Genomic DNA, 115,343 nt, shown 5'->3' with positions numbered 1-115,343 from the left:
GCGTCGAAGGTGTCGCTGCGCCCACTCTCGGCCAGCAGTGGGATGTCGTGGACGACCACGTCGTCCACCCCGGCGCCGGCCTCGAGGGCCGCCATCCGTTCATGGACCAGCGGATGCACGATCGCCTCCAGCCGCATGCGCTGCTCGGAGTCGCCGAAGACCAGCGCCCCCATCGCAGGTCGGTCCAGGTCGCCGTCGGGTGTGAGCAGGGACGGCCCGAACTCGGCCACCACCGCGTCCAGTCCGGGTGTCCCCCGAGCAACGACCTCACGGGCCAGCACGTCGGCGTCGATGAGCAGGGCACCCAATCCGACGAGCATCGAGGAGACCGTGCTCTTGCCCGAGGCCACTCCCCCGGTGAGTCCCACTCGCAACGCCATGTCGCACTCCATTCTCGTCGAGGAACTGCGCTCACCCTAGGACGGTCACTCCACCAGTCCGGCCTTGCGTGCATAGGTGTGGGCCTGCTCGTCGGGATCGAGGTCGCCGGTCAGGAGTCGCTCGGTGGTCCAGTGGTCGACCGAGAGACCCGTCAGGGCGACATATCCGGCCAGCTCCGGCTCCAGCGCCCGCGCCAGCGCCATCAGGTCCTCCCCGGTGGGCGCCGTGCCGGTGATCTCCGGCGAGCCGGCCATCAGCTGCCGCAACGGCGGATAGGGCTTGAACCTCCCGACCCCGATGTGGCTCGAGACCTGGTCCAGCGTCTTGTTGGTCTCGGTGAGCAGCGCCGAGAAGTCGAGGAACAGCCACTGGTCGCGAGGGAAGACGCTCAACCCGTGGCGGATCTGCCCACCGTAGTAGCCGCGGATGACGCCCGAGGCTCGCATGAACTTCGCCCGGCCCCCGGTCCGGTGAACTCCGGCGGCATCGATGTCGGGAAGTCCTCGGGCCTCCACGCGATCATCTCGGGCCAGTCGGGAGCACGGTCCGGTTGCCGGGCCCGCACCATCACCCACTGGCTCACCAGCCGATCGATGGGGTCGCGGAAGATGCCGATCAGCCGCATCTCGGGGCGCTTGTCGTGCATGCGCTCCAGGGCACCCGGCATCAGGAGGTAGCGCGGGGTCGCATCACCGAGGGCGCGATGGATCGGCCGGGCATGGGCGATGCCGTACGACGAGTGGTCGGCGTCGTGCCAGGTCTGCTCGTCGACGTCGAACCAGCCCATCTCCTTGCGGGGCGGACGGGCGACCTGCGGGTGCTGGTTGAGCATCCACTGCAGCGTCGACGTGCCGGCCTTCTGCACGCCGACGATGGAGAAGGTGAACGGCAGGAAGGGCACTCAGTCGCCCTGGGCCTGCTCGGCGGCGGCCAGCAGCACGCAGGTCGCCACGGCCTCCATCGCGGCGGTGACCTCCTCGAGGGGCGGCATCGTCGGCGCGAGCCGGATGTTGGCGTCGTCGGGATCATCGCCGTAGGGGAAGGAGGAGCCGGCCGGCGTGAGCGCGATCCCTGCCTCCTTGGCCAGGGCCACGACCCGGCTCGCGGTTCCCGGCACGACATCGAGGTTGACGAAGTAGCCGCCCTGGGGCTTGTTCCAGGTGGCCACGTCGTAGCCGCCGAGCCGCTCGCTGAGGACCCGGTCGACCTCGGCGAACTTGGGCGCGATGATCTCGCGGTGCTTGGCCATGTGGTCACGCACGCCCTGTGCGGAGCCGAAGAACTGGACGTGTCGCAGGTGGTTGACCTTGTCCGGTCCGATGGAGCCCTTGCCGAGATGACCGAGATACCACGCGACGTTGGCCTCGGAGGCGGCCAGGAAGGCCACGCCGGCGCCGGCGAAGGTGATCTTGGAGGTCGAGGCGAACATGATCGGCCGGTCCGGGTGGCCGGCAGCGGCGGCGAGGGTGAGGATGTCGGCGCTCTTGGCCTCCTCCTCGGTCAGGTGGTGCAACGCGTAGGCGTTGTCCCAGAAGATCTTGAAGTCGTGTGCCGCGGTCTCCATCGAGGCCAGCCGCGCGGCCACCTCCTGGCTGCAGATCGAGCCGGCGGGGTTGGCATACGTCGGGACGATCCACATCCCCTTGATCGAGCGGTCCGCCTTGACGAGAGCAGCGACGGCCTCGGCGTCGGGGCCGTCGTCGTGCATGGGCACCGTGACCATCTCGATGCCGAGGGACTCCAGCAGCGTGAAGTGCCGGTCGTAGCCGGGGACCGGGCAGATGAACTTGATCGTGTCCTCCTTGCCCCAGGCACGGTCGCCGTCGCGGGCACCGAAGAGGAGGAGATAGATCAGGCAGTCGCGCATCATCGTCAGGCTGGAGTTGCCACCCGCGACGACCTGCTCGGGCTCGACCCACAGCAGCTCGGCGAACATCTCGCGGAGCTCGGTGAGCCCGGCGAGCCCTCCGTAGTTGCGCACGTCGGTGCCGGATCCGTCCTTGAACCCACGCGGCAGGTTGAGCAGCTCGTCGGACAGGTCGAGCTGCGCCGACGACGGCTTGCCGCGGGTCAGGTCCAGCTTGAGGCCGCGGGCCTGCAGATCGGCGTACGCCGCCTGCTGCTCCTTGATCAGCGCAGCGAGGTCGGTGCGGGACATGGCGGAGAGCGGCTGGTGCGTCACGCCCCCAAGGCTAGGCGATGAGTGCCACCGGGAGCCGCCGAGGTCCACGGCTCACGCGGTCTGGCTGAAGCTCCGACGATATTCGACAGGGCTCACGCCACGGGAGCGCCCGAAGTGGTGGCGCAGCGTCGCGGCGTTGCCGAAGCCGACCTCGGCAGCCACCCAGTCGATGGAGTGATCGGTCTGCTCGAGCAGCTCCTCGGCGGCCTGGACACGCTGCGCGAGCACCCAGCTGTACGGCGTCGTGCCGGTCTCGTCCTTGAAGCGCCGCGCGAACGTCCGGGGGGACATGTGCATCTGTCGCGCCAGGGTCTCCACCGTGAGGTCGCTGGACAGGTTGCCCGAGATCCAGGCCAGGAGGGGCGCCAGCGCCTCCGACTCACACACCGGCACCGCGCGAGCGATGAACTGCGCCTGCCCGCCGTCGCGGTGCGGCGGGACCACGATGCGGCGGGCGGCGGCCGCAGCCACCCGTGAGCCGAACTGCTGGCGCATGAGGTGGAGCGCCGCGTCGAGCCCCGCGGCGGAACCCGCGCCGGTGACGATCGTCCCCTCCTGGACATAGAGCACGTCACCGTCCACGTGGGCGAGCGGATAGCACTCGGCCAGCTCGCTGACGTGGCGCCAGTGGGTCGTGCAGCGCCGGCCGTCCAGCAGCCCCGCCTCACCGAGTACGAAGGCGGCGGTGCAGTGGGCGAAGACGAACGCGCCGCGGGACTCGGCGTCGCGGACCAGCTCGACCACCTCCGGAGAGGGATCGCGATAACCGCGTTTCGGTATGACGCAGACCAGGTCGGCGTCGGCAGCGGCCTCGAGGCCGAGGTCGACGTGCAGGTCGTAGACGCTCCCACGGACCCGCCCGGGACGGGGCGTCGTGACGACGAAGTCGAACACGGGGTTGTCGTCCTCGGGGTGGTAGGGCTCGGCCCACACCTCACACATCGCGCCCAGCCCGAAGGGCTCGGCACCGTCCTGGACGACCACGGCGACCTTGTGCATGACGCCATCCTGATCCTCGAGTGGCAGGAAATCAACCAACAACGGCATTCCTGCCACTGGTGGCCGGATCGCGACGGGAGCAGAATTCCTGCCATGACCATCCTCTTCGCCCTCGCCCTCGTCCTCCTCACCGGGCTGCTCGTGCGCTATGCACAGCACGACCGCTTCGCCCCCAGATCGACCCGCTGCGCCGCACGCTGCTGATGGTTGGATGACCGGGTGCAGCTCGTCGAAGGATCGCGGATCGCCCTCCTCCTCCCGGGATCCTCGACCTACGTCGACCTGGTGCTGGCGCTCCTGTCCCACGGCCTGTTCCCGGTTCCGCTCGACCCGGCGCTCACACAGGCGGAGCTCGAGCGGGTCCTCGCGCCGATCAAGCCTGACCACGTGATCACCAGCGAGGACGAGGCAGCCACTCTCCTGGCCCGGCTGCCCGCCGACTCCCGGCGGGGGCTCCCCCGCGGCCGACCGATCCACTGCACGAGCGGCACCACGGGGACAGCCAAGGGCGTCTTCTCCGGACTGCTGTCACTTACCGACGCCCGAGCCCTCGTGGCGGAGGAGCGCGACCTGTGGGGATTCGTGTCCACCGACACCAACCTGGTCCTGAGCCCGCTGCACCACTCGGCGCCGTTGCGGTTCGCCATGGGGACCCTGCTCGCCGGTGGCCGGGTCGTCGTGCCCGGCCGCTTCGATCCCGAGCGGATCACCGAGGCGATCCGGACCGAGCAGCCGACCACGATGTTCTGCGTCCCGACCCACCTGCAGCGCCTCTTCGCGCACTGGGACGACACCGGATGGCCCGACCTCTCGAGCTTTCGGCTCGTCGCCCACGCAGGTGCTCCCTGCCCGACGTCGATCAAGAACCGACTGATCGAGACGTTTCCCGCAGGGTCCACCTGGGAGTTCTACGGCTCCACCGAGGGTCAGTTCACCGCCTGCCGGTCCGAGGAGTGGTCGGCCCACCCCGGCACCGTGGGTCGAGCACGGCCTGGTCGGCTGCTCGACGTCGACGAGGACGGTCGGCTGTGGTGCGTCGTGCCCGGCCACGCCCGGTTCAGCTATCTGGGCGACCCTGCGAAGACCCGGGATGCGTGGCGCGAGACGGCCGACGGGCCGGCCTTCACCGTCGGTGACGCCGGTCGGATCGACGACGAGGGCTACGTCTACCTCGACGGCCGACGCGATGACCTCGTCATCACCGGCGGTGTCAACGTCTACCCCCTCGAGGTCGAGAACGCCCTGCGCGACGTCCCCGGGGTCGAGGACGTCGCCGTGTTCGGGGTGCCCGACACCGCGTGGGGTCAGCGGGTCTGCGCCGCGGTCGTCGGGGGCGCCGACGAGGCTGTCCTGCGGGAGCACGCGGTCGCCGTACTCGCCGCCGCGAAGCGCCCCAAGACCTACGTGCACGTGCGCGAGCTGCCGATGACCGCGACCGGCAAGGTGCGCCGCGACCAGCTGGCCGGACTCGTGCTCCCCACGACCTGACGGCTCTCCTGCGTTCCGTCCCGGGTGGCGAGCTGCGCGGCTATCGTGGCGAGACCGCGCCACCCCCACTCCCAGAGTCCAGGACCGCCCACACATGCCGCCACGTCTGCGTCGCGTCCTGATCGCCCTCCTCCTCGGGGTGCTCTGCGTGACTCCCACCGCCCTGCCAGGCTCCGTGGCCACCGCGGCCGGTCCCGACGACGACTTCCAGAAGGTCGTCCTTGCCGAGGGCACCACCCTGGGCGAGGTCATGGAGCTGACCGTCGCCGGGGACGGCCGCGTGTTCCTGATCTCGCGCGCGGGCGACATCCGGATGTATGACCCCGCCACCTCCCAGACCACCATCATCATGAACAGCCCTGAGCTCGGTGTCTGGAACGGGTTCGAGGACGGTGGCCTGGGCATCACCGTGGACCCCGACTTCGAGGACAACCACTGGCTCTGGGTCTACTACGCGGCCGCGCCGTTCGAGCACGCCGCCAACCGGGTCTCCCGCCTGACCGTCGAGACCCACGACGGCACCACCCACATCCACAAGTCCTCGGAGAAGGTCCTGCTCGAGGTCGCGACCCAACGCAGGACGTGCTGCCACTCGGCAGGCTCGCTGGCGTTCGACGGCGACGGGGTGCTCCACCTCTCGACCGGTGACAACACCTCGTCCCTGGAGTCCGACGGCTTCTCGCCCATCGACGAGCGCCCGGGTCGCTCCGACTACGACAGCCAGAAGTCGGCCGCCAACACCAACGACCTCCGCGGCAAGATCCTGCGGGTCCGCCCGCGCAGCGACGACGCCGGCGCGGTCGACCTCACGGCGGGGGACGACATCTCCTACGACATCCCCGGCGGCAACCTGTTCGGGGAGGGCGGAGCCCACCCGGCGGCTCGCTACCCCGACGCCGACCCCGCCCGCACGCGCCCCGAGATCTTCGTGATGGGACTGCGCAATCCCTACCGCCTCGGCGTCGACCCCGACACCGACGTCCTCTACTGGGGCGAGGTCGGGCCCGACGCCCGGTGGAGCGACCCGGAGCGAGGGCCACGACACTTCGAGGAGTTCAACCGCACCTCGGTGGCGATGAACGGCGGCTGGCCCTACTGCACCGGGCAGGTCGGGGACGACCTCACGGCGAGCGACACGGGCGGCGCCTACGTCGACTGGGACTTCGCCACGTCCAGCCCACGCAGGTCGCCCGACGGCAGCCCCCTGCGCTTCGCGTGCAACGACCCGGTCTCGATGGCGGGGGTCAACGACTCCCCCAACAACACCGGCCTGTCGACCCTGCCCCCGATGACCGATGCCTGGATCTCCTACTCGCTCTTCCCACCCAACCCCTACCCCGGCTTCGACGGGGTGGTGCCCATCGGCGGACAGGTCTACCGCCAGTCCCAGAACACCCTCGACGCGGGTCGCGCCTTTCCCGCCCGCTACGAGGGGTCGTACTTCCTGGCCGAGTTCAGCCGCGGCTGGATCAAGGAGGTGCGCACCGACGCTGAGGGCGACATCCTCGAGGTCAACGACTTCATGGACGGTTTCGTCCGCCCCTCCGACCTCGCTTTCGGTCCCGACGGCTCCCTCTACGTCCTGGAGTACGGCGACGGCGCATTCACCGGGTCGCCGGCGACCAAGCTCGTACGCATCGACTACGCACCAGACGGGTCCGCCCCGACGGCTCGCGCCGGTGCGAACGTGACAGAGGGCGCCGTACCCCTCACCGTGCAGTTCGATGCCACCGACAGCCACGACACCGACGGTGACACCCTGGCCTACTCCTGGGACTTCGACGGGGACGGCGTCGAGGACTCCACGGCGGCCGCACCGAACCACGCCTTCACGACGGCCGGCGACTTCACGACAGTGCTCACCGTCACCGACGCCACCGGGAAGTCTGCTCGTGCCCCGCTCCAGGTCCACGTCGGGAACACGACCCCGGCCGTCGACTTCGACCTGCCCGTGGACGGCGCGTTCTTCACCCCCGGTGACACCCTCGACTTCGAGGTGACCGCCACGGATCGCGAGGAGCCCGCCGACTGCTCGCGCGTCCTCGTCCAGCAAGGAGTCGGTCACGACACGCACGTCCACCCTGACCTGGGTCGATCCGGCTGCCGTGGTGTCCTCCAGACCACCCCGGCCAGCGACCACGGTCCCGACGCCAACACGTTCGGCGTCCTCCAGGCCGGCTACACCGACGCAGGCGCCAACGACGGTCTCAACGCACCCCTCACCGGCACGGACCTGGTCACCCTCCAGCCCAAGCTGCGGCAGGCCGAGCACGGGGTCTGGAGCGCCGGCGCAGAGGTGATCGGCTACAACGGCGTCGCCGGCACCCGACCCGGCGGTGGCGCCTTGATCGGCAACGTCTCCGACCGCGACTGGATCAGGTTCGACCCGATGAGCCTGCTCAACATGTCCGACATCAGCGCCCGCTACTCCGGATCCCCCGGACCGAACGACGGCATCGAGGTGCGAGCGGGCTCCCTCGACGGCCCGGTCGTGACCACGTTGCCCGTCACGCAGCCCACCACCGACCAGTTCGTCTACGCGACGACCTCCGCCCCGATCGCCGGACGCGCGGCCGACCTCGGCGGCCGGCCCCTCTACCTGGTCTATTCCGGGACGGGAGTCGTCGCCCTCGACGAGTTCCGCTTCGTTGGCCGCGGCGCTGAGGGACCGCCACCATCCTCCGCGTGCCCGCAGGCCCCGAGCCCCAGGCCCGGATACACCTTGCTCTACGACGGGACGCACCTCGATGACTGGCGTCAGGCCGGCCCGGGTGGATTCGTCGCCCGTGGCTGTTCCCTGGTCTCCGACGGCGGGATGGGGATGCTGTGGTTCGCCGGCCGCTCGTTCACCGACTTCTCGCTCTCGCTGCAGTTCAAGACCGCCGACGCCGGCGACAACTCCGGGGTGTTCGTCCGGTTCCCGGACCCGGGAGTCGACCCGTGGGTGGCCATCGACCAGGGCCACGAGATCCAGGTCAAGGAAGGCGCGAGCGACGACGAGCCGCAGAAGACCGGATCCATCTACGGCTTCGACCGCGAGGACCTGCGCAACGCCCGCCCGGCCGGTGAGTGGAACGACCTGCAGATCGACGTCGTCGGCCAGACCTACACCGTCGCCCTGAACGAGGTGGTGGTCAACACCTTCACCTCGAACGGGACGAGGGGCAGGTCCGGCTTCGTCGGCCTGCAGAACCACACCCAGGCCGACCGTGTGTGGTTCCGCAACCTGCAGGCTCGAGAGTTCCCCGCGGGCGACATCCCGCCGCCTTCCGATCCGAGCCCCAGCACGTCCCCGACCGAAACCCCACCCGCCCTCGGCGCGCCCGGCACCTCCATCACGGGACCGCGGAGGTTCACACGCCGTACGCGCGCGGCGTTCACCCTGACCGCCGACAGGGCCGCGACCTTCCGGTGCAGCCTGGATGGCGCCCCCTGGTCGACGTGCGCTTCCACCCTCAGCCACGCGCGACTGCGACCGGGGTCCCACACGCTGCTCGCTCGCGCTGTCGATGCCTCCGGAGTGGCTGATCCCAGTCCTGCCCAGCACCGTTGGACCATCGATCGCACAGCCCCCCGCGTCAGGGTGCTCGCGGGTCGCTCGGCGACCATCGACTCGTCGCCGACCATCCGCGCCCGCATCATCGACCGGGCCGCCGGTGTGAGCCGGCGCGGGGTTCGCGTCGTCGTGGACGGTCGGCGAGTCCGTGGCGTGCGGTCGCGCGCCCGCGTCGTCACGGCCACCTCACCCTCGCTGACGCCCGGGACGCACCGAGTGCTGCTGGTGGCACGGGACAGGGCCGGCAACGTGACCAGGGTCCGTTGGCGCTTCGCCGTCCGCGGCTGAGCGTCCGAACACGCCTGAGGAAAATGCAACTGGCCCGCCGACCAGAGGTCGGCGGGCCAGTCAGGAGCGGATCAGGCGATCAGGCCTGGCCACCCGTGAGCTTCTCGCGGAGGGCCTGGAGCGCCTCGTCGGAGGCGAGCGAACCGCTGCTGCCACCGCCGGACTCACCCTCGTGCTCCGAGCCGGTGTCATCGCCACCGGAGGAGTAGGAGGTCGCCTCGCTGGCCTCGACCTCGGCCTGCTTGGCCTCGGCCTGCTGCTTGACGTGCTGCTCCCAGCGAGCGTGCGCCTTGGCGTACTGCTCTTCCCAGACGGCGCGCTGGTCGTCGAAGCCCTCGAGCCACTCGCCCGTCTCCGGGTCGAAGCCCTCGGGGTAGACGTAGTTGCCCTGGTCGTCGTAGGTCGCCGTCATGCCGTAGAGCGTCGGGTCGAAGTCCTCGACCTCCACCGCAGCGGTGGTCTCGTTGGCCTGCTTGAGCGACAGCGAGATCCGGCGACGCTCGAGGTCGATGTCGATGATCTTGACCATGACGTCGTCGTTGACCTGGACGACCTGCTCGGGGATCTCGACGTGACGCTCGGCGAGCTCGGAGATGTGCACGAGGCCCTCGATGCCCTCCTCGACGCGGACGAACGAACCGAACGGCACCAGCTTGGTGACCTTGCCCGGCACGATCTGGCCGATCTGGTGGGTCCGGGCGAAGTGCTGCCACGGGTCCTCCTGCGTCGCCTTCAGCGACAGGGAGACACGCTCGCGGTCCATGTCGACGTCGAGCACCTCGACGGTGACCTCGTCGCCGACCGTGACGACCTCGGACGGGTGGTCGATGTGCTTCCAGGACAGCTCGGAGACGTGGACGAGGCCGTCGACGCCGCCCAGGTCCACGAAGGCACCGAAGTTGACGATCGAGGACACGACGCCCTTGCGGATCTGGCCCTTCTGCAGCTGGGTGAGGAACCCGTGACGGACCTCGGACTGCGTCTGCTCGAGCCACGCACGGCGCGACAGGACCACGTTGTTGCGGTTCTTGTCGAGCTCGATGATCTTCGCCTCGAGCGTCTGACCGACGTAGGGCTGCAGGTCGCGGACGCGACGCATCTCCACCAGCGAGGCGGGCAGGAAGCCGCGCAGGCCGATGTCGAGGATGAGACCACCCTTGACGACCTCGATGACGGTGCCCTCGACGACGCCGTCCTCTTCCTTGACCTGCTCGATGGTGCCCCAGGCGCGCTCGTACTGTGCGCGCTTCTTGGACAGGATCAGGCGGCCTTCCTTGTCCTCCTTCTGGAGGACCAGGGCCTCGACCTTGTCGCCCACGGAAACGACCTCGGAGGGGTCGACGTCGTGCTTGATCGACAGCTCGCGGGAGGGGATGACGCCCTCGGTCTTGTAGCCGATGTCCAGGAGGACCTCGTCGCGGTCCACCTTGACGATGGTGCCCTCGACGATGTCGCCGTCGTTGAAGTACTTGATGGTCGCGTCAATGGCCGCGAGGAAGTCCTCTTCAGAACCGATGTCGTTGATCGCAACCTGAGGCGCGTCGTAATCGGGAAGAGCGGAGATGGTGCTCGTCATAAGGGAAGTGATTCCTTGGATGGATAGAAGTCGTACGGACACACCAAGCCCTGTTTCACTACAGACACTGACATGAATCTGGTCGTCAGCCTGGGCGTAGCGAGCACGCGTCCGCTCCGGTGGAACTCGGGCAGAGGCCTGGCGCATCGTGAAGCCTACGTGCGACGAGCATCGGCCGTCCAACCGGCGCCGCGCACGGCCCTCGGGTCGACCGCGATAGCCTCCCTGCGTGGATCACCTGCCGCAGTCGGTGCGGGTCGAACGTCGCCGCGTCGACGAGGCCGAGTCGCGACGCGCCAACGGCCCCGACTGGGACCGCTACGCCGACGAATACCAAGCAACCCACGGTGAGTTCCTCGGCGACGTCGGCTTCGTGTGGGGGCCGGAGGGACAGACCGAGGAGCAGCTCGGCATCCTCGGACCGGTCGCTGGTCGCACCGTCCTCGAAGTGGGCAGCGGGGCCGGTCAGTGCTCACGCTGGGTGCGTCGGCAGGGCGGTCGGGCGTTCGGCCTCGACCTGTCGCACCGTCAGCTCCAGCACGGCCGTCGCATCGACGAGCTGACAGGCACCGCCGTGCCGTCGGTCCGGGCGACCGCGACCCAGCTGCCGTTCGCCGAGAGCTCCTTCGACGTCGTCTTCTGCTCCTTCGGGGCCCTGCAGTTCGTCGCCGACATCGAGCAGGCACTTGCCGAGACCGCTCGGGTGATGCGGCGCGGCGGACGGTTCGCCTTCTCGATCACCCACCCGACGCGCTGGATGTTCCCCGACGACCCCGGTGTCGCCGGCCTGACCGCCACCCAGTCCTACTGGGACCGCACTCCCTATGTCGAGATCGACGACGAGTCGGGCCGGGTGTCGTACGTCGAGCACCACCGCACCATCGGCGACTGGGTGCGCCTGCTGTCGGGCCAGGGCTTCGTGCTCGTCGACGTCGTCGAGCCCGAGTGGCCCGACGACCTCGACCGGGTGTGGGGAGGCTGGTCGCGGGTCCGGGGGCTGCTCACTCCCGGGACGGCCATCTTCGTCTGCGTCCTCAGTTGAGGCCCTGAGGCAGAAATGACCTCGGCGACCGGAGCACGTGGCTCCGGTCGCCGAGGCGAGAACAGCTGGGCTCAGGCCCCGGAGCGCTTGCGCCCTGCGAACACGAGGAACGCTCCGACCAGCACCGACAGGAGGCCCACGACGAACGCGACCACCGGCACCGTCTTGGTCACGAGGTTGAGCTGCGACTTGTTGTCCTTCGCCTCCGCGACGGACTTCTCGACCTGCTCGTCGGTGAAGGCCAGGTTGAGGTCGAGGAGGAGCATGCCGTCCTCGAGCTCGCGGATCTCGTGCTGCTCCTGGTTGACGATGCCCCCGGTCCGGGGCTCGACCCAGATGTACTTGTCCTGGCTGTAGACGCCCGGGGTCCCGGCGATGATCTCGTCGACCGGCTCCTCCTCGAGGAGGATGTGGAACTTGTAGGTCTCCAGACCGTCGAGGGTCTCGGTGCCGACGTATTCAGCCGTCGCCGGCGCACCGAGCATGCCGTCCCAGAAGGGGTAGTCCTTCTTCTCGGTGTCGAAGGGGAACTTGTTGACGAGTCCCTCCTTCTCCTCGGCGCCGGGGTGGCGGTACTTGCCGTTCACGGCCAGTGCGTCGTTGCGACCCGTCGCGAACACGTCGGTCGTGACGCTCACCAGGCGCTTCAGGGGCTCGTCGGCCTCGACGCACTCGGGCACGTCACCCTCGTCGATCACCAGGCAGGTGGTGTTCACCCAGACGATCACGTCGTCGTCGGAGCTGTCGGCGTCGGCCTGGGTGGTGCTGGTGGCCTTGACGTCGAGGTCCTCGGTCTCACCCAGCGTCGGGTTGTACTTCTCCGCAGTCCCGCTGAGGTAGGTCTTGGTGTCGACGTCCAGCGGGGTCCGCTCGAGCTGCGCCGGGACCCACAGCGTGGCCAACAGAGCGGTCACCAACAAGAAGGCACCCAGCCCGAGCAGCAGCCAGCCAATGATTTTGCGCACTACAGGTCCCTCCCAGGAATGAATAAGTCGCCGCAGGTTACCAGCAAGTAGACGGCGCGTGTGGTGCAAGCGCGAAGATTGGTACAAAGTCAGCGTCGCACGCAAGAGGCGTGTGCGCGGCCTTGAGACGGGCGGCAGTCAACCCCCCGGATCCGGCTGGGTCGCTGTGCGATAGTCCCCCCTGTGTCACAGCCACCGCCCCATGCTCAGGGGACAAGGTCCCACCGGTCGCAGGCGGGCCCTCCGTGGGTCCTGGTCACCTGCTTGCTCCTGGTCCTCGCGCACACCGCCTTCCGCGCCTGGGCGATGTTCGGGGCTTGGTTCCAGGAGGACGACTTCGAGTTCCTGCGCGACAGCAGGGCGAACGGGCTCACCCTCGACTACGTCATGGAGCCTCACACCGGGCACCTGATGCCGCTGGGACGCCTCCTCGCGGACCTGTCGATGGCCGGCGGCCTGTTCAACTGGCCAGCCACGGCAGCCGTCACCGCGATGTTGCAGGGAGTCGTCGGACTGGCCGCGTTCTGGATGCTCAGGACCCTCTTCGGCATGCGCTGGGGCATCGTGCCGCCGCTGATGATCTTCCTGTTCTCAGCCATCACCATGCCCGCGAGCGTGTGGTGGGCCGTGGCCCTCAACCAGATCCCTCAGCAGATCGGGCTCCTGTGCGCCGTGGCCTGCTGGGTGCTGGCCGAGCGGACCGGCCGCACGCGCTGGGTGCTCCTGACCCTGGCCGCTGTCGTGTTCGCGCTCGCTGCCGACATCCGCGGACTGATGATTCCCCCCGTGCTGGCAGCGATCTCGTTCGGCTGGTTCGAAACGGGTTCCGCGAAGCAGCGCCTGGTCTCGCTCGTCCGTCGGCGCTGGCTGATCATCATCGTCGCGGGCGCCGTGGGCCTGGGCACCATCGCCTACTACGCCCTCTACATCGAGCAGAACAGGCTCGACACGGACTGGGGCCTCCTCGGCCCGCTGACCGACACGATGCTCGGAACGGGCTTCGCCACTGGCATCACCGGCGGGCCGTGGGACTGGTACTCCCCCACCCCGCCCGCTGCCTTCGCGGACCCGCCGGAGTGGGCGACCCGTCTGTCGTGGCTCGTGATCGCCGGGGTGGTCACCCACGCCTTCCTCACCCGACGTCGCACCGGGCGCGCCTGGGCGCTGCTGCTCTTCGGCCTCGTCACCTTGTTGCTGCTGCTGTGGTCCAGCCGTGCGCCCTTCGTCGGCGACATCGCCGGCACGGAATACCGCTACCTCACCGAGGCGGCGGCGCTCGCGATGCTGGCCCTCGGACTGGCCTACCTCGAGGTCGATGGAGCCGCGGGGAGCAGCGTGCCGCGTGAGTCCCCCATGTTCACGCCGAGGTTCCCCGTCCAGGTCCCGATCGCCATCACCACCGCCATCGCGATGTCAGGGCTCTGGTCGGCCACCCAGTTCGCCCTTGTCTGGCACGGATTCACCGACCCGCGCGACTACGTGTCGCGACTCAGCAAGGAGTTCGCGACCACGGGGCCGCTGGCCCTGGCCGATGCCGGCCTGCCGCCGACGGTCGTCGGTCCCAACCTGTGGTCGGAGCAGCGCGTCCCCCGCCTGGTCGGGCTGCTCTCGCCTGACTCGGTCTTCCCGGAGGCGTCCCACGACCTGGCCGTGATCGACGACTCGGGAGCCCTCACCCATGCCGCCCTGGAGGTGGCGACGTCGAGCGAGCCCGGTCCGGTCGACGGGTGCGGCTGGCGCATCCCCGAGGGCGAGAAGACGATCCCGCTGGTCCGCCCCACGGTCGACTTCGACTGGTGGCTCCGGATCAGCTACCTCGCCCCCAAGGAGACACCGGTCGTCATCGAGGTGGAGGACGGCGACGCCGTACGCACGACCCTGCGCGCCGGCCTCCACCAGCTCTTCGTCCGGGCCGACGGGCAGTTCGACTCAGTCGACCTCACGAGCATCGATCCATCGCTTATCGTTTGCGTCGACAAGATCGACGTAGGCACGATCTCCCCCGGAGCACCGCTGACATGACGATCCACGAGGCCGACTCGGCGCAACAGGTCGACCATCTCCTGCACGACCCCAGCGGCGGCGCCACGCCGGTCTTCGCCGTCCTCGACCCGCTGCGCGCGGTCGGCGCCCTGGCCGTGGTGCTGACTCACGTGACCTTCTGGACCGGTGACTACTTCCGCCACGGCATCGTCGGGCTGATGCTCCCCCGTCTGGACGTCGGCGTCGCGATCTTCTTCGTCCTCTCCGGGTTCCTGCTCTCCCACCAATATCTCGCCAGCGCGGTCCGCGGCCGGCCCCATGACGGGGTCCGGCGCTACTACTGGAAGCGCTTCCTGCGCATCTATCCGCCCTACCTCATCGCGGTCGTGCTCGCGATGGTGTTCGTGCGGGTCGATGACGAGCCGACGCTGCACGACTGGGTGACCGTGCTGTGGATGGGCGACATCTACGTCAGTGACTCGCTCCGCTTCGGCCAGACACAGATGTGGAGCCTGGCGACCGAGGTGTCCTTCTACATCGTGCTTCCGCTGCTGATGTGGCTGGCCGGCGCCAAGGGGCGACTGCGGCCGACGACCCGTCGAGTCATGGGCATGGTCCTGGCGCTGGTGGCGCTGAACGTGGCCTGGACGCTGCTGCTCAACAAGTGGGCCTACGACCTGGAGACAGGACTCCCCGGGCAGTGGCTTCCCAACTACCTCATGTGGTTCGCCGGTGGGATCGCGCTTGCCTGGGCCCACGTCATCACCACGACGAGGGGGCCCGGTCCGTGGCTCCACCGGCTGATCACTCTCGGGCGACAGCCGGGCGTGTGCTGGGCGATCGCGCTCAGCCTGCTGGTGGTCGCTGCGACCCCCCTCAGCGGACCGGCGCTGTTCGACCCCTCGACTCCCGGTGAGGCGCTCACCCGGCAGACCCTCTACGCACTCATCGGCGTGCTGCTGGTCCTCACCGGGGTCTTCAGCGATCCGGACTCGACCTACGCGCGGGTCATGTCAACCCGGCTGGCCCGGCGTCTCGGGCACATCTCCTTCGGCGTCTTCTGCATCCACCTCGTGGTGCTCCACTTCGTCTACTGGGCGACGCCCTACGTGAAGTTCGAAGGCAACCACCTGTGGCCGGTCCTCGGCCTGACGTTGTTGATCACCCTGCCGCTGGCCGAGCTGATCTATCGCCTCGTCGAGCGGCCGTCGATGCGTCTGCGCCACGTCGGCTCGGCCACGGCGAGGACCACCCCGGTCAGGGCCGCGACACACAAGAGCTGAGGCCACGCGCTCGCGCCGGCCCAACCGTCTCCCCACGGGTGGACGGCGTAGAAGAACGACGCAGCCACGACGCATGCGGCGAGCAGGGGTTCTCGCAGCTCGGGCACCCGTCGGCCGAGCGGGATGCCGACCGCGAACGTCACGGCCATCACCACCAGGCCCGACCAACCGGCGATGACGGCCATCGCCACCACCGCGAATCCCGTCCACACCCAGGGACGCATGACGGCCGTGCTGACAGGCGGCGGCTCGTCCTGGGGACGTCGGCGCTGCCACCACAGCACGAGCGCGAGCAACACCAGGGCAGTGACCAGCCCAAGGAGCAGGCCCCACCGATAGAGCTTCTCCGGCGCATAGGTCTCGACCACGGGCCCGGCCGAGTCGGGCCCGAGCAGCCAGCCCTGCTGCCACCCGTCCACGCGCACGGCGGTCAGCGACCTGCCGTCCTGGGTTGCCTCCCAGCCGACGTTGGCGTTCTCCCGGAAGGCGAGCACCGCCGAGCCCGGGGCGGGGTCGCCCTGCGGGAGTCAGCGTCGTGGCTCTCCCACCGCACACCGCGGGCCAGCGCGGTGTCGAAGTCAGCGCTCTCGAGCGCGAGCCGGGTCGCACTGAAGACGTCGCTGCTGCCCACGGCGATCCGGTTGACCCCGGAGCCGAGGTCGATCGAATCGACGTCACAGAGCGTGGCGCGCATCTCTTCCCCGAGAAGATCTCTGCCGAGGACGTGTCGACCTGGGTGCGGACGACCTCTCCGTTCACCGTCACGTCGGGGCCCGAGCCGCACGGCAGCACGCGCTCCTGCGTGCTGGGCGCCAGGGACTCGAACGGCGCACCGTCGATCCGCACCTCGCTGATGGCCGTCGCCAGGGGGATCCTCGACTGGTCGAAACCGATGCTGCTGGCGAAGTCGGTCTCGAGCACCTCGATGTCGAGGAAGTCGGTCCGTACGGCGGGGATGCGACCCCAGCCGTGGGTGTCGAGCTCCACGTCGGTCGACCCGTCGCGATGCGTCACGCGGACCTTCTTCGGGGTCCGGCCGGCCACGTTGGGGTCGAGCCTGATGGTGAGGCCGTCGACCCGGGTCGGTCCCACCCACCTGGTGCGCAGGGTCGGCCTGAAGTCTCCGGAGTGTGCCATCCAAGCGGTGCCCGGGTCGCCGTCCAGCGCCGCGAGGGCCGAGGCGCGCACGTCCGGGACCGCCTGGCTCGACGAGGTCACGCTCACGGGCAGGTCGGCAAGCAGTGCCTCCTCCACGGCTGCCCCCGATCGTGGCCGCACCCAGAGCTCGGGGAGGTAGTCCCGGGGCACGGTCAGCTCGAGCTCGCGGCTGAACCCTCCGTCCTCCTCGCCTTCCACGTTGCGACCCTGGAGGCAGCGCACGGACCCGTCCACCCGGACGCATCCCGTGCGCCCGTCCTGGGCGGCGGTCAGCAAGATCGCATCCGGGGTGCCCCACTCCTCGGGCGTCGTGGGCAGCACGAGGACCTTGTCGACCTCGACCCCGGCGATCTCGACCTCACTCAGTGCTGCATGCACGGTCGCTGCCTGGCCGGTCGTCTCGACGCGTAGCCAGCGGGTCCCACCCTCGGGAAGCTCGACGCGGGCCGTGGTCGCGGGAGCAAGGTCGATGTCCTCACTGCGCCCGTTCTCGGTCACCACCCGCAACGTCTGGGTCTGCGGCGCGCTGACTCCGCCTGTGAGCTGCAGCGTGCGGGGCTGGCGGGTGCGCCCGAAGCGGATCTCCCAGGTCGGTCGGTCATATGAGGAGACGTTCGACACCCATTCGGTCGAGGGGTCGCCGTCGATGGCCGCGAAGGCCGACTTGCCCGGTCGGGCGCCGCCCTTGGCACTCCCGTCCGCCATGGAGCTGGAGGCCACGACCGACTCGGCGCCGGTGAGCCTGGCGGTCGTGCGCCACCGGTCATCGCCCTTGTTGAGATAGAAGTCCTTCGACGGATGTGCACTGTGCCGGGCCTCGCCGGGCAACGTCGTCGCGGAGTAGCCGTCATGGAGCTGGCCGAAGAACCGTTCTCGGTCGCGATAGCCGTCCGTCAGGATCATCGGCCCCATGGGCTCAGCGTCCGGGTCCGCGTCGGAGGCGAGGACGGTCGGCTCGCTGTCCAGGACGTCTGCATCGGCGAGGTCGAGCAGCGACTCCGGACCACCGACGACCAGGGGCAGCTCCTCGGAGGCGACGGCTCCGGGGCCCCCACCGGCAACCTCATAGATCTCGATAGCGCGATAGTTGGTCTGCCAACCACCGTTGATCACGTTGCGTTCCTCGCCCTCACCCAGATAGGCGCCGCCGCCCAGATCCGGACCGAAGCTCGTCAGCCGACTCAGACCCGGCGAACCGTCGAGTGCCTGGTGCAGCAACACCGTGTCGGGGATGTCCGGGGCCTTGATCACGTCGTTGCGCACCACGAGATATTGGACGCCCGAGCGCGCGAGGAAGGGAGCCAGCCCTGCCGAGGCCCGGCCCTGCGTGAGCCGCTCCTCGATGGCATCGAGGGCCCGGATGTTGCCGGGCGGGACGAAGGGGATGTTGGAGCGAACGCCGAAGCGTCCCTCCTCGACCAGGAACTCCAGGGGCTCGTCGTTCGTGGACCCCCAGACGAACTGCGCCACCCCGATGCCGGGCGTCATCAGGACGGCGCCCTCGGTCCCCTGCGCGTCGAGCCAGCTGCTCGCCTCCACCCAGTAGTCGGGGACCTCGGCCACCAGACCGTTGGGGGCCATCCGGCCCTGGATGCCCGGCATCGCTGCGCCGACGACGGCGATGACACCCAGCCACGCCATCGACATGAAGGCGACCGAGCGCTGCACACCTCGCCGGTTGGGGGTCATCAGCTCGGGCGCACGCAGCGACTCGAGGAGCAGGGCCAGTCCCAGGACCAGCGGCAGTCGCACGATGGGGTCGAACTTGTGCACGTTGCGGGCGGCGGCCAGGGCGCCGTCGAGGGCATCGTTGAGGAACGGCGCGAAGACACCCTGGACCGCACCAAGGTGGCCCATGCCGACCAGGGCCAGCCCGAAGAGGAGGCTGATCGCCAGAAAGGCCCGGTGCTCGTTGCGCCGGCTCATCAGGCCCAGCAGACCCAGCATCAGGACCACGCCACTGTTGAGCACCAGCGGGGCCTGGGTGATCAGGGCGCTGCCCGCCCGCCAGCGGTTGTCGATGTAGGGCACCCAGTGGGAGGTGCCGCGCAGCGAGTCGAAGAGCGTCGTGGGGTTGGTCGTGACCGAAGCCGACTCGATGAAGTCCAGGAAGGGCGGGCTGTAGGTCCCGAGCAGGAACAACGGGATGAGCCACCACAGGGTGCCGAGGGCGGTGAAGATCGGCCACCAGATCATCATGCTCCGCTTGCGTGGGCCCCGGCTCCGGGTGAGCAGCCAGATGGCGGCGATCGGGATGACGCCGAAGCTGGCGGTCGCGTTGACGCCTCCGACCATGGCCACCGCCAGGGCGGACAGGGCTGCCGCTCGGCGCGGAGAGCCCCTGGTGGACCCGATGATCAGGGGCAGGAGCACCCACGGCGCGAGAGCCGAGGGCCAGCTCTCGATCGAGATCGTGCCCACGGTCGTCAACATGCGCGGCGACAACGCGTAGGCGAAACCCGCCAGCAGGCAGGCGAGGTGGGACCGCACGCCCAGGGCCCGGGCGACCTGTGCGGTGCCGGTGAACGCCACGACCATGACCAGCGCCATGAACAGTCTCTGGACGGCCCAGGCCGGGATGCCGGCGATGATTCCGACACCGAAGAACGGACCCATCGGCCACAGGTAGCCGTATGCCTGGTTCTGCAGCTGGCCGATGGCCCCGTTGGAGTCCCAGAGGTGGACTCCGCGTTCGAGGTAGTGCCACGGGTCGACGACGAGGTCGAACTTGGTGTCGAAGCTGAGGAAGCCCGGGGCCTGGGAGAAGGCCAGGGCGATGAGGACGAGTGCACCAGTCAGGAGCCGGAGCCGGAACTTCAGCGCTTCTTGAGCACGATCACGAAGTTCCACGTCGTCACCTCCCTGAGGATCGGGATGCGCAGGAGGAACTGGGACCAGCGGGGTTGTACCTCGCGGTCAGGTCCACCACCTCGGCCACCTGCTGACGCCTGGCCCAGCGCGCACCGTCGCGCACCGTGACCCCGAACAGGCTCTCCCCGAACCGGTTCTTGGGCTCGACCCCCAATTTCCTGCGGTAGCGCCGCCGGGCCCTCATGCCGCCGAGGTAGTGCCAGGGCGCTGTCTCGTGTCCGCCCCAGGGGCCGTACCAGACCGTGTAGCTGATGAACGCCAGGCCGCCGGGCTTGAGGACGCGCAGCATCTCCTCGGCCATCACCCACGGAGCACAGACGTGCTCGAGGACGTTGGAGGAGTAGGCGATGTCGACGGAGCCGGAACGGAAGGGCAGCTGCATCCCACTGCCCACCACCCGGTGGTTCGACGACTCGTCGAGCTCGTGCGCCTCGACGTCGACGGAGTAGTAGTTAGCGCCCGCATCGACGAACCCGTCGCGGAAGTAGTCCGGGCCGCCACCGACATCGAGCAGGGTCGCCCCCTCGAGGGAGTGGTACTGGCGCAGCATCTGCACCGAGTCCTCGGCGAGCGCCCCGTAGAACCTGTCGGGGTCCGCGGACTCGTGCCGGAACTCGCGGAGGAGCCGGATCGACCGCCTCAGGGTGGGTGCCCACGTGCTGTCCGGGGAGGAACGCAGGGCGGCCCGCCGCCCTCGTAGGGCCCGGCGGGCCGAAACAGCTCCGGGCGGGCGCGGCACAAGACAACCCTACCCTGCGGTAGTAACCTCTGCAGGCCATGTCAGACCATAGTGAGATCTCCGGCCGACACGTCGCATTCTTCAGCTGGCGTGACACCCACAACCCCGAGGGCGGCGGTGCAGAGCGCTATCTGGAGAAGATGGCAGAGGGTCTCGTCCAACGTGGCGCGAAGGTCACCATCCTCTGCGCGGCGCACGCTGCGGCCCCACCTGACGAGACCATCAACGGTGTTCGGCTGGTGCGCCGCGGCTCCAAGCTGACGGTCTACGCCGAAGGCATGAAGGCCTTGCTGCGCGGAGATCTCGGCGACGTCGACATCGTCGTCGACGTACAGAATGGTCTGCCCTTCTTCACCAGGGCCGTGACGCGCAAGCCCGTCGTGGTCCTCGTCCACCACGTGCATCGTGAGCAGTGGCCGGTCGTCTATCCGGGCGCCACTGGCCGGTTCGGCTGGTGGGTGGAGCGCACCCTGGCTCCTCGGCTCTACCGCTCGTGCCAGTACGTCGCAGTCTCCCGCGCCACACGGGACGAGCTGATCGAGCTCGGCGTGCACCACGATCGCATCGCGGTGGTGCACAACGGCACCGACCCGGTCATCCCTGTCGGGGTCGGCAAGACGGATCACCCGATGATCGCCGTCGTCGGCCGGCTCGTGCCGCACAAGCAGGTCGAGCATGCCATCGACGCGGCACTGGTCCACCGGGCACAGCACCCGGACCTGCGGCTGCACGTCGTCGGCTCCGGCTGGTGGGAGGGCGAGCTGCATGCCTACGCAGCCGCACGCCAGGCAGGCGAGACGGTCGTGTTCGAGGGCCATGTCGACGAACGACGCAAGCACGAGATCTATGAGCAGGCCTGGGTGCTCGCCCTTCCGTCACTGAAGGAGGGCTGGGGCCTCGTGATCGGTGAGGCCGGGATGCACCGGACGCCGGCCATCGCCTACAGGTCCGCAGGCGGCACCCGCGAGTCGATCGCCCACGGACGATCCGGTCTGCTCGTCGACGATGAGGTGGAGTTCTTCCACGCGGTCGGCCAGCTCCTGGAGGACGACGCGCTTCGATCGGTCCTGGCCGACGGGGCTGAGGCAATGAGCCACCAGTTCACCTGGCAACACGCCCAGGAGTCGTTCGCCCACGTGATCGCGAGCGCGCTCCGGCAGGAGCGGATCGACAGCCAGGATCCTGACGAGGAGTGACCCTCGCTCGCGAACTACTCGGTGGTGCCGTAGTTGTACTCGGGGGACTCGACGTTGGCCGGAGACTCAGACGGCGCAGACGTCAGAGTGGTCACGAGGCCCACGACAGACGCGGACGCAAGGACGCCGCCGGCAACGAGGCTGGCAACGGGCGCGAGAATGTTGTTGCTCATGTGGAATGACCCTCCCTAGGTGTGCCGCGAACCTTAACAGTGACCGCTCGCGAAATGTGAATCTTCGCCACTTTCGGTTACTGAGCCGTATTCCGGTTCTTGCGGAACAACATGACTGCTCGCGCTGATGTTCCCGAGACCAGCAGCGCCAGCCACACCGTCCAGGCCACGCCCATGGCCGCCACCCACGACGACGGCTCGGCGTCGACTCGGACGTCCTGCTCGATCTCGACGACCAGGAAGTCCCCTTGGTCAAAGGTCGTCCGACCCGCGACCGCAGGAGACGCCAGGCCAGGGAGTCGCTCCGAGACCACGACCGAGACACCCAGCTCGCCCAGGGCAGCCGCGCGGGACCCGGCCGTGGGCCGACTGAGCGCCTCGGCGACGGAGGCCGCGCGGGGGTCCTCACCGGGGAGCGGCATGCCGTCGACGTAGAGGACGTCGTTGATCACGGCGGCTCGCCCGAGGAACCGGGGCAGTGGGTCGAGCACCTTGTGCCGCCCGTTCCATTCCGGGGCCCGATAGCTGGCGAACGGCAGGACGACCACGTCCCCGGCCGGCGCCGCCTGCACTGCCGCGCGCACGTCGCTTAGCACGCTGGGATAGTGCACGGCCTGCAGCCGGCCAGCAGACCCGAGCGCAGCGTCCGGCAGCAGCGCCACCGGCGTGGCAGTCAACAACCCCGCAACGAGCACGCGGGTCGCACGGTCCGGTGCAAGGGCGAGCAACGCCTCCGCGCCCCGGGCCACGAGCACGACCGTCAGCGGCGCTGCCAGGGCGAGGAGGCGGGCCCCGTCCCGCAGGAGGCCCCCACCCGGCAGGGTCGCGGCCAGCCAGCCGATTGCGTCAGGTGCCGCCCAGCTCACGACAGCCACCCCGACCCCGACGACCCAGCACACGACCAGGGACGAGGCCCCCTTGATCGGCGTACGGCGATGCGCCGCCCAGCCGAAGGCGGCCAGCGCCGCCATCAGCACCAGACCCACCACGGCCAGGAAGCCAAGCCGGGTGCCCGGCACGACCTCGGCGTTCCAGATGCCGCCCAGCGTGATGGCCGCCAACGGTCCGGGTAGCAGTCCCTCGTCGCTCGTCGCGAACAGCCGAGCAGCCTGCGACGCCGACGTGGCGTCTGCGGAGTGCAACAGGCCAGCGACCAGCCACGGTGAGTTGGCCGCGACGACCATGGCGACGAGCACGAGGTTGCTGCCAGTCCGGCCGCGCCGCCACCCTCCGGCCAGAGCGGCGACCCCGGTGGCGACGCCGGTGCTCGCGCTCAGCGATCCGCCGACGAGCAGCACAGGCAGGCTGCCCGGTGGCCAGACCCGACTCTGTGGGCTCCACCGTCGACACACCACGAGCACCCACGGCAGAACCGCGTAGCCCAGGAGCACCGGCCAGTGCCCGATGACGAGACGCTCGACGACGAAGGGGTTCCACACCATCAGCGAGGCAGCGACGAGCCGTACCGCCACCGACGCACCGTCGACGAGCGCCGATGCCCCTGCTCCGGCCACGACCAACGATCCGAGCAGCACGACCTTCTGGAGGAGCGCCCCGGGCACGATCTCGTCGAGCACCGCGACGACCGCATCCGACGGAACTGCCCGGGGAAGGGCGCTGCCGGTCCCCCAGGCCTCCGCGGTCAGGGCCAGGTCCGGCACCCAGACCATGTCGTAGCTCAGCACGTAGCCAGGTGCCAGTGCGCCACCCAGCAGCAAGATTCCCAGCAGGAGGGACCACACCGTTGGCGCCCATACGAGTGCTTTCGCCAACGGTCTGTTTCCTCCTCGACTGCCGTCGGGTGTCCGCAGCGCGCGGGGTTGGCAGGGACCCGACTGTAGTGGGAGCAGAGCAACTAGGCTCGTGCGAGTGCAGATGAAAGAGAAGGTGTCGCGCCTCGCGAGCAGCAGCTCCGGGATCGCGGTCTCGATGGCGGTCATGAACGTCTCCACCTACGGTTTCGTCATCATCGCCTCGCCCCTGCTCGGCACCGAGGGCTTCGGTGCGCTGGCAGCCTCGCTCAACGTCATGCTCGTCATCAGTGTCGGGGCCCTCGGACTCCAGGCGACAGCTGCTCGCCGGATCTCGGCAGAACCTGACCACGTGGCCCAGATCCAGCGTTCGATCTTGCGAGTGACCTCTGTGGCCGCCATGTCGCTGGGCCTGGTCATGCTGGTGCTGAGCCCCCTCATCCAGCGCCTGCTCAACCTGGACCAGATCGGCGCCGCGGTCATCATCGCGATCTGCGCAGTGCCCATGACCATCACGGGCGGACTGGCCGGGATCCTCCAGGGGGAGCGCCGATGGGCACCGTTGGGCATGCTCTACGTCGCCTCCGGTGTCCCCCGACTGCTGATCGGCGGGGCATTCATCGCGTGGCGGCCCACGGAGTTCTGGAGCCTGGTCGGGGTCGGTGTCAGCTTCTGGGCGCCGGTCCTGGTGGGCCTGTGGGCCCTGCGACACGATCGCCTCGCCGGCCCGGTGTCAGCTCGCCACTCGGGCAGGTCCATGTTCAAGGAGAGCGTCCTCAACGGTCAGGCACTCTTCGCCTTCTTCGCCCTCAGCAGCGTCGACATCATCCTGGCGCGCAACGTCATGTCCGAGCACGATGCGGGGCTCTACGCCGGAGGGCTGATCCTGACCAAGGCGATGCTGTTCCTGCCCCAGTTCGTGGTCATCGTCGCCTTCCCGTCGATGGCCACCGGGGGTGAACGGCGCAAGGCCCTGACCGTCAGCCTCGGCCTGGTGGCGACCCTGGGCGCGGTCGGAACGGCCGCGTCCTGGTTCTTGTCCGGCATCGCCATCCACTTCGTGGGCGGCGCGGAATATGTCGAGGTCGAGCCCAAGCTGTGGATCTTCGCCGTTCTCGGGACCCTGCTCTCGATGATCCAGCTGCTCGTCTACTCAGTCCTGGCCAGGCAGGGCACCGGCTCGGTCTACCTGGTGTGGTTGGCCCTCGCGACGTTGGTGGGCGTGGGTCTGACGACCGACTCGGTCATGGGCCTGGCCACCACGGTGGTCATCGTCGATCTCTGCCTGCTCGCCGTGCTGCTGGCGGTGGCGGCCTGGTTCCTGCGCGACGACGCACCTGTGGCCGAGCGTTCGACCTCAGCCCTCGTCTGAGCTCACCGCAGCGTGGCCCCGGTCAGTGGGCGGCCTCGTGCCAGCTGCGGCCGGTCCCGATGGAGACGTCGAGCGGCACCGCGAGGTCAGCCGCTCGACCCATCTGCTCACCGACGAGATCGCTCAGCACGTCCCGCTCCCCCGGAGCCACCTCGAACACGAGCTCGTCATGGACCTGGAGCAGCATGCGCGAGGAGAGTCCCTGCTCAGCGAGAGCGCGCTCCACCCCGAGCATCGCCACCTTGATCAGGTCGGCCGCCGAGCCCTGGATGGGCGCATTGAGAGCCATCCGCTCGGCCATCTCCCGGCGCTGGCGGTTGTCGCTCGTCAGGTCGGGCAGATAGCGACGTCGACCCATGATCGTCTCCGTGAAGCCGGATCGGCGCGCCTCGTCGACGAGTCCGCCGAGGTAGTTGCGGATCCCGCCGAAGGTCTCGAAGTATTCGTCCATCAGCCCGCGCGCCTCCCCCGGCTCGATCCGGAGCTGCTGGGAGAGGCCGAAGGCCGAGAGACCATAGGCCAGGCCGTAGTTCATCGCCTTGATCTTCGCCCGCTGCTCGACCGAGACCGCGTCGGCCTCCACGCCGAAGACCCGCGCTGCGGTCATCGAGTGGAAGTCCTGTCCCGAGCGGAATGCCTCGATGAGCAGCTCGTCCTCGGACAGGTGCGCCATGATCCGCATCTCGACCTGGCTGTAGTCCGCGGTCAACAGCGACTCGTAGCCCTCCCCCACGACGAACCCCTCCCGGATCCGGCGACCGGCCTCGGTGCGGATCGGGATGTTCTGGAGGTTGGGGTCGGTGCTGGAGAGGCGCCCGGTGGCGGCGATGATCTGGTTGTAGGTCGTGTGGATCCGCCCGTCCGTCGCGACCGTCTTGAGCAGCCCCTCCACCGTCTGCCTCAGCCGGATGACGTCGCGGTGGCGCAGCAGGTGCTGCAGGAAGGGGTGCTCGGTCTTCTCATAGAGGGACTGGAGCGCATCGGCATCGGTGGTGTAGCCGGTCTTGGTCCGTTTGGTCTTCGGCATGTCGAGCTCGTCGAAGAGCACCACCTGGAGCTGCTTGGGCGACCCGAGGTTAATCTCCTTGCCGATCACGTCGTAGGCGTCGCCGGCGGCTGCCTTCACCTGGTCGCCGAACTCCGACTCGAGCCTCTCGAGGTGGTCGACGTCGATGGCGATGCCGGTCTGCTCCATCCGGACGAGCGTGCCGACCAGGGGCAGCTCCACGTCGCCCAGGAGCGCTGTCCCCCGTGCTCCTCGACGGTCTGGCCGAGGGCGGCCGCCAGGTCCAGGACGGCCTTGGCGGTCAACATCGCCACGTCGCTGGTGCCGGTGTCGTCCAGGGTGTCGAAGCTCAGCTGGTCGGCGTCGCCAGTGTCTTGTCGCAGCTCGCGCTTGAGGTAGCGCAAGGTCAGGTCGGCCAGGTCGTAGGAGCGCTGGTCGGGCTGCACCAGATAGGCCGCGAGCGCGGTGTCGACCGCCAGCCCCTTCAGCTCCCACCCTCGGGCCGCAAGGGCCAGGATCGGTCCCTTGGCATCGTGGACGACCTTGGGTCGGGTCGGGTCGGCCAGCCACGACGCCAGGGCGGCGTCGTCGGTGGGAGAGATGTCGGCGACGTCGATCCAGGCGGCTGCGCCGGTCGCGGTCGCCAGCGCCATCGACGCGACTTCGCCGGTCCCCGCACGCCAGGAACCCTGGACGGCCAGGCCGAGGCGCTCGCCCTCAGGACTGTTCTCGGACAGCCAGGCCGCGACCTGCCCGTCGGCCAGCCGAACACCTTCGAGCTCGAAGCCCGAGTCCGCCGCGACCTCCTGCTCCTCGGAGCCAGGGTCGACGGTGTCCATCAGTCTGGTGCGCAGCTCGCCACGGAACTCCAGCTCGTCGAGCAGCTCCAGCCCGGTCGTGCGATCCCAGGCCTGGCGCGCCAGCTCGCCCGGACGGACCGGCAGGGTGAGGTCGCACACCAGCGCGTTGAGGCGGCGGTTGCGGATCACGTCACCGAGATGGGCGCGGAGCGCCTCGCCCTTCTTGCCGGTCACCTCGTCCGCACGGGCGATGACGTTGTCCAGCCCGTCGAACTGGTTGATCCACTTCGCCGCATAGCCCTGGCCGACACCCGGCACCCCAGGCAGGTTGTCCGAGGTCTCCCCCACGATCGCGGCCAGCTCGGGGTAGCGGTGCGGGGGTACGCCGTACTTCTCCTGGACGGCCGCGGGCGTGAGCCGGGCGAGGTCGCTGACGCCGCGCATGGGATAGAGCACGGTCGAGGTCTCGGTCACGAGCTGGATCGAGTCGCGGTCGCCGGTGAGGATCAGGACGTCCATGCCCTCGGCCACCGCCTGGGTGGACAGCGTGGCGATGATGTCGTCCGCCTCGTAGCCCTCGAGCTCGATGTGGATGATGTGCAGCGCGTCGAGGACTCGCTGGATCAGTGGGAGCTGGCTGCGGAACTCGTCGGGGGTCTTGTTGCGCTTCGCCTTGTATTCGGGGTATTCCTCGAGCCGGAACGTCTGCCGCGACTTGTCGAAGGCCACTGCCACGTGGGTGGGCCGCTCGTCGCGCAGCACGTTGACGAGCATCGAGGTGAAGCCATAGACCGCGTTGGTGTGCTGGCCGGTCGCTGTGGAGAAGTTCTCGACCGGCAGCGCGAAGAACGCACGGTAGGCCAGCGAGTGTCCGTCCAGCAGCAGCAGACGGGCAGGGGTGGCGTCGGGGTCAGCACTCGTCCGGGGCACCCCGCGACTCTATCGGCCGGCGCTGCCAGCCTGGACGCGCCGGGTGTCGGCCACAATGGCGCCATGACCAACCCCAAGCTGCCCGAGACCGACCTCTCGATCGAGGACTTCATCGCCGTGATGCCGCAGGGCATGGGCGCACTCAACGAGAAGATGGGCGTGCGGATCACCGAGATCTCGACTGACCGGATCGTGGCGACAATGCCGGTCGAGGGCAACACCCAGCCCTACGGCCTGCTCCACGGCGGGGCGTCGGTGGTGCTGGCCGAGACCCTGGGGTCCATCGGCTCCGCGATCCACGCCGCCCCGGACAAGATCCCGGTGGGTGTCGACATCAACGCCACGCACCACCGCTCGGCGACCGAGGGCACGGTCACCGGCACCGCCACGCCGATCCACCTGGGTCGCAGCATGGCCGCCTTCGAGGTCGTCATCACCGACGAGGCAGGCCGTCGTGTGTGCACGTCGCGCATCACCTGTGCGCTGCTGACGCGCTGAGTCAGCTGGCGACGTTCTCGCGGCCCATGCGTCGCGCGGCCAGCACCTTGTCGACCTGGCGGGAGCCGCGCTGCCGCGTCGAGGAGCGGCGCGAGGACAGCTTGGCGCGGACGGCCGACGTCGCCGCAGCGCGCAGCGTGGCCTGCGGGGTGAACGAGAGCCTGGCCATGAACCGGTTGGCGTCGCGCGAGCTCGCGGCGGCGGCGGTGGCCACCGTGGCGACGCCTTGGAGCTCGGCGAACCTGGTCGCGGCATCCATCAGCGCCGTACCGACACCGCGGCGGCGGAACTCGGGCAGGACGTGGGGCGAGACCGCCAGCACCGTCGGCTCGAGGTTGAGCTGCGTCAGCGTCGTGTTGTGCAGGAAGACGGCACCGGCGACCTGGCCGTCGAGCTCCGCGACCGCGAGGTAGCGGTCCTCACGATCAGCGCAGTCGAGGATCAGGCGCTCGAGGTCGGCCATCTGCTCCTGCGGCGTGCCGCGCCGCAGGACATCGGCCCACAGCTCACGCAGCGCCCGAGCATCGGTGGTCCTCGCGGGCCGTACCTGGACCGGCGTCCTACTCATGCTCATCTCCCAAGGATCAGCCCCGTCAACTGCTTCCCCCGACCGGGTCGGTCCCGGCAACGGGACGACCCTACGCCCGACTCGTGTGATTCGCCCGCGAAGCCCCCGATGTCCTCTCCCGCGACCCGTCGAAGTCGTTGCCGTTGTGTGACCCGACATGTGGCGTGGACCACTTCTTCGTGGACTAGAGTCCGCGTCATGTCCACACGCTCAGTCATCCGTTCCATTGCCCTGATCCCTGTGCTCGCCCTCGCCTTCACCGCCTGTGGCGGTGACTCCGGCGACGACGAGGCCAGCGACACCGGCACCAGCGAATCCAGTCTCCAGACGGTTTCCGAGGGCACCCTCACCGTCTGCTCCGACGTCCCCTACCCCCCGTTCGAGGACTTCGACGAGACCTCCGAGTCGGGCTTCAAGGGCTTCGACATCGACATCGTCCAGGCGATCGCCGACGGCCTCGAGCTCGAGCTCGAGGTCAAGGACTCGTCCTTCGACGCCCTGCAGAGCGGCCAGGCCCTCAACGCCGGCCAGTGCGACATGGCTGCCAGCGCGATGACGATCACCGAGGAGCGCAAGGCCGCCATCGACTTCTCCGAGGGCTACTACGACTCCCAGCAGTCGCTCCTCGTGCCCGAGGACTCCGACATCGAGAGCATCGACGACCTCGACGGCGTGAAGGTCGGCGTCCAGCAGGGCACCACCGGCAAGACGTTTGCCGAGGAGAACGCCACCGGCGCGGAGCTGGTCTCGTTCCCGAGCGACGCCGAGATGTTCCAGGCGATCAAGGCCGGTCAGGTCGAGGCGCTGCTGCAGGACCTCCCGGTCAACATCAACCACCAGGACGCGGGCGGCTTCAAGGTCGTCGAGACCTACTCCACCGACGAGTCCTACGGCCTGGCGATGAAGAAGGGCAGCACCGAGCTCGTCGAGGCTGTGGACGAGCAGCTCGCCGAGATGCGCGAGGACGGCTCGTACGACGAGATCTACAACAAGTACTTCGCCACCGAGTGACCTGCGCGTGCCTCTGAAGCGTTCGACGCGTCGCCACATCAGCAGGGCGGTCCTCTATGCCGTCCTGCTGGTGCTGGCCGTCCTTCTCTACCTCGCGGCCGACTGGCCCAGCATCAAGTCCAACTTCTTCGCCTCGGCCGGCATCGGCAACCCGCTGGTCGGCGACTGGGGCACGTGGCCCGACCTGATCACGATCGGCGTCAAGAACACCCTGATCTACACGGTCATCGCCTTCACTGTCGGCCTGGTGCTGGCGGTCGTGCTGGCACTGATGAAGCTCTCGCCCGTTGGCCCCTACCGCTGGCTCGCCACCATCTACATCGAGTTCTTCCGGGGTCTGCCCGCCCTGCTGGTGGTGCTCGTGATGGCGTTCGGCATCCCGATCGCCTTCCAGTGGACTCCGCCGGGCGGCTCGGTCGGTGCGGGCGTGCTCGGCCTGATCCTGGTCGCCGGCGCCTACATGGCCGAGACGATCCGGGCCGGCATCCAGGCGGTCCCCAAGGGACAGACCGAGGCAGCGCGCTCCCTGGGGATGAGTGCGGGGCACACCACGACGACGGTCGTGCTGCCCCAGGCCTTCCGGATCGTGATCCCGCCGCTCACCAATGAGTTCGTGCTGCTGATCAAGGACACGGCGCTGCTGTTCGTCATCGGCTTCGCCGCCTCCCAGCGTGAGCTCACGACGCTGGGGCGTGACCTCATCTCGTCCGGTCCGACGGCCGGTACGTCCACCGCCCTGATCCAGGCCGCCATCCTCTATCTCCTGATCACCATCCCGCTGACCCGCCTGGTGGCGTGGCTCGAGCGCAAGCAGCAAAGGGCACGGTGACCATGTCCCAGCCAGCGGCCTCCACGACCCGACCGGGAACCCCGGCCATCGACGTCCGCGACCTGCACAAGTCGTTCGGCAGCAACGAGGTGCTCAAGGGCATCGACTTCCACGTTGACCAGGGCGAGGTCGTGTGCGTCATCGGCCCGTCGGGCTCAGGCAAGTCGACCTTGCTGCGCTGCATCAACCGGCTCGAGGAACCGGACTCCGGACAGGTGCTGGTCGAGGGGATCGACATCATCGATCCCGAGACCGACCTCGACGCCGTCCGGTCGCGGATCGGCATGGTGTTCCAGCAGTTCAACCTCTTCCCCCACATGAGCGTGATGCGCAACCTCACGGTCGCGCAGATGAAGGTCCGCAAGCGGTCGAAGGGCGAGGCAGTCAAGATCGCCCGCGCCAACCTGGAGAGGGTCGGGCTCGCGGACAAGGAGGACGCCTACCCCGCGCACCTCTCGGGTGGTCAGATGCAGCGGGTGGCGATCGCCCGCGCTCTGTCGATGGACCCCGACATGATGCTCTTCGACGAGCCGACCTCGGCTCTCGACCCTGAGCTGGTCGGTGACGTGCTCGAGGTGATGAAGACCCTGGCCTCCGAGGGCATGACCATGATGGTGGTGACCCACGAGATGGGGTTCGCCCGGGAGGTCGGCGACAAGGTCGTCTTCATGGACGGCGGCGTCATCGTCGAGGAGGGCGACCCGCGTGAGCTGCTGTCCAATCCGCAGCACGAACGCACCCAGGCCTTCCTCTCCAAGGTCCTCTAGCGACGCAACGCTGCCACGACGACGACGGCCCGGCTCCTTCCAGGAGCCGGGCCGTCGTGCGTCGTAGGTGTCGCTGCGCCTCAGACGTCTCCACCGAGGTAGGCGGCGCGCACCGAATCGTCGCCGGCGAGCTCGGCACCGGTCCCAGAGCGGACGATCTCCCCGGTCTCGAGGATGTGCGCGGTGTCGGCCCGCTTGAGCGCCTGCGCGGCGTTCTGCTCCACCAGCAGCACCGTGGTGCCCTGCGCGTTGATCTCCCCGATGATCGAGAAGATCTGCTGGATGAACTTGGGCGCGAGTCCCATCGACGGTTCGTCCAGGAGCACGAGTCTCGGCTTCGCCATCAGCGCGCGTCCGATGGCCAGCATCTGCTGCTCACCGCCCGACATGGTGCCGGCCTGCTGGTTGGCGCGCTCCTTGAGCCGCGGGAACAGCTCGTAGACCCGCTCGAGGTCCTTGGCGTAGGCAGCACTGCGCGCGTCCTTGCGGACGAAGGCACCCATGTCCAGGTTCTCGCGCACCGTCATGCCGGGGAAACAACCTCGACCTTCGGGTGACTGCGAGAGCCCGAGCTTCACCCGGTCGTAGGGCGCCAGCTGCGTGATGTCCTTGCCCTCGAAGAGGATTCGACCCTCACGCACCTTGCGCAGGCCCGAGATCGTCTTCAGGGTGGTGGTCTTGCCGGCACCGTTGGCGCCGATCAGGGTGGTGATGCTGCCCTCCTCGACGCCGAACGTGATGTCACGGATGGCCTCGATGTGCCCGTAGTTGACGCACAGGCCCTCGACCTCAAGAAGCATCTTCTTCATCCACTCCCAGGTAGGCGGCGATGACCGCCGGGTTGTCTCGGATCTCGGCAGGAGCGCCGTCGGCGATCTTCTTGCCGAACTCGAGCACCACGATCCGGTCCGTGACGCCCATGACCAGCTTCATGTCGTGCTCGATCAGCAGGACGGTGTAGCCCTGGTCGCGCACCCGGCGGATCAGGTCCATGAGCTGGACCTTCTCGGCCGGGTTGAAGCCGGCTGCCGGCTCGTCGAGGCAGATCAGTTTGGGATTGGTGGCCATCGCTCGGGCGATCTCGAGACGCCGCTGGTCACCGTAGGACAGGTTGGCCGCCAGCTCGTCGGCCCGCTTGGTCAGGCCCATGAACTTCAACAGCTCCATCGCCCGCTCATGCCCCTCGCGTTCTTCGCGACGGTGCTTGGGCAGCCGGAACAGTGCGCTGGCCATGCCGGTGGAGTGCTGCGCGTCCGCGCCCACCAGGACGTTCTCCAGCGCTGTCATCTGGCGGAAGAGGCGGATGTTCTGGAACGTCCGGGCGATGCCGAGCTTGGTGATCTCGAAGCGCTTGCGGCCGGCGATGGAGTCGCCCAGGAAGCGGATGTCACCACTGGTCGGACCGTAGATACCGGTGATCGCGTTGAAGCAGGTGGTCTTCCCGGCCCCGTTGGGACCGATCAGCCCGAGGATCTCGCCTTCCTCGATGTGGAACGTGACGTCGTCGAGCGCTGTCAGCCCGCCGAACTTCAAGGTCAACGAGTCGATCTCCAGGACCCGGCGACGCTCGGCGCCCGACGTGGTTCTGGTTGAGGTGGTGGTGTCGTCAGACACGGGAGGTCTCCTCTCCGTCAGCGCCCTCTTCGAGAGCCTCGATCTCCGCCTCGACCTGCTTGGCCCGCACGGTTCGGCGCGGTGGTAGCAGGCCCTCGGACCGGAAGATGGCCAGCAGCATCAGCGCGGCACCGAACACCAGGACGCGGAAGTCGGTGAACTCGCGGAACCGTTCAGGCAGGTAGGCGACGACGAAGGCTCCGACGAGGACACCCCAGCGGTTGCCCTGACCACCGATGACGACGGCCGCCAGGAACATGATCGAGTAGAGCAGCAGGAACGAGAGCGGGTTGATGAAGGACTGACGGCTGGCGTAGAGCGCGCCGGCCAGGCCACCGATGAAGGCACCGGTGGCGAAGGCGAGCAGCTTGAACCGGAAGGTCGGGACCCCCATCAGCTCAGCGGCGTCCTCGTCCTCGCGCGATGCCTCCCAGGCCCTCCCGACCCGGCTGTCCTTGATCAGCCGGTCGGCGAACAGCACCAGGATGACGACGGTGAGGCCCATCCAGTAGTACGGGATCTGGTCGAGCACCCCGAACTCGATGAACTTGGTGGTGTCGTTGAAGTCGAGCAACGGCGTCCCGCTGTCCCAGTTGAGGTGGGGGATCTCGAAGAGGTCGATGCCTGGTGGACGAGCGATGTTGTTGATCCCCTTGGCCGCACCCAACCACTCGGTGTTGACCGCGATCAGTCGGATGATCTCACCGAACCCGAGGGTCACGATGGCCAGGTAGTCACCACGAACGCGCAGCGTCGGCCAACCCAGGAGGATGCCGGAGATGGTGGACGCGAGCACGGCCATCGGCAGGGCCAGCAGCAACGGCCAGTTGGCGTGGAAGGTGGTGAGGATCGCTGCGGTGTAGGCACCGACGGCGTAGAACCCGACGTAGCCCAGGTCGAGCAGACCGGCGTAGCCCACCACGATGTTCAGCCCCAGGGCGACGATGCAGTAGATCGTGACCGTGAACAGCACCCCTCCGAAGTCCGTGCCCGGAGGGGAGATGAAGGGTGGCTCCAGCAGGGGCAGCGCGTAGGCAAACAGGGCGAGCAAGATCCACAGAGCGATCTTGACCGGCTTGGGCAGTGCGGCGACCTTGTCGCCGAAGCTCGTGATGCCCTTGAGGGGCGATGTCTTGCTCATGCGCGGGCCTTTCCGAGCGACTCTCCCAGGAGACCGGAGGGCCGGAACAGCAGGATGACGACCAGGATGACGAAGGCCACCACGTCGCGCCACTCGGTGCCGAACAGGGCGGAGCCCCAGTTCTCCGCGACCCCGAGGATCAGCCCGCCGAGGAGGGCACCACGCAGGTTGCCGATGCCACCGAGGACGGCGGCGGTGAAGGCCTTGACCCCCAGCAGGAAGCCGACGTCGAACTTCGTGGTCTCGATCTTCAGCATGTAGAGGAAGGCGGCCGCACCGGCCATCAACCCTCCGAGGAGGAACGTCAGCTGGACCGATCGGGTGGCGTTGACACCCATCAGCGCGGCGGTCTCGGGGTCCTGGGCGGTCGCCCTGATCCCGCGGCCCATCTTGGAGCGGCGGACGAACTGGTCCAGGATCACCATCATCGCGATGGCGGAGACGATGACGAGGACGTCGACCGACGTCAGCTGGTAGTCACCGATGCGGAAGAGCTTCTTGTTGTCGAGCACCTCGGGCATGCTGCGGTTGATCCGCGCACCACTGACGTAGCGAGCCAGCTCCCCGTCGAGCCCGAGCCAGCCAGCGACGCGGTCGCGCAGACCCATCAGCTCGGCCAGGACGAAGGACGCACCGATGGCGGAGATCAGGGCGATCAGCCGGGGGCGTTGCGCTTGAGCAGCGGACGATAGGCGACCCGCTCGAGCACGAGCGCGATCGTCGCGGACATGGCCATGGCTGCCAGCAGTGCGAGCAGCAGCACGCCGATGCCCTTGATCGTGCTGACGTTGCTGTCGCCGACCATGAACATCGTGGTCCACAGCGCTGCGAAGGTGCCATACATGAACACCTCGGAGTGGGCGAAGTTGATCAGCTGGAGCACGCCGTAGACCATCGTGTAGCCCAGCGCGATCAGGGCATAGATGGAGCCGAAGGCCAGACCGGTGACGGTCAGCTCCGCGAAGTTGTTGAACAAGAAGTCGAAGTTCACCAGGCCTCCTGGGCCCCTAGGTTCGGACAGGGTTGCGGCCGGGGGGTTCGCCCCCGGCCGCAACCAATCACACTCGTTGTTCTAGTGAGTCAGCGTCACATGATCTCGGTGTCGGAGACGATCTCGCCACCCTCGACCTTGTAGGCGTAGACGTGGACGTCGGCCGGCTCGCCGGCCTCGTCGAAGGACAGCTGCTTGGTCACGCCGGCCTCGTCGTAGTCGTTGACGAAGGCGAGCATGTCCTCGCGGGTGTCGATGCCCTCGGCGATGCCGTCGAGGAAGATCGTCGCGGCGTCGTAGGCCTCGGCGGCGTAGGTGCCCGGTGCCTCACCGAACTCCTCCTCGTAGGCAGCTGCGAAGTCGGCCACGGCCGGGTCCTCGGCGGGGATGCAGGGGCAGGTGATGATGGTGCCCTCAGCGGACTTGCCGGCACCGTCGAGGTAGCCGGGGTCCTTGACGCCGTCGGCGACCACGAAGTCACCCTCGAAGCCGCTGTCGCGCAGCTGGCGCACGATCAGCGCCGCCTCGGCGTAGTAGCCACCGAAGAAGACCGCGTCGGCCTTGGACGAACGAACCTTCGTCACCGTCGCGCCGAAGTCGGTCTGGCCGGCCTGGATGGTGTCGGTGTCGACGACCGCGTCGCCGAGGTCCTCCTCGACGATGCCGGCAAGGCCGGCGCCGTACTCGGAGGCGTCGTCGATCACGAAGACGGCCTTGGCGCCGATGGTGTCCTGGATGTACTTCGCAGCGGCCGGACCCTGGGTGGCGTCGTTGCCGAGGGCGCGGTGGAAGGTGTCCCACCCGTTCTCGGACAGCGCCGGGTTGGTGGCCGAGGGGCTGACGGTCGGCAGACCGGCCTCGGCGAAGATCGGACCAGCAGCGGCGGACTCACCGGAGAACGCCGGCCCGACGATGCCGATGATGGCCTCGTTGCCGGCGGCTTCGGTCGCGAGCGACGGGGCCTGGTCGGGGCTTCCCTGCGAGTCGATCTGCTCGTAGGCGACCTCGCACTCGGCGTCGGCGTTGTACTGGTCGATCGCCAGCTGGGCACCGTTGATGATCGGCGCGCCGAGACCGGCAGCGGGGCCGGTCTGCGGGCCGAAGAACGCGAGCGTCAGGTCGCAGGCAGCGCTGCCGCTGTCGCTGTCACTTCCGCCCTCGTTCGAGTCCTCGGTGGTGCCACAGGCACTCAGCGTCAACCCCGCCGTAGCGATGAGCGCAATCACTGCGCGCTTGGGCCTCGTGGTTCGCAACATTGGTCCTCCGTTGTAGCAAGTCGGGACGTGCAGGCACCCGATGTGGGTCGGGTCAGCGGAAACCTAGCACCCTCGATGTGTGGTGGATCACCTTTGTGGGGGCATGTTTGCGGACGTGACGCATTTGTGACTCAACCGTGTCCACGAATCAGGTGGGATTTCCGGCAGTCGGGCCGTGTTCCACAACTCCTTCGGCCACCTGCCGCATGGACAGGCGAAGATCCATCGCTGTCTTCTGGATCCACCGGAAGGCTTCCGGTTCGCTCAGGCCGAGCTGCGCCTGCAGCACGCTCTTGGCGCGCTCGACGACCTTGCGGGTGGCCAGGGACTCCTGGAGGTCGGCGACCTCGCGTTCGAGGACCATCACCTCCTCGAAGCGGCTGAGCGCCATCTCGATGGCGGGCACGAGGTCGGTCGGCGAGAAGGGCTTGACGAGATAGGCCATGGCGCCGGCGTCGCGCGCCCGCTCGACGAGCTCTCGCTGCGAGAAGGCGGTGAGGATGACGACCGGGGCGATGCGCTCGCCGGCGATCAGCTCCGCCGCCGCGATCCCGTCGAGGACGGGCATCTTCACGTCCAGGATGACCAGGTCGGGCCGGTGCTCGCGGGCCAGCTCGACGGCCTTCTGCCCGTCGCCGGCCTGGCCGACGACGTCGTATCCCTCCTCGGCCAGCATCTCGGCCAGGTCCATCCGGATCAGGGCCTCGTCCTCGGCGATCACGACGCGGCGAGGAGACGTGTCGTCCCGGGTGCGCTCGGTGGCAGGCTCGGTCACGGGGCCAAGGCTAGTCGGGTACGGTTTCCTCGCTCCCCAGCCGGGTTGGCGGAATGGCAGACGCGATGGTCTCAAACACCATTGTCCGAAAGGGCGTGTGGGTTCGAATCCCACACCCGGCACACGAATGTCGGTGCTGACCATGATGCTCGGGACATGCACGTTCGCCCTCAATCCGTTGTCGACAGTGCTCTGGTTGCGTCCGCTGGGGGCATGTCAGATGCCGACAACGCGCGCCGCCACGAGGTATCTGTCAAGACGATCCGCCGATGGCGACGTCTCTATCAACGTCGTGGGCTGCAGCGCGGCCAGCAGCACCTCGCACCCCCGTGTCCCCGTTGCGATGGCGGTCCTCTGCCTCCAGCCGCATACAGCGAGCTCTTGGGCTGGTACCTCGGGGACGGATACATCTCCACGGGCCGGCGAGGTGTCTACAACCTGCACATCTACAACGACCGGCAGTATGAGCAGCTCAACGTCGGCATTCTCGTACTGATGCGGGCGGTCAAACCGGGCTCTCGACCACACGTGCGACTGGTGCCTGGCACTGTCGTCTCGACCGTGTCCTGGAAACACTGGCCCTGCCTCTTCCCCCAGCACGGACCAGGTCGCAAGCACGAGCGTCCGATCCTGCTGGAGGAGTGGCAGGAGGAGATCGTCACGGCCTTCCCCGGCGACTTCCTCCGCGGTCTCTTCCACTCCGACGGCTGCCGCGCCAACAACTGGACCACCCGCGTCGTCGCTGGGAAGAGGCGGAGATACGACTACCCCCGCTGGCAGTTCAGCAATCGCTCGGCGGACATCCGCGAGCTGTGCTGCTGGGCGCTCGACCTGGTCGGCGTGCCATGGCGAGAGTCTGGACCGTGGACGATCTCGGTGTCGCGGCGCGAGGGCGTCGCCATGCTCGACGACCTGGTCGGGAAGAAGTCGTGATCAACCCAGGCGGCGGTAGGCGGGCGCGACGCCGTTGATCGCGTCTCCCATCCGGTGGATGCGCAGGGCGTTGGTCGACCCGGGGATGCCGGGCGGGCTGCCGGCGATGATGACCACCAGGTCGCCCTGCTCGACCCGGCCGATGGCGAGCAGCGCCTCGTCCACCTGCCTCACCATCTCGTCGGTGTGCTCGACCTCGGCGCCCTGGAAGGTCTCGACGCCCCACGTCAGGGAGAGCTGCGAACGCGTCCGCGCCTCCGGCGTGAAGGCCAGGATCGGGATCGGCCCGCGATAGCGCGAGAGGCGGCGCGCCGAGTCGCCGGACTGGGTGAACGCGACGAGGAACTTGGCGCCCACGGCATCCGCCACGCCGGCCGCGGCCTTCGCGATGATTCCGCCGCGGGTGTGCGGCTCCCAGCTCACCGCAGCCATGTGGCTCAGGCCGTTCTGCTCGGTCGAGACCACGATCCGCGCCATGGTCTGCACGGCCACGATGGGGTGCTCCCCCACGCTCGTCTCTCCGGAGAGCATGACGGCGTCGGCGCCGTCGAGCACCGCGTTGGCCACGTCACTCGCCTCGGCACGCGTGGGCGCCGGGGCGGTGATCATCGACTCCAGCATCTGGGTCGCCACGATGACCGGCTTGGCGTTGCGCCGCGCCTTGTCGATGATGAGCTTCTGGTGGATCGGCACGTCCTCGAGCGGGCACTCCACGCCCAGGTCGCCGCGCGCCACCATGACGCCGTCGAAGGCCGAGACGATCTCGTCGATGGCCTCGATGGCCTGGGGCTTCTCGATCTTGGCGATCACCGGGACGAAGATGTCCTCCTCGCGCATGATCGCCCGCACGTCCTCCGCGTCGTTGGCGCTCCGGACGAAGCTGAGGGCGACGAAGTCGACCCCGGTGCGCAGGGCCCAGCGCAGGTCGGCAGTGTCCTTCTCCGACAGTGCAGGGACCGACACCGCGACACCCGGCAGGTTGATCCCCTTGTGGTCGGAGACCTTGCCGCCCACGACGACCTCGGTCCGGACGTCGCGGCCGTCGACCTCGAGCACGCGGAGCCTGACCTTGCCGTCGTCGATCAGCAGGGGGTCTCCGGGCGCGACGTCGCCCGGCAGGCCGTCGTACGTCGTCGAGCACTCGGTCTCGTCGCCTGCGACGTCGCGAGTGGTGATCGTGAAGGTGGCACCCGTCTCGAGCCGCACCGGACCGTCGGCGAACTCCCCCAGCCGGATCTTGGGGCCCTGGAGGTCGGCGAAGATGCCGACACCGTGACCCGACTCGTCGCTCGCCCGGCGGACCAGGCGATAGAGCCGCTCGTGCTCGGCATGGTCGCCGTGGCTCATGTTGAGCCGCGCGACGTCCATCCCACTGTCCACCAGCTCACGGATGCGCTCCGGCGTGGCGACCGCTGGGCCGAGGGTGCAGACGATCTTGGCTCTACGCACCCTGTGAGCCTAGCGGGACATTGATCGTTCCAATCACCAATGCCCCGCGAAGCTCAGACGACGAGCGGACGTTCGTGAGGCTTGATCGGGACCGGCAGGTTGGTCGACCCGGTCAGGTAGGCGTCGACGCCTGCCGCGGCGGCCCGACCCTCGGCGATCGCCCACACGATGAGCGACTGTCCGCGGCCCACGTCGCCCGCGACGAACACGCCGTCGACGGACGAGGCGTAGCTGTCGCTGCGCTTGACGTTGCCGCGGTCGTCGAGGTCGACGCCGAGCTGTTCGATCAGGCCGGGCTTCTCCGGACCGGTGAACCCCATGGCGAAGAGCACCAGCTGGGCCGGGATGTCACGCTGCGTGCCCTCGATCGGAGCGAACTTGGAGTCCACCTCCACCAGGCGCAGGCCCGAGACGTTGCCCTCGCCGTCGGCGAGGAACTCCTGGGTGGACACGGCATAGACGCGCTCACCACCCTCCTCGTGGGCCGAGGAGACCCGGAAGGTCATGGGGTATGTCGGCCACGGTTGTCCTGCCGGGCGGGACTCGGACGGCTGGGGCATGATCTCCAGCTGGGTCACCGAGCGTGCCCCCTGCCGGATGGAGGTCCCGAGGCAGTCCGCACCGGTGTCGCCGCCGCCGATGATGACGACGTCCTTGTCGGTGGCCAGGATCTGGCCCTCGACCGTCTCCCCCAGTGCCACCCGGTTGGCCTGCGGCAGGAACTCCATGGCCTGGTGGATCCCTGCGAGCTCGCGACCTGGCACCGGCAGCTCGCGCGCCTCGGTGGCACCCATCGCCAGCACGACTGCGTCGTAGCGGTCCGTGAGCTGCTGGCCGGTCAGCTTGCCGCCGACGTCCACGCCTGAACGGAAGATCGTGCCCTCGCGCTTCATCTGGTCGAGGCGCCGGTCGAGGTGCTTCTTCTCCATCTTGAACTCGGGGATCCCGTAGCGCAGCAGCCCGCCGATCTTGTCGGCCCGCTCATAGACGGCCACCGTGTGGCCGGCGCGCGTGAGCTGCTGGGCCGCAGCGAGGCCGGCCGGACCCGAGCCGATGACGGCCACGGTCTTGCCCGAGAGCCACTCGGGCGGTTGTGGACGGACGTAGCCCGACTCCCAGGCACGGTCGATGATCGAGACCTCGACGTTCTTGATGGTCACCGGGTCCTGGTTGATGCCCAGCACGCAGGCGGTCTCGCACGGCGCCGGGCAGAGACGGCCGGTGAACTCGGGGAAGTTGTTGGTCGCGTGGAGACGCTCGATCGCACCCTCCCAGTCGTCGCGCCAGACCAGGTCGTTCCACTCCGGGATGATGTTGCCCAGCGGGCAGCCCTGGTGGCAGAACGGGATCCCGCAGTCCATGCAGCGACTCGCCTGCTGGCCGATGATCGGCAGCAGCGCCCGGCCGATGCCGTCGGGGTAGACCTCGTTCCAGTCGTGGACCCGCTCCTCGACCATCCTGCGGGTCGCGACCTGGCGACCCTCCTTCAAGAAACCCTTGGGATCAGCCATGGAGGACCTCCATAATCCGCGCGTTGGCCTGGTCTTCGTCGAGGCCCTCGGCGAGAGCGTCGGCACGAGCGTCGAGGACGCGCTTGTAGTCGCGGGGCATCACCTCGGTGAACCGCGCGAGCGCACCCTGCCAGTCGGCGACGAGCTCGGCGGCGACGGTCGATCCCGTCTCCTCCGCGTGCTCGGCCACCAGCCTCCTGAGCTGGTCGGCCGCGTCGCCGGTGACGGGGCCGAGTTCGACGAGCTCATGGTTGACCCGCCCCTCGTCGAGATCGAGCACATAGGCGCAGCCGCCCGACATGCCGGCCGCGAAGTTGCGGCCCGTCGCACCGAGGACGACGACGACACCACCTGTCATGTATTCACAGCCGTGGTCGCCCACCCCCTCGACGATCGCGGTCGCGCCGGAGTTGCGCACGCAGAACCGCTCCCCGGCCTGGCCGCGCAGGAAGATCTGCCCAGAGGTCGCCCCGTAGCCGATCGTGTTGCCGGCGATGATCTGCTGGCTCGCGTCGAAGGTCGCCTCCCGGTGGGGACGGACGACGATGCGGCCGCCGGACAGGCCCTTGCCGACATAGTCGTTGGCGTCGCCCTCCAGTCGCAGCGTCACCCCGCTCGGGACGAAGGCCCCGAACGACTGGCCGGCCGAGCCGGTCAGGGTGAAGTCGATCGTGCCGTCGGGAAGCCCGGCACCGCGGTAGCGCTTGGTCACCTCGTGACCGAGCATGGTCCCGACCGTCCGGTTGACGTTGCGGATCTGGAGCTGTGCCCGTACCGGCTCACCGTTGTCCAGCGCCGGAGCAGCCAGGGCGATCAGGTCGTTGTCGAGCGCCTTGTCCAGGGCGTGGTCCTGGGTCTTGGTGCACCGCAGGTCCTGGTCCTCGAACTGGCCGAACTCACCGTGCGGCGAGGCTTCGTAGAGGATCGGGCTGAGGTCGAGCCCGGACGCCTTCCAGTGGCCGACGGCACGCTCGATGTCGAGCGCGGAGACCTGCCCGATCGCCTCGTCGAGGGTGCGGAAGCCCAGCTGGGCCAACAGCTCGCGGACCTCTTCGGCGACGTAGTTGAAGAAGTTGACCACGTACTCGGCCTTGCCGCTGTAGCGCTCACGCAGGACGGGGTTCTGCGTGGCCACGCCCACCGGACAGGTGTCGAGGTGGCAGACCCGCATCATGATGCAGCCCGACACGACGAGCGGCGCGGTGGCGAAGCCGTACTCCTCGGCGCCGAGCAGCGCCGCGATGACGACGTCGCGCCCGGTCTTGAGCTGGCCGTCGGCCTGCACCACGATCCGGTCGCGCAGCCCGTTGAGCAGCAGCGTCTGCTGCGTCTCGGCAAGGCCGAGCTCCCAGGGGCCACCTGCGTGCTTGAGCGAGGTCAGGGGCGAGGCGCCCGTACCGCCGTCGTGGCCGGAGATGAGGACCACGTCTGCGTGTGCCTTGGAGACTCCCGCGGCCACGGTGCCGACTCCCACCTCGGAGACCAGCTTGACGTGCACTCGGGCACTCGGGTTGGCGTTCTTGAGGTCGTGGATCAGCTGGGCGAGGTCCTCGATGGAGTAGATGTCGTGGTGGGGCGGCGGACTGATGAGCCCCACACCCGGCGTGGAGTGCCGGGTCTTGGCCACCCACGGATAGACCTTGTGGCCGGGCAGCTGCCCGCCCTCGCCGGGCTTGGCACCCTGGGCCATCTTGATCTGGATGTCGTCGGCGTTGGTGAGGTATTCGCTCGTCACCCCGAACCGACCGGAGGCGACCTGCTTGATCGAGCTGCGGCGCTCCGGGTCGTAGAGGCGGTCGGCGTCCTCGCCGCCCTCGCCGGTGTTGGACTTCCCGCCGAGGCGGTTCATCGCCACCGCGAGGGTCTCGTGCGCCTCCTGGCTGATCGAGCCGTAGGACATGGCGCCGGTGCTGAACCGCTTGACGATCTCGCTGGCCGGCTCGACCTCGTCGAGGCTGATCGGCGAGCGTCCCGAGGCGCCCGCGTCCTTGAACCGGAACAGTCCGCGCAGGGTCATCAGCCGCTCCGACTGCTCATCGACGCGCGAGGTGTACTGCTTGAAGATCTCGTAGCTGCCCGTGCGGGTCGAGTGCTGTAGGCGGAAGACCGTCTCGGGGTCGAAGAGGTGCGGCTCGCCCTCGCGACGCCACTGGTATTCGCCGCCGATCTGCAGCTCGCGGTGGGCGGGAGCGATGCCGCCGCGGGGGTATGCCGACGCGTGGCGCCTGGCGACCTCCTCGGCGATCGTGTCCAGCTCGATGCCACCCAGCTTGGACGTGGTCCCGGTGAAGTACTTGTCCACCACCGACTGCGAGAGGCCGACCGCCTCGAAGATCTGGGCGCCGGTGTAGGAGGCGACGGTGGAGACGCCCATCTTGGACATCACCTTCAGCACGCCCTTGCCGAGCCCCTTGATCAGGTTGGCGACCGCCTGTTCGGGGTCGACCTTGACGTAGTAGGCCTCACGCGCGAGGTCCTCGACGGACTCCATGGCGAGATAGGGGTTGACCGCCGCGGCGCCGTAGCCGACGAGCAGGGCCACGTGGTGGACCTCCCGCACGTCACCGGCCTCGACGAGCAGGCCGACCTGGGTGCGGGTCTTCTCCCGGACCAGGTGGTGGTGCACCGCTCCGGTGAGCAGCAGGGACGGGATCGGGGCGAGCTCGGCGGTGGAGTGGCGGTCGGAGAGCACGATGACGCGTGCGCCCTCGGCGATGGCCCCGGAGACCTCGGCACAGATCTCCTCGATCCGGCGGGCCATGGCGGCTCCGCCGCCCTCGACCTCGTAGAGCCCTCGGGAGACGTGGGTGATGAACCCGGGCATGTCCCCGTCACGGTTGATGTGACGGATCTTGGCCAGGTCGTCGTTGGAGATCACCGGGAACGGCAGGACCACCTGGCGACACGACGCCGGAGCGGGCTCCAGCAGGTTGGCCTCGGGACCGATCGTGCCGTTGAGCGAGGTGACGAGCTCCTCGCGGATGGCGTCCAGTGGCGGGTTGGTGACCTGCGCGAACAGCTGGGCGAAGTAGTCGAACAGCAGCCGCGGCTTGTCGCTCAGGGCAGCGATGGGCGTGTCGGTGCCCATCGAGCCCAGCGCCTCGCCCCCCGTGTTGGCCATGGGCGTCAGCAGGATGCGCAGCTCCTCCTCGGTGTAGCCGAAGATCTGCTGGCGGCGGGTGACGGAGGCGTGCGTGTGCACGATGTGCTCGCGGTCGGGGATGTCGTCGAGATGGATCAGGCCTGCGTGCAGCCACTCGTCATAGGGGTGCTCGCTCGCCAGCTGGGTCTTGATCTCCTCGTCCTCGACGATGCGGTGCTCGTCGGTGTCGACCAGGAACATCCGGCCCGGCTTGAGCCGGCCCTTGCGGACGATCGTGGCCGGGTCGAGGTCGAGCACGCCCACCTCGGAGGCCAGCACGACGAGGCCGTCGTCGGTCACCCAGTACCGACTGGGCCGCAGGCCGTTGCGGTCGAGCACGGCGCCGATCTGGCTGCCGTCGGTGAACACGACACAGGCCGGTCCGTCCCAGGGCTCCATCATCGAGGAGTGGAACTCGTAGAAGGAGCGGCGCTTGGCGTCCATCTCGGTGTGGTTCTCCCACGCCTCGGGGATCATCATCAGCACCGAGTGCGGGAGCGAGCGCCCGCCCATGTGCAGCAGCTCGAGCACCTCGTCGAAGGACGCAGAGTCTGAGTGACCGGGCGTGCAGATCGGGTAGAGGCGCTCCAGGTCACCGGGGATGACGTCGCTCTCGAGCAGCGCTTCGCGAGCGCGCATCCAGTTGCGGTTGCCCATCACGGTGTTGATCTCGCCGTTGTGGGCGATGAACCTGAACGGGTGGGCCAGCGGCCAGCTGGGGAACGTGTTGGTGGAGAAGCGCGAGTGGACCACGGCGAGGGCGGACGTGACGCGCTCGTCGAGCAGGTCGGGGAAGAAGTTGTCCAGCTGGTCGGTGGTCAGCATCCCCTTGTAGGCGAGGGTGCGACCCGACAGCGAGGGGAAGTAGACCTCGGCCTCGTGCTCGGCACGCTTGCGCAGGCAGAAGGCGAGCCGCTCCAGCGCCATACCTGCCACGCGCTGTCCGGCGCCGGCGACGAAGAGCTGCACGAAGGTCGGCATCACGCTCTTGGCGGTGGCGCCGAGGATGTCGGGGTTGACGGGGACGTCGCGCCAGCCGAGGACGGACAGGCCCTCCTCGGCCGCGATCTGCTCGATCCTCGCCTGCGTCTTCGCCAGCGACTCCGCGTCACCCGGCACGAAGGCCGTGCCGACGGCGTAGCTGCCGGCGCCCGGGAGCTCGAAGTCCACGACGTCGCGCAGGAACACGTCCGGGACCTGGAGCAGGATGCCCGCGCCGTCCCCGGAGTTGGTCTCGGCTCCGGCGGCGCCTCGGTGGTCGAGGTTGCGCAGGGCGGTGAGTGCCTTGACCACGATGTCGTGGCTGGCCACGCCGGTCAGGGTGGCGACGAACGCCACCCCACACGCGTCGTGCTCGTGGCGGGGGTCATAGAGCCCTTGTGCCTGGGGGCCTGCAAGCAGCGGCGCGGACGCTTGGTTTGCAGGCGGTGAGAAGGCGTGCATCTGGGCTTTCTCCCGTCGTCATGCGCTGCGGGGGTGGACAAGACGGTGAGCAGCGCGGGTGGTGGCGATCGGCAGGGGACGACGTTGGCCCGAGCAGGGGGAAATCTATCACCGGCCGGCCCAACCGATGCCTCGACGTTCTCAGTCCGTAGACGACACCGGGGCGGGTTCGCGGCTGTAGACCGTCTCCTCGCGTCCTGGTCGGGCGCGCCCGGCCCACACGAAGTAGGCGGTGGCCAGGCCGAAGAGCACGATCGAGGTCCACTCGTTGAACCGCAGCCCTCCCACGTCGGCGAGCTGGACCTCGTCGATGCGAAGTGACTCGATCCACAGCCGCCCGAGGGTGTAGGTCATGACGTAGAGGGCGGCCACCCGGCCATGGCCCAGACGCCATCGCCGGTCGGCCCACACGACCACCGCGAAGGCGGCCAGGCACCACAAGGACTCGTAGAGGAACGTCGGGTGGAAGGTCTCGTGCTCGAGATAGCCCGCTGGCCGGTGGGCCTCGTCGATCTCCAGGGCCCACGGCAGGGTGGTCGGTCGACCGAAGAGCTCCTGGTTGAACCAGTTGCCCCACCGCCCGAGCGCCTGCGCGACCAGCACCCCGGGTGCCATGGCGTCGAGCACCGGCAGCAGCTTGATCCCGCGCAGGCGGGCGCCGATGACGACGCCGAGCGCCCCCATCGCGATCCCGCCCCAGACCCCGAGACCGCCACGCCACAGGTAGAGCGCGGTCACCGGGTTCTGGCCCTCGCCGAAGTAGAGCTGCCAGTCCGTGAGCACGTGATAGATCCGGGCGCCGACGATGCCGAACGGGACACCCCACAGCGCCAGGTCGCTCACCTCGCCGGAGCGTCCGCCACGCGCGACCCAGCGGCGTTCGCCGATCCAGATCGCGGCGATGATCCCGGCGATGATGCACAACGCATACGCCCGGAGCGGGAAGGGGCCGATCTCCCAGGTGCCCTGGCTCGGGCTGGGAATGCTCAGGACGGTGAGGAGCGGCTGCATCAGGCCCCTTCGCTCAGGAGGTGCTCGATGTCAGCGGCCAGCTGGGCGGACGAGACGGCCTCGCTCCAGTAGGCGATTCCCTGGTCGTCGGCGTCCACGGCGATGATCTGGGTGCCGTGGGTGACGTCGTAGCCCCCGCTGGGGAGCTTGTCGCCCTGCTCGACCGCGATCCCGAGGGGCCTGGCGACCTCGCTGATCGTGTCGAGGTCGCCGCTCACCCCGACGAAGCCGGGGTCGAAGTTGGTCGCGTAGTCCGCCGACACCGCCGGGGTGTCGCGCTGCGGGTCGGTGGTCACGAACACGACCCCGACGTCACTGCGGTCCTCCTCCGAGAGCCGCGTCATGGCCGAGGCCATGGTGGACATCACGGTGCCGCAGATGTCCGGGCAGTGGGTGTAGCCGAAGAAGACGAGGGTCAGCGGGTCGTCCGTGTCCTCGACCAGGCTGTACGGCGACTGCGAGCCGTCGACCAGCGCAGCGCCGTTCACCTCGAACGGAGGTTCCAGGAGCGTGCCGGTCATCTGGTGGCTCCCCGTGCCACCGTCGGCACAGCCGGTCAGGAGCGCGAGACCCAGCAGCAGACCCGCGGCGCGGCGCCTATCCACGCCGCACTCCCCCGGCCAGGTCCTCTGTCAGGGCTCGCAGCGCCGTGAGGCCGGCGGGCAGGTCGCCGCGGTGCTCGAGGAGGGTGCGGACGAACGCGGAACCGACGATCACGCCGTCGGCATATGCCGCGATCTCCGCGGCCTGGTCGCCGTTGCTCACGCCGAGTCCGACACCGATCGGCAGGTCCGTGGTCGCCCGGGTGCGCTCCACCAACGGGCCTGCCAGCTCGCTGGTGGTGGTGCGCGCACCAGTGACACCCATGACCGCGGTGGCATAGACGAAGCCGCGCGACGCCGCCGTGGTCATGGCGATCCGCTCAGGAGTGGAGCTCGGTGCCACCAGGAACACCTTGTCGAGCCCGTGGCGGTCGGCGGCGGCGATCCACTCGGGCGCCGAGTCCGGGGTGAGGTCGGGGGTGATCAGGCCGGCCCCGCCGGCGCTGGCGAGGTCAGCGGCGAACCGGTCGACGCCATAGCGCTCCACCGGGTTCCAGTAGGTCATCACCAGCGTCGGTGTGCCGGTCGCAGCCACGGCCTCCACGACGCGCAGCACGTCGGCCGTCCGGACCCCGCCCTCCAGCGCCTGTTGCGCGGCATCTTGGATCGTCGGCCCGTCCATCACCGGGTCGCTGTAGGGCAGCCCGATCTCGATCACGTCGCAGCCGCCGTCCACCATCACCTTCATTGCCTCGATGGAGCCGTCGACCGAGGGGAACCCGGCCGGGAGGTAGCCGACCAGTGCGGCGCGACCCTCGGCCCGAGCCTTGGCGAATGCACTGCTGGCGCTCACCGGTTGGCCTCCTCGGCGCGACCCTCGACCACGGTCTCGGGCTCGTCCTCGGGATCACCGAGGCCGAACCATTCGATCGCCGTTCCCATGTCCTTGTCGCCGCGTCCCGACAGGTTGATGATGATCGTGGCCTCGGGCCCCTTCTCCTCACCGAGCCGGCGGGCGACCTCCAGCCCTCCGGCGATCGCGTGCGCCGACTCGATGGCCGGGATGATCCCCTCGGTGCGGCTCAGCAACGCGAGCGCCTCCATGGCCTCCGCATCGGTGACGGGGGTGTAGGTCGCCCGGCCGATCGCCGCGAGGTGGGCGTGCTGCGGTCCCACGCCGGGGTAGTCGAGACCGGCCGAGATCGAGTGTGACTCGATCGTCTGGCCGTCCTCGTCCTGGAGGACGTAGGTGCGGGCGCCGTGCAGCACGCCCGCCTCGCCGGCGTGGATGGTCGCCGCGTGCCGTCCGGTCTCCACACCGTCCCCGCCGGGCTCGAAGCCGTGGATCGCCACCGACTCGTCGTCGAGGAAGGCGGTGAACAACCCGATCGCGTTCGAGCCGCCACCGACGCAGGCCCCGATGGCGTCGGGCAGGATGCCGAACTGCTCGAGGCACTGGGCCCGGGCCTCGTCCCCGATGCCACGCGTGAAGTCGCGGACCAGGCTGGGGAACGGGTGTGGGCCGGCCGCCGTACCGAACAGGTAGGCGGTGTGGTCGACGCTGGCCACCCAGTCGCGCATCGCCTCGTTGATCGCGTCCTTGAGGGTCGCGCTCCCCGACTCCACGGGGATGACCTTGGCGCCCAGCAGCTGCATGCGGGCGACGTTGAGCGCCTGGCGGCGGGTGTCGACGGCGCCCATGTAGACGGTGCAGTCCAGACCGAAGTAGGCGGCGGCCGTTGCGCTGGCGACGCCGTGCTGACCGGCACCGGTCTCGGCGATCACCCGGGTCTTGCCCATGCGGCGGGTCAAAAGCGCCTGACCGAGCACGTTGCGGATCTTGTGTGCGCCGGTGTGGTTGAGGTCCTCACGCTTGAGCAGGACCCGCGCACCGACCTTCTGCGAGAGCCGCTCGGCGTGGTAGAGCAGGCTCGGCGTGCCGGCGTATTCGCGGCAGATGAGCTCGAAGGAGTCGACGAACTCCTGGTCGGCCATCGCCTCACGCCAGGCAACGGTCAGCTCGTCCAGGGCGGCGACGAGAGCCTCGGGCATGAACCGCCCGCCCCACGAGTCGCCGAAGTAGCCACGCTCGTCGGCGTCGTACGTCGTCGTCATTCCACTCCTGTCATCGCGCGAACTGCGGCCTCGGCGTCGCCGTCCCTGACGAGCGCCTCGCCGACCAGGACGACCTGGGCGCCCTCGCGGACGAAGCGCTCGACGTCGTCGGGGCCGCTGATGCCGGACTCGGCGACCAGCACCCGGTCGTCGGGGACCAGCGGTGCGAGCCGACCGAAGGTGTCGTTGTCCACCGCGAGCGTCTTGAGGTTCCGGGCGTTGACACCGATGAGCTCGGCGCCGAGAGCGACCGCACGCTCGGTCTCGGGTTCGTCGTGCACCTCGACCAGCACGGTGAGGCCGAGCTCGCGCGCCTCGTCGTGGAGGCGGCGCAGGTCGTCGTCATCGAGCGCGGCCACGATGAGCAGCGCCATGTCGGCGCCGGCTGCGCGCGCCTCGACCAGCTGATAGCTGGTGACGATGAAGTCCTTGCGCAGGATCGGGGTCTCGACAGCCGCCCGCACGGCCCTGAGGTCGTCCAGGCTGCCGTTGAAGCGACGCTGCTCGGTCAGCACCGAGATCGCGGCTGCGCCGCCTCGTTGGTATGCCGACGCCAACCCGGCCGGGTCGGTGATCTCGGCGAGGTCGCCCTTGCTGGGGCTCTTGCGCTTCACCTCGGCGATCACGCTCGAGCCGGGACCGCGGAACGCCGGCATCGGGTCGCGGGGGGCGTCGACGTCGGCCAGCGCGGCCCGGACGTCGGCCAGCGGGGTGGTGGCCTCGCGGGCGGCGAGATCCTCGCGGACGCCGGCGACGATCTCAACGAGCACGGACATGGCCCCACCCTCTCACTGCGACCCACACCGACCGGACGGTGGTTCAAGCCGCGAGCCAGGAACCCGGCAGGTTGCGCAGGACGGTGAAGACCGAGAGCACGGCGAGCCCGCCGACCCATACCCAGGGCGCGATCCTCAGCGGCACCATCGCCTCTCCCCCGCGCCAGCAGACGACGAGGCGGCGGATCCAGAAGGCGATGATCACCGGCACCGCGAGCACCAGGAGGAGGTTGCTCGACAACGCGGCACCCACGTCGGCGTGCGTGAGGTCGTTGACCGCACGCAGTCCCCCACACAGGGGACAGTCGAGGCCCGTGACCAGGCGCGTGGGGCACACGCCCCAGCTGTTGTCGACGTGTGGGTCACGCAGCCGCAGGGCGACGGTCGCCAGGGCGACGAGCGCTCCGGCGGCGAGCGGGGGCGCGAGCCGGCGGGCCCGCGCGTTCATGACGGGCTCAGTGGTTCTCGGAGTGGAAGCCGAGCTTGGCCAAGACCAGGAATAGCGGGAAGGCGATCACGCCGAGCGCGATCCCGACCCAGAACCAGGTCATGTTCACCGGGTCACGCATCAACGCGATGCTGCCGACCAGGAACCCGATCATGGCGACGCCCACCGCTGTCCAGGCTGCCGGGGTGTTGCCGTGGTTGTCCGCCATGGTGAAGAGCTCCTGATCGTGGCTGATGGGCGTGGTCAGTCTAGGGGGCGCTCGGGCGGGTCGGGTCATGCCCCTCGTCCAGGGCCCGCCAGATGTCGAGATTGTCCTCCGGCTCGGCTGCCGCCCGGGCCTGTGCCGCCGGAGCGTCGTAGCGGCTGCCCATCTCCGGCCACGAGGACACGTGGCGTACGGCGACCGCAGCCGCGGCCACGCTGGCGACGGCGCCGACCAGGGCGGCCCAGGGCCAGAGGGTTCGGCTGGCAGAGGTGACATCGGTGGAGACACCCGCTTCCCTCACGGCATCGAGCAGCGCGTCAGGCACGGAGACCAGCCCGACGACGGTCGTCGCCAGCAGCCCGCAGGCGGTCACGAGCGCCAGGAGGGCCACGCCTCGGCGTACGCGCCCTCGGGTCACCAGGAGCACGCCCCAGCAGGCGAGCAGCACCAGGCCCAGGGCCCCCACCAGGGGGACCTGGGCGGCACCGGTGGTCAGGAGCTGCCCCGACTCGAGCCGATAGGTCTCGCTCGTGGAGTCGTAGGTGGCGGAGCCGAGGTCTGCCCAGCGCTTGGTACCGGCAAGGGCGGCGAGGGCGGCGGACGCCAACCCCACCAGGAGCACGGGTCCGAACGTGCGGCGCTCAGCCATCGGTGCCCTGGAGGAGGTCGGCGTCGAAGCAGGTGCGCTCGCCGGTGTGGCAGGCGACACCCACCTGGTCGACCTTGACGAGCAGGGTGTCGCCGTCGCAGTCGAGGCGCACCTCCCGAACGTGCTGGACGTGACCGCTGGTGTCGCCCTTGGACCAGTACTCCTGGCGAGACCGGCTCCAGTACGTCGCGCGGCCGGTCGAGAGGGTGCGCGCGAGCGCCTCGTCGTCCATCCACCCCAGCATCAGCACCTCGCCGGTGTCGTGCTGCTGGGCGATGGCGGGGACCAGCCCGTCGGGAGTGCGCTTGAGACGGTCGGCGATGGCTTGGTCCAAGGGGCTCACGTGTCCAGTATCAGGGGTCGACCTGCTCGGCCTCGCGCTCCGCCCAGGTGCGGGCGCACTGCTCGGTCACCGGCCCGGGCGCCGGCAGCTCGCGGTCGTCCCAACGGCTGATCGCCTGCACGTCCCGGGTCGTGGAGACCAGGAATGCCTCGCTGGCGTGCTCCATCACCGACATCGGCTCGTCGACCTCGACTCCCCCACACCACTCGAGCACCAGCGCCCGGGTGACGCCGGCCAGGCAGCCGCTGGCCAGCGTCGGCGTGCGGAGCTCCCCGTCGACCACGTAGAAGACGTTGGACCCGGTGCCCTCGCACAGGTCGCCGACCGTGTTGGCGAAGATCGCCTCGCTCGCACCCCGTTCCGTCGCGTGTGCGAGGGCGATGACGTTCTCGGCGTACGACGTGGTCTTCAGGCCGGCCGTGGCTCCGCGCTCGTTGCGCGGCCACGGCACGGTGCAGACGGTGGTCGAGGCCGGGGTCGGCGACAGGGCGGAGTAGGCGACGACCAACGTGGGGGGTCCGTCGCCGCGCCCCGAACCCATCGGCGCCGGACCGGCGGACAAGGTGATGCGCAGCCGGCCGCGCTCGTCGGAGACTCCGGACAGGACCTCGGCGACGCCCCGGCGGACCTCGTCGTGGTCGGGAGCCGCCAGTCCCAGCCCACTCGCCGAGCGTGCCAGGCGCTCGAGATGCCGGGTGAGGGCGAAGGGTTGACCCTGGAGGGTCTTGATCGACTCGAAGACACCGTCGCCCACGGTGAAGCCGTGATCGGTCACGCTCAGGGTGGGACCCGTCGGGTCGTCGATGAGCTTTCCGTTCAACCACGCGCGCATGGGCGTCACTCTAGGCAGGACCCGCTTCGCGTGGTGTCGTGTCGACACGCGTCGTCCGACCCGGGTTTGGTGCGCGTGGGGGCATCGGCTACTGTTCTGCTCGCACTTGACGCCGGTTCCCCGGTGGAAATTGCGTGCGGACATAGCTCAGTTGGTAGAGCGCAACCTTGCCAAGGTTGAGGTCGCGAGTTCGAGTCTCGTTGTCCGCTCGGAGAGGTCTCTCCCCGTGCCTTCTGCTTCTGGGAAGGCCTCCGTGGTGGGTTGGCCGAGAGGCGAGGCAACGGACTGCAAATCCGTGTACACGGGTTCAAATCCCGTACCCACCTCCAAGCTCCACAACTGAACAGCACGACCTCGGGCGATTGGCGCAGCGGTAGCGCGCTTCCCTGACACGGAAGAGGTCACTGGTTCAAACCCAGTATCGCCCACCAGATCGACACAGCCCCTCGGCCTCACGGCCGGGGGGCTTGTTCGTTCCCGGACGGCCAGGGGTCTGACGAAAAGACACGGGACGGACACGATCTGGTCCGCTTCCCACAATTTTCTCCCGTTGCCCTCCGAGACCCTAACCAACGGTTACGATGGCGTAAGCCTGGCTGCTCCTCATGGGAGGGACTGGCGTGCGGATGGCGAGTTTGGGTGGCCTCGGGCCCGACCCTTACCCCGGCCATGAGGGTGGCAACACGCTCTCCGCACCGGCGGAGGACCCGAGCGCCCCCGCCGGTGCGGTCCGGCCGACCCCCAGTCTTGAACTGTTCCAGACAGTCCTCTACGTTGGCAGCGTGACGGTCTCGGCGTTCGCCTCCCAGCTGCGGACTGCCTCCCTGCGTGCCACCCGGCCGCGGATGGCGGTCCTGGCCGCGCTGCACCAACACCCGCACGCCGACACCGAGACGGTCATCGACCTGGTCCGCACCGACATCGGAGCCGTCTCCCACCAGGCCGTCTACGACGTCCTGCGAGTGCTGACCGATGCCGGTCTGGTCCGGCGCATCCAGCCCGCCGGCGCGACCGCGCGTTATGAGGCCCGCGTCGCCGACAACCACCACCACCTGGTCTGCCGCACGTGCGGCGAGATCAGCGACGTCGACTGCGCCGTCGGCGAAGCCCCGTGCCTGACCGCCTCGGACGACCACGGCTTCGTGGTCGACGAGGCTGAGGTCGTGTATTGGGGCACGTGCCCCACCTGTGCCACCGCAAGTGCCACCGCAAGTGCCCACGAGTGACTGCCTTTCCGGAAGGAAACAGATGAACGACAACCAGGACAACACCCCCACCAGCCCGCAGGGTGTCGACGAGAAGGCGGCCGCCGGCTGCCCCGTGGCGCACGACTCGGTGACCGCGGAGGGCAGCGAGAGCGAGAACCCCGCGATCGACTCCCCCACGCCCAAGACCGGCGGTCGTCCCCACACGCTCAAGGACTGGTGGCCCGACTCGCTCGACCTGTCGGTGCTGCACGCTCATTCCTCCAAGGGCAACCCGCTCGGCGAGGACTTCCGCTACGACCGGGAGTTCGCGAAGCTCGACCTCGAGGCCCTCAAGCAGGACATCGTCGAGGTGCTGCACACCTCCCAGGACTGGTGGCCGGCCGACTTCGGCCACTACGGCGGTCTGATGATCCGGCTGAGCTGGCACGCGGCCGGCACCTACCGCATCTACGACGGGCGTGGTGGCGCCGGGGACGGCGGCCAGCGTTTCGCACCCCTCAACAGCTGGCCCGACAACGCCAACCTCGACAAGGCCCGACGGCTGCTCTGGCCGGTGAAGCAGAAGCACGGCCAGAAGATCTCCTGGGCAGACCTGCTCGTCCTGGCCGGCAACGTCGCGCTCGAGGACATGGGCTTCGAGACCTTCGGCTTCGCCTTCGGCCGCGAGGACGTCTGGGAGCCGGAGGAGATCTTCTGGGGTCCCGAGGACACCTGGCTCGGTGATGAGAGGTACGCCGAGGAGCGCGAGCTCCACGAGTCGCTCGGCGCGGTCCAGATGGGTCTGATCTACGTCAACCCCGAGGGCCCCAACGGCAACCCCGACCCGCTCGCCTCGGCCCGCGACATTCGCGAGACCTTCGCCCGGATGGCGATGGACGACGAGGAGACCGTCGCACTCATCGCCGGCGGCCACACCTTCGGCAAGACCCACGGGGCCGGCGACGCCGACCTCGTCGGCCCGGAGCCGGAGGGTGCACCCCTGGAGCAGCAGGGCCTGGGCTGGATCAGCTCGTATGCGTCCGGCAAGGGCGCCGACACGATCACCAGCGGCCTGGAGGTCACCTGGACCGACAAGCCCACCCAGTGGAGCAACCGCTACTTCGAGATCCTCTTCGGCTTCGAGTGGGAGCTGAGTGAAAGCCCCGCAGGCGCCAAGCAGTGGGTGGCCAAGGACGCCGACGAGATCATCCCCGGGCCGACGGCTGACTCGCCCAAGCGCAAGCCCACCATGCTCACCAGCGACCTGGCGCTGCGGTTCGACCCGGCGTACGAGAAGATCTCGCGTCGCTTCCTGGAGAACCCCGAGGAGTTCCGCCTCGCCTTCGCCAAGGCCTGGTACAAGCTGCTCCACCGCGACATGGGCCCCGTCAGCCGCTTCCTCGGCCCGTGGGTGCCGGAGCCGCAGCTGTGGCAGGACCCGGTGCCGGCGGTCGACCACGAGCTCGTCTCCGACGACGACGTCGCTGCCCTCAAGGCCACGGTGCTGGACTCCGGCCTGACCACCGCACAGCTGGTGTCGACTGCCTGGGCCTCGGCCGCGACCTTCCGCACCACTGACAAGCGCGGCGGTGCCAACGGCGCGCGCATCAGGCTCGAGCCGCAGCGCAGCTGGGAGGTCAACCAGCCCGAGCAGCTCGCGACGGTGCTGGAGACCCTCGAAGGGATCCAGCGCGAGTTCAACCAGGCGGGCGGAGCTCAGATCTCCATGGCCGACCTGATCGTGCTGGCCGGCTCGGCGGCCGTGGAGAAGGCGGCCCGCGACGCAGGCGTGGAGGTGGACGTGCCGTTCCACCCGGGTCGCACCGACGCCACGCAGGAGCAGACCGACACCCACTCGTTCCGGGTGCTCGAACCCCGCGCCGACGGCTTCCGCAACTATCTGCGCCCCGGCGAGAAGACGCAGCCGGAGACCCTTCTGCTCGACCGCGCTTACATGCTCGACCTGACCGCGCCGCAGATGACCGCGCTGGTCGGGGGGCTGCGCTCGCTGGGCGCCAACGTGGGCGACGCCGCTCACGGAGTGCTCACCGATCGCCCCGGGGTGCTCACCAACGACTTCTTCGTCAACCTCCTCTCCCCCGGCACCAGGTGGAAGGCGAACGAGTCCGAGGAGCACGTCTATGAGATCCGCGACCTCGCGACCGACGAGGTGAGGTGGACCGCCACGGCGGTAGACCTGATCTTCGGCTCCAACTCCCAGCTGCGCGCGCTGGCCGAGGTCTATGCCGCCGCGGACGCCAACGAGCGTTTCGTGTGCGACTTCGTGACCGCGTGGACCAAGGTCATGGAGCTCGACCGGTTCGACCTCGCCTGACCAGGACTCACCAGCAGTCCCGGGCAAGCACGACCAACGACGAGAGGAACCACATGATCTCCATCAAGAAGGTCACGGACGCGATCACCTACCCGGCCAGGGCCACGGCCGCAGTAGCCGGCCAGGCAGTCGGGCTGGCGGCGACCGGCGCCAAGTCGACGGCGCACGTCCTCAGCCGGGCCGCCGGGCAGGGGAAGGGCGGCGAGTCCCAGGCTGCCACCCCGGTCACCACCCCACCCGCCGAGGCGGCACCAGTGGCCAAGGCACCCGCCAAGAAGGCGCCGGTCGCCGAGGCACCGGTTGTGAAGGCCCCCGCGGCCCCAGCGAAGAAGGCACCCGCAACCAAGAAGGCGCCCGTCAAGAAGACGCCGGGGGCGAAGCTGCCCGCCAAGAAGGCACCGGTGAAGAAGGCTCCCTCGGCCAAGGCAGCGACCGCGGGTCCCGCCCTCGCCGCTGCCAAGGCAGGCAAGCCGGTCAAGCCAGTCAAGGCCACCAAAGGCGTCAAGGCCGTCAAGGCCCCGAAGCCAGCCGCCCCCGCCCCCGCCCCGGCCGCGGAGCCCGCTGCACCGGCCGCGCCTGCCACCGCCGACCTGCCGGCCGTCGATGACAAGCCGCTGATCGACACCTCGGCCGCCAAGGCGATCCGCAGCGAGGCAGAGGTCCTGACCAAGGCAGCCGAGACGGACAAGGGCTGACCCACACGGCGACGGCGCGCCATGAGCGACCCCGAGGTCGAGCACACTCCCGACGGGCACCACATCGTGGTGAACGGTCGCAAGTGGCGCGCCACCGACTCCCGCATCCCTGAGAAGTTCCGCACCGAGCTCGTTGCGGAGCTGATGCGAGCACGACGACTCGTCGGCACCCGCGGCGACGCAGCGCGGCCGATGGTCGACGACGCCAAGGTCGCGCTGGGTGAACGTGGTGAACCCTGGTGGGAGGTGCCCACCGAGACGGGGCTGCGCGAGCGCCTGGCCGCGACCATCCGGGCCTTGCTGCGACACCGCGACGGGACGACCATCTGCCCCAGCGACGCGGCGCGCGTCGTCGGCGGGGAAGGCTGGCGCGACGTGGTCCCGGTCGCCCGGGAGGTCGCCTCGGAGCTGGCTGCGCACGACGTGGTCGTGGTCCAGCAGAAGGGTCAGCGCGTCGACGTACGCACGGCCAGGGGTCCCGTCAGGATCGCGCCCGGGCCCTCGCTGGAGCGTGCGCCTCAGTCGTGATCTTCGGCCCGGTCCTCGCCATGGGTCCCGGGGCGGGGCGCCCACGGCAGCTCCTTGGCCGGGCGTACGACGATGAGCCGGTCACCGCGGGCCAGGAGCGTGACGACTGGGTCGAAGTAGCGATAGACCTGCTCGTCGCGGACGACCGCGATCACCTGGTCGGGCAGCGACTGCGGCGGCTTGCCGACCTCGGTGACGAGCAGGTCGCGCTCGGCGACCTCCAGTCCGTCGCCATAGGTCAGCAGGTCCTCCATCACCGATCCCAGCATCGGCGAGACCGACGAGAGGCCGAGCAGTCGCCCGACGGCGTCGGAGGAGGTGATGACGGAGTTGGCGCCGGACTGGCGCATCAGCGGGACGTTCTCCTGCTCACGGACCGCGGCCACGATCCAGGCGTCGGGGTTGAGCTGCCGCACGGTGAGGGTCGAGAGCACGTTGGTGTCGTCCCGGTCGGTGGTGATGATGACCTGGCTCGCCGTCTGGACACCCGCCCTGCGCAGCACCTCGCGACGGGTCGCGTCCCCGGTGACGACCGCCAGACCGTCGCTGTGGGCCTCCTCGAGCGCGAGCGCGCTCGGGTCGACGACGACGATGGCCTCCGGGTCCTGACCGTTGTTGACGATGGTCTGGACGGCGCTGCGGCCCTTGGTGCCGTAGCCGACGACGACGACGTGGTCCTGCTCTCCCATGATCTTCCTCCACCGGGCGACCCGGAACAGCTCGCGTCCCTGGGAGGCAAGGACCTCCAGGGTGGTTCCGATCAGCAGCACCAGGAAGGCGATGCGGGCCGGGGTGATGATGAATGCGTTGATGAGCCGCGCCCTGTCGGTGACCGGCGCGATGTCGCCGTACCCCGTGGTGCTGAGGGTGACGGTCGTGTAGTAGATCGAGTCGATCAGGCTGATCTTGTTCTCGGGGTCGTTGCCGTCGACATAGCCCTCGCGGTCGAAGTAGACCAGCAGCATGGTGCCGACCAGGATCGCCATGGCGGCCAGCACCCGCCGGCCGAGCTCCCACCACGGCGACCGCACCACGTCCGGCAGCGCGATGTCCGCACGGCGCGAGGCTGCGGAGGTGGCGGGTTCGTCAAGCACGGCGGGAGTCTTTCACGCCGTCGGCCTCGGCGATGTCCTTGGAGGTGATGGCCTGTCGCAGGTGCTGGACCAGCTCGTTGCGAGCCCGCGTCGTGGCGCCCTGGGGGAAGACCGTGTCGAAGGCCGCATTGACGGCCGCTCCGATCAGGACCGCGATGGAGAGGAGATAGAGCCACAGCAAGATGGCGATCGGCGCCGCGAGCGGGCCATAGATGGAGCGCGACTCCGCGGCGGTGACGGTGAGCACCCAGCGCAACGCGTAGGACCCCGCCAGCCACGCCGCCAAGGAGAAGGTCGCGCCCGGGAGGTTGAAGGCCCAGCTGGTCCGCACCGGCACGGACACGTGGTAGAGCGTCGCCAGGAAGCAGATGCACAGCAGGATGACGATCGGCCAGTAGAACGACGTCACGAACTCCGCCGACTCGGGCAGCCACGTCCGGATCAGCGAGGGCCCGGCGACCACCAGGGGCAGGGACACCATCCCGGTGATCATCGCCAGGATGTAGAGGACGAAGGACAGCGCCCGCGTCTTCACGATGCCCCGGTGGCCGCCCAGGCCGTGCATGATCGTGATGGTGTCGACGAAGACGTTGAGGGCTCTCGACCCCGACCACAGCGCCAGCACGAAGCCGACGGAGATGACATCGAACCGCCCACCTTCGAGCACGGAGTCGATCGTCTTCTTGATCACCTCGTCGACGGCCTGCTCGGTCAGCCCGCGTGACGCCAGGGCGATGATGGCGTCGCGGACCTCAGCGACGTCGGCGGGAGCGAACTGTTCGGAGACGTAGCCGACCGCGCCGGCGAGGGCGAAGATCAGTGGCGGCACCGACAACACGGCGAAGAACGCCGCCTCCGCCGCCAGGCCGGTGACGCGGTAGCGCATGCAGGAGCCGACAGTGGCGACGACGAGCCGCCAGACGTTGTCCCGCACGGTCAGCCACCGTGACTCGATCGAGGCGAGCACGCGATGTTGCCCACTCCCCGCGACCATGGACCTACGGTATCCACATGGACCCTGCATTCCGGGCAACCGCCAACCAGAGCCCCCCGCTGGTCGGCCACAACGTGGTCACCTCAGACCTCGCCCTCACCGAAGCGATCACCCGACACGGCACACCAGACATGGTCGAGGACCTCACCCTGCTCGGGCGCGAGGCCGGCACGGCAGAGGCGCGCGAGCACGGCCTTCTCGCCAACCGGCACGAGCCGCGCCTGACGCCGTACGACCGCTTCGGTGAGCGCATCGACGAGGTCGAGTTCCACCCCTCCTGGCACTGGCTGATGGAGCGCGCGGTGGGGCACGGCCTCGCGGCTGCGCCGTGGGAGTCCGAGCAGCCCCATCCCCACCTTCGCCGCGCCGCCGGCTTCTTCGCCTGGGGACAGACCGAGCCGGGCCACGGCTGCCCCGTCTCGATGACGTATGCCGCCGTGCCGGCGCTGCGAGCCGACGACGCCATCGCCAAGGAGTGGACTCCGCTGCTGGCCTCGCGTCGCTACGACCCGGGCGTGCGAGCCCGGTCGGACAAGGTCGGAGCGCTCGCCGGGATGGGCATGACCGAGAAGCAGGGCGGCTCGGACGTCCGCGCCAACGTCACGCAGGCCCGTCCGACCGCCGAGGACGGGTGGTACACCCTCCACGGGCACAAGTGGTTCACCAGCGCACCGATGAACGACATGTTCCTCGTCCTGGCCCAGACGGCCGGTGGAGTCACCTGTTTCGTGGTGCCCCGCGTGCTGGCCGACGGCACGCGCAACCAGCTCGACGTGGTGCGGCTCAAGGACAAGCTCGGCAACCGCTCCAACGCCTCCTCCGAGCTGGAGTTCGACGGCACCCTGGCCCAGCGCCTCGGCGACGAGGGGCGCGGCGTGCGGACCATCATCGAGATGGTCGCCGCCACCCGGCTCGACTGCGTCCTGGGGTCTGCGGCGCTGATGCGGCGGTCGCTGGCGGAGGCGTCCTGGCACGTCTCCCACCGGAGCGCCTTCGGTGGTCGCCTCGTCGACAAGCCGTTGATGCAGAACGTCATCGCGGACCTCGCCGTCGAGTCCGAGGCGGCGACTGCCCTGGCCATGCGTCTGGCAGCAGCCGTCGACCAGCCGGACGTCGCGCACGAGGCAGCACTGCGCCGGATCGCGCTGCCCCTGGCGAAGTTCTGGGTCTGCAAGCGAACCCCGTTCATGGTCGCCGAGGCGCTGGAGTGCCTCGGCGGCAACGGCTACGTCGAGGACTCGGGACTGCCCCTGCTGTTTCGCGAGTCCCCGCTCAACTCGATCTGGGAGGGATCCGGCAACGTCAACGCCCTCGACGTCCTGCGTGCGCTCTCGCGCGAGCCCGAGGTCCTCGATGCCTGGATCAACGAGGTCGGTGCGGCGCGTGGAGGCGATGTCCGGCTCGATGCCGCGATCGACGACACCCTGGCGCTGCTCGGTGACGTCGGCTCGCTCGAGGTGTCGGCCCGTCGGCTGGCCGGCCAGATGGCGGCCTGCCTGCAGGGGTCACTGCTCGTCCGCCACGGCCCTGCCGACGTGGCCGACGCCTTCTGCTCGTCACGGCTCGGGACGGCCTACAACGGCACGTTCGGCACGCTGTCCGGTGGCGACCTCCGCGCCATCGTGGACCGGACGACTCCGGTCGTGTGATGGCGACGCGGGAATGGGATGCGACCACCTACGACGCCCTGCCGCTCCCCCACGAGCAGTGGGGACAGCGGGTGCTGGGGCGCATGCGGCTGGTCGGCGACGAGCGGGTTCTCGACGCAGGTTGCGGCACAGGTCGCGACGGGGCTGCGCTGCTGACCCGCTGGCCCCATGTGCACCTGATCGGCGTCGACGGGTCCCAGCAGATGATCAACGCCGCACGTGACCGCCTCGGGCCCCGGGCAGAGCTCCACGTCGCCGACCTGACCCGTCCCCTGCCGATCGCGGAACCGGTCGATGCCGTCATGAGCGTCGCAGCCCTCCATTGGATCAGCGACCACGACCTGCTGTTCGCCAACCTCGCGGCGGTGATGCGCCCCGGCGCCCGCCTCACCTCGGACTGCGGCGGCCAGGGCCAGCTGGCGGTGATGACCGCCGCCCTCGTCGAGGTGACCGGCAGCGGCAAGTTCGGCACGTCGTTCAAGGGCGTGGACGAGACGCGGGCCAGCCTCGAACGCGCTGGCTTCGCGGTCGAGGACGTGCGGTTGCGTCCCGATCCGCTGCGGCTCGACGACCCCGACCTGCTGGAGACCTATCTGGCCGCGGTCAACCTCGGCTCCCACCTCGCTGCCCTGCCCGAGGACGAGCACGCCGACTTCGTACGGCGGGTCCGGCTCGCCATGACGGAGCCGGTCATCGACTACGTCAGGCTCGAGATCGACGCGATCCGTTCCTGACGCAGCTCTGACACAGGAGAGCAACACATCGGTGAATCACCGATGGTGCCGGGCCAGAGGTGCCACCATGGTCCCACCCCCATCTCCTCACGCAGCGGAAGCGATGACTCCTCTCGGACTCTTCCTGATCAGCGCCACCCTGCTCGGCGGGGTGCCGTTCCTGCTGGCGACCCTCCGCAGCCAGTTCCGTGCTCCCCTGCTCGCCGCCTGGATCGCTGCGATGGTGGTGATGGGCGGGCTGCTCGGCGCCGTACACACCCTGCCGCTGGGTGGCGGCGTGGTGCTGCTGTCGGGCCAGGTCTACTACGGGTCCTTCATCCTCACGACGCTCCTGGCGGTGATCGTGGGCCGCGACGTCCAGGTGGTCCGCACGATCATCGCGGTGGTCGTCGTCGTCGACCTGGCTGCCGTGGTCGCCCTCCAGCTCTCGCACGCTGCCCTCGAGACATCCGGGGTGACCAACGTCTATGGCGTTCCGTCCGCCTTCTTCGACGCCTCCCGGGTTCAGCAGATCTCCGGGGCGGCGCTCAGCGTGGTGGAGCTGATCGCGCTCCTCGCCGTCCTGGAGTGGGCCAAGGCGCGCCTGGGCTCGCGGTCCATGATCCCGGTCTATCCGCTGACCTTCCTCGCCATCTTGGTGTTCGACGGCATGCTCTTCCCACTGCTCGTCCTGCGCCCCACCTCCGGGCTCGCCGACGTCATGATCGAGGGGGTCCAGGGCAAGCTGGTCCTGGCGCTGGCCTATTCAGTCCCGCTGCTGGCCTTCGTGCTCGTCAACCGGCGGACCCTCGAGCTGTTCGAGGACCGGCAGATCGGTCTGCGCCACCTCACCCACCTCAGCCGCGACGTCCTGCTCAGCGAGCTCGAGGAGCAGAAGTCGAAGCTGGCAGCGTCGACGGAGGTCGCGGGTCGGGCGAGCGCCACCACGGCGCGCATCCTGGACGCTGCAACCAACACGCTCCTCGTCGCGACCGACCCCGACCTGGTCGTGACCCACTTCAACACCGGAGCCGAGGAGATCCTCGGCCGCTCGGCCTCCGACGTCCTCGGTCGGCCACTCAGCGTCCTGCTGACGGAGAGCGACCTCCACCACCATGCGCAGATCCTCGGCGTGCCACCGCACCTGCCCACGGTGGTGAAGGCGCAGGCTGAGACGAACACCTCCCGCGACGTGGACCTGCGGCGCGGCGACGGAGCCCGCACTGTCCTGTCGCTGAGCATCACCGAGATCATCAGTGGTGACCACCAGGTCGGCTATCTCCTGGTGGGTGAGGACGTCACCGGCAGGCTGCGCGCCGAGGCAGCCATCCGGGTCGCGCTGACCGACGAGCAGGAGGCGCGCTCGCGGCTGCAGGAGGCCGACAAGGTCAAGCAGCAGCTGGTCTCGACGGTGAGCCACGAGCTGAGGACCCCGCTGGCGAGCATGCGCGGCTACCTCGAGCTGCTCAAGGCCGGCGACTTCGACGAGCTGAGCCCTCAGCAGACCACCGCGGTGGATCGGATCCTGCGCAATGCCGCCCGGCTCGAGCGGCTCGTCAACAACCTCCTGCTGCTCGAGCGGGCCGAGGCGGGGCCGCTGGTCCGCAACCGGCGGACGCTCGACCTGCGTGACGTGGTGAGCTCGTGTGCCGACCTGCTGAAGGAGCAGTCACGCGACCGCAACCTCGTGCTGGAGCTGCCTGATGAGTCGGTCTCCATCACCGGCGACCCGGAGGCGCTGCAGCGGGTCGTGCTCAACCTGGTCGACAACGCAGTCAAGTTCACCCCCCCGGACGGCAACGTCACCGTCCGGCTGACTCACCGCCCGCGCGGTGCGCGGCTGGAGGTCGTCGACAACGGCATCGGGATCAGCCTGTCCGACCAGGACAAGCTGTTCACGCGGTTCTTCCGCTCTGAGGCCGCCATGGCGATGCAGGCCAAGGGCACCGGCCTGGGGCTCTCCATCGTGGACGCCATCGTCACCGACCACAACGGGCGCATCCGGGTCGATTCAGCCGTCGACGTCGGGACGACCGTGACCGTCGACCTCCCGGCCTGAACCAGGCTTCAGCCCAGCACCAGACCGGGATAGAGCGGGTTCTTCTCCAGCAGCTCGTCAGCGCCTTCCTGGACGCGCTGCGCCACGCCGTCGGCCAGGACGTAGGAGGCCTTGCTGGGCTCGCCCGCCTTGGTCGTCCCCGGCTGCGTGTTGGTCAACACCTCGATGATCAGCTCGGCCACCCGGTCGAACTCGTCGTGGCCGAAGCCGCGGGTGGTGAGCGCGGGGGTGCCCAGGCGGATACCGGAGGTGTACCACGCGCCATTCGGGTCGCCGGGGATCGAGTTGCGGTTGGTCACCACGCCGGCGTCGAGCAGAGCCGACTCGGCCTGCCGGCCGGTCAGTCCGTAGCCGGACACGTCGAGCAGGACGATGTGGTTGTCCGTGCCGCCTGTGACGAGCCGCGCGTCCCGCGTCAGGAAGCCTTCGGCGAGCGACTTCGCGTTGTCGGCGATCGACTGCGCATAGGTGGCGAACGACGGCTGCCGGGCCTCGGCGAAGGCCACTGCCTTGGCCGCCATCACGTGCGAGAGGGGTCCGCCGAGCACCATCGGGCAGCCCCGGTCGACGTCGGCCGCGAACTCCTCCTGGGCCAGCACCATGCCGCCGCGAGGACCGCGGAGCGACTTGTGCGTCGTCGTGGTGGTGATGTGGGCGTGCGGGACGGGGTCCTCGTCACCGGTGAAGATCTTGCCGGCGACCAGCCCGGCGAAGTGCGCCATGTCGACCATCAGCACGGCGCCCACCTCGTCTGCGATCTCCCGCATCTTCGCGAAGTTCACCCTGCGGGGGTATGCCGAGTAGCCGGCCACCAGGACCAGGGGCTTGAACTCGCGCGCCTTGGCGGCGACGACGTCGTAGTCGAGCAACCCGGTCTCCGGGTCGGTGCCGTACTGCTGCTGGTGGAACATCTTGCCGCTGATGTTGGGTCGGAAGCCGTGGGTGAGGTGGCCACCGGCGTCGAGCGACATCCCCAGCAGTCGCTGGTTGCCGAACTCGTGGCGCAACGACTCCCAGTCAGCCTCGGTCAGCTCGTTCACGTTCTTGGCGCCGAGGCGCTTCAGGGTCGGGGTCTCCACCCGGTTGGCAAGGATCGACCAGAACGCGACGAGGTTGGCGTCGATACCGGAGTGGGGCTGCACATAGGCGTAGGGCGCCCCGAAGAGCTCGCGTGCGTGCTCGGCGGCCAACGACTCGACCGTGTCGACGTTCTGGCAGGCGGCATAGAAGCGGTGTCCGACGGTGCCTTCTGCGTACTTGTCGCTGAACCAGGTCCCCATCGTCAGCAGCACTGCCGGCGAGGCGTAGTTCTCCGATGCGATCAGCTTGAGCGAGCCTCGCTGGTCGGCGAGCTCCTGGCGCGTGGCGGCCGCGATCCGCGGCTCGACCGACTCGATGACTTGCAACGCCTGCTCGTAGGCGCCGCTGGTGAGCTGGGACAGGCTGGCATCCGTCATGGCCCAAAGCCTAGGGCCCCGGGGGCGAGGCGCCCGCAACGGCAGTGTGACCTGCACCGCATCCGGGCCCACGAACCCGCTGAACCACGCAGGGCTGTCTCACTATTCGGAGCATCGTCTCTCATCATGAGATTTCGCCTTGTCGGAAGGGTGTCCGAGCGTTGAGACTCCTTGACATGACACTTGCTGCCACCTCCAAGTTCCTCGTGGTTCGACGCCACGTGGACTTCGGTCGTATGCGCAGCATGTTGTGTTGGCATCGCTGATTCGCCGCCAGTCCCAGCTCTTCCGCACTCTCCGCGCCCAGCGTTGCGCGCGGCCCTCAGCGAACAGGAACCACCCTCGCCATGCCTGACCTGCGCTTCAAGCCAGAGCCCGCCCAGCACACCGAGATCCCGCGCCCGAAGCGCGCTGAGGGGCAATGGGCGCTCGGCTACACCGAGCCGCTGAACAAGAACGAGCAGTCCAAGAAGGACGACGACCCGCTCAACGTTCGCGACCGGATCCTCTACACCTACTCCAAGCGCGGCTTCGACTCGATCGACCCGGCCGACCTGCGCGGTCGCTTCCGCTGGATGGGGCTCTACACCCAGCGGGCACCCGGCTTCGACGGTGGCAAGACCGCCCAGCTCGAGGAGGAGGAGCTCGACGACCGCTTCTTCATGATGCGGGTGCGAACCGACGGCCAGGTGCTCGACGCCGCGGCCCTGCGCGCGCTGGGCGAGTGCTCCACCGAGTTCGCCCGCAACACCGCCGACATCACCGACCGCAACAACATCCAGTACCACTGGATCGACGTGGTCGACGTGCCGGCGATCTGGGAGCGTCTCGAGGGCGCCGGCCTCACCACGGTCGAAGCCTGCGGCGACAGCCCGCGGCCCTTCCTCGGCTCGCCGGTCGCGGGCATCGCCAAGGACGAGATCATCGACGGCTCGCCGGCGCTCGAGGAGATCAAGCGCCTGGCGCTCAACAACCCCGAGTTCTCCAACCTGCCGAGGAAGTTCAAGACCGCCCTCACCGGTCACCCGAGCCACGACGTGGCCCCCGAGGTCAACGACGTCTCGTTCGTCGGCACGATCCACCCCGAGCACGGCCCCGGCTTCGACCTGTGGGTCGGCGGTGGGCTCTCCACCAACCCGATGCTCGCGCAGAAGCTCGGCGTCTGGATCCCCCTCGACCAGGTCGCCGAGGCCTGGGCCGGCGTCGCCGGCATCTTCCGCGACTACGGCTACCGCCGTCTGCGCTCCAAGGCCCGGCTGAAGTTCCTGGTCGCCGACTGGGGCAAGGAGAAGTTCCGCGAAGTGCTGGAGAAGGAATACCTCGGCCACCCGCTGGTCGACTGCCCCTCCCCCGCCACCCCGCTCGCGCAGGGCGACCACGTCGGAGTCCACGAGCAGAAGGACGGCAAGTTCTTCATCGGTGCGACGCCGGTCGTGGGACGCATCGACGGCACCACGCTGACGGCCCTCGGTGACCTCGTCGAGCGCTACGGCGCCGTGGGCGCCCGGCTCACGGCCTACCAGAAGCTCGTGGTGATCGGCGTGGACGGAGCCGACACCGAGGCGTTCGCCGACGACCTGGAGAAGATCGGCCTGACGGCGCGGCCCAGCAACTGGCGGCGTACGGCGATGGCGTGCACCGGGATCGAGTTCTGCAAGCTCGCGATCGTCGACACCAAGGAGCGTGCCCGCCGACTGGTCGGGGAGCTGGAGAAGCGCTTCCCTGACCTGGACACGGCCATCTCGATCAACGTCAACGGTTGTCCCAACGCGTGTGCGCGCACCCAGGTCGCGGACATCGGCCTCAAGGGCATGCTGGTCCTGGACGGGTCGGGCAACCAGGTCGAGGGCTTCCAGGTGCACCTCGGCGGTGCACTCGGCCTGCGGGCCGGTTTCGGTCGCAAGCTGCGCGCCCACAAGGTCACGAGCGCCGGGCTCGACGACTACGTCACCAACGTCGTCACCGCCTACCTCGCCGACCGCACCGACGGCGAGGACTTCGCAACCTGGACCGTCCGCGCCGACGAGGTGCACCTGCGCGGCGAGAAGGTCGTCGAGGCGGTCTGATGTCCGAGCGCGCGACGGCCAACCACTGCCCCTACTGCGCCGAGACCGACCTCTGGCCTCGGGAGCTGGGGTGGGAATGCCGCTCGTGCCTGCGCGCGTTCGACGTGAAATACCTCGGCATGGTCCGCCCTGCCCGACCCGCCACCGACCCGGGAGGTGAACGATGAGTCTCTCCACCCAGGCGGCCCGCGCCTTCAAGGGCACCCACACGGCCGGCCGTAGCCCCGAGGAGCTGCGCGAGCTCGTCTCCCACGTCGGAGCCGAGCTGGAGCTCGCCCCTGCCGAGAACATCATCGAATGGGCCGTGGCCACCTTCGGGGAACGTTTCTGCGTCACCTCGTCCATGGGGGACGCCGTGCTCGCCCACCTCGCGGCCAAGGTGGCTCCCGGGGTCGACGTCGTGTTCCTCGACACGGGCTACCACTTCGCCGAGACCATCGGCACCCGCGACGCGGTGGAGGCGACCTTGCCGGTCAACCTGATCACCATCTCGCCGGTGCAGAGCGTGGCTGAGCAGGACGCGGCACACGGCAAGGACCTCTACAAGACCGACCCGGACCTGTGCTGCAAGCTGCGCAAGGTGCAGCCGCTGGCCGAGTCACTGGCCGGCTACGACGCGTGGGCGACCGGGCTGCGCCGTGCCGAGACCCACAACCGGGTGATCGCCCCGGTGGTGGGCTGGGACGCGCGCAAGCAGAAGGTCAAGGTCTCGCCGATCGCTCGTTGGAGCGACGAGCAGGTCGAGCGCTATGTCGTGGACAACGGCGTCCTGGTCAACCCGCTCGTCTATGACAACTACCCGAGCATCGGCTGCTGGCCGTGCACGCGTCGGGTCGCGCCGGGCGACGACCCGCGCAGCGGCCGCTGGGCCGGCACGAACAAGACCGAGTGCGGGATCCACTGATGAAGACGTCCTGCCACCGCGACAACGGCGTCGCTCCGCTCACCACCCCCCGAGAAGGGAGGCCCCGCTGATGGCCGCTCCTGCACTGGTTGCGCTGGCTCACGGAAGCCGCGACCCCCGCTCCGCCGCGACGATCAAGGCCTTGGTTTCCGAGGTCAAGACCATGCGCCCCGACCTGCGGATCGAGACGGCGTTCCTCGACCTTTCCAAGCCCTCGTTCGACACGGTCGTCGATCGCCTGGTGAAGGCCGGCTTCGACGAGATCGTCGTCGTTCCGCTGCTGCTGACCGAGGCCTTCCACGCCAAGGTGGACGTCCCCGAGGCGATCGCCGCCGCCACCGCGCGCCACCAGGGCCTCAAGATCTGTGCGACCCGGGTGCTGGGTATGGAGACGGCCTTCCTCGAGGTGCTCGACGTCCGGCTGCGCGAGGCGTTGAAGGACAACCGCGTGCGCGAGCTCGACGCGCTCGTGCTGGCAGCGGCCGGCTCGTCGGATCCGCTCGCCAACCAGGCCGTCGCTCGGCTGGCCCGCACCTGGGGCACGCGTCACAAGCTGCCGGTGACGGCAGCCTTCGCGTCCGCGGCTCCACCGGCGGCCGGCGAGGCGGTTCGAGCCTTCCGGGCCGAGGGCCGGCGCCACATCGCGGTGGCTTCCTTCTTCCTGGCGCCGGGCTTCCTGCCCGACCGGGTGGCGGAGCTGGCCGACGAGGCAGGCGCGGTCGCCGTCTCCGAGCCCCTTGGCGCCCACCCGGAGGTCGCCCGCGTGATCCTGGCGCGCTACGCCGTCGGCGCCGTGGAGCTCGTGCCTGTCTGAGCCCTGCCCTGCTCGCGCGTCACCCGACCAGTCGCTCCAGGAGTCGCTCGAGCTCACGGCCGGGATCACCCGTCACCCCTCCGTGCACGGGGCCCGGCTGGATGACGGTGCTGCGCGGTGCCTTGAGGAAGCCGAAGCGGCGCCCGGGTGGCTGACCGGCCGCCGACCCGCCCCGCTCCTCGCCTCGGCACACAGCTTCGACGAAGGCCAGCGCGGAGCGGACAGCCTCGAGGTCGAGGCCAGGGTCCATGGCCCGGAGGCGCTCGTCGGTGCACCGCCAGGCGACGTCGAGGAACCCTGCGGACTCACAGTGGAGCACCACGCCGACGTTGACGAACTCCTCGCGCTCCGGCCGGGGCACGCAGCGCAGCACGACGTACTGGTAGGACGCGCGCGTCATCGCGACTTCCCGGGCAACCAGTCGCGGGTCGCCAGGCGCGCGGCGAGGAACTCCTCGTAGACGGCGCGGAGCTCGGCGGCCGTGGCCGTCCCCGGCACTGGCTCCAGCCAGTTGTCGGGCACCTGCGCGAGGACCTCGGCAAGCTGGCCACGGTCGAGCAGCCCGCTGATCCGCTCGTCGGCGGCCGGCAGGGCCGCGACCCGGGCCTCCATCACGTGGTCGGTGATGTCCCAGGCCTGGCGCGCGAAGCGGGCCGGATCGGTCGCTCCCCCGCTCCAGCCGTGGTGGAAGTAGAGCGAGGCGCCGTGGTCGATCGCCCACAGCTCGCCGTGCCATACGAGCAGGTTGGGGTTCTTCCACGACCTGTCCACGTTGGCGGTGAAGGCGTCGAGCCAGAGCACGGAGCCTGCTTCGTCGTCACCCACCACGAACTCGGGGTCGTAGCCGAAGGCGCCGGGCAGGAAGTCGACACCCAGGTTGAGGCCGTGGCTGGCGTTGAGGAGGTCCTGGACCTCTTCGTCGGCCTCGTAGCGGGCGATCTCCGGGTCGAGGTCGAGGGCGACGAGTCGAGGCGTGCGCAGGCCGATGCGCCGGGCCAGCTCACTGACGATCACCTCTGCGACCAGGACCTTGAGGCCCTGTCCCGCCCCGCGGAACTTGCAGACATGCGTCCCCAGGTCGTCCGCCTCCACGACCCCGGGCAGGCTGCCCCCCTCACGAAGCGGCGTGACGTAGCGCGTGACCCCGACGGTCGGCAGACCCGGGGCGCTCACGCCGGGGGCTTCTCGTCGGCGAGCCGACGCTTCTGCTCCTCGACGTCGAAGTCGGCCTTCGGCCACGTCAGGTCGAGACCGCGCAGGGTGTGGAGCAGCAGCTGGGCGACGGCAAGGTTGCGGAACCACTTCTTGTCCGCAGGGACGACGTGCCAGGGAGCGGCCTCGCTGTTGGTGCGCTCGATGGCCGTCTCGTAGGCCGCTTGGTAGTCCGCCCACTTCTTCCGCTCGTCGAGGTCTCCGGGGTTGAACTTGTAGTGCTTGTCGGGCTTGTCGAGCCGCCGGAGCAGGCGTGAACGCTGTTCCTCGGCGCTGACATGAAGCATGCACTTGATGATCGTGGTCCCCTCGCCCACCAGGCGCGCCTCGAAGTCGTTGATCGCGCCGTATCGCCGCTCGATCTCCTCCTCGTCGGCGAACCCGCGCACCTTGGCGATGAGCACGTCCTCGTAGTGGGACCGGTCGAAGACACCGATGAAACCCGCCTTCGGCAGACCCCTCTCGATCCGCCAGAGGAAGTCGTGCTCGAGCTCTTCCTCTGTCGGTGCCTTGAAGCTGGTGATCCTCACCCCCTGGGGGTCGACGAGACCCAGTGCGTGTCGCAGCACCCCGCCCTTGCCCGAGGTGTCCATGCCCTGCAGGACGAGGAGCACGCGACGCTCGGAACCGGTCGTGCCCTCGGCCCACAGCCGTTCCTGCAGGTCGGCCAGCTCGTCGCCCAGGGCGAAGAGTGCCCCCTTGCCCTTCTTCTTCTTGCCGTCGAAGCCGGGAGCGGCGTCTGTCTCGATGCTCGCCAGGTCGACAGGGCCGGGGGGCACGCGCAGCGCGTCGGGGATCGCCTCAGTCATGGCCCCATCATGTCCCAGGTCGATCGTTCCCCGCTCAGGCCACGACCAGGTCGATGTCGAGCGTGCAACCCACGACCGTCGCGACCGAGCCGTCACCCTGCGGCTCGTCGAACCACACCCCGCGGGTGAACCCCACCTTCTCCAGCACCCGCAGGCTCGCCTCGTTGCGGTGATCGGGAGCCGCGAAGTAGGCGGAGGCGTCAGGCAGCCGGTGCTGGGCCTTGAGCATCCACGCCCACAGGATCCGCGCTCCGATCCCGCGTCCGACCCACTCCGGCTCGCCGATGGCGTAGTCGAGCCCCACTGCGTCCGGGTCGGGCGCCAGCAGGGCGTAGTCGGGGTGATCGCCGACTCGATAGTCCTGCACGAACCCGACCGAGCGACCGTTGACCTCGGCGATCCAGATGCGGGTCGCAGTCGTGCCGTCGATGTCAGCGGCACAGCGACGCCCGATGGCCTCCGGCGACGGATCTGCGTGGCTCGTCCACCATCGCCGCACGTGGGGGCCTGACGCCACCGCACCAGTAGGGGCAGGTCTCCCCGAGTCGCTGCCCGCAGCGTGACGACCCGGTCGTGGTCGATGACGAACCGCTTGACGTCGCCCCGCAGGTCGATGGGCGCAGGTATGGCGCTCAGCGCCGCCGCAGTGCGCTGCGCTGCCGCTCGCCACGACTCCCCCGCGCGGACGACACCGCTGAGCTCGCGCTCGCGGTCGGCGACGGTGAGTCGAACGAGCCCCGCTGACATGCGGCCCAGCCTAGGGCTCGCCGTCCGCCTCGACCTCGAGCTCGGCCCCCAGCTCCTCCTTCACGACCGCGAAGGCGACCCCCGCGGGGTAGCCCTTGCGAGCGAGCATCCCGACCAGGCGCCGGGTCGCCTTCTGCTGGTCCAGACCCCTCATCGAGCGAAGCTTCTTGCGCACCAGCGCCCGCGCCGCCGCCTGCTCGTCGGCAGGGTCGATCTCGTCGAGCGCGTCGCGGGCGACCTCGTCGGCGATGCCCTTGCGCCGCAGCTCCTGCGCGAGGGCTCGACGGGCCAGGCCCTTGCCGGGTTGTCGCGAGGCGATCCACGCCCGGGCGAAGGCCTCGTCGTCGATGAGCCCCACCTCGGTGAAGCGGGCCAGGAGCCGCTGCGCCACGTCGGCGGGAACGTCCTTCTTCGCCAGCTTGTCGGCCAGCTCCTTGCGCGTGCGCGCCTGGCCGGTCAGGGCATCGAGGAGGATCTTGCGGGCGACGGACTCCGGGGCGGCATCGGGACCTTGAGCCACCGGATCAGGCGGTGGTGGCGCAGGCGGGGCCGCCGATCGCGTCCAGGCCTCGACTCCGGCATGGACGTCACCGATCCACGCCGGAGCCGGTCGGTCCTCGCCGACCGGACCGGCTGCGCGGTCAGAAGTCATTCACACCGATGGGCTCGTCGGAGAGGACCTCGGCCGGAGCATCGACCGTGGGTCCGACGCCGAGCTTCTCCAGGATCTTCTTCTCCAGCTCGTTGGCCAGGTCTGGGTTGTCCTTGAGGAACTTGCGGGCGTTCTCCTTGCCCTGGCCCAGCTGGTCGCCCTCGTAGGTGTACCAGGCGCCGGCCTTGCGGACCAGGCCTGCCTCGACGCCGACGTCGATCAGCCCACCCTCGCGGCTGATCCCCTTGCCATACATGATGTCGAACTCCGCCTGCTTGAACGGCGGGGCCACCTTGTTCTTCACGACCTTGACGCGGGTGCGGTTGCCGACCATGTCGGTGCCGTCCTTGAGCGTCTCGATCCTGCGGACGTCGAGACGCACCGAGGAGTAGAACTTCAACGCCTTGCCACCGGTGGTGGTCTCGGGCGAGCCGAACATGACGCCGATCTTCTCACGCAGCTGGTTGATGAAGATCATCGTGGTGCCGGAGTTGTTGAGGGCGCCGGTCATCTTGCGCAGTGCCTGGCTCATCAACCGCGCCTGGAGGCCGACGTGGCTGTCTCCCATCTCGCCCTCGATCTCCGCGCGAGGCACGAGCGCTGCCACGGAGTCGATCACGATCAGCGACAGCGCACCCGAGCGGATGAGCATGTCGGCGATCTCGAGCGCCTGCTCACCGGAGTCGGGCTGGGAGACCAGCAGGGCGTCGGTGTCGACACCGAGGGCCTTGGCGTAGTCGGGATCGAGGGCGTGCTCGGCGTCGATGAACGCGACGATCCCGCCCGCCGCCTGGGCGTTGGCCACCGCGTGCAGGGCGACCGTCGTCTTTCCGGAGGACTCCGGGCCATAGATCTCCACGACCCGACCGCGGGGCAGACCGCCGAGGCCGAGAGCCACGTCGAGGGCGATGGCACCGGTCGGGATCACCTCCAGCGCAGCGCGGGTCTCATCGCCCAGGCGCATGACCGAGCCCTTGCCGAACGACTTCTCGATGTTGGCGAGCGCTGCATCCAGCGCCTTCGAGCGATCTCCACCAGCCATGTGCGTGTCCTTCTCTACGTGTCGGATTTCAGGTACGTCTTCGACGCTAGAGCGAGCCACCGACAGTGCCTGGTCAGCGCTGCCGAAACCTGTGGAGGACCTCGCTCCCACGTCGTACCTGTGGACACAATCTAGCCCGAACACCTGTTCGATGCAGGATTCCCCCTCGGCGTGTCGAGCACCGGGCTCAGTGCGAGCGCCGGGTCACCACTCCCGCGACGACGACGGCGCCCGCGAGCAGCGCCGCGAACACCGCGAGCACTGGATAGCCGAACCCCTCGACGATCACGCCGGCGAGCGCACCGCCACCAGCGGCGGTCAGTGCCATCGCCATGTCGGAGGTCCCCTGGACGTCGGTGCGGGCCGAGATGGGCGTGCGGTCCGCGATGATCGTGGAGGCAGCCACCGTCGCGAACGACCATCCGAGACCGAGCAGGAACAGCCCGGTGAAGATCTGCCACGAGCTGCCTTCGGGAGCCGAGCCGCACAGCACGAGCGAGACCAGCAGCGTGACCCCGCCTGAGATCAGGACCGGGGGGCGGCCCCACCTGTCGGCGGCCGCGCCGACGAGCGGGGAGAAGGCGAACATGCCCAGCACGTGGAGCGAGATGACGAAGCCGATGAGGTGCAGGTGGGCTCCCCCGTGCTCCATGTGCAGCGGCGTCATGATCATCACGGTCACCATCGCCGCGTGGGCGCACGCCATCGCCACCACCGCCGCACCAACGGCCGGGACGTCGCGGACGGTGGAGGTGAACCGCGACCAGGAGCGCGAGTGCCCATGGTCGTCGTCGAGCGGCGCGGCCGCCTGCGCCAGGAGCAGCGGGTCGGGCCGCAGGAAGACCGCGAGCCAGCCAGCGGCCAGCACGAGCGCGACCGCCCCGATCGCGAAGCCCCCGGTCAGCTCCGGGATCCCGACGACCCGGGCCAGCGCCGCCCCTGCACCCGTCAGGTTGGGCCCGGCGACGGCTCCGATCGTGGTGGCCCACACGACCACCGACAACGCCCGGGCCCGCGTCTCCTCGGGCGCGAGGTCGGTCGCGGCGTAGCGCGACCCGCTGTTCGCCGCCGTGGTGGCTCCCAGCAGGAGGGCGCCCAGCAGCAGCACTGCCATCGAGTCGATCACCCCCGCCACGACGGCCAGCACGGCCCCGGCCGCACCGAGGAGATAGCCCGTCACCAGCCCGAGGCGGCGACCCCGCCGCCGCATCAGGCGAGCCAGCACGAACGCAGCGCCGGCGGTGCCGAGCACCTGGAAGGTCTGGGCCAGGCCGGCCATGCTCTCGCTGCCCGAGATGTCGCGCGCCAGCAGCGAAGCGGTCGCCACGCCGATGGTGACGCCGACTGCGCCCACCGCCTGGGAGACGACGAGGGTGCGCACCGTGCGCGCCTGGACCGCGGCGACATCCACCGTCGGCGCCTGGACCGTCATCGCTCGGACTCCGCGAGCTCGAGGGCGCGCCAGACTGCGGCCCAGACGATCCTGGGCGGGACACCGGCCTCGAGTGCCTCGACGGTCGTCCGGTTGTCGAGCTCGGTGAGCACGAACAGCTCGGCCCAGGACCTCGACGAGTGTGATCCCAGGGCGCGATCGAGCCGGGCCCAGAACTCGGTGTGCCTCACGCGCGCACCGCCAGGACCTCGAGCCACGGCTGGCCGGCCCTGCTGTCCACCTGGGACGTGATCTCGACGTCGTTCCAGCCGGCACCGGCGACGACCTCGCGCAGCGGGTCTGCACGCCAATAGGTGAAGTGACGCGGGTTGCTGATCGAGCCGTGGGTGGACCAGCCCTCCCCGTCGCCCTCCTTGACCGACATCCTGAGGAACCCGCCTGACCTGGTGACCTCCGCCAGCCGAGCCATCACCGTCGGCAGGTCGGTGCGGGCGACGTGCAACAGCGACGCGTTGGCCCACACCGCGTCGTAGGCGCCGTCGGGAGAACCCAGGTCGTCGCGCAGCGGGTCGATCACGTCCGCATCGTGGCCCTGCTCGCGGAGCAGGGTCACGAACGCGGGCGTGATGTCGGTGCGGCGCACTCGCAGGCCCAGGTGCTCCATCAGCCGAGCGTCTCGTCCACCGCCACTCCCGACCTCCAGGACGCGAGCACCGCGGCCGAGCCGGGCGACGAGGTCCTCGATGTCGCGCCGCACTGAGTCGGGCATGAAGGCACCGTTCACTGCGTATGCCGCCGCGTCGGTCTCGTAGGCATCGACCGTGGCGTCGCGCGAGCTCATGCGCCCACGTCGTGGACGTGGTGCACGACGTCGTGCAGGTGGTAGAGGCCGAGCGTCTCGAGGGTGAACTCGCTGCCGTTGGAGCGCAAGCCGCGCCGGCCGGCCGTCTGGGGGGTCACGGTGGAGTAGAGGCCGGCGACGTGACCTGCGGCCTCGATCAGGTCGAGGTCGACGACAGCCGGGTCCTGGTCGGCGTAGGCCGCGTCGATCGCCGCCTGGTCCTGGTCCCAGTTGGCGAAGACCGGCACGTCCTGGCTCAGGATCAGCTCGACGCGTTCGCCGAAGATCCGGTGCACGTCGCGGACGTGGCAGGCGTATTCGAGCGGCGACCACGTCTCGGGCGCGGGGCGCTCGCGGACACCGGGGCGGCGCAGCACCTGAGAGAAGACCATGGCCGTGTCGTGGAGCAGTCGAGGCACGTCTGCCAACGACTGCGCGTGCGGGTCGAACCCGCATTCGGGGCAGGCCCGGTCGATGACCCAGGTCCAGTCCTTGGTGTCGGGCTCGAGGGGCTGTGGCACGGGCATCATCGTGTCACCTCAGGTGCGGAGCAGCGTATCGAGGCGCCGACGGACGACCACCATGCCGAGGAGCCCCATCGCGAGGAGGTAGAGCACGGAGACCCCGCTCGCCCACGTCGGTTCACCGGTCGTCAGCTCTCGACAGAGGACGACCCCGCGATAGAGGGGCGTCGCCTCGACGACCCAGCGGACCGCACCGTCGCCGTAGGCCTCGACCGGGAAGAACGTCGCCGAGAACAAGAACATCGGCAGCTGGACCAGGGTGATCTTGTCGAAGTCCTGGAAGGACTTCATCCACGTCGTCCACGCCATGAAGACCGCGCTGAACGCGAAGCCGATGAGCAGCGTCGCCGGCAGCGCCAGCACGGCCCACCAGGAGTGCACCAGGCCCATGGCAAGCATGACGAGGAGGAAGGCAGCGGAGTAGGAAGCACCTCGCAGCTGGCCCCAGAGGATCTCGCCCCGCGCGACGTCGGCGGTGGTCAGGGGGGTCGCCAGCATCTGGTCGTAGAGCTTGTCGTACTTCAGCTTGAAGAAGACGTTGTAGGTGGAGTCGAGCAGGGCGCCGTTGAAGGCCGAGGCCGCCAGCATGCCGGGCGCGACGAACTCGGCATAGGGAATGGGCTGGCCGTTGAGCTCGAACGACTCGATCAGCTGGCCGACACCGATCCCGATGGAGAACAGGTAGAGGACCGGCTCGAGGAAGCCGGTCAGGAACAGCTTCCAGTAGCGCTTGTAGGTCGTGTAGTTGCGGAGGGTGATCGCCCCCAGGGCCTGCCTCGGGCTGATCGGGCTCGCGGTCGTCACGAGCCCAACCTCTGCTCGAGGCCGCGGGTCGCCCAGCGCCAGCCGAGGGCAGTGATGACGACCAGGACCAGCACGTGGACCAGGGCCGTCGTCGCGTCAACGGTGTCGAGGCAGAGCATCCGGGTGAGGTCGACGCCGTGCCAGAGCGGAGTCAGCCGGGCGACCCAGCCGAGGACGGGTCCGAGGTTGTCGATCGGGAAGAACGATCCGGAGAACAGCACCAGCGGCACGACCCCGAGCCGATAGATCACGCCGTAGCCCTCCTCCGACGTCATCCGGGCACTGATGCCGAAGACGACGGTCGCGAACGCCATCCCGAGGAGGATCAGCCCGAACCACGCCAGGACCGGCCCCCACCAGGTCACGAAGACCCCGAACGGGGCGAGCACCAGCAGGAACACCGCGCAGGCGGAGGCGATGCGGAGGGCGACGAAGACGAGGTGGGCGTTGACGATGTCGCACACGCGCAGGGGCGTCGCCATCTGTGCGTGATAGCTGCGGTGCCACTTGATGGCGCCCATGACGGGATAGGTCGTCTCCCCCACGGCAAGCTGCATGGCGTGCGCCGCGACCAGACCCGGGACGAGGAAGGCGAGGTAGGAGGTGGCACCCTCCAGCTCGGCCGGGGCGGCCGAGACGAATCCCCCGAGCAGCACACCCATGCCCACGACGTAGAAGAGCGGCGCCACGAAGGACGAGATCACGCTGCCACGCCAGGTGCGCTTGAACACGGTCCACCAGTAGTCGACCTGACGCAGCACTCCCTCGGCCGCGGCGTTGTGGAGGGTGGCCATCAGTCCACCAGGGTCCGGCCGGTGAGCTTGAGGAAGACGTCCTCCAGCGTGGAGCGGCGCACCAGCACGGCGACCGGCTCGAGTCCCCGCTCGTGGGTCTTGGCGATGACCTCCTCGCCGTCGGCGCTGTAGACCAGGATGCGGTCGGGCAGCACCTCGAGCCGCCCGAGGTCCTCCAGCTTGCCGGCGAGGAGCTCGTGGGTGTTGCCGTCGTCGCTGACGCCGAAGCGCAGCTCCGCGACCTCCCGCGTGGAGTGCTCCTCGATCAGCTCGCGAGGCGAGCCCTCGGCAGCGATGACGCCCTTGTCCATGACGACCAGCCGGTCGCACAGCTGCTCGGCCTCGTCCATGTAGTGGGTGGTCATCACCAGCGTGACCCCGGCCTGCTTGAGGCGGAACAGCTGGTCCCAGAGCACGTGACGCGCCTGGGGGTCCAGGCCGGTCGTCGGCTCGTCGAGCAGGAGGAGGTCAGGCCGGTTGACCAGCGACCGAGCGATGGAGAGCCGGCGCTTCATGCCCCCGGAGAGCTCCTCGACCTTGGCCTTGCGCTTGTCGGTCAGCTGGACGAACTCCAGCAGCTCCTCGGCGCGCTCTCGCACCGTCGCCTTGTCGATGCCGAAGTAGCGGCCGTAGACATAGAGGTTGTCGAAGACGTTGAGCTCGTTGTCGAGGGTGTCCTCCTGGGGGCACACGCCCAGCCGGGCCCGGATGGCCGGGCCGTCCGTCGCCGGGTCGAGGCCCAGGATCCGCAGCTCGCCGGCCGTGGCGGGGCTGACCGTGGCGATCATCCGCATCGTGCTCGACTTGCCCGCCCCGTTGGGTCCGAGGAAGCCGAACGCTTCGCCGCGGCGTACGTCGACGTCGATGCCCTTCACGGCCTCGAACCCGCCGAAGGACTTGCGCAGGCCGCGGGCGCGGATCATCGGTTCGCTCACGATCAACGAGCCTAGATCAGCGCACCGACGACGCCGATCGACTTTCCCTGCCCATCGACCTGGGGCTCGTCCGGGCCTAGCGTGGCGCCATGACTCGCACCTCGGTCCCCAGTGGCTCGCCCTACGAGGAGGCCATCGGCTTCCGTCGCGGTGTCCGCCTCGGCAAGTGGATCGCCATCAGCGGCACAGCTCCGGTGTGGCCGGACGGCGAGGTGGACCCCGACCCGGCAGCCCAGGCGCGCCGGTGCTGGGAGATCGCGCTGGGAGCGCTGACCTCCCTCGGCGGCACGCGCGAGGACGTCATCCGCACGCGCCACTACGTGGTCCGGGCCGACGACGCCGGACCGGTCGGACTGGTCCACGGCGAGGTGTTCGGCACCGTGCTCCCGGCGAGCACCATGGTCGTCGTGGCCGGACTGCTCGACCCGCGGTGGAAGGTCGAGGTCGAGCTCGACGCCGTCGTCGACTGAGCGAGCACCGCGAGCCGGCGGACCCTACTTCTTGCGAGCAGACTTCCGCGCCGTACGGCGCTGGGGCTCCCGGGCCGCGTCTGCTGCCTCGACCTCCGTGGTGGCGCCCTCGGTGGAGAGCCGTCCGCCGCTGTTCTCCAGGTGTGCGCGCACGAACCAGTGGAACTGCTCCAGCTCGCCGGTCTGGCCGATCAGCATGTCCTCGGTGACCGCGTCGATCTCACCGACCGTGTCGAGCGCGGCGCGGTTGTCCTCGATGACGCCGGTGTAGACGAGGTCGAGAGCGCCCAGGTGGGCCTGCGCGGTGTCCTTGCCGATCTCGTAGTCGTCCCACGAGCGTGCCGCGACGAGCGCCCCCGGGGTGCCGATCGGGGCCCCACCCATGGTGGCGATCCGTTCGGCGACGACGTCGGCGAACCCTCGGACGGCGTCGACCTGCGGGTCGAGCATCTCGTGCACACCGATGAAGTTGGAGCCGACGACGTTCCAGTGCACGTGCTTGAGCACCAGGTGGAGATCGGTGTAGGCGAAGAGCCGGTCCTGGAGCGCGGTGATGACGGTGGCGCTCTCCTTCGCGGTGAGACCGGGCACGTGGAAGGTCTGGGTCGGGATCTTCTTGGGGGTGGGCATGCCTTCGACCATAGGGACCGATGGTGTGCAGCAGGACCACCCTTGAGGAGGAATCCCACGCCCCGGGTGTCGGCGGCGTAGGACAAACTTGGGTGCATGCCGGCCCTCGAGCACTTCAGCGCTCCCACGCGAGCCTGGTTCGAGGCAGCGTTCGCAGAGCCCACGCCCGCCCAGGCAGGCGCCTGGGAGGCGATCGCGCACGGCAAGCACGCGCTGGTGGTCGCGCCCACCGGCAGCGGAAAGACCCTCAGCGCGTTCCTGCACGGCATCGACACCCTGCTCACCGCCGACCCGCCCGACGACCGGACCCGACGCACCCGGGTCCTCTACATCAGCCCGCTCAAGGCGCTCGCCGTCGACGTCGAGCGCAACCTGCGCGCCCCGCTGACCGGCATCCGCCACACCGCCGACCGCCTCGGCGTCACCCTGCCCGAGGTGACGGTCGGACTGCGTTCGGGCGACACCAGCCCGGCCGATCGGCGGCGCCTGTCGACGCGCCCACCCGACATCCTGATCACGACCCCCGAGTCGCTCTTCTTGATGTTGACCAGCCAGGCCAGGGAGACGTTGCGCGGCATCGGGACGGTGATCATCGACGAGGTGCACGCCGTGGCTGGGACCAAGCGCGGCGCCCATCTCGCCCTGAGCCTGGAAAGGCTCGACACGCTGCTCGAGCGTCCCGCCCAGCGCATCGGGCTGAGTGCCACCGTGCGGCCGCTCGAGGAGGTCGCCCGCTTCCTCGGCGGCTCGGCCCCCGTCGAGATCGTCGCGCCGCCCAGCACCAAGGAGTGGGACCTCAAGGTCGTCGTCCCGGTCGAGGACATGACGATGCCGGGCGAATACGACGAGGAGTCGGGCGAGCCGGGCCGTGCCGCGAGCATCTGGCCCCACGTCGAGGAGCACGTCGTCGACCTGATCGAGCAGCACCGCTCGACGATCGTGTTCGCCAACTCGCGTCGTCTGGCCGAGCGGCTCACCGCCCGACTCAACGAGATCGCCGCAGATCGGGCCGGGGAAGCAGCCGACCCGCCGCCGGGACCGCCCGCGCAGGTGATGGCCCAGTCGGGTGCGAGCACCAGCGCCGACACGGTGATCGCCAAGGCACACCACGGCTCGGTCTCCAAGGAGCAGCGCGCGATCATCGAGGACGACCTCAAGCGCGGCCGGCTGCCCGCCGTGGTGGCGACCAGCAGCCTCGAGCTCGGCATCGACATGGGTGCCGTCGACCTCGTCATCCAGATCGAGTCGCCTCCGAGCGTGGCCAGCGCCCTCCAGCGGGTCGGTCGCGCCGGCCACCAGGTGGGTGAGGTCAGTCGTGGCGTGCTGTTCCCCAAGCACCGTGGCGACCTCGCCCAGACGGCCGTGTCGGTCGAGCGCATGCGCTCGGGCGCCATCGAACGGCTCAGCGTTCCCACCAACCCACTCGACGTCCTCGCGCAGCAGGTCGTGGCCGCCACCGCCCTCGACGACTGGGACGTCGACGAGCTCTTCGAGCTGACCAGGCGCGCCGCCTCCTACTCCGCGCTCCCCCGATCCGCCTTCGACGCCACCCTCGACCTGCTCAGCGGCCGCTATCCCAGCGAGGACTTCGCCGAGCTCCGCCCGCGCATCGTCTGGGACAGGGTCAACGGCACGCTCACAGGCCGCCCCGGCGCCCAGCGACTCGCCGTCACCAGCGGCGGCACGATTCCCGACCGTGGTCTCTTCGGCGTCTTCCTGGTCGGCGAGAAGGCCAGTCGCGTGGGCGAGCTCGACGAGGAGATGGTCTATGAGTCCCGCGTCGGGGACGTCTTCGCCCTGGGTGCGACGAGCTGGCGGATCGAGGACATCACCCACGACCGGGTGCTCGTCACCCCCGCCCCGGGTGTCCCGGGTCGCCTGCCCTTCTGGAAGGGCGACACCCTGGGTCGCCCTGCCGAGCTCGGCGCCGCCGTCGGCGCCTTCACCCGCGACCTGCTGACCAAGACCCCCGAGCAGGCCAGGGCCTCCGCGGTCGCCACGGGGCTCGACGACTACGCCGCCGCCAACCTCGTCACCTACCTCACCGAGCAGCGCGAGGCCACCAACGTCGTGCCCAGCGACACCCAGATCCTGGTGGAGCGCTTCCGCGACGAGCTGGGCGACTGGCGGCTGGTCGTCCACTCGCCGTACGGCACCCCCCTGCACGCGCCCTGGGCTCTGGCGATCAATGCCCGGCTCCGGGAGCGGCACGACATCGACGGCCAGACGATCGCCTCCGACGACGGCATCGTGATCCGTGTCCCCGACACCGACGCCGAACCGCCCATCGGCGAGCTGATCGTCTTCGACCCCGAGGAGATCGAGCAGCTGGTCACCCAGGAGGTCGGCGGCTCCGCACTCTTCGCCAGCCGCTTCCGCGAGTGCGCCGCCCGGGCGCTGCTGCTTCCGCGCCGAGACCCCGGACGTCGCAGCCCGCTGTGGCAGCAGCGCCAGCGCAGCGCCCAGCTCCTCCAGGTCGCGGCGCAATATCCGAGCTTCCCGATCGTCCTCGAGGCGATCCGCGAGTGCCTGCAGGACGTCTACGACCTGCCCGCCCTGACCGAGCTCCTGCGGCGGATCGAGCGGCGTGAGGTCACCGTCGTCGACGTCGCGACCCAGTCCCCCAGCCCGTTCGCACGCAGCCTGCTGTTCGGCTATGTCGCGCAGTTCGTCTATGAGGGCGACTCCCCCATCGCCGAACGTCGGGCCGCGGCACTCAGCCTCGACCAGGGCCTGCTGGCCGAGCTTCTCGGTCGGGCCGAGCTGCGTGAGCTCCTCGATCCTGAGGTGTTGTCCGAGGTCGAGGCCGAGCTGCAGTGGCTGGCGCCCGACCGCCGCGCTCGCAACGCCGAGGCGGTGGCCGACCTGCTGCGGTTGCTGGGACCACTGTCGACGGACGAGGTCGGAGCTCGGGTCACCGACGCCTCCGCGAGCGAGGTCGGCGGGTGGCTCGCCGACCTGGCGGATGCCCGGCGCATCGTGGCCTGTCGAATCGCCGGCGAGGAGCGCTGGTCCACGATCGAGGACATCGCCCGGCTGCGCGACGGCCTCGGCGTCCCCGTGCCGCCCGGCACCCCTGACGTCTTCACCGAGCCGTCCGAGGACCCGATCGGCGACCTGATCTCCCGGTTCGCGCGCACCCACGGCCCGTTCACCACTGCCGACGTGGCGACACGGTTCGGGCTCGGCGAGGCCGTCGCGCGACACGCCCTCCAACGGCTGGCCGCTCGCGGGCGCCTGCTCGAGGGAGAGTTCCGGCCGGCCGGCTCGGGGTCGGAGTGGTGCGACGCCGAGGTGTTGCGCAAGCTGCGGCGGCGCTCGTTGGCCCGGCTGCGCAAGGAGGTCGAGCCGGTCACCCACGAGACGCTGGCCCGGTTCCTGCCTGCCTGGCAGCACGTCGTCGGATCGCGCGGCAGGCTCCGCGGCGTCGACGGCGTGGTCGCAGCCGTCGACCAGCTCGCCGGCTGCCCCGTCCCGGCCAGCGCGCTCGAGCCACTCGTCCTCGCGAGCCGGGTCCGCGACTACGAGCCGAGCCTGCTCGACGAGCTGACCAGCAGCGGCGAGGTGATCTGGGCCGGCCACGCGCCCCTGCCCGGCAGCGACGGCTGGGTCAGCCTCCACCTCGCCGACCAGGCCCACCTGACCCTCCCCGACCCAGAGCCCCTCGAGCTCGACACCCTTCAGCAGTCCGTCCTCGATGCCCTCTCGCCCGGTGGAGCCTGGTTCTTCCGCCAGCTGTCCGACCGCCTCACCAGCACCAACGACGCGGCGCTGTCGAGCGCCCTGTGGGCGCTCGTCTGGGCGGGCCTGGTCAGCAACGACACGCTGACCCCGCTGCGGGCAATGGTCCGCACAGGACGCGCCAGCCACCGCACGCGACGACCGCCGCCGCGCGTGAAGCTAAGCTCGGGGCGCATGCCCGTGCGCTCCGGCCCGCCCGAGACCGCCGGTCGCTGGAGCGTGCTTCCCGAGCGCGACCCCGACGCCACCCGACGTGCGCATGCCACTGCCGAGCACCTCCTGGAACGTCACGGGGTCGTGACACGTGGCGCGGTCATGCAGGAGCGCATCCCCGGCGGGTTCGCCGGCGTCTACAAGGTGCTCTCCGCCTTCGAGGACACCGGCCGGTGCCGGCGCGGCTACTTCATCGAGGGCCTCGGCGCCGCGCAGTTCGGCACGGCCGGCGCGATCGACCGGCTGCGCACCTTCACCGAGGTCGACCAGACCAAGGCGGTGGCGCTCGCGCTCGCCGCGACCGACCCCGCCAACCCCTACGGCGCTGCCCTCCCGTGGCCGACTTCCGACAACGGCGGCGGTCACCGTCCCGGCCGCAAGGCCGGCGCACTGGTCGTCCTCGTCGACGGACTGCTGACCCTCTACGTCGAACGCGGCGGGCGGACCCTGCTCACCTGGAGCGAGGACACGGAGCGCCTGACTCCGGCAGCGACGGCGCTGGCCGAGGCCACGCGTGCGGGTGCCCTCGGGAAGCTGACGGTGGAGAAGGCCGACGGGGCCGCACTGCTCGGAGCCGGCGACACTCCCCTACGTCAGGCGCTGGACGCTGCCGGGTTCGTCTCCACCCCCAAGGGACTGAGGATGCGTGCCTGAGGGCGACACCGTCTATCGCGCGGCCCGGTTGCTCGATCGCTCCCTGTCCGGCCGGGTGCTGACGCGCACGGACTTCCGCGTGCCCCAGCACGCCACCGCCGACCTGTCCGGGGCCACCGTCACCCGGACGCTCTCCCGGGGCAAGCACATCCTCACCCGCACCGACACCGGCTTGACGCTGCACACGCACCTCAAGATGGAGGGGGCCTGGCAGGTCTATCGACCGGGGGCGTCGTGGCGCCGACCAGCCAGCCAGGTGCGGGTGCTGCTGTCCGTCGAGGGGGCTACTGCCGTGGGCTTCTCGCTCGGGATCGTGGAGCTTGTCGAGACCGCCGACGAGGACCAGGTCGTCGGCCACCTCGGCCCCGACCTGCTGGGCCCCGACTGGGACGAGCCCGAGGCGCTCCGGCGGCTCGAGGCTGATCCCGCGCGCGAGCTCATCGCGGCGCTGCTCGACCAGCGCAACCTCGCCGGCATCGGCAACATGTATGCCGCTGAGCTCTGCTTCACCAGCGGCGTCCACCCCAGCCGACCGATCGCCGACGTTCCCGACCTGCCACGCCTGGTCCGGCGCGCCAAGCAGATGCTCGAGCTCAACAAGGAGCGGGCCGTCCAGTCGACGACGGGCGACCTGCGGCCCCGGGAGCGGATGTGGGTCTATCGCCGCGACAAGTCACCGTGTCGTCGCTGCGGCACCCCGGTCAAGGTCGCCATGCGCGGTGAGCCCGGCCGCGAGCGGGCGGCCTACTGGTGCCCGACGTGCCAGCCGACCTGAGGCTCAGGCTGCGGAGGCCACCACGTCGCCGGCGCCGGGGCGTACGGCGGTGATCGGCGTCGCCTCGGCGCGGAGCAGGCCGAGCGCAGCCTCCTCGAGCGCCACGGCGTCGGAGACGTCGCGCAGCACCTCCGACAGGGGCAGGTCCATCGCCGAGCAGAGCGAGGCGAGCAGCTCCGAGGAGGCTTCCTTCTGGCCGCGCTCGATCTCGGAGATGTAGCCCAGACTCACCCGAGCCTGCGCGGAGACGTCGCGCAGCGTCATGCCTCGCTGCATCCGCTCGCTACGGAGCACGTCGCCGAGGAGTCGACGAAAGAGCACCATGCGCTGGTCCTTCCGATGGAGGGGTGGGACTGCTGATGCCCAACGCTACCCGAGCACCGGATCTTCCCGATGGATGAGCCCACCGAGCATGGTCAGCGCGCCCCGGCAGCTGCGTGCCTGGACCGCTGCACGGTCGCCGGCGAGCTCGAGCAGTGCAGTCGTGACGCCCTCGGGCCCGGCACAGGCAACCCAGACGTGACCGGGCGGGTGCCCCTCCTGAGAGGTCGGTCCGGCCACCCCGGTGGTCGCCAGGCCGTAGGTCGCACCGAACAGCGTGCGCACGCGCGTCGCCATCTGTGCGGCGCACTCGGCCGACACCACGCCGTGCTCCTCCACGACCGCGGCATCGACACCGAGCACGGAGACCTTGACCCGTGTCTCGTAGGCCACGACCCCGCCGAGGAAGCACTCCGAGGAGCCGGGAACGGCGGTGAAGATCGACGCGAGCTGCCCACCGGTGAGCGACTCAGCCGTCGCCACCGTCGCGTGCGTCGACACCATCTTGGCGACGAGGTCTGCTGCATCCACGTTCATGCCCGCATGCTAACTAGATTGGCAGCATGCCCCTCCCCATCGCCGACTACGCCCTCGTCGGCGACCGCGGCACTGCCGCCCTCATCGGCAAGGACGGCTCCGTCGACTGGCTGTGCCTGCCCCGGTTCGACTCACCCGCCTGCTTCGCGGCCCTCCTCGGCTCGCCGGACCACGGCCGATGGCTGCTGGCCCCCAGCTCCGAGGACGTGGACGTGTCGCGCAGCTATGTCGGCAACAGCGCGATCCTCGAGACGACGTTCACCACTCCCGACGGAGTCCTGGTGCTGCGCGACGTGATGCCGGTGCGCGACGACCGTGCAGACCTGGTGCGGACAGTCCGGTGCGCGAGCGGGAGCGTCCGCGTCCGTCACGAGTGGGTGGTCCGGTTCGACTACGGCTCCCACCGACCCTGGGTGAGCCGCCGGCAGGTGGGTGGCCAGGAGGTCATCGTCGCCACGGCGGGACCGGACAAGCTGATGCTGCGGGGACCCCGACTGCCACGCGCCGTCGACGGCCACCACGCCGACGAGTTCGATCTCACCGCTGGTGAGTCCATGACCTTCTGCCTGACCTGGGTGCCGTCGTGGCACGAGCTGCCCGAGCCCGTCGGCTTCGACGACCGGATCGAGGCCACGCGCCTGGACCACGAGCGGTGGGCGTTGACGTGCGACGAGGACCTGCCACATGCAGACCTCGTACGCCGCAGCCTGCTGACGCTGCGGCTGATGACCCACGCCGAGACGGGTGGGATCGTGGCGGCTCCGACGACCAGCCTGCCCGAGGACTTCGGCGGGGAGCGCAACTGGGACTACCGCTTCTGCTGGCTGCGCGACGCCGCGCTCACCCTCGAGGCGCTGCTCGGGGCCGGCTACACCGACGAGGCAAGTGACTGGCGCGACTGGTTGCTGCGTGCGGTGGCGGGCGATCTGGAAGACCTGCAGATCATGTACACCGTCGACGGCGGAAGACACCTGGCCGAGCACGAGCTGCCCCACCTTCCTGGTTATCTGGACTCGCGTCCGGTCCGGATCGGCAACGGGGCGGCGGGTCAGCGCCAGACCGACGTCCTCGGCGAGGTGATGATCGCCCTGGAGGACGCGCGCAACGCCGGCGTCACCGAGTCGGAGCAGAGCTGGGCGATGCAGCGAGCGCTCGTCGACGACCTGGCCGAGCACTGGGACCAGCCCGACCACGGGCTGTGGGAGATCCGCGGCCCGAAGCGCCACTTCACCCACTCGCGGGTCATGGTCTGGGTCGCGTTCGACCGCGCGATCAAGGGGGTCGAGCAGCACGGCCTCCCAGGGCCGGTCGAGCGGTGGCGCGAGCTGCGTGAGCGGGTGCGCGCGGAGATCCTGGAGCGCGGCTTCGACCCCGATCGGGGGACGTTCACCCAGCACTACGACACGACGGAGCTCGATGCGAGCCTGCTCAACATCCCCCTGGTCGGCTTCCTGCCCGGGGACGACGAGCGTGTCCTGGGCACGATCCGGGCCATCGAGGAGGACCTCATGCACGACGGGCTCCTCAGTCGATATCGCACGAAGTCCGGCGTGGACGGCCTCGCCGGTGGGGAGCACGCGTTCGTGGCCTGCTCCTTCTGGCTCGTCTCGGCGTATGCAGCCGCGGGTCGCCGCGACGACGCCGTCGAGCTGATGGACCGCCTCTGCGGACTCGTCAACGACGTCGGGCTCCTCGCCGAGGAGTACGACGTCGCCGGCTCGCGCATGGCCGGCAACTTTCCGCAGGCGTTCAGCCACCTCACCCTCGTGCAGGCGGCCCTCGCCCTGCGATCACCGAGGTGACCTGCAGGCCGAGGGCCGCCGGGCTGGGACTCGTGTGCGTCAGCGCACGTCGACCCCGAACACGAGCGGGTCGTGGTCGCTCGACCTGTACGGCGTCTCGGCATAGAACTGCGTCACGTTGTAGTTGTGCCGGCTGTACTCGTGAGCCACCGACTCGACCGAGTTGATGTTCCACACGTCGGCGCCGGTGGTGCTGGCCAGGGCCGCCGGGTTGGCGAGAGCGTGGTCCAGCGAGCCGACCATGCCACCGAAGACGTAGGTGGGGCTGGCGCCGTACGCCTCCCCCAGCGAGGCGTAGCCGGCGTCGTAGAGGACCTTCATCGGGTCCTCGAAGGTGTAGGAGTTGAAGTCGCCGTCGAGGTAGACCTTCTCCACCTCGGACGAGACCGAGAGCTCGTCGGCGAACTTCACCAGCGCCTGCGCCTGCGTGACGCGCAGGGCGTTGAAGCCCCCCTGGCCGTAGTCGGCGTCGGGGTCGGGCGACTTCGGGGGTGAGCCCTTGGACTTGAAGTGGTTGACCACGAGCAGGAACTTGTCCGCCGCCGTCCCGCCGACCGGCTTGAACACCTGGGCCAACGGGTCGCGTGCCCGGTCGAACTCAGGACCGTCGTAGATGACCGACTCCCCCTGGGCCTTGACGGCGGCCGGCTTGTAGATGAAGCCGGTACGGATGAAGTCCTCGCGCTGCACCGTCGGGGTGAGCGTCGGCGACTTCACGTAGGCCCACACCTGGGCGCCGAGGTCCGCGTTGAGCGCTCCCACCAGATCGGCCAGGGCGCGGTCTCGGTCCCGGAGGAACTGCGCTGAGTTCTCGATCTCCTCGAGCGAGACGACCTCGGCGTCCAGCGCGTTGATCGCCCGGACGATCTTGGCCTGCTGCCGCTCGAAGTCCTCGCGCTCGGCGGCACCGCGTGCGTCGCAGCCACCCGAGATGCTGACGGGATCACCGTCCCGGTCCTCGTAGTAGTCGCAGCCCTCGAGCTGGTCACCGGTGGTGGGGAAGTAGTTCAGGACGTTGAAGCTCGCGACCTGGACATCCCCACCGACCGCCCGCGGGGCTGCCGTGCGCGAGCTGGGGCCGAAGGTCGCCGGCGAGTCGCCGTCGCCTCCGGTCACCTGCGTCTGCGGCTGGAATCGCCACTCGTTGAAGCCGTAGCTGAGGATCACCGGGTCCGCGAACGACACCGGGTCACCGACTCGCAGCGTGGGGGTGTCGGTGAGGTAGGGCAGCGCGACGTCCTGTGCTGCCTCGTGGTTGACGTAGTCGCTCGTCGACCCGTCGTCGAGGACCACCCGTCGGGCAGCGTTCTGCGCCGCCACGTCCACCGCCTCCGACGAGCCGGGTCGCGCGACGTCGGTCGGCTGGCGCAGGGGTGCGGCGCCGGCCGCGAGGACCATCTCGCCGAAGCGGTTGAGGTTGTAGTTGTCGCTGACCGTGAACGGTCCTGTCGGCTGGAGCAGCATGTGCTCGAGCCGCTCCCGTCCGGGGTTGTCCGTCGGGAACGGCACAGCAGCCGGGGTCAGGGCCACGTCCCCGTCGATCTGCTGGATGTCGCCGCTCGTGGCCGGGGTGATCTGGGTGAGCGAGCTGAACTCCGAGACCCGCCCCGTCACCCGCACGTAGTCGCCGATCTCGACGAGCCCCGCCCGTGCTGCGCCGGCCGCGCCCGAGCCGCCGTAGACGAACAGGCCGTGCGAGGCCGCACCCGGGGTCGCCCCCGGGGTCTGGATGACGAAGCCGTTGTAGCCACCGGTCTCGTAGCGCGCCGTCACGACGCCTCGCGTGGTCACGGTCTGGCCCGACACGGGCGAGGAGCTGCCGGTGCCCTGGATCTCTGCGATCGGGCGGGCCGCGGTGACCGGCACCTGGACCGTCGTGCCGGTGCGGTTGCCCACCACCTCGAGCACGTGCTTGCCGTTGCTCCAGGACGCAGGGACGTCGACGGCCACCTGGGCGGTGCCGTATTCGTCACTGATGCTCGAGCCGACGGTGTTGTCGACCGGGAACTCACCCAGGAGCGCACCGTCGGCGAGGACCCGGACGGTGTCGTCGCGGACGTCGCCGGGAGCAGAGAAGGCGAGCGAGGAGAGGTTGAACCGGACCTTGTCCGCCGGGAAGTAGCCAGCGGGGGCGTTGGCGGGGAAGCTCACGCCGACCGCGTGCTGCGTCGGGTCTGCCGCCACCGGCGACTTGGCCGCCATGTAGTCCACCATCGCCTGCAGGTCGATCTTCCCGGTGTCACGCTTGTTGGTGGCTGCGCCGAAGGCGCGGAAGTTGTCGCCGCCCGCGGCCAGGAAGGCATTGGCCGTCACCGAGTAGGTCGTCGCCGGAGCAATCGCCGTCCCGTTGAGCCACATCCCCGTGATGCGGTCGCCCTCGACCCGAGCCGGGTCGTAGGTGAACCTGAAACCGGAGGAGGTGCCGAGCCGCAGGAAGGGCCGCGACGGCACGTTGCCCGCGGCGTCGCGCTGCCACTGCTGCTCGAGGACGGCCTTCACCTGCGCGCCTGTCATCCGCATGTTGACCAGGTTGTTGGCGAACGGCTGGACGCCGGCCGCCTGCTTGTAGGTCAGGACCGCCGGATAGCCGTCGGCGTTGTTGCCCAGCATGTCGGCGCGCAGGCCGCCGGGGTTCATGAACCCGATCTGGGCGCCACCCGACTCGGGGCTGGACGTGGCCCAGCGCTGCACCTCGGCGACCAGGTTGCCGAGCGTGGACTCCCCGCCGCGGTTCTCCGAGCCCGACGCCAGCTGTGCCCGGCGCAACGGACCGGCGAGCTGGCCGAGCTCCCGCGCTCCGAGGACCTCGGCCTTGTCGGTGGCGTCCTTGACCAACGCCTGCACCTGGGCCTTGGTCTCGACGGCGCTCGGCGCGGTCACCTGCACCGAGTTGGCCGCCACGATTGCGTGCTCCTTCAGCGCGACCGCTCCGGTGACCGGATCCACGCTGAACACGAGCTTGTTGAGGTTGGTGCCGTACTGACCGGCCGAGACCACGGGCCGGCCGTCGACAACGTGGTCGTAGGCGAGGTGGGTGTGGCCGGAGATGATCGCGTCGACTTCCTGGTCGACCCCGGCGACGATCCGGCCGAACGCCGAGTCGTCGGTGACGGCGGCGATGTTCGTGGAGGTGGCACCTTCGTGCACCAGCATCACGACCAGGTCCGCGCCCGCCGCGGTGAGTGCGTCGGCCGCGGCGTTGGTCTCCTCGACGATGCCGCTGACCTCGACCTCACTGATGCCGGCGGGGCTCACCAGGGAGGACAGCTCCTCGGTGACCGTGCCGACGAACCCGACCTGGACGTCGCCGACCGAGGTCATCCAGGTGCCCCCGTCGGAGTCGCCCGGTGATGCGGCGACGTCGGGAAGGGCATAGGCCCCGTCGGACTTCCTGCGGACGTTGGCCGCGAGGTATTGCCACTCGGCGCCGCCGAGCTCGTTGCTCGCAGCGTCGTACGGCGCCATCACCCGATCGACGAGGTCGCGGTAGCCGGCGTCGAACTCGTGGTTGCCGGCGGCCGAGACGTCCAGCCCGGCGGCGTTCAGCGCATCCAGGGTGGGCTTGTCCTTCTGGATGAAGGACTCGAACGTGGAGGCGCCGATCAGGTCACCGCCGGCGGCGAAGAGCGTGTTGGGGTTCTCGGCCCGCAGCTGCGCCACCGCGCCGGCGAACTGGGCGGCCCCGGCTTCGGCACCGTTGGCGAGCAGCCGGCCGTGGAAGTCGTTGGTGCCGAGGATCTGGACGTCCACGGGGGCGGCGTGGGCCGGTGCCGTGGAGGCGACCACGGCGAGGGGGCTGCGACGAGCCCGGCGATGGCGATCGTCAGGGAGAACCTGCGACCGGAGCGGGGTGATGACACGTGGGGACCCTTCCGAGTAAGAGTGAGCCGGGTCACCCTAACCCCGGATCGCGCCCGCGCAAGTCACCCCGATGTGTATCCCCCGTGAACGTCCTGTATCCGGTTGACGTCAGTGGGCCGCGGGCGTGCGCCGCTGCTGCCGGACGGCCCGGAAGAACTCGTAGCCGGACCACAGCGTCATGATCACCGCACCCGCGAGCAGCGCCTGGCTGAGGTAGAAGAGCACCTCGCCGAAGCGACCCCAGGCGTCGAAGGCGCCGCCGTGCGCGTCGCCGTGCGGCAGCGGCATGATCAGCCCGGCCAGCGCGACCCCCTGGAGCGTCGTCTTGACCTTGCCGCTCCAGGTCGCCGCGATCACCACCTGCTTGAGCACCGAGAGTCGCAGCAGGGTCACCGACCACTCGCGGACGAGCACCACGATCGTCACCCACCACCAGATGTCGCCGACGATCGACAGTGCGATGAACGCCATGCCGGTGATGGCCTTGTCGGCGATCGGGTCGGCGATCTTGCCGAAGTCCGTGATCAGACCGTGCTTGCGGGCGAGGTCGCCGTCGATCTTGTCAGTGATCATCGCGACCGCGAAGATCCCGAAGGCCACCCAGCGCCACGTGGTCGAAGCGCCGTCGTCCTGCAGCAGCGCCCAGGCGAAGAACGGGACCAGCACGATCCGCAGGACGGTGAGCACGTTGGCGATGTTGTAGTTGGAGACCTGATGGTCCTGCCCGGTCGCGCTCATGACTGATCTCCTCGTGCTCGTGCGATCAGGTCCACGCCGTCGGTGGCGATGACGTCGGCGACGACGAGGTCACCGATCGTCAGGCCGGACGCGCCGACCAGGGCGGTCAGGCCGTCCACCTCGGGTCCCTGGTGCTCGGCCCTGCCCTCAGCGGTGGCGCCGTCGTCCCCACCGGTCAGCGACTCGACCAGCACGGAGACCGTCTCACCGATGCGCTCCTCGGCCCGCTGGGCGTTGAGCTCCTCCACCAGTGCCGTGACGTGCTCGGTGCGGGCACGGACCTCGTCGTCGTCGAGCTTGCCGTCGTAGGTCGCGGCCTCGGTGCCGTCCTCGTCGGAGTATCCGAAGACGCCGGTGACGTCCATGCGCGCGGCCTCCAGGAAGTCGCACAGCGTCTCGAGGTCCTCCTCGGTCTCCCCGGGGAAGCCGACGATGACGTTGGACCGGACCCCGGCGAGCGGGCTGAGGCCGCGGATGCGGTCCAGGAGGCCGAGGAAGCTGTCGGGGTCGCCGAAGCGCCGCATGCGCCGCAGCACCGACGCGCTCGCGTGCTGGAAGGACAGGTCGAAGTAGGGCACCACACCCGGGGTGTCGGCGATGGCCTCGATGAGTCCCGGCCTGGTCTCGGCCGGCTGGAGATAGGAGACCCGGACCCGGGCGACGTCCTCGATGGCCGCCAGCTCGGGCAGCAGCGTCTCGAGCAGCCTGAGGTCCCCGAGGTCCTTGCCGTAGGACGTGGAGTTCTCGCTGACGAGGAACAGCTCCTTGACACCCTGGGTCGCGAGCCACTGCGCCTCGACCAGCACGTCGCTCGGGCGCCGGCTCACGAAGGAGCCGCGGAAGCTGGGGATGGCGCAGAAGGAGCACCTCCGGTCGCACCCGCTCGCCAGCTTGAGCGGGGCCATCGGGCCACCGTCGAGACGTCGCCGTACGGCACGAGGGCCGGTCGCGGGCGCACCGAGCCCCACGTCGGAGGTGTCCCCGTGCCCGGGCACCGACAGGGCCGAGGCCGCACGCTCCACCGGCGAGATCGGCAGCAGCCGGCGCCGGTCCGAGGGCGTGTGGGCCTGGTGGACCTCACCAGCGACGATCGAGCGGAGCCGCGCCGCGATGTCGGGGTAGTCGTCGAAGCCCAGGACCGCGTCGGCCTCGGGCAGCGTCTCCGCGAGGTCCTTGCCGTATCGCTCGGCCAGGCACCCCACGGCCACCACGGCCTTCGTCCGTCCGTGCTCCTTGAGCTCGGCCGCCTCGAGCAGCGTGTCGACCGAGTCCTTCTTGGCCGCCTCGACGAACCCGCAGGTGTTGACGACCACCGTGTCGGCGTCCTCGGGCTCGGAGACCAGCACGAAGCCGCCGGCCTCGAGCCGCCCGGCGAGCTCCTCGGAGTCGACCTCGTTGCGCGCGCAGCCGAGGGTCACCACGGCGACGCTCATCGGCGTCTGGCTGGGAGTCGGGGTCGAGTCGGTGGTGGTCGTGGTCATCGGGTCGAGTATGCCGTCTCGGGCGTCTTCGACCCGCTTCGCCGAGACCGTGGGGGTCACCACACGACGACGTCGTCAGCGGGCGACGAACGTGCCCTGTCCGGTGACCCCGGCCTGTCCGACCGGCTTGGCCTCCTGGCCGTCCAGCGCCACCTCGAGGGCGCCGTCGGTCGTCTGGACGCGAACCGGCGGCGCCGCGTCGAGCTCCTTCGACTCGCCTGCGGCCAGGTTGCCCTTGAAGACGATCGCCCCGGAGCCGTCGCGCACCACGACGTGCGCGCCGCCGCCAATGGCGTCCAGCGAGACCGGGACCGGGTCGCCCAGCGTGGAGGAGCCGACGCCGCCGGGTCCGCCGGAGCCGTTGAGCACCGGAGTCGTCCCCCGCAGCTCGGGCGGGGCGTCCATCACCAGCCGCGCGATCGACCAGCAGAGCACGAGGGCCATCACCACGGCGACCAGCAGCGACCAGTTGGGACCGCCCCGCGTGCTGCGGATCGAGCCGTTGGCCCCGGTGGCCAGCTCCGCCTCGAAGACGCGGCGCGGATCGATCTCGGCATGGGCGTAGCGCTCGTCGAACGAGGCCAGCAGGGGCGACACGTCGGTGCCGAGGACGCGCGCCAGGGTGCGCAGGTGACCACGCGCATAGAAGTCGCCGCCGCACGGGGTGAAGTCGTCCACCTCGATCGACTCGATGACGTGCGGTCGGATCCGCGTGCGAGCGGCCAGCTGGTCGACGCTGAGCCCCAGGCGCGTGCGCGCCGCGAGGAGCTCGGGCCCGATCACCGGGTCGGGAGCCGGCTCGAGCTCGAACTCGTCGAAGACGATCGGCTCCACGGGGTCGCCCTGGCGGCTGATCGGACGCACGCGGTCTCCCCAGAGCTGCGTGTCCTCGACCAGGCTGACGCTCCCGGGACGACGAAGCTCACGACCACCGCTCTCTCCGGCGTCCGGGCCGGGCTCGGAGGCGTCCAGGCGCGCCTCGCTGCGGCGACCCGCGGCCGACTCGCGCAGTGCCGAGGGCGTCTGGCTCGCGACGATCGGCTCGGGCTCCAGCTCGCCCTCGGTCTCGCCCTCCAGCTCCGCCTCGGTCTCTCGGCGTTGGGGGACCAGCCCGGCGAGCTTGGCGATCGCGACCGCGATCAGCGGCCGGGGGTCGCGCAGCGCCATCCGCGCGTGCGGCTGGTCGTCAGGCTCGGGCTCCGGACCCGGGTCGACGCCCACGGCGTCGTCGGGGTCGATGACCACGACAGCAGATGTCTGACGCGCCACGGTCTCGATCGCGATGCCGAGCTCGTCGTCGTCGGCGCCGACCACCCGGGTGGAGAGCCCGAGGGGTACGGCGAACGGCGCGCCGTACAGCCTGGACGCGATCCGGACCTGACGCCGGCCCGCACGATCGAGCTCGTCGACCAGCCGCTCCTCGTTGTGGGCGCTGACCACCAGGCGTCCGTCGCGCAGCAGTCCGCGCCGCGGGGTGTGCTCGACGTGCTGGACCGCGCTCCACGGCAGCCCTCGCCAGGTGCGGCCGAGCCTGATCCGGATGCCCTGGGCATCGGCGACGAGCAGCGGGGTGCGCGCGTCGAGGAAGGTCAGCAGCCAGAAGCCGCCCAGCAGGCCCATGGCTGCGGCCATCAGAGCGTCGAGCACTCCCCCGCCGGCGACGGCGCGTGCGAGATAGGCGATGGCGAGGGCCGAGGCCACCACGCCGACGGCGGCGGCGAGGCCCGCGTTGCGGCGCACCTCGATGGCGTCGGGAGCCAGGGAGAGAAGCTCCCCCGCCGACTGGGACCCGTCATCGGCGTCGGTCTCGAACAGCTCGGCAGCACCCATCACGCGTCTCCTTCAAGAGTGGCAATCACTGCGTCGATCTCATCGGGCTTCACGAGCACGTCACGAGCCTTGGATCCTTCGCTGGGGCCGACGACGCCGCGGCTCTCGAGGATGTCCATCAGCCGGCCGGCCTTGGCGAAGCCGACCCGGAGCTTGCGCTGGAGCATCGAGGTCGACCCGAACTGAGTCGAGACGACCAGCTCGATCGCCTGGATCACGAGCTCCATGTCGTTGCCGATGTCGTCGTCGAGCTCCCGCTTGGCGGCCGCCGGCGCGGTGACGTCATCGACGTAGGTCGGCTCCAGCTGCGCCTTGCAGTGGGTGACCACCTGGTGGATCTCGGCCTCGGTCACCCATGAGCCCTGGACGCGCACGGGCTTGCTCGAGCCCATGGGCAGGAAGAGCCCGTCACCTTGACCGACCAGCTTCTCGGCGCCCGGCTGGTCGAGGATGACCCGGCTGTCGCCGAGCGAGGACGTGGCGAAGGCCAGTCGCGACGGCACGTTGGCCTTGATCAGACCGGTCACCACGTCGACCGACGGGCGCTGGGTGGCGAGCACCAGGTGGATGCCGGCGGCGCGGGCGAGCTGGGTGATCCGGACCACCGAGTCCTCGACGTCGCGCGGGGCGACCATCATCAGGTCGGCGAGCTCGTCGACGATGACGAGGAGGTAGGGGTACGGCGACAGCTTGCGCTCGCTCCCCGGCGGCACCTCGACCTTGCCGGCCCGCACGGCCTTGTTGAAGTCGTCGATGTGCCGGAACCCGAAGTTGGCCAGGTCGTCGTAGCGCATGTCCATCTCGCGCACGACCCAGGCCAGCGCCTCGGCGGCCTTCTTGGGGTTGGTGATGATCGGAGTGATCAGGTGGGGCACGCCTTCGTAGGCGTTGAGCTCGACCCGCTTGGGGTCGATCATGATCATCCGCACCTCGTCGGGCGTCGACCGCATGAGGATCGAGGTGATCAGCGAGTTGATGAACGACGACTTGCCGGAGCCCGTGGCGCCCGCGACGAGCAGGTGCGGCATCTTGGCCATGTTGGCGACCACGAAGCCGCCCTCGACGTCCTTGCCGAGCCCGGCCACCATCGGGTGGTGGTCGGAGCGGGCGGTGTTGGAGCGGAGCACGTCGCCCAGGGAGACGATCTCCTTGTCGAGGTTGGGGATCTCGATGCCGATGGCGGACTTGCCCGGGATCGGGCTGAGGATCCGGACGTCGGCGGACGCGACGGCATAGGCGATGTTCTTCGACAGCGCCGTGACCTTCTCCACCTTGACGGCCGGGCCGAGCTCGACCTCGTAGCGCGTGACTGTCGGGCCGCGGGTGTAGCCGGTGACGGCGGCGTCGATGCCGAACTCCTCCATCACCTGCATCAGCCGCTCGACGACCGCGTCGCTGGCCTTGGACCGCTGCTTGTGCACCGAGCCCGGCTTGAGGACCTCGTTGGTCGGCAGCGAGTAGGTGATGTCGCCGGACAGGGCGAGCTGCTCGACCCGCTGGGGCAGCGGGGTGTGCGGCGGCGGGACGAGGTCGGCGTTCGCCTCGTCCGGAGCCGCTTCGCCCACGACCGCTGGCGTGACCTCGGTGGGTGTCTCGGCGAACAGGTCGATCCCGACGTCGCTGCCGGTGTCGGTCAGGGACTTCTTGCGCCGCTTCTTGATCTCCCGGTCCGACAGGACCGGGGAGTCGTAGGCCGGGTCGCCCATCTCGGGGTCGACCTCGTCGAGCATGCTTCGCCGGCGCGCGCGCAGCGGTTTGGTGGCCTCGTCCTCGGCGCCGGACTGCGTCTCGTCCCCGGACGGGGTGCGTCCCAGGATCGAGTCGCGCGCGGCGGCCAGCTTGACCGGGATCTGGTAGACGGGCGTGGCGGTGATGATCAGGACGCCGAAGAAGGCCAGCAGCGCCAGCAGCGGCACGGCGATGAACGCGGTGCGCACCAGGTCGAGGAGCAGGCTGGACATGACGAAGCCGACCGCCCCGCCGGCCTGCTGGAGCGGGCTGGCGTCGCCGAGCTCGGGCTGGGGGTTGCCGTTGGCGATGTGCACGATGCCCAGGAGGCCGAGGGCGAAAGCAGACCAGCCGATGATCTGGCGCCCCACCGGGCCGTTGTGCTCCGGGTCGCGCAGGGTGCGCCAGCCGGCATAGAGGACGAAGAAGGGCACCAGCCAGCCCACCTTGCCGACCGCGCCTGCGCTCACCTGGCGCAGGAACTCCATGAGCCCACCCGGGAGCTGCCACCACACCGCGGCGGCGATCACCAGGGACAGTCCGATCAGGAACAGGCCGGCGCCGTCGCGTCGGTGCTCGGGCTCGAGGTCACGCGCCGAACGCCCGATGGACCGCGCGACCGAGCCGACGGCGTGGGCGATGCCCAGCCAGATCGAGGCGAGCAGCTGACCGACCGCACCGAACGTGCGAGCGACCGGACCGGGACCGTTGCGTACGGCGCGGGGAGCCGGCCGTCTGGCCGGCGCCCGCGACCCTCCCTTGGACCGGCCTCGTGCGGGCGCGGCCTTGCCTCGCGCCGGCCGGGTGGTCGGACGCTTGGAGCTGGTACTCCGGGATCGGGTGCTCGAGGGTTTCGTTCCACCACGCGAGGTGCTGGAACGGGACGTGCTCGAGCTCCGCGACCCCGGCGGGGAAGACGTACGGGTCGCCATGCTTGGACCCTAGTTCACAAGTCACACCAGCCCCACGCACCACACGAGCGTGTCGGCACGCAACTGACGGGCCGTCCGCGCGCCCCCGAAGGTCGCGCCTCACCCCAACGAGGCAAGAGTTTCGGAGGTGAACACCCAGGTCTTCGCGAAACCTTGCGTCAGGGTCTATCGCACACGGGCTTTACTTCGTAAGGTGACCGCGATCACGCGGTCACTCGGATCTGCGTGGCGTGGACAGCATGGAGGACCCCCACGTGAAGCTCCTCAAGCAGGGAGTCGCGCTGGCGATGGTCGGAGCCGGCCTCGTCGCCGCCCCCGTCCTGCAGGCGCAGGCAACACCAGCCGCCAGTCCCGCCGACAACGGCGTGCAGGCGATGAAGAACGAAGCCACCGGTCTGGTGGCTGTCTCGGGCGAGAGCGCCACCAAGCGAGTCGGGTTCATCCGGCTCAAGGGCAACGGCGACCTGATGCCGTCGCGAGGGGCTTCGGGCAAGGCCCAGGCCGCAGCGAAGGCGAGCGCCTACCTCGACAAGTACGCCGCGAACTTCGGCGCCCGACCCGGTGAGCTGACCCAGGAGGGCGTGAACGCCAGCGCGACCGGCTGGACGGTCACCTTCACCCAGAGCTACAAGTCGCTGCCCGTCTTCGGCTCGATGCTCAAGGCCCACGTCGACAAGCAGGGCGACCTCACCTCGGTCAATGGCTATGCCTCCCCCGACCTCTCCCTGCCGACCACGCCCCGCATCGGCTCCGCCGACGCCGCCCAGCGCGCCGTGGGCACCGTGCGGGCCAACCCGCCCGGCCACGAGGGAGACGCCGACACCACCGGCATCCAGGCGGCATCGACCGAGCTCGCTGTCTATCGCCTCGGAGCCACCAAGGGTGAGGTCGGCAAGCCGATCCTGGCCTGGGTCGTCGAGGTCACCAACAAGCGCAACGTCCGCGACATGGTCTTCATCGACGCGGTCAGCGGCAAGCTCGTCAACCGCTACTCCCTGATCCACGACGGTCTCTACCGCGAGCTCTACGAGTCCACCTATGCCCGCAAGGGCCTGCGGTGGAAGGAGGGTGACAAGTTCCCGGGCAGGCTCGACGTCGACCAGCAGAACGAGGTGCTCGGCACCGGCGAGTCCTACTGGTTCTTCAAGAACGCCTTCGGTCGCGACTCCTACGACGACGCGGGCCACAAGATGATCACGGTCAACAACGACCCGACGATCTCGTGCCCCAACGCCAACTGGAACGGCGTCACCACCAACTACTGCAGCGGCGTCTCCTCCGACGACGTCGTCGCCCACGAGTGGGGCCACGCCTACACCGAGTACACCCACGGCCTGATCTACCAGTGGCAGTCGGGCGCGCTCAACGAGTCCTACTCCGACATCTGGGGCGAGACCGTCGACCTGATCAACGGCCGGATGGACGCCGATGAGGGCGACATCAACGCCAAGCGGCCCGCCGGCGTGTGCTCCTCGCACTCCCCCGCCCGTCCGGTCGTCCTGATCAACTCCCCGGCCACCATCGCCAAGGAGTGCGAGGCCGGAGCCGGCACCTTCGGTCCCCAGCTCGACGGCACCGGGATCTCCGGTGACGTGGCGCTGGCCGTGGACAACGGTGCCCCGGCGCCGGACGGCACCCCGAGCACGAGCACGTCGGACGCCTGCACGGCGCTCACCAACCCCGCCGCGATCGCCGGCAAGGTGGCGCTCGTCGACCGGGGCGCCTGCGCCTTCACCATCAAGGTCAAGAACGCGCAGGACGCCGGCGCCAAGGCGGTGCTGGTCGCCGACAACGTCGAGGCCACTCCCGCCGGCATGTCGGGTGTCGACCCCGCCATCACCATCCCGTCGGTGCGCATCCGCCTGAGCGACGGCAACCTGATCAAGTCCGAGCTGCCCAACGGCCCGGTCAACGTCACCATGAAGGACGCGTCGGGTGACCGGCACGACTCCTACCGGTGGCTGATGGGTGAGGACTCCGACGCCTTCGGCGGCGCGATCCGCGACATGTGGTCCCCCACCTGCTACGGCGACCCCGGCAAGGTCTCGGACGCGGAGTACTACTGCGCGACCGACGACGGCGGCGGCGTCCACAGCAACTCGGGTGTCCCGAACCACGGCTACACGTTGCTCGTCGACGGTGGCCAGTACAACGGTCAGTCGATCAAGGGCCTCGGCCTGGACAAGTCGGCGGCGATCTACTTCCGCGCGATGACCGAGTACCAGACGCCGACGACCGACTTCGCCGACCACGCGGACGCCCTGGCGGCCTCGTGTGCCGACCTGGTGGGCAGGCCGATCACCGCGCTGACCACCGCGGCCAACGCCAAGACGGCCCCCGCTGCGTCGATCCGTCGGGCCGACTGCGCCCAGGTCGACAACATGGCGGCTGCCGTGGAGCTTCGCAAGGACCCGGTGCAGTGCGCCTTCAAGCCGCTGCTCGACCCGAACACCCCCGCCCTGTGCGGCGAGGGTGGCACGGAGACCCAGGTCTGGACCGAGGACTTCGAGGACGGCCTGGCCGGCTGGAACGCCGAGCAGGAGGTCGTCTTCAGCGGCGGCTTCGGCTCACCGTGGGAGGCATCCACGACCGCTCCCGGCGGTCGCACCGGCGGCGTCGCCTACGGTCCGGCTCCTGACCGCGGCAGCTGCTCCAGCGGTGCCAACGACTTCTCCAGCCGCGACTCGATCACCAGCCCGGTGGTCCAGATCCCGGCCGGCGACCAGTCGGCGCGGATGGCGTTCGACCACTACGTCTCCACCGAGACCGGCTATGACGGCGGCAACGTGAAGGTCAGCATCAACGGGGGCGCCTACACGCTGATCCCGGCGAGCGCCTACATCTTCAACAAGCCGACCAAGCTGACGGACGCCTCGACCAACACCAACCCGATGGCTGGTGAGGACGGCTTCACCGGCACCGACGGCGGCAAGATCGGCGGCTCGTGGGGCACCTCGCAGGTCGACCTGGCCAAGGCCGGCGTCAAGGCCGGCGACCGGGTCACCTTCCGCTTCGACATGGGCCGTGACGGCTGTGGCGGGCTCGAGGGCTGGTATGTCGACAACATCGAGGTCGTGACCTGCGTCCTCGCCGCTCCGGCAGCCAGGGCAGCAGTGAACGGGCGTCAGGGCTGACGCCCCGACGCACAACATGACGAAGGGCCCCAGCGAACTCGCTGGGGCCCTTCGCTCGTCCTGGCTCGAAGCTGGTCAGGCGATCAGGACTCGATCACGACCGGGATGATCATCGGCCGGCGCCGCAGTGCCTTGTTGACCCAGCGGCCGACCACGCGGCGTACGGTCTGCTGCAGCTGGTAGGGATCGGCCGAACCGTCCGCGATCGCCTGGTCGATGGCGTCGATGATCGGCTGCTTGATTGCGTCGAAGGTCGAGTCGTCCTCGGCGAAGCCGCGGGCGTGGATCTCGGGACCGCTCGAGACCTTCCCCGTGACGGAGTCGACGACCACGATCACCGAGATGAAGCCCTCCTCCCCGAGGATGCGGCGGTCCTTGACCGACGACTCGGTGATGTCACCGATGGTGGCACCGTCGACGAAGACGTAGCCGCACTCGACCTTGCCGGCGATGCTGGCGACCCCGTCGACCAGGTCGACGACGACGCCGTCCTCGGCCATCAGGACCCGCTCGGCCGGCACGCCGGTGGCGATCGCCAGCGCGGCGTTGGCGCGCATGTGGCGGATCTCGCCGTGGATCGGCAGCACGTTGCGCGGCTTGACGATGTTGTAGCAGTAGAGCAGCTCGCCAGCGCTGGCGTGGCCACTGACGTGCACGAGTGCGTTGCCCTTGTGCACGACGTGGGCCCCCCAACGGGCAAGGCCGTTGATCACGCGATAGACGGCGTTCTCGTTGCCGGGGATCAGCGAGCTGGCCAGGACGACGGTGTCGCCCTCCTCGAGGTGCACGAAGGCGTGGCTGCGCTGGGCGATCCGGCTCAGCGCGCTCATCGGCTCACCCTGGGACCCCGTGGAGATGAGGACCTGACGGTCGACGGGCAGGTCGGCGAGCTCCTTGGCGTCGACCAGCACGCCCGGAGGCACGTGGAGATAGCCCAGGTCCTTCGCGATCGCCATGTTGCGCACCATCGACCGGCCGACGTAGGCGGCCTTGCGGTTGTGGGCGACGGCCGCGTCGAGCACCTGCTGCACCCGGTGGATGTGCGAGGCGAAGCTGGCCACGATGATGCGCTGGCTGGACTTGGCGAAGACCCGGTCGAGGACCGGTGCGATGTCCTTCTCGTTGGTGGTGAACCCCGGGACCTCGGCGTTGGTGGAGTCGGTCATGAACAGGTCGACGCCCTCGTCACCGAGCCGGGCGAACTCATTGAGGTCGGTGATCCGGCCGTCGAGCGGCAGCTGGTCCATCTTGAAGTCGCCGGTGTGGAGGACCACGCCCGCGCCGGTGCGGATCACGACCGCCAGCGCGTCGGGGATCGAGTGGTTGACCGCGATGAACTCGAGCACGAACGGTCCGAAGGTGATCGTCTCGCCCTCGGCGACGACGTGGTGCACCGTCTCCTTGAGGCGGTGCTCGCGCAGCTTCGACCCCAGCAGGGCCAGCGTCAGCTCCGAGCCGACGAGCGGGATGTCGCCGCGCTCGCGCAGGAGATAGGGCGTCGCGCCGATGTGGTCCTCGTGACCATGGGTCAGGACGAGCGCCTCGACCTTGTCGAGCCGGTCACGGATGGCCGCGAAGTCGGGAAGGATCAGGTCGACGCCGGGGTGGTGGTCCTCGGGGAACAAGACCCCGCAGTCGACGATCAGCAGCCGGTCGGCATATTCGAAGACGGTCATGTTGCGACCGATCTCGCCGAGACCGCCCAGGGGCATGACCCGCAGGCCACCCTCGACCAGCGGTGGGGGTGTGCTCAGCTCAGGATGGAAGTGACTCAAGGGACTCCTCAGATCAGGCCAGATGCGGCGAGTCCGGCGCGCAGCGCGGCCACCTCGTCGTCATCGAGCGGAACGAGCGGACCTCGCACGTTCCGGTTGTCGAGCACGCCGAGCAGCTCGAGGGCTGCCTTGGCGGTTGTTGCTCCATAGTTGGCGACGCCCATGACGGCGTCGAAGGCCGGCACCAGCCGGGTGTGGACCTGCAGTGCGGTCGCGGTGTCGCCGGCGACGTACGCCTCGATCATCGCCTTCAGCTCCTTGCCTGCAGCGTGACCGACGACGCTGACCAGCCCGTCGGCGCCATAGGCGAGGTAGCCGAGGGTCGCGGCGTCGTCACCGCAGTAGACGGAGTAGCCGAGCTGGTTGAGGAACACGGTCTGGTCGGGACGGCCGGTGGCCTCCTTGACGCTGGTGACCGTGGGGATCTCGCTGGCCCGCTGATAGGTCTCGCGTGCGATCGCGAGCCCGGTGCGGCCGGGCACGTCGTAGAGCATGACGGGCAGGTCGGTGGCCTGCGCCACGCTGCTGAAGTGGTGGAGCACGCCGGCAGGGCTCGGCTTGTTGTAGTAGGGCGTCACCAGCAGCAGCGCGTCGACGCCGATCCTGGCCGCCTGCTCGGCCAGCTCGACCGAGTGGGCCGTCGCGTTGGTGCCGACACCCGCGATCACGCGAGCGTGCCCACCCACTGCGTCGACGACGGCGCGCAGGATGTCTGCGTCCTCGGCCACGGTGGTGGTGGGCGACTCGCCGGTCGTCCCGCTGACGACCACGCCGTCGTTGCCGTTCTCGACGAGGTGGGCCGCGATCTTGGCCGTTGCGTCGAGGTCGACCGAGCCGTCGTCGTCGAAGGCGGTCGCCATCGCGGTCAGCAGGCGGCCGAACGGTGCTGCAGAAGTCATGAGGGTCAGGCTATCGCCACCCTCACTGGAAGGAGACGAACCGTACCCCGCTGAGCCTGCGCACCGCCCGCGGTCGCATCCGTGGCTGGTCCTCGTCGAGGAAGATCTTGAAGCCCATCGTGAACTTCCGCGGTCGGGCCACGTTGGCGTACGTCGCCAGCTTGTCGGCGGGCGAGCCGAAGCCGTCGACGTGCTGGACGATGGCCAGCCCGTCGCGCTGCCGCACCTTGCCGATGTCGGGGATCATGCCGCGCTGGAACTGGTGGAGCACGAGGAGCTTCTCCGGCAGCCCACCGGACCGGGTCAGGCGCGACAGCCAGCCGGCCGTGCGGTTGATCTCGCGCGCACTCACCGATCCGTAGACCTGCCCGGGCACCTCGTCGGGACCGACCCGCCACTCGGGGTCGAGCGCCAGGCCGACCCACGGGTCCTCGAGCGCCCACTGCCACCGCTTGGCCGTCTCGAGGAAGTCGGTCCGTCCGGGCTGGAGGTCGAGGAGGAGCAGCGCACCGTTGCGGTGGGCCGCGTCGATGTAGGACTGCACGTGGCTGTGCAGGATGTCGTGGCTGTGGTCGCCTGCCGCGTCGGGATTCTCGCTGCCGTCGGCGACGGTGACGATGAGCTCATAGACGGGCATCAGCCTCTCGCCGCGACGCAGCATCGGCCTGCCGGACCTCACGATCCGCTTGAAGGCCCGGTCGGCCGACGTCTCCCCCAGGACACCGAGGCTGCTGGTCCCTGCAGTGCCGTAGTAGGCGGTGAGGAAGCGCCGCTTGCCGAAGATCCTCTTGCCGCCACCGGGCAGGCTCTTGTGCGCATGGGCGGGCTGCTCGACGTCGCTGACCCGCTGACCTGTGTGGTCGGTGTGGTCCGCGGTCGATGACGGCGAGACCACCACGAGCAACAGGCAGGCCAGCGCCTGGGTGATCAGTGCAGCGCCGAGCCTGTGAGTCCCCCGATTCATGGGCCGAACATACTGGACCCCATGGCGTACGACGAGCGACTGGCCGAGCGTCTCCACGACCTGCAGGTCTGGGTCGACCGCAGCGTCACCTTCGTGCGGTCCCTGCCGCCCCGGGGCTAGGGAGCCCGCAGCAGCCTGAGGGCGTCGTGCTCGAGCATCGGGGCCAGGTCGTCGTAGTCCCCTGCTGCCGCACGCTCCATGTCGGTCCAGCGCACCTCGGCGATCTCGCCGGCCGCGACGGGGTCGGCGTCCGCCATACCGACGAAGACCGTGGAGTGGAGCTCGTGGCCCGGTTCGTTGGCGGCCTCGGAGACGAACTCACCGAGCAGCTCGAGGTCGACGACGTCGATCCCGACTTCTTCCCTGGTCTCGCGCAACGCGGCGTCCAGTGGCGTCTCGCCGGGCTCGAGCTTGCCGCCGACGAGCATGAACCTGCTCGTGCCCTCCTTGCGGACCGTCAGGACGCAGCCGTCGCGGACGATGGCCACGGCCGCGACGACGATGGGGGCTGTCACTGGGGCAGCACCTCGCGCAGCACCCGCAGCGTGTTGCCGCCCATGATGGCTGCGATGTCACGGTCGCTGTGTCCGCGAGCCCTCAGCTCCTCGGTGATCACCGCGATCTGGCTGGTGTCCCAGGCGACCGTGGTCGCGCCGTCGAAGTCGCTGCCCAGGGCCGCGGTCTCGATGCCGCCGACCTCGATGACGTGCTCGAGCGCGTCCACGACCGCAGCAGGCGTGGTCTCGCAGATGGCCGCGTCCCAGTAGCCGATCCCGACCACGCCACCGGTCGCGGCGACGCCCTCGATCTGCTCGTCGCTGAGGTTGCGATTGACCTCGCAGGTGGCCTGGACCCCGCCGTGGCTGGCGACCACCGGGCGGGTCGCCGCGTCCAGGATCTCCGCCACCGCCGGCTCGCTGGCGTGCGCGATGTCGACGACGATGCCCAGTCGCTCCATCTCGGCCAGCACCTCGCGGCCTGTCTGGGTCAGGCCGTCCTTCTCGATCCCGTGCATCGACCCGGAGACCTCGTTGTCGAAGAAGTGGGTGAATCCCGCCATCCGCGTCCCCGCGTCGAAGAGCGCCTGGAGGTTGTCGGGGTCGCCCTCCAGGTTGTGCAGGCCCTCGACGGAGAAGAGCGCGCCGGTGACCTGCTCCCCCGCCTCGCGGGCCTCGACCAGCTCATCCAGGTCGCTCTTCGTCCGCACCAGCAGGAGGGCGCCGTCGGACCTCTCGGCGGCCTTCTCGAGCTTCTCCGCGTGATAGAGCGACCGCTCCAGCAGCGAGGTCCACGTCCGGGGCGGCTGCAGCTGGGCGAAGGTGAGCAGCGTGATGTTGTCGGTCTCGTCGCTGTTGGCGTCGTAGTTCTGCTGCTTCGGCGACTTGGACACCGACGAGAACACCTGCAGCGCCACGTTGCCCTCCTCCAGCCGCGGCAGGTCCATGTGGCCGCGGTCGGCGCGCTCGAGCAGGTCGCGGTCCCACATCAGGGTGTCGGAGTGCATGTCGATGATGGTCAGCTCGTCGTGGAGGGCCTGGGTCTCGTCGGAGACGGCAGGCAGGTCGCCCGCGACGACCTGGTTCATCCCCTTCTCGACGATGCCGGGCGCCAGGGAGAAGAACGCGACCAGGCCGACGACCAGGAGGAGGACCAGCGCGATCGCCGTACGGCGCAGCCAGCGGCGCTTGCCGCGCCTGGTGATCGTGGCGGACTCGGTCGAGGATGCGGGGGTGCTCACGGCTGGAGCATAGGTGTCTCCAGCCTTGGTCGTGCCCACCGGCGCTCACTGTGCCGGAGCCCCGGGGTGGAGGGAGATGTGTTCCGGAACCTTGCCCTCGTAGTCACCGGTCGAGATGGCGGCACCCGGTTCGAATCTCCGCTGTGCCGGCTTCGCTCGGTTGTCCCTCTGTTCCACCGGTCCTGGCCGCTTGCCCGTCACTGTCAGTGGTCCCTGATCCAATGGATCAATGACCAGCACCGCGACTCACCCCTCCAGCACCCGGAACTCCCGGTCCGTGCTGGACCGGGCAGTCGCGGCGCGATCTGCCAGGCGCCGCGCCGAGGCGGCCGAGCTGACCGCGGCCCTCGACTGGGCCCACGCCCACCCAGCCGTGTCGACGGGCCACGCTGCCTCCTGGACCGGGTCGCCGACGGCACTGTGGGGCGAGCGCACGATCTCGCTCGCCGGAGTGGGCGCTCCGCTGGTGGCGGAGTTCGCCCCGGTCGAATACGCCGGCGCCGTCGGCATCTCCCATGAGGCCGCCAACGCGCTCATCGGCGACGCCCTCGACCTGGCGCACCGCCTCCCCCGCCTCTGGGCGCTGGTGCACGAGCTCCGGGTGCCTGCCTCCCTCGCCAGGTTGGCTGCCCAGGAGTCCCGCGACCTCGACGTCGATGCGGCCGCTCATGCGGATCGGCTGCTGGCATGGCAGCCGACCCGCCTCAATCCACACCGGATCGGTGTCCTGGTCCAAGAAGCCCGGCTCTACGCCGATCCCGACCGCGCCCATGCCGACCACGACTCCGCTCTTGCGAGCCGTCGGGTCGATGTGCAGCACGATGCCGGCGCGCCCAGCACCAGCCAGGTGCACATGACGCTCGACACCGCCGACGCGGAGGCTTTCGACGACACCGTGTCCGCCATGGCGGCCACGTTGGGGGCGCTCGGCGACCCGCAGGACCTCGACGTGCGTCGCGCCCGCTCGGTCGGGATCCTGGCCGATCCGCAGCGGGCGCTAGACCTGCTTGCGGTTGTTGATCGCGAGACTGGAGCCCTGGACGACGGTGAGACGAGCCCAGCCGCGGAGGACGCCGGGTTCACCCCGTCCTCCCCGTATCGCCGAGCGCCCGCGCACGCCAGCGGATCGCCGAGTCTGGTGCTCCACGTCACCGCGTCCGACCTGCTCGACCCCCTGCGACCTGGACAAGGCGGGGTGGCGACCAGTCGCCTCGGGCCGGTGCTCCTGGAGCGGCTGGCCCGATGGCTCGTCGGTGCGCACGTGACCGTCAGGCCGGTCCTGGACGCCTCGCTCATAGCCCCCGTCGACCGGCACGACCCGCCGTCGGCCATGGCCGAGGCGGCGCGTCTCCGCGACGAGACATGCGTCTTCCCCCACTGCAACCGACCGTCGATCGCCTGCGACCTCGACCACATCGAGCCCTACGTCCCGCCCGACGAGGGCGGACCTCCCGGACAGACCTCGCTCGAAGCCCTGGCACCGCTGTGTCGCCGCCATCACCGCGCCAAGACGCATGCCGACTTCAGCTATCGCCGGCTCCGAGACGGTTCCTACCGCTGGACGTTGCCCGGTGGCTTCATTGTCCAGACTGACCCACCCCACCGACGACCCCAGCCGCCCCGCTGAGCCCGACACCCATGGTGCTCGGGCCTTCGGCGCGCCTGGACCTGGTCCCGAGGACCTCAAGCCCCAGCGCGCGCCGGACGTGCTCCAGCGCCTCGTCGTCAGCCAGCCCGAGGTCGCGGACCGAGCGCACGTATGCCGACGCCGCCTCCCGGGCCGCCCGCTCCACGCCGCGTCCGGCGACGAACGTCCCGGCGCGGCCTCGGGTCTCCACGACACCAGCGATCTCGAGCTCACGGTAGGCACGGGCAACCGTGTTGGTGGCGAGCCCGAGACTCGTGGCCAGAGCGCGCACGGGCGGCAGCCGGAACCCCGGCTCGAGGGCACCGCTGTCGACGAGGTCGGCGACCTGGGACCGCACCTGCTCGAAGGGGTGCGTCGGCGAGTTGTCGTCGATGTCGAGGGTCAGCGCCATGGTGTTCACGCTGCCGGCGGCAGCCGCTCCCACCACACCCAGTCGAGTCCGAGGTCGGGGCGCGACTCGCGCCGGGTCTCCACCCACTCGTCCGGGGAGAACCACGGATAGACGGCGTCACCGTTCGGGGAGGCGTGGACCTCGGTGAGGACCTGGTGGGTGGCGATCGGCAGCGCCAGCTCGTAGACCTGCCCCCCACCGACGACGAACACCTCGCCGGTGCAGGACTCGGCGACCGACAGGGCGTCCTCGAGCGAGTGCGCGACCAGGGCGCCCGGGGCCGACCAGTCGTGGTCGCGGGTCAGGACGATCGTGGTGCGCCCCGGCAGCGGGCGACCGATGGAGTCCCAGGTCGCTCGCCCCATGACGAGCACCCCGCCCATGGTCACCGCCTTGAAGTGGGCGAAGTCCTCACTGATGTGCCACGGGATCGAGCCCGCGTCGCCGATGACCCGGTTGTCGGCATACGCGGCGACGAGGGTGACGGGGCGGGGCACCTCAGACGGCAACGGGGGCCTTGATGCCGGGGTGGGGGTCGTAGCCCTCGAGGTCGATGTCGTCGAGGTCGAATCCGTCGATCTCGGTGACGGCGGGGTTGAGCACCAGCCGCGGCAGCGGTCGAGGGTCGCGGGTCAGCTGGAGCCGCGCCTGCTCGACGTGGTTGGAGTAGAGGTGGGCGTCCCCGATCGTGTGGACGAAGTCGCCGACCTCGAGCCCGGTGACCTGGGCGACCATGTGGGTCAGCAGGGCGTAGGAGGCAATGTTGAACGGCACGCCGAGGAAGACGTCACCGGAGCGCTGGTAGAGCTGGCACGACAGTCGACCCGGGCCGTCCTGCGAGGGCGCGACATAGAACTGGATGAGCGTGTGGCACGGCGGCAGCGCCATGTCGGCGATGTCGGCGACGTTCCACGCGGAGACGATGTGACGACGGCTGTCGGGATCGTCCTTGATCTGCGAGATCACCTGCGCGACCTGGTCGACGTGACGCCCGTCGGGCGTGGGCCACGAGCGCCACTGGTGGCCGTAGACCGGGCCGAGGTCGCCGTTCTCGTCGGCCCACTCGTCCCAGATCGAGATGCCCCGGTCCTTGAGCCACTTGATGTTGGTGTCACCGCGCAGGAACCACAGCAGCTCGCCGAAGACCGACCGGGTGTGGATCTTCTTCGTCGTCACCAGCGGGAACCCCTGCGAGAGGTCGAAGCGCATCTGGTGGCCGAAGACGCTGTAGGTGCCGGTGCCGGTGCGGTCGGACTTCTCGACGCCCTCGTCGAGGAGACGCTGCAGGAGGTCGAGGTAGGCGCGCACGTGACGGACTCTAGTCGGGCAGCGTCTCAGCCGAGATCGACACGACCGCTGACCGTGGTCCGGGTGGCCCCGCCGACCCAGATCACGTCGCCGTCCTGCTCGACGTGGACCCGGCCCGAGCGGCCGAGGACCGTGCCCTGGGCTGCCACGTAGGACGACGGCAGGGTGCCGTTGCCGATCAACCACTGCGCGATCCCCGCGTTGAGGGAGCCCGTGACCGGGTCCTCGGGGACGGCCAGCTCGGGAGCGAAGCCCCTGACCTCGACGGCCGTCTCGGAGCCGGGCGGGCGGAGCCCCACGACCCCCAGGTCGAGGTCGTGCATCGCGCTGAAGTCGGGCTGCAGCGCCAGGACGGCGTCGGCGTCGCGCAGCTGGGCGGCGACCCACCCCGGGCCGTTGTCCACCCACTCCGCGGCGACGATGTCGCCCACGTCGATCCGCAGCGCCCGCGCGATCGCCTCCCGCGTCGAGTCGTCCGCCGGACCGCTGCGGAGCAGCGGAGGCGCCGCGAAGGCCAGCACGTCACCACGCCGTACGGCGACGAGACCAGCCCCGCACTCCTGGACCACGTGGTCCCCGCGGGGGGCTCCCCCCGCCTCCAGCCAGGCGTGCGCCGACCCCAGCGTGGGGTGCCCGGCGAACGGCAGCTCACCGCCCGGGGTGAAGATGCGCAGCCGGTAGTCGGCGTCGGGTCGCGTCGGGGCGAGCAGGAAGGTCGTCTCGCTCAGGTTGGTCCAGCGGGCGAAGGACGCCATCTGCTCGGAGCTCAGGTCGTCGGCGTCGTGGACGACGGCGACCGGGTTGCCGCCCAGCGGTGAGCTGGCGAAGACGTCGACCTGGCTGAAGTCGTGCATCAGGCGTGCAGCGACATCGGCCCGTAGACCTCGCGCTCGTGCTCGAACAGGGTCACCGCGGCGACGCCCACCTCGACCATGTCGGCCCAGATCTCCCCGACCCACGACTCCGCATCGGCCTGGGAGGCGAAGCGCTCGGAGGCGAACCCCTCGGGCGCGACCTCGTTGCCGGAGGCGTCCTCCAGCCGCCACCACCACGGTCGGTCGGCGGCAGTGGGCTGACGGAACGTCGGCGGCTGGTCGGGCAGCATCACGCCTCCCGGACGGACGTGTCGACGAACGGCGGCTTGACCAGCTGGAAGATCTCGCGCCTGCCGCGCACGTCGACGCCGACCTCTGCCTCCGGGTTGACCATCGACGGCACGAGCGCCAACCCGATGCCCTTCTTCAGCGTCGGGGAGAAGGTGCCGGAGGTGATGTCGCACAGGGGGACGTCCTGGGTGAGGGTGACCCCCATCCCCGGGCGCGGGATCCCACGACCGGTGGCGAGCAGGCCGCGCAGCCTGCGCTTCGGTCCGGCCTCCTTGACGGCCAGGAGCGCCTCACGTCCCCAGAAGGCCTCCTTCTTCCAACCCACCGCCCAGCTCAGGCCGGCCTCCACCGGGTTGACGTCGAGGGTGATGTCCTGCCCGTGGAGGGGATAGCCCATCTCGGTCCGCAGGGTGTCGCGCGACCCCAGACCGCAGGCCAGCATCCCGAACTCCTCGCCGGCCGCCATCAGTGCGTCCCACAGCGGGCCGGCGATGTCGTTGCGGGCGATCAGCTCATAGCCCCGCTCACCGGTGTAGCCGGTGCGGCACACGACGATCCCGGTGTCGGGTCCCACCAGCTCGGGCAGCTGGGCCTCGACGAAGGACATGTAGTCGTGGCCGGTCGGCAGCCCGACTCGCTCGAGGACCTCGTCGGACTTCGACCCCTGGACGGCGAGCACGGCGTAGTCGTCGTGGTGGTCGACGATCGAGACACCGTCGGGGCCTCGGCCTGCAGTCGGCGTACGACCTCGGCGGTGTTGGCCGCGTTGGGCACGAGCAGGACGTGCTCGTCGTCCTGGTAGTAGGCGATGAGGTCGTCGACGATGCCGCCGGTCTCCGCGTCGCAGCACAGGGTGTACTGCGCCTTGCCGGGCTGGATCTTGGCCAGGTCGTTGGACAGCGTCGCGTTGACGAAGGCGGCAGCGCCGGGGCCGCTGACCATGGCCTTGCCGAGGTGGCTGACGTCGAAGACGCCCACCGACTCCCGCACGCAGGTGTGCTCCTTGACCACGCCGGCGGGATATTCGAGCGGCATCGACCACCCGCCGAACTCGGCGAACTTCGCACCGAGCGCGACGTGTCGCTGGTGCAACGGGGACTGCTTGAGGGTCGCGTCGGCCATGTCCCGAAACCTACCCCAGCGACCGTGGAGGAGAATCGCCGGTGGACAGCGCCTATGGTGCCGGGGTGACGACGACGTACACCCTCCGCAACGCCAGCCCCGCCAAGACCAGGGCGGAGGCGGTCGTCGTGGGAGTCAGCTCGACCCCCACCGGGCCGGTCGTCTGCGAGGCAGGCAGCGACGTCGCCGCGGCCTGGGGCCGCAAGTGGCTGCCGATGCTGTCCTCGCTCGGCTTCACCGGCAAGCCCGGCGAGTCGGTGCGCATCCCCACGGCCTCGACGATCAACGCGCCGCTGCTGGTGCTGGTGGGGCTCGGGCCTGTCGACGAGACCGACGAGACCGCCGTACGCCGAGCCGCTGGTGTCGCGGCCCGAAGCGTGCCCAACGCCGTGTCGGTCGCGATCGCCCTGCCCGCCGACACCCCGCAACTCGTCGACGCGGTGACCCAGGGCCACCTGCTGGGCGGCTACACGTTCACCCGGCACAAGTCGGCCGCGCCCAGCGACACCTCGGCACTGGACGTGGTGGTGCTCTCCCCCATCGCCCGCAAGACCGACGCCACCGAGGCCTTCGAGCGCGCCCAGGTCGTCGCGGCCGCGGTGCGCCAGACCCGCGAGTGGGTCAACGAACCGCCCGGCCACCTGACTCCCGCCGCGTTCGCCGAGGCCGTGACCGCGGCCCACAAGGACGTGACCAAGGGTCGCGGCGCACCCAAGGTGGCGCTGGAGATCTGGGACCACGATGAGCTGACGTCCCGTGGCCTCGGGGGCACCCTGGCGGTCGGCAACGGCTCGGACGCCAAGCCTCGCCTGGCCCGCCTCGCCTATTCCCCCAAGGGCGCCCGGACCCACCTCGCCCTGGTCGGCAAGGGCATCACCTTCGACTCCGGTGGTCTCTCGATCAAGCCCGCCGGCTCGATGACCGGGATGAAGGCTGACATGGCCGGCGCCGCGTGCGTGGTCACCGCGACCCTGGCCATCGCCCGTCTCGGCCTGCCGATCAAGGTGACCGCCTGGGCGCCGATGGCCGAGAACATGGTCTCGGGGTCCGCGTTCCGCCCGAGCGACGTCGTGACGATGTATGGCGGCAAGACCGTCGAGGTCACCAACACCGATGCCGAGGGCAGGATGCTGCTCGGGGACGCCCTGGTGCTCGCGGTCGAGGAGAAGCCCGACCTGGTCGTCGACATCGCGACCCTGACCGGGCACATGATGCTCGCGCTGGGCGACCGAGTCGGTGCCGTCATGGGCTCAGCTGACATCGTCGACGCGGTGCTGGCAGCCGGCACCAGGGCCGGGGAGCAGCACTGGCCGATGCCGATCCCCGAGGAGATGAAGGAGCGCGTCGGCGCCTCGAAGATCGCCGACCTCCTCCAGCACGACGGGGTCAGGTGGGGCGGCGGCCTGATGGCGGCCGCGTTCCTGCGGGAGTTCACCGACGGCCTGCCGTGGGCCCACCTCGACATCGCCGGCAAGGAGCTCAACTCGGGCGGCCCCTACGGTCATGTCCCGACCGGCGCCACCGGCTTCGGGGTCACCACGCTCGTCGAGCTGGCCCGCACGCTCGCGGAGGGCTGAACCCGTCAGGCCCCGCCGGCCTTCTTGCGCCGGTTGTAGTCACGCATCCGCTGCGGGATGCCGACCACGGCAGCGTCGTAGGACGGCACCTGGTGCTTGTTGGCGAAGTTGTGGGCCCACTGCACGCTCGGAACCCGACGGCGGGTCCACTCGCCGTCGTGGGCCACGAGCAGCAGCGTCACGTCGCTCACTGCGGTGCGCGGCTCGACGAACCCCTCGACGCCGCGCCGGCCGGTGACGAAGTCGGTCAGGTGGGCCACGTCGTGACCGTCTGCGGCGCGCACGCTCGTGGAGCCGGTGCGCAGGCCGTCGCGCAGCGGGCGACTCGTGCGGCCGGAGCGGCGGAATCGGTCAAGCAGTCCCATGCCGACATTGTGCCCGCACGCTGGGAAGGACCGTCGGCAACCCGGTGTGGACAGGCGCACATAGAGTGCAAGGATGAGCAAGCGTCACATCTGACTATGCGGAAGGCAGCACGTGAGCGAGGGCGAATTCGACGTACTCATCCTGGGGGCTGGATCGGGCGGTTATGCCTGTGCCCTGAGAGCGGCCCAGCTGGGCCTGACGGTCGGCCTGGTCGAGAAGGGGAAGCTCGGCGGCACCTGCCTGCACGTCGGCTGCATCCCCACCAAGGCGCTGCTGCACGCGGCCGAGGTTGCTGACTCCGCGCGCGACGCCTCGAAGTTCGGCGTCACCGCCACCTTGGACGGCATCGACATGGCCGGCGTCAACTCCTACAAGGACGGCGTCGTCTCGCGTCTCTTCAAAGGCCTCACCGGGCTGGTCAAGTCGCGCGGCATCACCGTCATCGAGGGTGAGGGGCGCCTGACCGGCCCGCGGACGGTGTCGGTGGGCGACGCGACATACAGCGGCAAGCACGTGGTCCTCGCGTCCGGCTCCTATGCCAAGACCCTGCCCGGCCTCGACATCGACGGTGAGCGGGTGATCACCTCCGAGCACGCCCTCACCCTCGACCGGGTGCCCGAGTCGGTGATCGTGCTGGGCGGCGGTGTGATCGGGTGCGAGTTCGCCAGCGTCTGGGCCAGCTTCGGCGCCAAGGTCACGATCCTCGAGGCGCTCCCGCGCCTCGTGGCGGTCGAGGACGAGGCGTCCTCCAAGGCGCTCGAGCGAG

The 115,343-nt window shown here is 69.6% G+C and carries 99 protein-coding genes, 4 tRNA genes and 3 pseudogenes (2 of these 106 cut by a window edge); 36 read left to right on the top strand and 70 right to left on the bottom strand.

The window, feature by feature from the left end; all coding sequences use genetic code 11:
- The 5 genes from coaE to G7071_RS13540 all read right to left on the bottom strand — a co-directional run.
- A protein-coding gene (gene coaE / locus G7071_RS13560; RefSeq protein WP_166319615.1) for a dephospho-CoA kinase crosses the window boundary here: on the bottom strand, nt 1–380 show its 5' portion. The gene continues 241 nt to the left of window position 1, outside the view; 380 of the gene's 621 nt are visible here — the first part of the coding sequence; it begins with the start codon at nt 378–380; the stop codon falls past the left edge of the window.
- A gap of 45 nt (nt 381–425) precedes the next feature.
- Entirely contained in the window at nt 426–827 is a 402-nt protein-coding gene (locus tag G7071_RS13555; protein WP_166319613.1) for a hypothetical protein, read from the bottom strand.
- On the bottom strand, nt 770–1,282 hold the full coding sequence (locus G7071_RS13550; protein WP_166319610.1) for a sulfotransferase family protein: 513 nt from the start codon (nt 1,280–1,282) through the stop codon (nt 770–772). The genes G7071_RS13555 and G7071_RS13550 overlap by 58 nt, the downstream gene beginning before the upstream one ends.
- A complete protein-coding gene (locus tag G7071_RS13545; protein ID WP_166321129.1) occupies nt 1,283–2,539 on the bottom strand; it encodes an aspartate aminotransferase type Ic in 1,257 nt (418 codons plus the stop codon).
- A 75-nt stretch (nt 2,540–2,614) separates the two neighbouring features.
- Complete coding sequence (locus tag G7071_RS13540; protein ID WP_166319608.1) at nt 2,615–3,562, bottom strand: GlxA family transcriptional regulator; 948 nt, start codon at nt 3,560–3,562, stop codon at nt 2,615–2,617.
- A gap of 219 nt (nt 3,563–3,781) precedes the next feature.
- On the opposite strand from G7071_RS13540, the gene G7071_RS13535 reads away from it, so the two are divergent.
- Nucleotides 3,782–5,050, top strand: coding sequence for a class I adenylate-forming enzyme family protein (locus G7071_RS13535; protein WP_246210009.1), 1,269 nt, complete (start codon nt 3,782–3,784; stop codon nt 5,048–5,050).
- A 94-nt stretch (nt 5,051–5,144) separates the two neighbouring features.
- Nucleotides 5,145–8,894: a 3-keto-alpha-glucoside-1,2-lyase-like domain-containing protein gene (locus tag G7071_RS13530; RefSeq protein WP_166319604.1), complete on the top strand. Its 3,750-nt coding sequence runs from the start codon at nt 5,145–5,147 to the stop codon at nt 8,892–8,894.
- Nucleotides 8,895–8,973: 79 nt separating this feature from the next.
- Here G7071_RS13530 and rpsA read toward each other — a convergent pair whose 3' ends face one another.
- Nucleotides 8,974–10,470 carry a 30S ribosomal protein S1 gene (gene rpsA / locus G7071_RS13525; protein WP_166319602.1) on the bottom strand — a complete coding sequence of 499 codons (1,497 nt, stop codon included), beginning with the start codon at nt 10,468–10,470 and terminating at the stop codon, nt 8,974–8,976.
- A gap of 229 nt (nt 10,471–10,699) precedes the next feature.
- Here rpsA and G7071_RS13520 point away from each other — a divergent pair, with 229 nt between their 5' ends.
- On the top strand, nt 10,700–11,512 hold the full coding sequence (locus tag G7071_RS13520) for a class I SAM-dependent methyltransferase (protein WP_246210008.1): 813 nt from the start codon (nt 10,700–10,702) through the stop codon (nt 11,510–11,512).
- 71 nt (nt 11,513–11,583) lie between these two features.
- Here G7071_RS13520 and pgfA read toward each other — a convergent pair whose 3' ends face one another.
- Nucleotides 11,584–12,477, bottom strand: a complete 894-nt coding sequence (gene pgfA, locus G7071_RS13515; RefSeq protein WP_166319600.1) for a cell envelope lipid trafficking protein PgfA — start codon at nt 12,475–12,477, stop codon at nt 11,584–11,586.
- 264 nt (nt 12,478–12,741) lie between these two features.
- Between pgfA and G7071_RS13510 the strand changes: the two genes are divergently transcribed.
- Together G7071_RS13510 and G7071_RS19365 are read left to right on the top strand one after the other, a co-directional pair.
- Nucleotides 12,742–14,499, top strand: a complete 1,758-nt coding sequence (locus G7071_RS13510) for a hypothetical protein (protein WP_166319598.1) — start codon at nt 12,742–12,744, stop codon at nt 14,497–14,499.
- A complete protein-coding gene (locus G7071_RS19365) occupies nt 14,496–15,743 on the top strand; it encodes an acyltransferase family protein (protein WP_246210007.1) in 1,248 nt (415 codons plus the stop codon). The genes G7071_RS13510 and G7071_RS19365 overlap by 4 nt, the downstream gene beginning before the upstream one ends.
- Nucleotides 15,744–16,670: 927 nt before the next feature.
- On the opposite strand, the pseudogene G7071_RS20035 reads toward G7071_RS19365, so the two are convergent.
- A pseudogene (locus tag G7071_RS20035) lies at nt 16,671–19,751 on the bottom strand (alpha-(1->3)-arabinofuranosyltransferase domain-containing protein); the annotation flags it as partial.
- 4 nt (nt 19,752–19,755) lie between these two features.
- Complete coding sequence (locus tag G7071_RS13500; RefSeq protein WP_246210006.1) at nt 19,756–20,511, bottom strand: class I SAM-dependent methyltransferase; 756 nt, start codon at nt 20,509–20,511, stop codon at nt 19,756–19,758.
- A 38-nt stretch (nt 20,512–20,549) separates the two neighbouring features.
- Between G7071_RS13500 and G7071_RS13495 the strand changes: the two genes are divergently transcribed.
- Nucleotides 20,550–21,707: a glycosyltransferase family 4 protein gene (locus tag G7071_RS13495; RefSeq protein ID WP_166319594.1), complete on the top strand. Its 1,158-nt coding sequence runs from the start codon at nt 20,550–20,552 to the stop codon at nt 21,705–21,707.
- 14 nt (nt 21,708–21,721) lie between these two features.
- Here the strand turns inward: G7071_RS13495 and G7071_RS13490 are convergent, their stop codons facing one another.
- A complete protein-coding gene (locus tag G7071_RS13490; protein WP_166319592.1) occupies nt 21,722–21,880 on the bottom strand; it encodes a hypothetical protein in 159 nt (52 codons plus the stop codon).
- Between the two features lie 77 nt (nt 21,881–21,957).
- Entirely contained in the window at nt 21,958–23,622 is a 1,665-nt protein-coding gene (locus tag G7071_RS13485) for an MmpA family trehalose lipid delivery protein (protein WP_166319590.1), read from the bottom strand.
- 133 nt (nt 23,623–23,755) lie between these two features.
- Here G7071_RS13485 and G7071_RS13480 point away from each other — a divergent pair, with 133 nt between their 5' ends.
- The gene (locus G7071_RS13480) at nt 23,756–25,003 is read left to right on the top strand and encodes a lipopolysaccharide biosynthesis protein (protein ID WP_166321125.1); all 1,248 of its coding nucleotides are present in this window, start codon (nt 23,756–23,758) and stop codon (nt 25,001–25,003) included.
- Nucleotides 25,004–25,025: 22 nt separating this feature from the next.
- Here G7071_RS13480 and polA read toward each other — a convergent pair.
- Nucleotides 25,026–27,739: pseudogene (gene polA / locus G7071_RS13475) on the bottom strand (DNA polymerase I).
- A 63-nt stretch (nt 27,740–27,802) separates the two neighbouring features.
- Between polA and G7071_RS13470 the strand changes: the two are divergent.
- Nucleotides 27,803–28,237 carry a hotdog fold thioesterase gene (locus G7071_RS13470; protein WP_166319588.1) on the top strand — a complete coding sequence of 145 codons (435 nt, stop codon included), beginning with the start codon at nt 27,803–27,805 and terminating at the stop codon, nt 28,235–28,237.
- 1 nt (nt 28,238) lies between these two features.
- On the opposite strand, the gene G7071_RS13465 is transcribed toward G7071_RS13470, so the two are convergent.
- A complete protein-coding gene (locus G7071_RS13465; RefSeq protein ID WP_166319586.1) occupies nt 28,239–28,811 on the bottom strand; it encodes a GNAT family N-acetyltransferase in 573 nt (190 codons plus the stop codon).
- 192 nt (nt 28,812–29,003) lie between these two features.
- Here G7071_RS13465 and G7071_RS13460 point away from each other — a divergent pair, with 192 nt between their 5' ends.
- From G7071_RS13460 to G7071_RS13450, 3 genes are read left to right on the top strand one after another with little or no spacing between them, the layout of a single operon-like run.
- Complete coding sequence (locus tag G7071_RS13460) at nt 29,004–29,816, top strand: basic amino acid ABC transporter substrate-binding protein (RefSeq protein ID WP_166319584.1); 813 nt, start codon at nt 29,004–29,006, stop codon at nt 29,814–29,816.
- Nucleotides 29,817–29,823: 7 nt separating this feature from the next.
- Complete coding sequence (locus G7071_RS13455) at nt 29,824–30,645, top strand: amino acid ABC transporter permease (RefSeq protein ID WP_166319582.1); 822 nt, start codon at nt 29,824–29,826, stop codon at nt 30,643–30,645.
- A gap of 2 nt (nt 30,646–30,647) precedes the next feature.
- The gene (locus tag G7071_RS13450; RefSeq protein ID WP_166319580.1) at nt 30,648–31,412 is read left to right on the top strand and encodes an amino acid ABC transporter ATP-binding protein; all 765 of its coding nucleotides are present in this window, start codon (nt 30,648–30,650) and stop codon (nt 31,410–31,412) included.
- Nucleotides 31,413–31,492: 80 nt separating this feature from the next.
- Here the strand turns inward: G7071_RS13450 and G7071_RS13445 are convergent, their stop codons facing one another.
- From G7071_RS13445 to G7071_RS13420, 7 genes are all read right to left on the bottom strand, one after another.
- A complete protein-coding gene (locus G7071_RS13445) occupies nt 31,493–32,212 on the bottom strand; it encodes an ABC transporter ATP-binding protein (protein WP_166319578.1) in 720 nt (239 codons plus the stop codon).
- Nucleotides 32,202–33,026, bottom strand: a complete 825-nt coding sequence (locus G7071_RS13440; RefSeq protein WP_206062812.1) for an ABC transporter ATP-binding protein — start codon at nt 33,024–33,026, stop codon at nt 32,202–32,204. Before G7071_RS13440 ends, G7071_RS13445 begins: the two co-directional genes overlap by 11 nt.
- Entirely contained in the window at nt 33,019–34,167 is a 1,149-nt protein-coding gene (locus G7071_RS13435) for a branched-chain amino acid ABC transporter permease (protein WP_166319576.1), read from the bottom strand. Before G7071_RS13435 ends, G7071_RS13440 begins: the two co-directional genes overlap by 8 nt.
- Nucleotides 34,164–34,775, bottom strand: a complete 612-nt coding sequence (locus G7071_RS13430; RefSeq protein WP_246210005.1) for a branched-chain amino acid ABC transporter permease — start codon at nt 34,773–34,775, stop codon at nt 34,164–34,166. Before G7071_RS13430 ends, G7071_RS13435 begins: the two co-directional genes overlap by 4 nt.
- A gap of 47 nt (nt 34,776–34,822) precedes the next feature.
- A complete protein-coding gene (locus tag G7071_RS19355) occupies nt 34,823–35,158 on the bottom strand; it encodes an ABC transporter permease subunit (protein ID WP_246210003.1) in 336 nt (111 codons plus the stop codon).
- A gap of 95 nt (nt 35,159–35,253) precedes the next feature.
- Nucleotides 35,254–36,414, bottom strand: coding sequence for a branched-chain amino acid ABC transporter substrate-binding protein (locus G7071_RS13425; protein WP_166319574.1), 1,161 nt, complete (start codon nt 36,412–36,414; stop codon nt 35,254–35,256).
- A 148-nt stretch (nt 36,415–36,562) separates the two neighbouring features.
- Nucleotides 36,563–37,189, bottom strand: a complete 627-nt coding sequence (locus G7071_RS13420) for an ANTAR domain-containing response regulator (protein ID WP_166319572.1) — start codon at nt 37,187–37,189, stop codon at nt 36,563–36,565.
- A gap of 39 nt (nt 37,190–37,228) precedes the next feature.
- Between G7071_RS13420 and G7071_RS13415 the strand changes: the two genes are divergently transcribed.
- Nucleotides 37,229–37,311 (top strand) — tRNA-Leu (locus tag G7071_RS13415).
- 259 nt (nt 37,312–37,570) lie between these two features.
- On the top strand, nt 37,571–38,122 hold the full coding sequence (locus G7071_RS13410; protein ID WP_246210001.1) for a transcriptional regulator: 552 nt from the start codon (nt 37,571–37,573) through the stop codon (nt 38,120–38,122).
- Here G7071_RS13410 and pyk read toward each other — a convergent pair whose 3' ends face one another.
- The 13 genes from pyk to G7071_RS13345 form a co-directional block, all read right to left on the bottom strand.
- Entirely contained in the window at nt 38,123–39,571 is a 1,449-nt protein-coding gene (gene pyk, locus G7071_RS13405) for a pyruvate kinase (protein WP_166319568.1), read from the bottom strand.
- Between the two features lie 53 nt (nt 39,572–39,624).
- Nucleotides 39,625–41,082: a glutamate synthase subunit beta gene (locus tag G7071_RS13400; RefSeq protein WP_166319566.1), complete on the bottom strand. Its 1,458-nt coding sequence runs from the start codon at nt 41,080–41,082 to the stop codon at nt 39,625–39,627.
- On the bottom strand, nt 41,075–45,667 hold the full coding sequence (gene gltB / locus G7071_RS13395) for a glutamate synthase large subunit (RefSeq protein ID WP_166319564.1): 4,593 nt from the start codon (nt 45,665–45,667) through the stop codon (nt 41,075–41,077). The genes G7071_RS13400 and gltB overlap by 8 nt, the downstream gene beginning before the upstream one ends.
- 141 nt (nt 45,668–45,808) lie before the next feature.
- Nucleotides 45,809–46,678, bottom strand: coding sequence for a prolipoprotein diacylglyceryl transferase (gene lgt / locus G7071_RS13390; protein ID WP_166319562.1), 870 nt, complete (start codon nt 46,676–46,678; stop codon nt 45,809–45,811).
- Nucleotides 46,678–47,283 carry an SCO family protein gene (locus G7071_RS13385; RefSeq protein WP_246209999.1) on the bottom strand — a complete coding sequence of 202 codons (606 nt, stop codon included), beginning with the start codon at nt 47,281–47,283 and terminating at the stop codon, nt 46,678–46,680. Before G7071_RS13385 ends, lgt begins: the two co-directional genes overlap by 1 nt.
- Nucleotides 47,276–48,073, bottom strand: coding sequence for a tryptophan synthase subunit alpha (gene trpA, locus G7071_RS13380; RefSeq protein WP_166319560.1), 798 nt, complete (start codon nt 48,071–48,073; stop codon nt 47,276–47,278). The genes G7071_RS13385 and trpA overlap by 8 nt, the downstream gene beginning before the upstream one ends.
- On the bottom strand, nt 48,070–49,335 hold the full coding sequence (gene trpB, locus G7071_RS13375; protein ID WP_166319558.1) for a tryptophan synthase subunit beta: 1,266 nt from the start codon (nt 49,333–49,335) through the stop codon (nt 48,070–48,072). Before trpB ends, trpA begins: the two co-directional genes overlap by 4 nt.
- Nucleotides 49,332–50,111 carry an indole-3-glycerol phosphate synthase TrpC gene (gene trpC / locus G7071_RS13370; RefSeq protein ID WP_166319556.1) on the bottom strand — a complete coding sequence of 260 codons (780 nt, stop codon included), beginning with the start codon at nt 50,109–50,111 and terminating at the stop codon, nt 49,332–49,334. Before trpC ends, trpB begins: the two co-directional genes overlap by 4 nt.
- A gap of 43 nt (nt 50,112–50,154) precedes the next feature.
- The gene (locus G7071_RS13365; RefSeq protein ID WP_166319554.1) at nt 50,155–50,559 is read right to left on the bottom strand and encodes a DUF2752 domain-containing protein; all 405 of its coding nucleotides are present in this window, start codon (nt 50,557–50,559) and stop codon (nt 50,155–50,157) included.
- Nucleotides 50,560–50,566: 7 nt separating this feature from the next.
- The gene (locus G7071_RS13360; protein ID WP_166319552.1) at nt 50,567–50,767 is read right to left on the bottom strand and encodes an HGxxPAAW family protein; all 201 of its coding nucleotides are present in this window, start codon (nt 50,765–50,767) and stop codon (nt 50,567–50,569) included.
- Between the two features lie 40 nt (nt 50,768–50,807).
- A complete protein-coding gene (locus G7071_RS13355) occupies nt 50,808–51,413 on the bottom strand; it encodes a Trp biosynthesis-associated membrane protein (RefSeq protein WP_166319550.1) in 606 nt (201 codons plus the stop codon).
- The gene (hisI, locus tag G7071_RS13350; RefSeq protein WP_166319548.1) at nt 51,406–51,756 is read right to left on the bottom strand and encodes a phosphoribosyl-AMP cyclohydrolase; all 351 of its coding nucleotides are present in this window, start codon (nt 51,754–51,756) and stop codon (nt 51,406–51,408) included. The genes G7071_RS13355 and hisI overlap by 8 nt, the downstream gene beginning before the upstream one ends.
- Nucleotides 51,757–51,766: 10 nt before the next feature.
- On the bottom strand, nt 51,767–52,588 hold the full coding sequence (locus tag G7071_RS13345; RefSeq protein ID WP_166319546.1) for an aminotransferase class IV: 822 nt from the start codon (nt 52,586–52,588) through the stop codon (nt 51,767–51,769).
- Nucleotides 52,589–52,724: 136 nt separating this feature from the next.
- On the opposite strand from G7071_RS13345, the gene G7071_RS13340 reads away from it, so the two are divergent.
- The 7 genes from G7071_RS13340 to G7071_RS13310 all read left to right on the top strand — a co-directional run bounded on the left by G7071_RS13340 (nt 52,725) and on the right by G7071_RS13310 (nt 57,333).
- Nucleotides 52,725–52,797, top strand: a tRNA-Gly gene (locus G7071_RS13340).
- Between the two features lie 46 nt (nt 52,798–52,843).
- A tRNA-Cys gene (locus tag G7071_RS13335) sits at nt 52,844–52,917 on the top strand.
- Nucleotides 52,918–52,944: 27 nt separating this feature from the next.
- A tRNA-Val gene (locus G7071_RS13330) sits at nt 52,945–53,019 on the top strand.
- Between the two features lie 414 nt (nt 53,020–53,433).
- Nucleotides 53,434–53,814 carry a Fur family transcriptional regulator gene (locus G7071_RS19350; RefSeq protein WP_246210647.1) on the top strand — a complete coding sequence of 127 codons (381 nt, stop codon included), beginning with the start codon at nt 53,434–53,436 and terminating at the stop codon, nt 53,812–53,814.
- A 22-nt stretch (nt 53,815–53,836) separates the two neighbouring features.
- On the top strand, nt 53,837–56,110 hold the full coding sequence (katG, locus tag G7071_RS13320; RefSeq protein WP_166319544.1) for a catalase/peroxidase HPI: 2,274 nt from the start codon (nt 53,837–53,839) through the stop codon (nt 56,108–56,110).
- Nucleotides 56,111–56,163: 53 nt separating this feature from the next.
- Nucleotides 56,164–56,805 (top strand): histone, encoded by a 642-nt coding sequence (locus tag G7071_RS13315; protein WP_166319542.1) that lies wholly within the window; start codon nt 56,164–56,166, stop codon nt 56,803–56,805.
- A 21-nt stretch (nt 56,806–56,826) separates the two neighbouring features.
- A complete protein-coding gene (locus G7071_RS13310) occupies nt 56,827–57,333 on the top strand; it encodes a DUF3253 domain-containing protein (RefSeq protein WP_166319540.1) in 507 nt (168 codons plus the stop codon).
- On the opposite strand, the gene G7071_RS13305 is transcribed toward G7071_RS13310, so the two are convergent.
- Nucleotides 57,324–58,427 (bottom strand): potassium channel family protein, encoded by a 1,104-nt coding sequence (locus G7071_RS13305; RefSeq protein WP_246209998.1) that lies wholly within the window; start codon nt 58,425–58,427, stop codon nt 57,324–57,326. The genes G7071_RS13310 and G7071_RS13305 overlap by 10 nt on opposite strands.
- A complete protein-coding gene (locus G7071_RS13300; protein WP_246209997.1) occupies nt 58,420–59,421 on the bottom strand; it encodes a YihY/virulence factor BrkB family protein in 1,002 nt (333 codons plus the stop codon). Before G7071_RS13300 ends, G7071_RS13305 begins: the two co-directional genes overlap by 8 nt.
- Nucleotides 59,422–59,438: 17 nt before the next feature.
- Between G7071_RS13300 and G7071_RS13295 the strand changes: the two genes are divergently transcribed.
- The 3 genes from G7071_RS13295 to G7071_RS13285 all read left to right on the top strand — a co-directional run bounded on the left by G7071_RS13295 (nt 59,439) and on the right by G7071_RS13285 (nt 63,842).
- Nucleotides 59,439–61,070: an acyl-CoA dehydrogenase family protein gene (locus tag G7071_RS13295; RefSeq protein WP_166319538.1), complete on the top strand. Its 1,632-nt coding sequence runs from the start codon at nt 59,439–59,441 to the stop codon at nt 61,068–61,070.
- A complete protein-coding gene (locus G7071_RS13290; RefSeq protein WP_166319536.1) occupies nt 61,070–61,804 on the top strand; it encodes a class I SAM-dependent methyltransferase in 735 nt (244 codons plus the stop codon). The genes G7071_RS13295 and G7071_RS13290 overlap by 1 nt, the downstream gene beginning before the upstream one ends.
- Nucleotides 61,805–61,907: 103 nt before the next feature.
- The gene (locus tag G7071_RS13285; RefSeq protein ID WP_166319534.1) at nt 61,908–63,842 is read left to right on the top strand and encodes a PAS domain-containing sensor histidine kinase; all 1,935 of its coding nucleotides are present in this window, start codon (nt 61,908–61,910) and stop codon (nt 63,840–63,842) included.
- An 8-nt stretch (nt 63,843–63,850) separates the two neighbouring features.
- On the opposite strand, the gene G7071_RS13280 is transcribed toward G7071_RS13285, so the two are convergent.
- A complete protein-coding gene (locus G7071_RS13280) occupies nt 63,851–65,299 on the bottom strand; it encodes a glycine hydroxymethyltransferase (RefSeq protein WP_166319532.1) in 1,449 nt (482 codons plus the stop codon).
- A gap of 347 nt (nt 65,300–65,646) precedes the next feature.
- Here G7071_RS13280 and G7071_RS13275 point away from each other — a divergent pair, with 347 nt between their 5' ends.
- The 4 genes from G7071_RS13275 (at nt 65,647) to G7071_RS13260 (ending at nt 69,083) form a co-directional block, all read left to right on the top strand.
- Entirely contained in the window at nt 65,647–67,365 is a 1,719-nt protein-coding gene (locus G7071_RS13275) for a nitrite/sulfite reductase (RefSeq protein WP_166319530.1), read from the top strand.
- Nucleotides 67,365–67,532: a hypothetical protein gene (locus tag G7071_RS13270; RefSeq protein ID WP_166319528.1), complete on the top strand. Its 168-nt coding sequence runs from the start codon at nt 67,365–67,367 to the stop codon at nt 67,530–67,532. Before G7071_RS13275 ends, G7071_RS13270 begins: the two co-directional genes overlap by 1 nt.
- A complete protein-coding gene (locus G7071_RS13265; RefSeq protein ID WP_166319526.1) occupies nt 67,529–68,269 on the top strand; it encodes a phosphoadenylyl-sulfate reductase in 741 nt (246 codons plus the stop codon). The genes G7071_RS13270 and G7071_RS13265 overlap by 4 nt, the downstream gene beginning before the upstream one ends.
- A 70-nt stretch (nt 68,270–68,339) precedes the next feature.
- Complete coding sequence (locus tag G7071_RS13260; protein WP_166319524.1) at nt 68,340–69,083, top strand: sirohydrochlorin chelatase; 744 nt, start codon at nt 68,340–68,342, stop codon at nt 69,081–69,083.
- A 19-nt stretch (nt 69,084–69,102) separates the two neighbouring features.
- On the opposite strand, the gene G7071_RS18760 is transcribed toward G7071_RS13260, so the two are convergent.
- Genes G7071_RS18760 through G7071_RS13245 form a run of 4 tightly spaced genes read right to left on the bottom strand, consistent with a single transcriptional unit; the run spans nt 69,103 to nt 71,621 of the window.
- Entirely contained in the window at nt 69,103–69,483 is a 381-nt protein-coding gene (locus tag G7071_RS18760) for a DUF3037 domain-containing protein (protein ID WP_206062811.1), read from the bottom strand.
- The gene (locus G7071_RS13255) at nt 69,480–70,256 is read right to left on the bottom strand and encodes a HipA family kinase (RefSeq protein ID WP_246209996.1); all 777 of its coding nucleotides are present in this window, start codon (nt 70,254–70,256) and stop codon (nt 69,480–69,482) included. Before G7071_RS13255 ends, G7071_RS18760 begins: the two co-directional genes overlap by 4 nt.
- Nucleotides 70,253–71,104, bottom strand: coding sequence for a PPK2 family polyphosphate kinase (locus G7071_RS13250; RefSeq protein WP_166319522.1), 852 nt, complete (start codon nt 71,102–71,104; stop codon nt 70,253–70,255). Before G7071_RS13250 ends, G7071_RS13255 begins: the two co-directional genes overlap by 4 nt.
- Nucleotides 71,105–71,138: 34 nt before the next feature.
- A complete protein-coding gene (locus G7071_RS13245) occupies nt 71,139–71,621 on the bottom strand; it encodes a GNAT family N-acetyltransferase (protein WP_246209995.1) in 483 nt (160 codons plus the stop codon).
- Nucleotides 71,622–71,677: 56 nt separating this feature from the next.
- On the opposite strand from G7071_RS13245, the gene G7071_RS19345 reads away from it, so the two are divergent.
- Nucleotides 71,678–71,848 carry a hypothetical protein gene (locus G7071_RS19345; protein ID WP_246209994.1) on the top strand — a complete coding sequence of 57 codons (171 nt, stop codon included), beginning with the start codon at nt 71,678–71,680 and terminating at the stop codon, nt 71,846–71,848.
- Nucleotides 71,849–71,861: 13 nt separating this feature from the next.
- Here G7071_RS19345 and G7071_RS13240 read toward each other — a convergent pair whose 3' ends face one another.
- The 9 genes from G7071_RS13240 to G7071_RS13200 all read right to left on the bottom strand — a co-directional run bounded on the left by G7071_RS13240 (nt 71,862) and on the right by G7071_RS13200 (nt 78,836).
- Nucleotides 71,862–72,503, bottom strand: a complete 642-nt coding sequence (locus G7071_RS13240) for a regulatory protein RecX (RefSeq protein ID WP_166319520.1) — start codon at nt 72,501–72,503, stop codon at nt 71,862–71,864.
- Nucleotides 72,493–73,545: a recombinase RecA gene (gene recA / locus G7071_RS13235; protein WP_166319518.1), complete on the bottom strand. Its 1,053-nt coding sequence runs from the start codon at nt 73,543–73,545 to the stop codon at nt 72,493–72,495. Before recA ends, G7071_RS13240 begins: the two co-directional genes overlap by 11 nt.
- 187 nt (nt 73,546–73,732) lie before the next feature.
- Entirely contained in the window at nt 73,733–74,977 is a 1,245-nt protein-coding gene (locus G7071_RS13230) for an MFS transporter (protein ID WP_166319516.1), read from the bottom strand.
- Nucleotides 74,974–75,168 carry a DUF3046 domain-containing protein gene (locus G7071_RS13225; protein WP_166319514.1) on the bottom strand — a complete coding sequence of 65 codons (195 nt, stop codon included), beginning with the start codon at nt 75,166–75,168 and terminating at the stop codon, nt 74,974–74,976. Before G7071_RS13225 ends, G7071_RS13230 begins: the two co-directional genes overlap by 4 nt.
- Nucleotides 75,165–75,779, bottom strand: coding sequence for a class I SAM-dependent methyltransferase (locus G7071_RS13220; protein WP_166319512.1), 615 nt, complete (start codon nt 75,777–75,779; stop codon nt 75,165–75,167). The genes G7071_RS13225 and G7071_RS13220 overlap by 4 nt, the downstream gene beginning before the upstream one ends.
- Nucleotides 75,776–76,300: a DinB family protein gene (locus G7071_RS13215; protein ID WP_206062810.1), complete on the bottom strand. Its 525-nt coding sequence runs from the start codon at nt 76,298–76,300 to the stop codon at nt 75,776–75,778. The genes G7071_RS13220 and G7071_RS13215 overlap by 4 nt, the downstream gene beginning before the upstream one ends.
- An 18-nt stretch (nt 76,301–76,318) precedes the next feature.
- Entirely contained in the window at nt 76,319–77,107 is a 789-nt protein-coding gene (locus tag G7071_RS13210; protein WP_166319510.1) for an ABC transporter permease, read from the bottom strand.
- On the bottom strand, nt 77,104–77,901 hold the full coding sequence (locus G7071_RS13205) for an ABC transporter permease (protein ID WP_166319508.1): 798 nt from the start codon (nt 77,899–77,901) through the stop codon (nt 77,104–77,106). The genes G7071_RS13210 and G7071_RS13205 overlap by 4 nt, the downstream gene beginning before the upstream one ends.
- The gene (locus G7071_RS13200) at nt 77,901–78,836 is read right to left on the bottom strand and encodes an ABC transporter ATP-binding protein (protein ID WP_425489394.1); all 936 of its coding nucleotides are present in this window, start codon (nt 78,834–78,836) and stop codon (nt 77,901–77,903) included. The genes G7071_RS13205 and G7071_RS13200 overlap by 1 nt, the downstream gene beginning before the upstream one ends.
- An 89-nt stretch (nt 78,837–78,925) precedes the next feature.
- Between G7071_RS13200 and G7071_RS13195 the strand changes: the two genes are divergently transcribed.
- Nucleotides 78,926–79,306, top strand: a complete 381-nt coding sequence (locus G7071_RS13195; RefSeq protein WP_166319504.1) for a RidA family protein — start codon at nt 78,926–78,928, stop codon at nt 79,304–79,306.
- A gap of 24 nt (nt 79,307–79,330) precedes the next feature.
- Here the strand turns inward: G7071_RS13195 and G7071_RS13190 are convergent, their stop codons facing one another.
- Nucleotides 79,331–79,936 carry a Dps family protein gene (locus tag G7071_RS13190; protein WP_166319502.1) on the bottom strand — a complete coding sequence of 202 codons (606 nt, stop codon included), beginning with the start codon at nt 79,934–79,936 and terminating at the stop codon, nt 79,331–79,333.
- A 96-nt stretch (nt 79,937–80,032) separates the two neighbouring features.
- On the opposite strand from G7071_RS13190, the gene G7071_RS13185 reads away from it, so the two are divergent.
- Together G7071_RS13185 and G7071_RS13180 are read left to right on the top strand one after the other, a co-directional pair.
- A complete protein-coding gene (locus G7071_RS13185; protein WP_166319500.1) occupies nt 80,033–84,544 on the top strand; it encodes an ATP-dependent helicase in 4,512 nt (1,503 codons plus the stop codon).
- Nucleotides 84,537–85,319 carry an Fpg/Nei family DNA glycosylase gene (locus G7071_RS13180; RefSeq protein ID WP_166319498.1) on the top strand — a complete coding sequence of 261 codons (783 nt, stop codon included), beginning with the start codon at nt 84,537–84,539 and terminating at the stop codon, nt 85,317–85,319. Before G7071_RS13185 ends, G7071_RS13180 begins: the two co-directional genes overlap by 8 nt.
- Nucleotides 85,320–85,322: 3 nt before the next feature.
- Here the strand turns inward: G7071_RS13180 and G7071_RS13175 are convergent, their stop codons facing one another.
- Together G7071_RS13175 and G7071_RS13170 are read right to left on the bottom strand one after the other, a co-directional pair.
- The gene (locus tag G7071_RS13175; protein ID WP_166319496.1) at nt 85,323–85,643 is read right to left on the bottom strand and encodes a helix-turn-helix domain-containing protein; all 321 of its coding nucleotides are present in this window, start codon (nt 85,641–85,643) and stop codon (nt 85,323–85,325) included.
- 45 nt (nt 85,644–85,688) lie between these two features.
- Entirely contained in the window at nt 85,689–86,177 is a 489-nt protein-coding gene (locus G7071_RS13170; protein WP_166319494.1) for a CinA family protein, read from the bottom strand.
- 26 nt (nt 86,178–86,203) lie between these two features.
- Here G7071_RS13170 and G7071_RS13165 point away from each other — a divergent pair, with 26 nt between their 5' ends.
- Complete coding sequence (locus tag G7071_RS13165) at nt 86,204–87,979, top strand: glycoside hydrolase family 15 protein (RefSeq protein WP_166319492.1); 1,776 nt, start codon at nt 86,204–86,206, stop codon at nt 87,977–87,979.
- A gap of 39 nt (nt 87,980–88,018) precedes the next feature.
- Here the strand turns inward: G7071_RS13165 and G7071_RS13160 are convergent, their stop codons facing one another.
- The 5 genes from G7071_RS13160 to G7071_RS13140 form a co-directional block, all read right to left on the bottom strand.
- Nucleotides 88,019–91,729, bottom strand: coding sequence for an ExeM/NucH family extracellular endonuclease (locus G7071_RS13160; RefSeq protein ID WP_206062809.1), 3,711 nt, complete (start codon nt 91,727–91,729; stop codon nt 88,019–88,021).
- Between the two features lie 219 nt (nt 91,730–91,948).
- The gene (pgsA, locus tag G7071_RS13155; protein ID WP_166319488.1) at nt 91,949–92,578 is read right to left on the bottom strand and encodes a CDP-diacylglycerol--glycerol-3-phosphate 3-phosphatidyltransferase; all 630 of its coding nucleotides are present in this window, start codon (nt 92,576–92,578) and stop codon (nt 91,949–91,951) included.
- Nucleotides 92,575–94,011, bottom strand: a complete 1,437-nt coding sequence (rimO, locus tag G7071_RS13150; RefSeq protein WP_166321111.1) for a 30S ribosomal protein S12 methylthiotransferase RimO — start codon at nt 94,009–94,011, stop codon at nt 92,575–92,577. Before rimO ends, pgsA begins: the two co-directional genes overlap by 4 nt.
- A 123-nt stretch (nt 94,012–94,134) precedes the next feature.
- Nucleotides 94,135–95,889, bottom strand: coding sequence for a helix-turn-helix domain-containing protein (locus G7071_RS13145; RefSeq protein WP_166319486.1), 1,755 nt, complete (start codon nt 95,887–95,889; stop codon nt 94,135–94,137).
- Nucleotides 95,889–98,549, bottom strand: coding sequence for an FtsK/SpoIIIE family DNA translocase (locus G7071_RS13140; protein ID WP_166319484.1), 2,661 nt, complete (start codon nt 98,547–98,549; stop codon nt 95,889–95,891). The genes G7071_RS13145 and G7071_RS13140 overlap by 1 nt, the downstream gene beginning before the upstream one ends.
- A gap of 254 nt (nt 98,550–98,803) precedes the next feature.
- On the opposite strand from G7071_RS13140, the gene G7071_RS13135 reads away from it, so the two are divergent.
- Nucleotides 98,804–101,683 (top strand): M4 family metallopeptidase, encoded by a 2,880-nt coding sequence (locus tag G7071_RS13135; protein ID WP_166319482.1) that lies wholly within the window; start codon nt 98,804–98,806, stop codon nt 101,681–101,683.
- A gap of 83 nt (nt 101,684–101,766) precedes the next feature.
- Here the strand turns inward: G7071_RS13135 and G7071_RS13130 are convergent, their stop codons facing one another.
- From G7071_RS13130 to G7071_RS13110, 5 genes are all read right to left on the bottom strand, one after another.
- Complete coding sequence (locus tag G7071_RS13130) at nt 101,767–103,458, bottom strand: ribonuclease J (protein WP_166319480.1); 1,692 nt, start codon at nt 103,456–103,458, stop codon at nt 101,767–101,769.
- Nucleotides 103,459–103,466: 8 nt separating this feature from the next.
- Nucleotides 103,467–104,357 carry a 4-hydroxy-tetrahydrodipicolinate synthase gene (gene dapA, locus G7071_RS13125; RefSeq protein WP_166319478.1) on the bottom strand — a complete coding sequence of 297 codons (891 nt, stop codon included), beginning with the start codon at nt 104,355–104,357 and terminating at the stop codon, nt 103,467–103,469.
- A gap of 22 nt (nt 104,358–104,379) precedes the next feature.
- Entirely contained in the window at nt 104,380–105,321 is a 942-nt protein-coding gene (locus G7071_RS13120) for a hypothetical protein (protein WP_166319476.1), read from the bottom strand.
- 116 nt (nt 105,322–105,437) lie between these two features.
- The gene (locus G7071_RS13115) at nt 105,438–105,836 is read right to left on the bottom strand and encodes an NUDIX hydrolase (protein ID WP_206062807.1); all 399 of its coding nucleotides are present in this window, start codon (nt 105,834–105,836) and stop codon (nt 105,438–105,440) included.
- On the bottom strand, nt 105,833–107,059 hold the full coding sequence (locus G7071_RS13110; RefSeq protein WP_246209993.1) for a dipeptidase: 1,227 nt from the start codon (nt 107,057–107,059) through the stop codon (nt 105,833–105,835). Before G7071_RS13110 ends, G7071_RS13115 begins: the two co-directional genes overlap by 4 nt.
- Before the next feature lie 229 nt (nt 107,060–107,288).
- Here G7071_RS13110 and G7071_RS13105 point away from each other — a divergent pair, with 229 nt between their 5' ends.
- Entirely contained in the window at nt 107,289–108,686 is a 1,398-nt protein-coding gene (locus G7071_RS13105; protein WP_166319474.1) for an HNH endonuclease signature motif containing protein, read from the top strand.
- Here the strand turns inward: G7071_RS13105 and G7071_RS13100 are convergent.
- From G7071_RS13100 to G7071_RS19860, 7 genes and pseudogenes are all read right to left on the bottom strand, one after another.
- Nucleotides 108,637–109,098 carry a GntR family transcriptional regulator gene (locus G7071_RS13100; protein WP_166319472.1) on the bottom strand — a complete coding sequence of 154 codons (462 nt, stop codon included), beginning with the start codon at nt 109,096–109,098 and terminating at the stop codon, nt 108,637–108,639. The genes G7071_RS13105 and G7071_RS13100 overlap by 50 nt on opposite strands.
- Nucleotides 109,099–109,103: 5 nt before the next feature.
- Nucleotides 109,104–109,595, bottom strand: coding sequence for a dihydrofolate reductase (locus tag G7071_RS13095; RefSeq protein ID WP_166319470.1), 492 nt, complete (start codon nt 109,593–109,595; stop codon nt 109,104–109,106).
- Between the two features lies 1 nt (nt 109,596).
- On the bottom strand, nt 109,597–110,406 hold the full coding sequence (locus G7071_RS13090; RefSeq protein WP_166319468.1) for a thymidylate synthase: 810 nt from the start codon (nt 110,404–110,406) through the stop codon (nt 109,597–109,599).
- A gap of 26 nt (nt 110,407–110,432) precedes the next feature.
- Nucleotides 110,433–111,260, bottom strand: coding sequence for a PhzF family phenazine biosynthesis protein (locus tag G7071_RS13085; protein ID WP_166319466.1), 828 nt, complete (start codon nt 111,258–111,260; stop codon nt 110,433–110,435).
- Nucleotides 111,260–111,511, bottom strand: coding sequence for a hypothetical protein (locus G7071_RS13080; RefSeq protein ID WP_166319464.1), 252 nt, complete (start codon nt 111,509–111,511; stop codon nt 111,260–111,262). The genes G7071_RS13085 and G7071_RS13080 overlap by 1 nt, the downstream gene beginning before the upstream one ends.
- A complete protein-coding gene (locus G7071_RS19865) occupies nt 111,511–111,717 on the bottom strand; it encodes a glycine cleavage T C-terminal barrel domain-containing protein (protein ID WP_343043569.1) in 207 nt (68 codons plus the stop codon). The genes G7071_RS13080 and G7071_RS19865 overlap by 1 nt, the downstream gene beginning before the upstream one ends.
- A gap of 165 nt (nt 111,718–111,882) precedes the next feature.
- Nucleotides 111,883–112,547, bottom strand: a pseudogene (locus G7071_RS19860) (aminomethyltransferase family protein); the annotation flags it as partial.
- A gap of 128 nt (nt 112,548–112,675) precedes the next feature.
- Here G7071_RS19860 and G7071_RS13070 point away from each other — a divergent pair.
- Nucleotides 112,676–114,211 (top strand): leucyl aminopeptidase, encoded by a 1,536-nt coding sequence (locus G7071_RS13070; protein ID WP_246209992.1) that lies wholly within the window; start codon nt 112,676–112,678, stop codon nt 114,209–114,211.
- A gap of 5 nt (nt 114,212–114,216) precedes the next feature.
- On the opposite strand, the gene G7071_RS13065 is transcribed toward G7071_RS13070, so the two are convergent.
- A complete protein-coding gene (locus tag G7071_RS13065) occupies nt 114,217–114,576 on the bottom strand; it encodes a hypothetical protein (protein WP_246209991.1) in 360 nt (119 codons plus the stop codon).
- Between the two features lie 112 nt (nt 114,577–114,688).
- Between G7071_RS13065 and lpdA the strand changes: the two genes are divergently transcribed.
- Nucleotides 114,689–115,343 carry the 5' end (the start) of a dihydrolipoyl dehydrogenase gene (lpdA, locus tag G7071_RS13060; protein ID WP_166319462.1) on the top strand. 722 nt of this gene lie beyond the right edge of the window, so only the first 655 of its 1,377 coding nucleotides appear in the window; the start codon lies at nt 114,689–114,691; its stop codon lies beyond the right edge, outside the window.

Origin of the sequence: Nocardioides piscis (assembly GCF_011300215.1) — a bacterium.
In the GTDB taxonomy this organism is placed as follows: domain Bacteria; phylum Actinomycetota; class Actinomycetes; order Propionibacteriales; family Nocardioidaceae; genus Nocardioides; species Nocardioides piscis.
This window is presented reverse-complemented; position numbering and strand designations above follow the sequence as displayed.

Coding starts and splice junctions, on each gene's coding strand:
- G7071_RS13355 (WP_166319550.1), bottom strand. CDS start 51,413: ATGGCTGAGCGCCGCACGTTCGGACCCGTGCTCCTGGTGGGGTTGGCG.
- G7071_RS13310 (WP_166319540.1), top strand. CDS start 56,827: ATGAGCGACCCCGAGGTCGAGCACACTCCCGACGGGCACCACATCGTG.
- G7071_RS13425 (WP_166319574.1), bottom strand. CDS start 36,414: ATGTTGCGAACCACGAGGCCCAAGCGCGCAGTGATTGCGCTCATCGCT.
- G7071_RS13080 (WP_166319464.1), bottom strand. CDS start 111,511: ATGCTGCCCGACCAGCCGCCGACGTTCCGTCAGCCCACTGCCGCCGAC.
- G7071_RS13435 (WP_166319576.1), bottom strand. CDS start 34,167: ATGAGCAAGACATCGCCCCTCAAGGGCATCACGAGCTTCGGCGACAAG.
- G7071_RS13270 (WP_166319528.1), top strand. CDS start 67,365: ATGTCCGAGCGCGCGACGGCCAACCACTGCCCCTACTGCGCCGAGACC.
- gltB (WP_166319564.1), bottom strand. CDS start 45,667: ATGCACGCCTTCTCACCGCCTGCAAACCAAGCGTCCGCGCCGCTGCTT.
- G7071_RS13530 (WP_166319604.1), top strand. CDS start 5,145: ATGCCGCCACGTCTGCGTCGCGTCCTGATCGCCCTCCTCCTCGGGGTG.
- recA (WP_166319518.1), bottom strand. CDS start 73,545: ATGGCTGGTGGAGATCGCTCGAAGGCGCTGGATGCAGCGCTCGCCAAC.
- G7071_RS13300 (WP_246209997.1), bottom strand. CDS start 59,421: ATGGTCGCGGGGAGTGGGCAACATCGCGTGCTCGCCTCGATCGAGTCA.
- G7071_RS13140 (WP_166319484.1), bottom strand. CDS start 98,549: ATGGCGACCCGTACGTCTTCCCCGCCGGGGTCGCGGAGCTCGAGCACG.
- G7071_RS13445 (WP_166319578.1), bottom strand. CDS start 32,212: ATGCTTCTTGAGGTCGAGGGCCTGTGCGTCAACTACGGGCACATCGAG.
- G7071_RS19365 (WP_246210007.1), top strand. CDS start 14,496: ATGACGATCCACGAGGCCGACTCGGCGCAACAGGTCGACCATCTCCTG.
- G7071_RS13545 (WP_166321129.1), bottom strand. CDS start 2,539: ATGTCCCGCACCGACCTCGCTGCGCTGATCAAGGAGCAGCAGGCGGCG.
- G7071_RS13285 (WP_166319534.1), top strand. CDS start 61,908: ATGACTCCTCTCGGACTCTTCCTGATCAGCGCCACCCTGCTCGGCGGG.
- G7071_RS13470 (WP_166319588.1), top strand. CDS start 27,803: ATGACCAACCCCAAGCTGCCCGAGACCGACCTCTCGATCGAGGACTTC.
- G7071_RS13195 (WP_166319504.1), top strand. CDS start 78,926: ATGACTCGCACCTCGGTCCCCAGTGGCTCGCCCTACGAGGAGGCCATC.
- G7071_RS13365 (WP_166319554.1), bottom strand. CDS start 50,559: ATGAACGCGCGGGCCCGCCGGCTCGCGCCCCCGCTCGCCGCCGGAGCG.
- rimO (WP_166321111.1), bottom strand. CDS start 94,011: ATGAGCGTCGCCGTGGTGACCCTCGGCTGCGCGCGCAACGAGGTCGAC.
- G7071_RS13280 (WP_166319532.1), bottom strand. CDS start 65,299: ATGACGGATGCCAGCCTGTCCCAGCTCACCAGCGGCGCCTACGAGCAG.
- G7071_RS13400 (WP_166319566.1), bottom strand. CDS start 41,082: ATGGCTGATCCCAAGGGTTTCTTGAAGGAGGGTCGCCAGGTCGCGACC.
- pgsA (WP_166319488.1), bottom strand. CDS start 92,578: ATGAGCGCGACCGGGCAGGACCATCAGGTCTCCAACTACAACATCGCC.
- G7071_RS13240 (WP_166319520.1), bottom strand. CDS start 72,503: ATGACTTCTGACCGCGCAGCCGGTCCGGTCGGCGAGGACCGACCGGCT.
- trpC (WP_166319556.1), bottom strand. CDS start 50,111: ATGTCCGTGCTCGTTGAGATCGTCGCCGGCGTCCGCGAGGATCTCGCC.
- lgt (WP_166319562.1), bottom strand. CDS start 46,678: ATGCAGCCGCTCCTCACCGTCCTGAGCATTCCCAGCCCGAGCCAGGGC.
- G7071_RS13540 (WP_166319608.1), bottom strand. CDS start 3,562: ATGCACAAGGTCGCCGTGGTCGTCCAGGACGGTGCCGAGCCCTTCGGG.
- G7071_RS13265 (WP_166319526.1), top strand. CDS start 67,529: ATGAGTCTCTCCACCCAGGCGGCCCGCGCCTTCAAGGGCACCCACACG.
- G7071_RS13315 (WP_166319542.1), top strand. CDS start 56,164: ATGATCTCCATCAAGAAGGTCACGGACGCGATCACCTACCCGGCCAGG.
- dapA (WP_166319478.1), bottom strand. CDS start 104,357: ATGACTTCTGCAGCACCGTTCGGCCGCCTGCTGACCGCGATGGCGACC.
- G7071_RS13480 (WP_166321125.1), top strand. CDS start 23,756: ATGAAAGAGAAGGTGTCGCGCCTCGCGAGCAGCAGCTCCGGGATCGCG.
- G7071_RS13185 (WP_166319500.1), top strand. CDS start 80,033: ATGCCGGCCCTCGAGCACTTCAGCGCTCCCACGCGAGCCTGGTTCGAG.
- G7071_RS13555 (WP_166319613.1), bottom strand. CDS start 827: ATGCGAGCCTCGGGCGTCATCCGCGGCTACTACGGTGGGCAGATCCGC.
- G7071_RS13490 (WP_166319592.1), bottom strand. CDS start 21,880: ATGAGCAACAACATTCTCGCGCCCGTTGCCAGCCTCGTTGCCGGCGGC.
- G7071_RS13065 (WP_246209991.1), bottom strand. CDS start 114,576: ATGGGACTGCTTGACCGATTCCGCCGCTCCGGCCGCACGAGTCGCCCG.
- rpsA (WP_166319602.1), bottom strand. CDS start 10,470: ATGACGAGCACCATCTCCGCTCTTCCCGATTACGACGCGCCTCAGGTT.
- G7071_RS19865 (WP_343043569.1), bottom strand. CDS start 111,717: ATGGGGGTCACCCTCACCCAGGACGTCCCCCTGTGCGACATCACCTCC.
- G7071_RS13220 (WP_166319512.1), bottom strand. CDS start 75,779: ATGAGCTCGCGCGACGCCACGGTCGATGCCTACGAGACCGACGCGGCG.
- G7071_RS13165 (WP_166319492.1), top strand. CDS start 86,204: ATGCCCCTCCCCATCGCCGACTACGCCCTCGTCGGCGACCGCGGCACT.
- G7071_RS13450 (WP_166319580.1), top strand. CDS start 30,648: ATGTCCCAGCCAGCGGCCTCCACGACCCGACCGGGAACCCCGGCCATC.
- G7071_RS19350 (WP_246210647.1), top strand. CDS start 53,434: ATGGCGGTCCTGGCCGCGCTGCACCAACACCCGCACGCCGACACCGAG.
- trpB (WP_166319558.1), bottom strand. CDS start 49,335: ATGACGACGACGTACGACGCCGACGAGCGTGGCTACTTCGGCGACTCG.
- G7071_RS13495 (WP_166319594.1), top strand. CDS start 20,550: ATGTCAGACCATAGTGAGATCTCCGGCCGACACGTCGCATTCTTCAGC.
- G7071_RS13230 (WP_166319516.1), bottom strand. CDS start 74,977: ATGACGGTCCAGGCGCCGACGGTGGATGTCGCCGCGGTCCAGGCGCGC.
- G7071_RS13085 (WP_166319466.1), bottom strand. CDS start 111,260: ATGCACGACTTCAGCCAGGTCGACGTCTTCGCCAGCTCACCGCTGGGC.
- G7071_RS13170 (WP_166319494.1), bottom strand. CDS start 86,177: ATGAACGTGGATGCAGCAGACCTCGTCGCCAAGATGGTGTCGACGCAC.
- G7071_RS13275 (WP_166319530.1), top strand. CDS start 65,647: ATGCCTGACCTGCGCTTCAAGCCAGAGCCCGCCCAGCACACCGAGATC.
- G7071_RS13360 (WP_166319552.1), bottom strand. CDS start 50,767: ATGGCGGACAACCACGGCAACACCCCGGCAGCCTGGACAGCGGTGGGC.
- G7071_RS13105 (WP_166319474.1), top strand. CDS start 107,289: ATGACCAGCACCGCGACTCACCCCTCCAGCACCCGGAACTCCCGGTCC.
- G7071_RS13175 (WP_166319496.1), bottom strand. CDS start 85,643: ATGGTGCTCTTTCGTCGACTCCTCGGCGACGTGCTCCGTAGCGAGCGG.
- G7071_RS13460 (WP_166319584.1), top strand. CDS start 29,004: ATGTCCACACGCTCAGTCATCCGTTCCATTGCCCTGATCCCTGTGCTC.
- G7071_RS13145 (WP_166319486.1), bottom strand. CDS start 95,889: ATGGGTGCTGCCGAGCTGTTCGAGACCGACGCCGATGACGGGTCCCAG.
- katG (WP_166319544.1), top strand. CDS start 53,837: ATGAACGACAACCAGGACAACACCCCCACCAGCCCGCAGGGTGTCGAC.
- G7071_RS13100 (WP_166319472.1), bottom strand. CDS start 109,098: ATGGCGCTGACCCTCGACATCGACGACAACTCGCCGACGCACCCCTTC.
- G7071_RS13260 (WP_166319524.1), top strand. CDS start 68,340: ATGGCCGCTCCTGCACTGGTTGCGCTGGCTCACGGAAGCCGCGACCCC.
- G7071_RS13250 (WP_166319522.1), bottom strand. CDS start 71,104: ATGACTGAGGCGATCCCCGACGCGCTGCGCGTGCCCCCCGGCCCTGTC.
- G7071_RS13345 (WP_166319546.1), bottom strand. CDS start 52,588: ATGCGCGCGTGGTTGAACGGAAAGCTCATCGACGACCCGACGGGTCCC.
- G7071_RS18760 (WP_206062811.1), bottom strand. CDS start 69,483: ATGACGCGCGCGTCCTACCAGTACGTCGTGCTGCGCTGCGTGCCCCGG.
- G7071_RS13205 (WP_166319508.1), bottom strand. CDS start 77,901: ATGGCCACCCTCCACAACGCCGCGGCCGAGGGAGTGCTGCGTCAGGTC.
- G7071_RS13120 (WP_166319476.1), bottom strand. CDS start 105,321: ATGAATCGGGGGACTCACAGGCTCGGCGCTGCACTGATCACCCAGGCG.
- G7071_RS13290 (WP_166319536.1), top strand. CDS start 61,070: ATGGCGACGCGGGAATGGGATGCGACCACCTACGACGCCCTGCCGCTC.
- G7071_RS13465 (WP_166319586.1), bottom strand. CDS start 28,811: ATGAGCATGAGTAGGACGCCGGTCCAGGTACGGCCCGCGAGGACCACC.
- G7071_RS13430 (WP_246210005.1), bottom strand. CDS start 34,775: ATGGGTCTGCGCGACCGCGTCGCTGGCTGGCTCGGGCTCGACGGGGAG.
- G7071_RS13295 (WP_166319538.1), top strand. CDS start 59,439: ATGGACCCTGCATTCCGGGCAACCGCCAACCAGAGCCCCCCGCTGGTC.
- G7071_RS13190 (WP_166319502.1), bottom strand. CDS start 79,936: ATGCCCACCCCCAAGAAGATCCCGACCCAGACCTTCCACGTGCCCGGT.